At 38.8% G+C, this 115,343-nt stretch carries 104 protein-coding genes, 6 pseudogenes and 1 riboswitch (2 of these 111 running past the window's edge); of the genes and pseudogenes, 60 read left to right on the top strand and 50 right to left on the bottom strand.

Annotated features, from left to right (window positions below):
* Nucleotides 1-433, bottom strand: partial view of a hypothetical protein gene (locus tag PL8927_RS17630; protein WP_083624150.1) — the 5' portion only. 8 nt of this gene lie to the left of the window's left edge; 433 of the gene's 441 nt are visible here — the first part of the coding sequence; the start codon lies at nt 431-433; the stop codon falls past the left edge of the window.
* Between the two features lie 656 nt (nt 434-1,089).
* Here PL8927_RS17630 and PL8927_RS17625 point away from each other — a divergent pair.
* Entirely contained in the window at nt 1,090-2,355 is a 1,266-nt protein-coding gene (locus tag PL8927_RS17625) for an NAD(P)/FAD-dependent oxidoreductase (protein ID WP_083624149.1), read from the top strand.
* Between the two features lie 660 nt (nt 2,356-3,015).
* Nucleotides 3,016-3,225: pseudogene (locus PL8927_RS17620) on the top strand (class I SAM-dependent methyltransferase); the annotation flags it as partial.
* On the opposite strand, the pseudogene PL8927_RS29015 reads toward PL8927_RS17620, so the two are convergent.
* A pseudogene (locus tag PL8927_RS29015) lies at nt 3,194-3,322 on the bottom strand (transposase); the annotation flags it as partial. The pseudogenes PL8927_RS17620 and PL8927_RS29015 overlap by 32 nt on opposite strands.
* 46 nt (nt 3,323-3,368) lie before the next feature.
* Between PL8927_RS29015 and PL8927_RS17615 the strand changes: the two are divergent.
* The 4 genes from PL8927_RS17615 (at nt 3,369) to PL8927_RS17600 (ending at nt 7,861) form a co-directional block, all read left to right on the top strand.
* Nucleotides 3,369-4,619, top strand: a complete 1,251-nt coding sequence (locus tag PL8927_RS17615) for an RNA-guided endonuclease InsQ/TnpB family protein (protein ID WP_156093231.1) — start codon at nt 3,369-3,371, stop codon at nt 4,617-4,619.
* The gene (locus tag PL8927_RS17610) at nt 4,610-4,879 is read left to right on the top strand and encodes a hypothetical protein (protein WP_083624144.1); all 270 of its coding nucleotides are present in this window, start codon (nt 4,610-4,612) and stop codon (nt 4,877-4,879) included. The genes PL8927_RS17615 and PL8927_RS17610 overlap by 10 nt, the downstream gene beginning before the upstream one ends.
* A 98-nt stretch (nt 4,880-4,977) precedes the next feature.
* Nucleotides 4,978-5,499 carry a type IV pilin-like G/H family protein gene (locus PL8927_RS17605; RefSeq protein ID WP_083624142.1) on the top strand — a complete coding sequence of 174 codons (522 nt, stop codon included), beginning with the start codon at nt 4,978-4,980 and terminating at the stop codon, nt 5,497-5,499.
* 124 nt (nt 5,500-5,623) lie between these two features.
* Nucleotides 5,624-7,861: an O-linked N-acetylglucosamine transferase, SPINDLY family protein gene (locus PL8927_RS17600; protein WP_083624140.1), complete on the top strand. Its 2,238-nt coding sequence runs from the start codon at nt 5,624-5,626 to the stop codon at nt 7,859-7,861.
* 376 nt (nt 7,862-8,237) lie between these two features.
* Here PL8927_RS17600 and PL8927_RS17595 read toward each other — a convergent pair whose 3' ends face one another.
* On the bottom strand, nt 8,238-8,741 hold the full coding sequence (locus PL8927_RS17595) for a hypothetical protein (protein WP_231506050.1): 504 nt from the start codon (nt 8,739-8,741) through the stop codon (nt 8,238-8,240).
* 122 nt (nt 8,742-8,863) lie between these two features.
* Here PL8927_RS17595 and PL8927_RS17590 point away from each other — a divergent pair, with 122 nt between their 5' ends.
* The 4 genes from PL8927_RS17590 to PL8927_RS17575 are packed head-to-tail and all read left to right on the top strand — an operon-like array spanning nt 8,864 to nt 10,079.
* A complete protein-coding gene (locus tag PL8927_RS17590; protein WP_083624137.1) occupies nt 8,864-9,208 on the top strand; it encodes a hypothetical protein in 345 nt (114 codons plus the stop codon).
* Nucleotides 9,205-9,414, top strand: a complete 210-nt coding sequence (locus PL8927_RS17585) for a hypothetical protein (RefSeq protein ID WP_083624135.1) — start codon at nt 9,205-9,207, stop codon at nt 9,412-9,414. The genes PL8927_RS17590 and PL8927_RS17585 overlap by 4 nt, the downstream gene beginning before the upstream one ends.
* 24 nt (nt 9,415-9,438) lie before the next feature.
* Nucleotides 9,439-9,648 (top strand): hypothetical protein, encoded by a 210-nt coding sequence (locus PL8927_RS17580; RefSeq protein ID WP_083624132.1) that lies wholly within the window; start codon nt 9,439-9,441, stop codon nt 9,646-9,648.
* Entirely contained in the window at nt 9,648-10,079 is a 432-nt protein-coding gene (locus tag PL8927_RS17575) for a hypothetical protein (protein ID WP_083624130.1), read from the top strand. Before PL8927_RS17580 ends, PL8927_RS17575 begins: the two co-directional genes overlap by 1 nt.
* A 12-nt stretch (nt 10,080-10,091) precedes the next feature.
* Here the strand turns inward: PL8927_RS17575 and PL8927_RS17570 are convergent, their stop codons facing one another.
* The 6 genes from PL8927_RS17570 to aepX are packed head-to-tail and all read right to left on the bottom strand — an operon-like array spanning nt 10,092 to nt 18,649.
* Nucleotides 10,092-12,596, bottom strand: coding sequence for a glycosyltransferase (locus PL8927_RS17570; protein WP_083624128.1), 2,505 nt, complete (start codon nt 12,594-12,596; stop codon nt 10,092-10,094).
* Nucleotides 12,597-12,635: 39 nt separating this feature from the next.
* Nucleotides 12,636-14,189 (bottom strand): adenylyltransferase/cytidyltransferase family protein, encoded by a 1,554-nt coding sequence (locus PL8927_RS17565; RefSeq protein ID WP_083624126.1) that lies wholly within the window; start codon nt 14,187-14,189, stop codon nt 12,636-12,638.
* A gap of 36 nt (nt 14,190-14,225) precedes the next feature.
* Nucleotides 14,226-14,783 carry a class I SAM-dependent methyltransferase gene (locus PL8927_RS17560; protein WP_083624124.1) on the bottom strand — a complete coding sequence of 186 codons (558 nt, stop codon included), beginning with the start codon at nt 14,781-14,783 and terminating at the stop codon, nt 14,226-14,228.
* A 10-nt stretch (nt 14,784-14,793) separates the two neighbouring features.
* On the bottom strand, nt 14,794-15,888 hold the full coding sequence (locus tag PL8927_RS17555; protein ID WP_083624123.1) for a 2-aminoethylphosphonate aminotransferase: 1,095 nt from the start codon (nt 15,886-15,888) through the stop codon (nt 14,794-14,796).
* Complete coding sequence (gene aepY, locus PL8927_RS17550) at nt 15,885-17,030, bottom strand: phosphonopyruvate decarboxylase (protein WP_083624121.1); 1,146 nt, start codon at nt 17,028-17,030, stop codon at nt 15,885-15,887. Before aepY ends, PL8927_RS17555 begins: the two co-directional genes overlap by 4 nt.
* Nucleotides 17,030-18,649, bottom strand: coding sequence for a phosphoenolpyruvate mutase (gene aepX, locus PL8927_RS17545; RefSeq protein WP_083624119.1), 1,620 nt, complete (start codon nt 18,647-18,649; stop codon nt 17,030-17,032). The genes aepY and aepX overlap by 1 nt, the downstream gene beginning before the upstream one ends.
* Before the next feature lie 146 nt (nt 18,650-18,795).
* Between aepX and PL8927_RS17540 the strand changes: the two genes are divergently transcribed.
* On the top strand, nt 18,796-19,020 hold the full coding sequence (locus PL8927_RS17540) for a hypothetical protein (RefSeq protein ID WP_083624116.1): 225 nt from the start codon (nt 18,796-18,798) through the stop codon (nt 19,018-19,020).
* 60 nt (nt 19,021-19,080) lie between these two features.
* Here the strand turns inward: PL8927_RS17540 and PL8927_RS17535 are convergent, their stop codons facing one another.
* The 7 genes from PL8927_RS17535 to PL8927_RS17505 all read right to left on the bottom strand — a co-directional run bounded on the left by PL8927_RS17535 (nt 19,081) and on the right by PL8927_RS17505 (nt 24,840).
* On the bottom strand, nt 19,081-19,581 hold the full coding sequence (locus PL8927_RS17535; RefSeq protein WP_083624114.1) for a ribonuclease toxin HepT-like protein: 501 nt from the start codon (nt 19,579-19,581) through the stop codon (nt 19,081-19,083).
* On the bottom strand, nt 19,559-19,918 hold the full coding sequence (locus PL8927_RS17530; protein ID WP_083624111.1) for a nucleotidyltransferase family protein: 360 nt from the start codon (nt 19,916-19,918) through the stop codon (nt 19,559-19,561). Before PL8927_RS17530 ends, PL8927_RS17535 begins: the two co-directional genes overlap by 23 nt.
* 8 nt (nt 19,919-19,926) lie before the next feature.
* Complete coding sequence (locus tag PL8927_RS17525) at nt 19,927-20,352, bottom strand: tetratricopeptide repeat protein (RefSeq protein ID WP_083624109.1); 426 nt, start codon at nt 20,350-20,352, stop codon at nt 19,927-19,929.
* A 72-nt stretch (nt 20,353-20,424) separates the two neighbouring features.
* Nucleotides 20,425-21,243 carry a Uma2 family endonuclease gene (locus PL8927_RS17520; RefSeq protein ID WP_083624107.1) on the bottom strand — a complete coding sequence of 273 codons (819 nt, stop codon included), beginning with the start codon at nt 21,241-21,243 and terminating at the stop codon, nt 20,425-20,427.
* Nucleotides 21,244-21,342: 99 nt separating this feature from the next.
* A complete protein-coding gene (locus tag PL8927_RS17515) occupies nt 21,343-22,422 on the bottom strand; it encodes an acyl-CoA dehydrogenase family protein (RefSeq protein WP_083624104.1) in 1,080 nt (359 codons plus the stop codon).
* Between the two features lie 793 nt (nt 22,423-23,215).
* Nucleotides 23,216-24,343, bottom strand: a complete 1,128-nt coding sequence (locus PL8927_RS17510) for an AbrB family transcriptional regulator (protein WP_083624100.1) — start codon at nt 24,341-24,343, stop codon at nt 23,216-23,218.
* 35 nt (nt 24,344-24,378) lie between these two features.
* Nucleotides 24,379-24,840: a peroxiredoxin gene (locus tag PL8927_RS17505; protein ID WP_083624098.1), complete on the bottom strand. Its 462-nt coding sequence runs from the start codon at nt 24,838-24,840 to the stop codon at nt 24,379-24,381.
* A gap of 145 nt (nt 24,841-24,985) precedes the next feature.
* Between PL8927_RS17505 and PL8927_RS17500 the strand changes: the two genes are divergently transcribed.
* Both PL8927_RS17500 and aqpZ read left to right on the top strand, forming a co-directional pair.
* Nucleotides 24,986-26,548 carry a B12-binding domain-containing radical SAM protein gene (locus tag PL8927_RS17500; RefSeq protein WP_083624096.1) on the top strand — a complete coding sequence of 521 codons (1,563 nt, stop codon included), beginning with the start codon at nt 24,986-24,988 and terminating at the stop codon, nt 26,546-26,548.
* Between the two features lie 488 nt (nt 26,549-27,036).
* Nucleotides 27,037-27,783 carry an aquaporin Z gene (gene aqpZ / locus PL8927_RS17495; RefSeq protein WP_083624093.1) on the top strand — a complete coding sequence of 249 codons (747 nt, stop codon included), beginning with the start codon at nt 27,037-27,039 and terminating at the stop codon, nt 27,781-27,783.
* Nucleotides 27,784-27,965: 182 nt separating this feature from the next.
* Here the strand turns inward: aqpZ and prfC are convergent, their stop codons facing one another.
* Entirely contained in the window at nt 27,966-29,615 is a 1,650-nt protein-coding gene (gene prfC, locus PL8927_RS17490) for a peptide chain release factor 3 (RefSeq protein ID WP_083624091.1), read from the bottom strand.
* Between the two features lie 198 nt (nt 29,616-29,813).
* On the opposite strand from prfC, the gene PL8927_RS17485 reads away from it, so the two are divergent.
* Complete coding sequence (locus PL8927_RS17485; protein ID WP_197047460.1) at nt 29,814-32,501, top strand: PAS domain-containing sensor histidine kinase; 2,688 nt, start codon at nt 29,814-29,816, stop codon at nt 32,499-32,501.
* A gap of 10 nt (nt 32,502-32,511) precedes the next feature.
* On the opposite strand, the gene PL8927_RS17480 is transcribed toward PL8927_RS17485, so the two are convergent.
* The 3 genes from PL8927_RS17480 to PL8927_RS17470 all read right to left on the bottom strand — a co-directional run bounded on the left by PL8927_RS17480 (nt 32,512) and on the right by PL8927_RS17470 (nt 35,229).
* On the bottom strand, nt 32,512-33,087 hold the full coding sequence (locus tag PL8927_RS17480) for a Uma2 family endonuclease (protein WP_083624087.1): 576 nt from the start codon (nt 33,085-33,087) through the stop codon (nt 32,512-32,514).
* Nucleotides 33,088-33,314: 227 nt separating this feature from the next.
* The gene (locus PL8927_RS17475) at nt 33,315-34,034 is read right to left on the bottom strand and encodes a 4'-phosphopantetheinyl transferase family protein (RefSeq protein WP_083624085.1); all 720 of its coding nucleotides are present in this window, start codon (nt 34,032-34,034) and stop codon (nt 33,315-33,317) included.
* A complete protein-coding gene (locus PL8927_RS17470) occupies nt 34,027-35,229 on the bottom strand; it encodes a response regulator (RefSeq protein WP_083624083.1) in 1,203 nt (400 codons plus the stop codon). Before PL8927_RS17470 ends, PL8927_RS17475 begins: the two co-directional genes overlap by 8 nt.
* Before the next feature lie 202 nt (nt 35,230-35,431).
* Between PL8927_RS17470 and PL8927_RS17465 the strand changes: the two genes are divergently transcribed.
* Complete coding sequence (locus PL8927_RS17465; RefSeq protein ID WP_156093230.1) at nt 35,432-35,602, top strand: hypothetical protein; 171 nt, start codon at nt 35,432-35,434, stop codon at nt 35,600-35,602.
* Between the two features lie 66 nt (nt 35,603-35,668).
* Here the strand turns inward: PL8927_RS17465 and PL8927_RS17460 are convergent, their stop codons facing one another.
* Both PL8927_RS17460 and PL8927_RS17455 read right to left on the bottom strand, forming a co-directional pair.
* Entirely contained in the window at nt 35,669-36,427 is a 759-nt protein-coding gene (locus PL8927_RS17460) for a CorA family divalent cation transporter (protein WP_083624081.1), read from the bottom strand.
* A 69-nt stretch (nt 36,428-36,496) separates the two neighbouring features.
* A complete protein-coding gene (locus PL8927_RS17455) occupies nt 36,497-37,018 on the bottom strand; it encodes a hypothetical protein (RefSeq protein WP_083624079.1) in 522 nt (173 codons plus the stop codon).
* Between the two features lie 303 nt (nt 37,019-37,321).
* On the opposite strand from PL8927_RS17455, the gene PL8927_RS17450 reads away from it, so the two are divergent.
* Nucleotides 37,322-37,579 (top strand): hypothetical protein, encoded by a 258-nt coding sequence (locus PL8927_RS17450; RefSeq protein WP_083624076.1) that lies wholly within the window; start codon nt 37,322-37,324, stop codon nt 37,577-37,579.
* A gap of 228 nt (nt 37,580-37,807) precedes the next feature.
* On the opposite strand, the gene gatB is transcribed toward PL8927_RS17450, so the two are convergent.
* The gene (gene gatB / locus PL8927_RS17445) at nt 37,808-39,292 is read right to left on the bottom strand and encodes an Asp-tRNA(Asn)/Glu-tRNA(Gln) amidotransferase subunit GatB (protein WP_083624889.1); all 1,485 of its coding nucleotides are present in this window, start codon (nt 39,290-39,292) and stop codon (nt 37,808-37,810) included.
* Nucleotides 39,293-39,579: 287 nt separating this feature from the next.
* Between gatB and egtD the strand changes: the two genes are divergently transcribed.
* Nucleotides 39,580-40,611, top strand: a complete 1,032-nt coding sequence (egtD, locus tag PL8927_RS17440) for an L-histidine N(alpha)-methyltransferase (protein WP_083624073.1) — start codon at nt 39,580-39,582, stop codon at nt 40,609-40,611.
* Nucleotides 40,612-40,681: 70 nt separating this feature from the next.
* Here egtD and PL8927_RS17435 read toward each other — a convergent pair whose 3' ends face one another.
* The 3 genes from PL8927_RS17435 to PL8927_RS17425 form a co-directional block, all read right to left on the bottom strand.
* Nucleotides 40,682-41,986, bottom strand: coding sequence for an LCP family protein (locus PL8927_RS17435; protein WP_083624071.1), 1,305 nt, complete (start codon nt 41,984-41,986; stop codon nt 40,682-40,684).
* A 219-nt stretch (nt 41,987-42,205) separates the two neighbouring features.
* Nucleotides 42,206-42,889, bottom strand: a complete 684-nt coding sequence (locus tag PL8927_RS17430) for a HEAT repeat domain-containing protein (RefSeq protein WP_083624069.1) — start codon at nt 42,887-42,889, stop codon at nt 42,206-42,208.
* 152 nt (nt 42,890-43,041) lie between these two features.
* Nucleotides 43,042-43,692 (bottom strand): methyltransferase domain-containing protein, encoded by a 651-nt coding sequence (locus PL8927_RS17425; protein WP_197047459.1) that lies wholly within the window; start codon nt 43,690-43,692, stop codon nt 43,042-43,044.
* Between the two features lie 130 nt (nt 43,693-43,822).
* Here PL8927_RS17425 and PL8927_RS17420 point away from each other — a divergent pair, with 130 nt between their 5' ends.
* The gene (locus PL8927_RS17420) at nt 43,823-46,231 is read left to right on the top strand and encodes a CBS domain-containing protein (protein ID WP_083624067.1); all 2,409 of its coding nucleotides are present in this window, start codon (nt 43,823-43,825) and stop codon (nt 46,229-46,231) included.
* A gap of 39 nt (nt 46,232-46,270) precedes the next feature.
* Here PL8927_RS17420 and PL8927_RS17415 read toward each other — a convergent pair whose 3' ends face one another.
* Nucleotides 46,271-47,038, bottom strand: coding sequence for a class I SAM-dependent methyltransferase (locus PL8927_RS17415; protein ID WP_083624065.1), 768 nt, complete (start codon nt 47,036-47,038; stop codon nt 46,271-46,273).
* Nucleotides 47,039-47,289: 251 nt separating this feature from the next.
* Here PL8927_RS17415 and PL8927_RS17410 point away from each other — a divergent pair, with 251 nt between their 5' ends.
* Together PL8927_RS17410 and PL8927_RS17405 are read left to right on the top strand one after the other, a co-directional pair.
* Nucleotides 47,290-47,919, top strand: a complete 630-nt coding sequence (locus tag PL8927_RS17410; protein ID WP_197047479.1) for a precorrin-8X methylmutase — start codon at nt 47,290-47,292, stop codon at nt 47,917-47,919.
* Nucleotides 47,916-48,029: pseudogene (locus PL8927_RS17405) on the top strand (SAM-dependent methyltransferase); the annotation flags it as partial. The gene PL8927_RS17410 and the pseudogene PL8927_RS17405, both read left to right, overlap by 4 nt.
* Nucleotides 48,030-48,081: 52 nt before the next feature.
* On the opposite strand, the gene cbiD reads toward PL8927_RS17405, so the two are convergent.
* Entirely contained in the window at nt 48,082-49,170 is a 1,089-nt protein-coding gene (gene cbiD, locus PL8927_RS17400; RefSeq protein ID WP_083624061.1) for a cobalt-precorrin-5B (C(1))-methyltransferase CbiD, read from the bottom strand.
* Nucleotides 49,171-49,292: 122 nt separating this feature from the next.
* Nucleotides 49,293-49,437, top strand: a riboswitch (cobalamin riboswitch).
* 311 nt (nt 49,438-49,748) lie between these two features.
* On the opposite strand from cbiD, the gene PL8927_RS17390 reads away from it, so the two are divergent.
* Genes PL8927_RS17390 through PL8927_RS17375 form a run of 4 tightly spaced genes read left to right on the top strand, consistent with a single transcriptional unit; the run spans nt 49,749 to nt 52,506 of the window.
* On the top strand, nt 49,749-50,471 hold the full coding sequence (locus tag PL8927_RS17390) for an energy-coupling factor ABC transporter permease (protein ID WP_083624887.1): 723 nt from the start codon (nt 49,749-49,751) through the stop codon (nt 50,469-50,471).
* Between the two features lie 3 nt (nt 50,472-50,474).
* Nucleotides 50,475-50,795 carry an energy-coupling factor ABC transporter substrate-binding protein gene (locus tag PL8927_RS17385; protein ID WP_083624059.1) on the top strand — a complete coding sequence of 107 codons (321 nt, stop codon included), beginning with the start codon at nt 50,475-50,477 and terminating at the stop codon, nt 50,793-50,795.
* A 38-nt stretch (nt 50,796-50,833) separates the two neighbouring features.
* The gene (cbiQ, locus tag PL8927_RS17380) at nt 50,834-51,625 is read left to right on the top strand and encodes a cobalt ECF transporter T component CbiQ (RefSeq protein ID WP_083624057.1); all 792 of its coding nucleotides are present in this window, start codon (nt 50,834-50,836) and stop codon (nt 51,623-51,625) included.
* A gap of 5 nt (nt 51,626-51,630) precedes the next feature.
* Nucleotides 51,631-52,506, top strand: a complete 876-nt coding sequence (locus PL8927_RS17375; RefSeq protein WP_083624886.1) for an energy-coupling factor ABC transporter ATP-binding protein — start codon at nt 51,631-51,633, stop codon at nt 52,504-52,506.
* Nucleotides 52,507-52,592: 86 nt separating this feature from the next.
* On the opposite strand, the gene PL8927_RS17370 is transcribed toward PL8927_RS17375, so the two are convergent.
* The 6 genes from PL8927_RS17370 to PL8927_RS17345 all read right to left on the bottom strand — a co-directional run bounded on the left by PL8927_RS17370 (nt 52,593) and on the right by PL8927_RS17345 (nt 57,010).
* Complete coding sequence (locus tag PL8927_RS17370) at nt 52,593-53,081, bottom strand: ferritin-like domain-containing protein (protein ID WP_083624054.1); 489 nt, start codon at nt 53,079-53,081, stop codon at nt 52,593-52,595.
* Between the two features lie 280 nt (nt 53,082-53,361).
* Nucleotides 53,362-53,580 (bottom strand): FeoC-like transcriptional regulator, encoded by a 219-nt coding sequence (locus PL8927_RS17365; RefSeq protein WP_083624052.1) that lies wholly within the window; start codon nt 53,578-53,580, stop codon nt 53,362-53,364.
* 18 nt (nt 53,581-53,598) lie between these two features.
* Nucleotides 53,599-55,965, bottom strand: a complete 2,367-nt coding sequence (gene feoB / locus PL8927_RS17360) for a Fe(2+) transporter permease subunit FeoB (RefSeq protein ID WP_083624050.1) — start codon at nt 55,963-55,965, stop codon at nt 53,599-53,601.
* Between the two features lie 13 nt (nt 55,966-55,978).
* Nucleotides 55,979-56,524, bottom strand: a complete 546-nt coding sequence (locus PL8927_RS17355; protein WP_231506049.1) for a FeoA family protein — start codon at nt 56,522-56,524, stop codon at nt 55,979-55,981.
* A 164-nt stretch (nt 56,525-56,688) separates the two neighbouring features.
* Entirely contained in the window at nt 56,689-56,796 is a 108-nt protein-coding gene (locus PL8927_RS17350) for a hypothetical protein (RefSeq protein WP_231506072.1), read from the bottom strand.
* A 34-nt stretch (nt 56,797-56,830) separates the two neighbouring features.
* Nucleotides 56,831-57,010, bottom strand: coding sequence for a hypothetical protein (locus tag PL8927_RS17345; protein ID WP_083624043.1), 180 nt, complete (start codon nt 57,008-57,010; stop codon nt 56,831-56,833).
* A gap of 524 nt (nt 57,011-57,534) precedes the next feature.
* On the opposite strand from PL8927_RS17345, the gene PL8927_RS17335 reads away from it, so the two are divergent.
* From PL8927_RS17335 to PL8927_RS17320, 4 genes are all read left to right on the top strand, one after another.
* On the top strand, nt 57,535-57,930 hold the full coding sequence (locus PL8927_RS17335; protein WP_083624039.1) for a 6-pyruvoyl trahydropterin synthase family protein: 396 nt from the start codon (nt 57,535-57,537) through the stop codon (nt 57,928-57,930).
* Nucleotides 57,931-58,014: 84 nt separating this feature from the next.
* Complete coding sequence (locus PL8927_RS17330) at nt 58,015-58,743, top strand: HAD family hydrolase (protein WP_083624037.1); 729 nt, start codon at nt 58,015-58,017, stop codon at nt 58,741-58,743.
* A gap of 69 nt (nt 58,744-58,812) precedes the next feature.
* Nucleotides 58,813-59,820, top strand: a complete 1,008-nt coding sequence (locus PL8927_RS17325) for a S66 peptidase family protein (RefSeq protein ID WP_083624036.1) — start codon at nt 58,813-58,815, stop codon at nt 59,818-59,820.
* 310 nt (nt 59,821-60,130) lie between these two features.
* Nucleotides 60,131-61,171: a hypothetical protein gene (locus tag PL8927_RS17320; protein ID WP_156093228.1), complete on the top strand. Its 1,041-nt coding sequence runs from the start codon at nt 60,131-60,133 to the stop codon at nt 61,169-61,171.
* A gap of 157 nt (nt 61,172-61,328) precedes the next feature.
* Here the strand turns inward: PL8927_RS17320 and PL8927_RS17315 are convergent, their stop codons facing one another.
* Nucleotides 61,329-62,714, bottom strand: a complete 1,386-nt coding sequence (locus PL8927_RS17315; protein ID WP_083624033.1) for a hypothetical protein — start codon at nt 62,712-62,714, stop codon at nt 61,329-61,331.
* Nucleotides 62,715-62,803: 89 nt separating this feature from the next.
* Complete coding sequence (gene pheA / locus PL8927_RS17310) at nt 62,804-63,646, bottom strand: prephenate dehydratase (RefSeq protein ID WP_083624030.1); 843 nt, start codon at nt 63,644-63,646, stop codon at nt 62,804-62,806.
* Between the two features lie 285 nt (nt 63,647-63,931).
* On the opposite strand from pheA, the gene PL8927_RS17305 reads away from it, so the two are divergent.
* Entirely contained in the window at nt 63,932-64,516 is a 585-nt protein-coding gene (locus PL8927_RS17305) for a DUF1997 domain-containing protein (RefSeq protein WP_083624028.1), read from the top strand.
* A gap of 29 nt (nt 64,517-64,545) precedes the next feature.
* Nucleotides 64,546-65,478 carry a DUF4351 domain-containing protein gene (locus PL8927_RS17300; RefSeq protein ID WP_083624026.1) on the top strand — a complete coding sequence of 311 codons (933 nt, stop codon included), beginning with the start codon at nt 64,546-64,548 and terminating at the stop codon, nt 65,476-65,478.
* Between the two features lie 2 nt (nt 65,479-65,480).
* Here the strand turns inward: PL8927_RS17300 and PL8927_RS17295 are convergent, their stop codons facing one another.
* Nucleotides 65,481-66,086 (bottom strand): ribonuclease HII, encoded by a 606-nt coding sequence (locus tag PL8927_RS17295; RefSeq protein ID WP_083624024.1) that lies wholly within the window; start codon nt 66,084-66,086, stop codon nt 65,481-65,483.
* A 193-nt stretch (nt 66,087-66,279) separates the two neighbouring features.
* Here PL8927_RS17295 and bchH point away from each other — a divergent pair, with 193 nt between their 5' ends.
* A complete protein-coding gene (gene bchH / locus PL8927_RS17290) occupies nt 66,280-69,951 on the top strand; it encodes a magnesium chelatase subunit H (protein ID WP_083624021.1) in 3,672 nt (1,223 codons plus the stop codon).
* A gap of 63 nt (nt 69,952-70,014) precedes the next feature.
* Here the strand turns inward: bchH and PL8927_RS17285 are convergent, their stop codons facing one another.
* Nucleotides 70,015-71,097: a radical SAM/SPASM domain-containing protein gene (locus PL8927_RS17285; RefSeq protein ID WP_083624019.1), complete on the bottom strand. Its 1,083-nt coding sequence runs from the start codon at nt 71,095-71,097 to the stop codon at nt 70,015-70,017.
* A gap of 372 nt (nt 71,098-71,469) precedes the next feature.
* Between PL8927_RS17285 and PL8927_RS17280 the strand changes: the two genes are divergently transcribed.
* From PL8927_RS17280 to PL8927_RS17225, 12 genes are all read left to right on the top strand, one after another.
* Nucleotides 71,470-71,796, top strand: coding sequence for an ArsR/SmtB family transcription factor (locus PL8927_RS17280; RefSeq protein WP_083624885.1), 327 nt, complete (start codon nt 71,470-71,472; stop codon nt 71,794-71,796).
* 284 nt (nt 71,797-72,080) lie between these two features.
* Nucleotides 72,081-72,314, top strand: a complete 234-nt coding sequence (locus PL8927_RS17275) for a DUF7219 family protein (RefSeq protein WP_083624017.1) — start codon at nt 72,081-72,083, stop codon at nt 72,312-72,314.
* Between the two features lie 330 nt (nt 72,315-72,644).
* On the top strand, nt 72,645-73,985 hold the full coding sequence (locus PL8927_RS17270) for an oligosaccharide flippase family protein (RefSeq protein ID WP_083624015.1): 1,341 nt from the start codon (nt 72,645-72,647) through the stop codon (nt 73,983-73,985).
* Nucleotides 73,986-74,028: 43 nt separating this feature from the next.
* Nucleotides 74,029-75,111 (top strand): glycosyltransferase family 4 protein, encoded by a 1,083-nt coding sequence (locus tag PL8927_RS17265; RefSeq protein ID WP_083624013.1) that lies wholly within the window; start codon nt 74,029-74,031, stop codon nt 75,109-75,111.
* Between the two features lie 80 nt (nt 75,112-75,191).
* A complete protein-coding gene (locus tag PL8927_RS17260) occupies nt 75,192-76,076 on the top strand; it encodes a sulfotransferase family protein (RefSeq protein WP_083624011.1) in 885 nt (294 codons plus the stop codon).
* A gap of 38 nt (nt 76,077-76,114) precedes the next feature.
* Nucleotides 76,115-76,942, top strand: coding sequence for a 2OG-Fe(II) oxygenase (locus tag PL8927_RS17255; RefSeq protein WP_083624009.1), 828 nt, complete (start codon nt 76,115-76,117; stop codon nt 76,940-76,942).
* A 51-nt stretch (nt 76,943-76,993) separates the two neighbouring features.
* Entirely contained in the window at nt 76,994-78,619 is a 1,626-nt protein-coding gene (locus tag PL8927_RS17250) for an O-antigen ligase domain-containing protein (RefSeq protein WP_197047455.1), read from the top strand.
* A gap of 55 nt (nt 78,620-78,674) precedes the next feature.
* On the top strand, nt 78,675-80,432 hold the full coding sequence (locus PL8927_RS17245) for a cellulose-binding protein (protein ID WP_156093226.1): 1,758 nt from the start codon (nt 78,675-78,677) through the stop codon (nt 80,430-80,432).
* 69 nt (nt 80,433-80,501) lie between these two features.
* Nucleotides 80,502-81,572: a glycosyltransferase family protein gene (locus PL8927_RS17240; RefSeq protein ID WP_083624007.1), complete on the top strand. Its 1,071-nt coding sequence runs from the start codon at nt 80,502-80,504 to the stop codon at nt 81,570-81,572.
* Nucleotides 81,573-81,627: 55 nt separating this feature from the next.
* A complete protein-coding gene (locus PL8927_RS17235) occupies nt 81,628-82,620 on the top strand; it encodes a glycosyltransferase family 2 protein (RefSeq protein WP_083624005.1) in 993 nt (330 codons plus the stop codon).
* A gap of 1 nt (nt 82,621) precedes the next feature.
* Nucleotides 82,622-83,488, top strand: coding sequence for a sulfotransferase family protein (locus PL8927_RS17230; RefSeq protein WP_083624003.1), 867 nt, complete (start codon nt 82,622-82,624; stop codon nt 83,486-83,488).
* A 23-nt stretch (nt 83,489-83,511) separates the two neighbouring features.
* Entirely contained in the window at nt 83,512-84,498 is a 987-nt protein-coding gene (locus tag PL8927_RS17225) for a glycosyltransferase (RefSeq protein ID WP_083624001.1), read from the top strand.
* Nucleotides 84,499-84,549: 51 nt separating this feature from the next.
* Here the strand turns inward: PL8927_RS17225 and PL8927_RS17220 are convergent, their stop codons facing one another.
* Complete coding sequence (locus PL8927_RS17220) at nt 84,550-84,705, bottom strand: hypothetical protein (protein ID WP_156093225.1); 156 nt, start codon at nt 84,703-84,705, stop codon at nt 84,550-84,552.
* A gap of 18 nt (nt 84,706-84,723) precedes the next feature.
* Here PL8927_RS17220 and PL8927_RS17215 point away from each other — a divergent pair, with 18 nt between their 5' ends.
* Nucleotides 84,724-85,047 (top strand): DUF1825 family protein, encoded by a 324-nt coding sequence (locus tag PL8927_RS17215; protein ID WP_083623999.1) that lies wholly within the window; start codon nt 84,724-84,726, stop codon nt 85,045-85,047.
* Nucleotides 85,048-85,165: 118 nt separating this feature from the next.
* Nucleotides 85,166-86,980: a translation elongation factor 4 gene (gene lepA / locus PL8927_RS17210; protein WP_083623996.1), complete on the top strand. Its 1,815-nt coding sequence runs from the start codon at nt 85,166-85,168 to the stop codon at nt 86,978-86,980.
* Between the two features lie 107 nt (nt 86,981-87,087).
* On the opposite strand, the gene PL8927_RS17205 is transcribed toward lepA, so the two are convergent.
* Nucleotides 87,088-90,648, bottom strand: a complete 3,561-nt coding sequence (locus PL8927_RS17205) for a WD40 domain-containing protein (RefSeq protein WP_083623994.1) — start codon at nt 90,646-90,648, stop codon at nt 87,088-87,090.
* Between the two features lie 153 nt (nt 90,649-90,801).
* On the opposite strand from PL8927_RS17205, the gene PL8927_RS17200 reads away from it, so the two are divergent.
* From PL8927_RS17200 to PL8927_RS17185, 4 genes are all read left to right on the top strand, one after another.
* Complete coding sequence (locus tag PL8927_RS17200) at nt 90,802-91,002, top strand: hypothetical protein (RefSeq protein WP_197047454.1); 201 nt, start codon at nt 90,802-90,804, stop codon at nt 91,000-91,002.
* A 77-nt stretch (nt 91,003-91,079) separates the two neighbouring features.
* Nucleotides 91,080-91,469 (top strand): hypothetical protein, encoded by a 390-nt coding sequence (locus PL8927_RS17195; protein WP_083623992.1) that lies wholly within the window; start codon nt 91,080-91,082, stop codon nt 91,467-91,469.
* 137 nt (nt 91,470-91,606) lie between these two features.
* Nucleotides 91,607-93,916: a TRAFAC clade GTPase domain-containing protein gene (locus tag PL8927_RS17190; RefSeq protein ID WP_083623989.1), complete on the top strand. Its 2,310-nt coding sequence runs from the start codon at nt 91,607-91,609 to the stop codon at nt 93,914-93,916.
* Nucleotides 93,917-94,050: 134 nt separating this feature from the next.
* Nucleotides 94,051-94,560, top strand: coding sequence for a hypothetical protein (locus tag PL8927_RS17185; protein ID WP_083623987.1), 510 nt, complete (start codon nt 94,051-94,053; stop codon nt 94,558-94,560).
* Nucleotides 94,561-94,989: 429 nt separating this feature from the next.
* On the opposite strand, the gene PL8927_RS17180 is transcribed toward PL8927_RS17185, so the two are convergent.
* On the bottom strand, nt 94,990-95,226 hold the full coding sequence (locus PL8927_RS17180) for a type II toxin-antitoxin system Phd/YefM family antitoxin (RefSeq protein ID WP_083623985.1): 237 nt from the start codon (nt 95,224-95,226) through the stop codon (nt 94,990-94,992).
* Nucleotides 95,227-95,822: 596 nt separating this feature from the next.
* On the opposite strand from PL8927_RS17180, the gene PL8927_RS17175 reads away from it, so the two are divergent.
* The 5 genes and pseudogenes from PL8927_RS17175 (at nt 95,823) to PL8927_RS17165 (ending at nt 100,716) form a co-directional block, all read left to right on the top strand.
* The gene (locus PL8927_RS17175) at nt 95,823-96,443 is read left to right on the top strand and encodes a Uma2 family endonuclease (RefSeq protein ID WP_083623983.1); all 621 of its coding nucleotides are present in this window, start codon (nt 95,823-95,825) and stop codon (nt 96,441-96,443) included.
* An 889-nt stretch (nt 96,444-97,332) separates the two neighbouring features.
* Nucleotides 97,333-97,764, top strand: a pseudogene (locus tag PL8927_RS28555) (GDP-mannose 4,6-dehydratase); the annotation flags it as partial.
* A gap of 144 nt (nt 97,765-97,908) precedes the next feature.
* Nucleotides 97,909-98,616 (top strand): annotated as a pseudogene (locus PL8927_RS29010) (LAGLIDADG family homing endonuclease); the annotation flags it as partial.
* A gap of 30 nt (nt 98,617-98,646) precedes the next feature.
* Nucleotides 98,647-99,261, top strand: a pseudogene (locus PL8927_RS28545) (NAD-dependent epimerase/dehydratase family protein); the annotation flags it as partial.
* 87 nt (nt 99,262-99,348) lie between these two features.
* Complete coding sequence (locus PL8927_RS17165; RefSeq protein ID WP_083623978.1) at nt 99,349-100,716, top strand: UDP-glucose dehydrogenase family protein; 1,368 nt, start codon at nt 99,349-99,351, stop codon at nt 100,714-100,716.
* A 216-nt stretch (nt 100,717-100,932) separates the two neighbouring features.
* On the opposite strand, the gene PL8927_RS17160 is transcribed toward PL8927_RS17165, so the two are convergent.
* Nucleotides 100,933-101,949 (bottom strand): hypothetical protein, encoded by a 1,017-nt coding sequence (locus PL8927_RS17160; RefSeq protein WP_083623975.1) that lies wholly within the window; start codon nt 101,947-101,949, stop codon nt 100,933-100,935.
* Nucleotides 101,950-102,206: 257 nt separating this feature from the next.
* On the opposite strand from PL8927_RS17160, the gene PL8927_RS17155 reads away from it, so the two are divergent.
* Nucleotides 102,207-103,610: a hypothetical protein gene (locus PL8927_RS17155; RefSeq protein WP_231506048.1), complete on the top strand. Its 1,404-nt coding sequence runs from the start codon at nt 102,207-102,209 to the stop codon at nt 103,608-103,610.
* 278 nt (nt 103,611-103,888) lie between these two features.
* Here PL8927_RS17155 and PL8927_RS17150 read toward each other — a convergent pair whose 3' ends face one another.
* Both PL8927_RS17150 and PL8927_RS17145 read right to left on the bottom strand, forming a co-directional pair.
* Nucleotides 103,889-104,116, bottom strand: a complete 228-nt coding sequence (locus tag PL8927_RS17150; RefSeq protein ID WP_083623970.1) for a type II toxin-antitoxin system HicA family toxin — start codon at nt 104,114-104,116, stop codon at nt 103,889-103,891.
* Nucleotides 104,100-104,321, bottom strand: a complete 222-nt coding sequence (locus tag PL8927_RS17145) for a type II toxin-antitoxin system HicB family antitoxin (RefSeq protein WP_083623968.1) — start codon at nt 104,319-104,321, stop codon at nt 104,100-104,102. Before PL8927_RS17145 ends, PL8927_RS17150 begins: the two co-directional genes overlap by 17 nt.
* Before the next feature lie 219 nt (nt 104,322-104,540).
* Between PL8927_RS17145 and PL8927_RS17140 the strand changes: the two genes are divergently transcribed.
* The 4 genes from PL8927_RS17140 (at nt 104,541) to priA (ending at nt 110,441) form a co-directional block, all read left to right on the top strand.
* Nucleotides 104,541-105,338 (top strand): DUF3153 domain-containing protein, encoded by a 798-nt coding sequence (locus PL8927_RS17140; protein WP_083623966.1) that lies wholly within the window; start codon nt 104,541-104,543, stop codon nt 105,336-105,338.
* 245 nt (nt 105,339-105,583) lie between these two features.
* Nucleotides 105,584-106,426 (top strand): segregation/condensation protein A, encoded by an 843-nt coding sequence (locus PL8927_RS17135; RefSeq protein WP_083624883.1) that lies wholly within the window; start codon nt 105,584-105,586, stop codon nt 106,424-106,426.
* A 237-nt stretch (nt 106,427-106,663) separates the two neighbouring features.
* Nucleotides 106,664-107,821, top strand: coding sequence for a sugar phosphate nucleotidyltransferase (locus PL8927_RS17130; RefSeq protein ID WP_083623964.1), 1,158 nt, complete (start codon nt 106,664-106,666; stop codon nt 107,819-107,821).
* 85 nt (nt 107,822-107,906) lie between these two features.
* Nucleotides 107,907-110,441, top strand: coding sequence for a primosomal protein N' (priA, locus tag PL8927_RS17125; RefSeq protein WP_083623962.1), 2,535 nt, complete (start codon nt 107,907-107,909; stop codon nt 110,439-110,441).
* 145 nt (nt 110,442-110,586) lie between these two features.
* Here priA and PL8927_RS17120 read toward each other — a convergent pair whose 3' ends face one another.
* From PL8927_RS17120 to PL8927_RS17110, 3 genes are all read right to left on the bottom strand, one after another.
* On the bottom strand, nt 110,587-111,036 hold the full coding sequence (locus PL8927_RS17120) for a tellurite resistance TerB family protein (protein ID WP_083623960.1): 450 nt from the start codon (nt 111,034-111,036) through the stop codon (nt 110,587-110,589).
* 360 nt (nt 111,037-111,396) lie between these two features.
* A complete protein-coding gene (locus tag PL8927_RS17115) occupies nt 111,397-112,098 on the bottom strand; it encodes a helix-hairpin-helix domain-containing protein (RefSeq protein WP_083623957.1) in 702 nt (233 codons plus the stop codon).
* A gap of 25 nt (nt 112,099-112,123) precedes the next feature.
* Entirely contained in the window at nt 112,124-112,471 is a 348-nt protein-coding gene (locus PL8927_RS17110) for an NINE protein (RefSeq protein WP_083623955.1), read from the bottom strand.
* Between the two features lie 577 nt (nt 112,472-113,048).
* On the opposite strand from PL8927_RS17110, the gene PL8927_RS17105 reads away from it, so the two are divergent.
* Nucleotides 113,049-113,246, top strand: coding sequence for an NblA/ycf18 family protein (locus PL8927_RS17105; protein WP_083623951.1), 198 nt, complete (start codon nt 113,049-113,051; stop codon nt 113,244-113,246).
* Between the two features lie 198 nt (nt 113,247-113,444).
* On the opposite strand, the gene PL8927_RS17100 is transcribed toward PL8927_RS17105, so the two are convergent.
* The 3 genes from PL8927_RS17100 to PL8927_RS17090 form a co-directional block, all read right to left on the bottom strand.
* Entirely contained in the window at nt 113,445-113,897 is a 453-nt protein-coding gene (locus tag PL8927_RS17100) for a hypothetical protein (RefSeq protein WP_197047453.1), read from the bottom strand.
* A 103-nt stretch (nt 113,898-114,000) separates the two neighbouring features.
* Nucleotides 114,001-115,146, bottom strand: a complete 1,146-nt coding sequence (locus tag PL8927_RS17095) for an anhydro-N-acetylmuramic acid kinase (protein ID WP_083623945.1) — start codon at nt 115,144-115,146, stop codon at nt 114,001-114,003.
* A 13-nt stretch (nt 115,147-115,159) separates the two neighbouring features.
* Nucleotides 115,160-115,343 carry the end of a PP2C family protein-serine/threonine phosphatase gene (locus PL8927_RS17090; protein ID WP_083623943.1) on the bottom strand. 557 nt of this gene lie beyond the right edge of the window, so only the last 184 of its 741 coding nucleotides appear in the window; the start codon falls outside the window, past its right edge — the gene reads right to left on this strand; it ends in the stop codon at nt 115,160-115,162.

Genomic DNA, 115,343 nt, shown 5'->3' with positions numbered 1-115,343 from the left:
ACTCACAATTGTCTGTTTCTGTCGTGTCGGTGAGTCGGTTGCAAATATTCAATAGATATAGACGGGTACTGATCGGAAGACGAGGTAAGGGTGTTTCCATATTCGGCCAGGTGGGTAAATCGAAGCAGGGACAGCAAGTGGGAGGCATCCCGACCGTTTTGATCGGAACCAGGAGGGAACACCGCGCACAGGATTCGATTTCCCATTTTGAGGAGAGCAAGTCTTGAATGGTTTCCTCTGTTCCTTCCAAATAGCACTCTCCAGATTCGGGAGATAGGATTTCTTTCCAACAGTCTTCAAACTCTCGGCTATACCTTTCCCCCTGAACCACAAATTGAGGTAAGCGAAATTCTGTACCGTTATGAATCAACACTTTTTTACCTAACTGAAACCAGTGGGCTAAATATTGTTTAACTTGATGTTGTGAAGCCATAATTGTACTTTTTTGAGGTTTTAACAGGTGAATTTAGAATTTAAGGATCAGGAATTCAACCTAAAAGCAGAGCCGATAGACTAATATGTATTTCCTTACTGCTATTGTATCGGTTGATTTGGGCTTAGACTTGTCCTCAAATCTATATTGATCCTAAAATTTAATTCTGAATAGGGTAAATATTTTACAATGGTTTTCTAGTGATCCGTACTCCCTGAATACCGATGAGACAGGTTTTTGAGAAAAATCATCCTAAATTCTGGGCAGATCATCTCAGCAAGGTATAAATACGGACGCTCTGATCTATTAATAAAGATAACGAATTTATTAATTTTTGTAAGTCTTCTCAAAGATAGATTTTTAATTGTTAATTTTTAAGAGATTTTAAATCAAGAATAGCAGTTTAAATCGAATAATTCACTAAAAACCAAAAAATAAATAAGTTTTAACAATCAATTAGGAAATCCTGAGAAAATCACCTAGAAATTAATTCAGTTCAAAACAACCCTAAAAACACAGGAAACCCATGAAGCAGTCCTGAGAGCCTTAAACAGACCCTTTGGCCAGAATTCTTAAAAGTTGTTAATAGATTGTACTCTGGGGTTACTTCCCCTCTACACTCAAAGAGGAGATCTGTCCAAAAGTGACCAGCCATTATGTCAAGTACAAACCTACAAGCATCAAATTCCGATACAACCTACCATCAAATTGTCATCGTTGGGGGAGGAGCGGGAGGAATTACCGTCGCCGCCCAACTGATGCGGAAAAATTCCAGCCTCGATATTGCTATTATTGAACCCTCGGATAAACACTACTATCAACCCGCTTGGACGTTAGTGGGTGGGGGTGTTTATAACATTGAAGATACAATTAAGGATGAAAAAAACTGTATTCCGGCGGGTGTCAAATGGATTAAAGCTTATGCTGATCAATTTGAACCTGAAAATAATGTAGTCATTACTAAAGAGGGTCAACGGATTCAGTATCAATACTTAGTGGTTTGTCCGGGAATTCAAATTGATTGGCATTTAGTTGAAGGATTAAAAGATGCTATTGGTAAAAATGGTGTCACCAGTAATTATTCCCTAGAATATGCCCCCTACACTTGGGAATTGTTGAAGAATTTTAAAGGGGGAACAGCAATTTTTACCTTTCCATCCACACCGATTAAATGTGGAGGAGCACCCCAAAAAATTATGTATTTAGCGGATGATACTTTCCGCAACAATGGGGTACGGGAAAAAAGCCGGGTGATGTATTGTACGGCTGTTGGCAAAATGTTCCCCATTCCGGGCTATTGTGAAGCGTTAGAAAAAGTAGTTGCACGTCGCAATATTGAGGTTAATTATCAACATAATCTCAAAGCAATTAAACCGGAAACAAAAGAAGCCATTTTTTCTGTGACAACGGGTAACGGTGTGGAGGAAGTCAGGATTAAATATGATTTAATTCACGTCACGCCGCCCATGAGTCCCCCAGATTTTATTAAAAATAGTCCCTTAGCAGTGCAACCTGGGGGATGGGTGGATGTGAATAAAACAACATTACAACATAATGTTTATCCGAATGTATTTGCATTAGGAGATGCGTCTTCCCTACCCACTTCTAAAACGGCGGCGGCCATTCGTAAACAAGCGCCTGCGTTAGTAGAAAATCTCTATGGTTTAATTCAGTCGCAAAAACTAACCGGAAGTTATGATGGTTATACCTGCTGTCCGTTAATTACGGGTTATGGAAAAACGATTATGGCGGAGTTTACCTACGAGAGTAAACCCGACTCTAGTTTTCCTTTTGATCCTACCCAAGAACGCTATAGTATGTGGTTAGCCAAGCTTTATGTTTTACCTTGGTTATATTGGAATCGGATGTTAAAAGGTGCTCCCTTTGAAGCTGATCGTTTGAAGCAGTTAAAAGGAAAATAATATTGCTTTAAATTCTAGGGGGGTGACAACTAATAACTTAACAGTTGAGATCACAAACGATTGAGTGTCACCCACCTTTGATGTGTTTTACTATTTCTTAGCCCACTATTCCAGTTGTTGGTGCTGTTGTCTCATCCGCCAACTAAATAACACTGCTAGAATAACGGAGGGTAAGCAAACGGTAATTCCAGCAAGAGTTGAGGATTCGGGAATCGAAAGCAATGGGCCAACGAACTTGATCAAAACCGATACTCCCAGGGACAAGAGTAGAACTTTGAGTAGAAATGTAATTTTGTTATCCATAGATGGCATTGTATAAATAGAGAGGGTGCGATCGCAAGCTATTTGTAGGAGCGAGGCGCGCCCAAAGTCNAATTCAGCTAGAATTACTCAGTTTTTGGGTTTTAATTTAGAAAATTGGGGACTCAATTTGTCTCCCCAATTTTGTAGAATGAAACAGCCCTGCCTTTTTAAGGGGGATTTAGGGGGATCTAATCTCGGCTATAATTCAGGGGTTTTCGGCTTAAGTTGACACTAATGGGCGCGCCTCGCCCCTACGCCGGAAATTGATTTCACGGCTGACTCAATTTAATTCGATACCAACAGAGTTGCGATCGCCCTTTAATAGTTTACCGTTTATCGATCCATTGAAAAACAACAATGCAAAATCAAGATCCTGAATTATTAGAAAAAATTCGTCAACAGTTTGACTCAGCACCCTATCCTAGAATTCCCTTAGAACAATCGCCTAAAACCGATTATGAGTTGCTATTTATCCACAATTTAGTCACGCCTTATTATTTAAAATATCAGAAAGTTATTAATACAGAAGGAAAAGTTATTTTAGATGCTGGGTGTGGAGCCGGATATATTTCTTAAGAACCTCAATCGGTGCGCCTCCGCAAGAAGCAACATAGTATTAGTTAGACCAAAACGAAACTTTACCCCAGTAATGCTTCTTAAATTCTACATTATAATAAGTAATCATAAATATAACAGAAGGTCGATATGTTATGGCTACCAAAAGAGTGACTTTCCGACTCTATCCAACTCAAGCGCAAGCCAACAAAATGCACTATTGGCGAAAACTGCATTGTGCTTTATATAATGCTTGTGTAGAACATCGGAAAACATCTTACAAACGATTCAATAAGTCGGTCAATTATTACGACCAACAGAATTGTTTGCCAGAGTTCAAAGAATTCTGGACGGATTATAAGGAACTTGGTAGCCACGCATTACAAGACACTGTTAAACGAGTTGACCTAGCCTTTCAACGCTTCTTTAAGCTTAAATCTGGATATCCCAAGTTTAAGAAAAGTCGGCGTTATAAAGGATGGACTTATCCTTGTCAAAGCGGATGGAAAGCTTTAACCAATGGTAAAAATGGTTCCCTAAAAATCTCGAATTTAGGAACCATTAAAATGCGGGAACAAGCCAGAGATTGGGGAAAACCTAAAACTTGTACCATCCTGTTCACACAAGGAAAATGGTATGCGTCAATCACAGTTGACTGCATACCATCTCGTTATCAAACAGACGTTGGTGCGATTGGTTTAGACTTCGGAACTCATCATGCAATTGCCGACTCGAATGGTAATTTCATTGAGAATCCCAGATTTGTTAAAGTTGCTCAAAGCAAAATCAACAAAATCGCTAAAACCAGTCGCAAAAAAAGACCTCCTCAGAAGAAAGTTAAAGCTTCACGACGATGGAGAAAAGCGAATAAAGCCATCTCTAAAATCCAATCTAAGGTTGCCAGACAAAGACAAGATTGGCAGCATAAAGTGTCTACAGAAATCGTTAGCTGTAATAGCTTCGTAGCCACTGAGAAATTAAACCTTAAGGGGATGACTCGCAAGTCCAAAGGTAAAAATAAACGTCAGAAATCAGGATTAAATCGATCTTTACTTGACGTGGGGATTGGAAATCTCAAAGACTTAATTAAATATAAAGTCACTGAGGCAGGTGGGTTTTATATTGAGGTTCCAACTCAGAAAGTTAAACCTTCACAAACTTGCCCAAATTGCGGTCATCAGAAAAAGAAAACATTAGCAGAAAGAGAACATCATTGTGTTAATTGCGGGTTTCATTGTGATAGAGATGTTGCCGCAGCAATGGTGATGCTTAATTACGCAAGGGGTATGGAACGTGCCTCTTCAGACGCAGATGAGAATACCTCTACAGGAGTGCGGAAGCTTCAAGCAAGTTTCTCAGTTGAAGCGTTAGAAACGCACATCGAGCGCGATAGCGGATGTGCGTAGTTCATATCAGTCAATATGTTAAGTTACCAACCCTTGTAGGAATTACCCTGGGAAGTCGTTTGGCTGCCTATTTGCTGCCCCTGTGGGAGGTAGAACAACCTATAATATCCCTGGTAAAACGTTGGCAACAGATCCAACCTGTAGACCCTGTTACCCTAGAACTGATTAATCCTCAAATCGCCTTTGAGCAGGTTAAAGAAGTCCTCAAAACCATAGATACCTTTCTGTATATGCTTTTGGAGCATTCGGGATCAAGTTAAAAAAAAATTTTGTTGGGGTGATATGAAACTTTAGAGCAGTGGGTAAGTTAGAACTACCAGATAAAAAACCAAACATCCCCCCAAACGGAGAAAAGATTATGAAGACTGAATTTAAAGCGAAATTCCTGCAATACGTTTCTAATAGAAAAAAAGAAGAAGGTTTCACCTTAATTGAACTGTTAGTTGTTATTATCATTATCGGTATTCTGGCTGCGATCGCTCTGCCTTCCTTCCTCAGCCAAGCGAATAAAGCCAAACAATCTGAAGCCAAACAATACCTAGCTTCCATTAATAAAGGTCAACAAGCCTATTACGTAGAAAATACTAAGTTTGGTACTGATATTCCATCACTGGGTATTGGGATCAAAACCCTAACTGCTAATTATACTTACGGGGCAGCAGCTATAGCAGGCGGTGCTACAGCTGGAGCTACTCCAGCAGCGGGTCTCAAGCCTTATGCGGCAGGAGTTGGATTAGTGGGTGCTGCGAATACTGACAAAACAACCCAGACTATCCTGTGTGAAGGAGCCGTTGGTAACACTCCTGCTGCTACAAATCTAAGCATAAATGGTACAGCGGCGCCGGTTTGTGCTGGTGGTTTCACAGCAGTCTCTAAATAATTCTAACTCAACTATTAGTTGACTCTGTTAATAGAAGAAATGATGTAACCCTGCCTAGTCAAATCTAATGATTAGGTAGGGCTATTAATTTAGTAATGATTAAGTCACTCTTATTTGTTAAATCATGATATCAGAACAATCTTTAATTCTTTCTTTTGATGGGCAGCAGCAAGCTGATGAGGCTTGGCAAAAAGGGAATTATGCGCTAGTCACTCAACTCTATGAACAAGCTATTGAAGCTCAACCGGAGTGTAAAGCTTACTATTGGTACATGGGTTTAGCACTGTTGCTACAAGGTCAAGAAACAGAAGCACAAACGACTTGGTTATGTGCAATGGCAGAAGGGGAGCCGGAAGAAATTGAGCAATGGACAATAGAACTAATCGAGGTTTTGCAAACTGAAGCTAACCATCAGTTAGAATCAAAAAATTATACCAATGCTTGGGTGATTCGTCAGCATATTCGAGAAATTAACCCGGAAGATATCAATAATTTATTGCATTTAATCGGATTATCAACCCTTATTCCAACCTATACAGGAGAAGAACTTAAAGAGTGGGGAGTGATCAATTTCCTCAATTCAGAAAAAGATATTGGGTTAGATTCCAATCTTTTACTCGAAGTTTTAAAAAATGTTTTAGATTATGCTCCATTTGAGCCATCTACATTAGAGTTCACTGAGGCGTGTTTACCCTATGTGAAGGATACATCACCATTTATAGCCACTTTTATTGAGTTTATTTATAAAACGGCTTACATATTTTCTCGCCATTATTTGGCAGTAAAATACACAGAATTATGTTTACGTCTTGAACCTAAAAATTATGAGCTATTGATAAATTTATCATCCCTGTATCAGGATATTCATGAGTTTAATAAGGGGATAGAAACAGCTAAAGTTTCTATATCTATTGCTGATACTTTAACAGAGAAAATCTATGCTAACTATATCCTGATGCGAGCTTTGATGAGTGCGGGAGGATATTGGGAGGAGTTTACTGTTGCACTCAACGAACACTTTTTATTGTTGCAAACTTTATTTGATCAGCAACCGCGATCTTTAGATCCTGCAAGTACGGTACGCTTATTTGCATCTAGCTTTTTCTTCGCGTATTTTCAAGATAATCCTTATAAAAATTTAGCAATTCGTCGTCAAATCGCCCAGATAGCCCAGTTCAATATTGAATCTTATGCCCACGAGGAAGTGGAAAAATTTAGGAAGTGGAAATCACCCCTGATCAAAATTGAAGAACGTAGCAATAAACGTTTAAAGATAGGATATCTCTCTCATTGTTTACGTTCTCATTCTGTTGGTTGGTTAGCGCGATGGGTATTTCAGCACCATGACCCGAATCGCTTTGAAATTTATGGTTACTTCATGAGTACAGTAAAAACTAATGATCCTTTGAAAAATTGGTACTTTGATCATGTCAATAAAGGTCATTTATTAGGATTATCTGGAACAGAAGCGGCTGAAAAAATTTATGAAGATGAAATTGATATTTTAGTCGATCTTGATAGCATTACACTCACTAATACTGCTGATGTTATGGCGATTAAACCCGCGCCTGTTCAAGTGACCTGGCTGGGTTGGGATGCGAGTAATATCCCGACAATTGACTATTATATCGCTGATCCTTATGTGCTTCCAGAGGATGCTCAAGCCCACTATACGGAGAAAATTTGGCGTTTACCTCAAACTTATATTGCAGTAGATGGTTTTGAAGTGGGTGTACCAACCCTGCGTCGAGATGAGCTAGATATTCCCAATGATTCTATTATTTATTTGACCGCCCAAAGAGCATACAAATGTCATCCAGACATCGTAAGGTTACAATTACAAATTCTCAAAGCTGTACCCAATAGCTATCTTCTAGTGAAGGGCGTATCTGATCAAAAATCTCTGGAAAAATTCTTTTTTGAGATCGCACAATCTGAAGGAATAGAATGTGAACGATTAAAGTTTTTACCTTTGGCTCCTTCTGAGGAAATTCACAGAGCCAACCTTGGTATTGGTGATGTCGTATTAGACACCTATCCTTATAATGGCGCAACAACTACAATGGAAACTCTGTGGATGGGAATTCCGATGGTAACACGAGTAGGTGAACAATTTGCGGCTCGCAATAGTTATACCATGATGATTAATGCCGGAATTACAGAAGGTATTGCTTGGACAGATGAAGAATATGTGAAATGGGGAATTAAGTTAGGAACAGATGAAAATCTACGCCAACAAATTGCTTGGAAATTAAGGAAAAACAGACAAACGGCTCCGTTGTGGAATGGGAAACAGTTTACTCGTGAAATGGAAAATGCTTATGAACAAATGTGGCAGAAGTATATTGAGGGTAAGAATTGATTTAACGATTTCTATCCTCTCTCAGCAGTTCTACACTATCACTAAATGTCTGATTGCCGTGTTTTTGACGTGCTACACAAAGTTTAGCTCGGAAATTAGCTCTTGTAGAAACTTGAGTGGTGATTATTAATCTCAAAAAATATCTATATTCCCCTGTAGGGGCGAGGCGCGCCCAAAGCGTGTCAACTTAAGTCTAAAAGCCTGGAAATAAATTTCAGGCTCAAAGCTAAAACCCGTTAAAACGGGTTAATGAAGAATGATCTTAGTTATCTTTAGATAACTTCAGCTTTTAGCCCGAACTTGAGTTCAGGGCTTCGGAGGCTTAAGTTGACGGACTTTGGGCGCGCCGTCCCCCTACGATGAATTGGATGTCAAACTATTTATACAATTGATTTAGACTTGCTATATAACCCTTTTTTCTCCCCCAATTTAACCAAGATTCAATCATTTCTTTTGTGTTTCCCTGCTGTTCGGGAGTTACCGGATCTTCGCGGGTAATTGATTTTAAAGCCCAAAACCAACGCCCAGAATTTCTTTCCAGTTCCCGCAACAGCATTGGGATCACATCACTACCCATACCAATAATTTGCTGATAGGCTGAGTGCATTGATAATTGTTCAGTGGAGGAAACCCCGCGAGTTTCTCTTCTCCATTGCTCGACAAGCTGATAAAAAGTGGTTTCCAATTCAGTTTTTTTTCGAGACTGTTTTTCCTCGATCATCTCTCTCAAATCACCAGGAATGTTGTCTATATTCTGATCGAATTTTAGTGGCGTTAGCGCTGCGATTACTTCTCCATTTTGGGTTAAAATAATCACTTCTTGACTATTTGCATAGTCCGCAAGTGCGTCTATTGTTTCAGTAATTTCAATAACTTTCATTATTCTTAAGGATAAACTGTATAGCAAATTAAGGTTATCTGCTATTATAGCGGGATTTTCTCTAACCTAGTTAACAGCAAATCATTGTATTGTGGTAGGTTGTACATTTATATAAGTTCAATATGGCAAAAGTATCCCCTCAAACTTTGACGATTATTTTCAACCTGCAACGACGTTTAGTTGAACTGATTGATCAGGCAAAAACAGCCGAGTATGATTTGTTTGAAGACTATGGTGAGACGGAGGAAACAATTCCAGAATTGGAGCAATTACAAAATGGCGGAGAACGTCTGAGAAATCCTTATTCTCGTCTAGCTACTCTGACATTAGCGATCGCTGAGGCTCAACCTATTGCTCCTAGTGCTATGATCAATTTATTGAGCCAAACTATTGAACAAGCTTCAGTCACGGCTGATGCGGTGGAAGCAACCACTCAAGAAAGTAAAAGGATTTGGAATCTACCATGAATAACCCACGCACAATACCTGATGCAGAGACAAGAGCGCGTTCTGTTGCGAACTGGCGGGAGGCTATTCGCAAAATTGACGCTGTTACCCTAGCACTGGATGAATTAATCGCTATGGTAGAAGAACATAACCGTCACAGTCCACTAACTTTATATCGATTAGGAAAGTATAAGGGTGAAATTGTGCAAGAAACGATAAAAGATTGACTCCAAACTAGGAGCAATTTAACGATGCCAAAACCTAGATATGATGAAGATGAAAACAAATCACGCCATGCAGCAGTCGATGGGGATTGTTGTGAAGAAATGGCTGAGAAATACGGCTGGCAATTGGTTGATATAGAGAAAACGGGTAATCCTGTTCTTGAAGTTGATTGTGTGTTTGAGGGAAAAACTGAATTTCCCAAATCCTATTACGATACCCAAAAGGAGGAAGGCTAATGCGTAAATGGATTGTCTTTCGAGCAGAAAAGCGTCAACCCGGTTGGAAAGATCGCAAATATGCTCACACTGGCTCTCTCACAAAAACCTTATTTGAGCATTACGATTGCTCTGACAAGGCATTACCTGAACTTGGATACCGTCCCCCAGAGTTCATCCGAGTTGATCAGTTTACTGATTCTAACTATCCAGAGTCTTCAACTCATTACCGTCAGAGTGATTGGGAAGTTACACGGGTCGAAACCTATACACCAGATATCCCTGTTGGAATGGACTTCGATATGGTTGTGATCTGCTATTGCAAGTACAGTCCCATCAATGCAACCCTCAACCCGATGCCAGAGCGTGAAGTCTCTGTTGATTCATTTGGAGGAGATGAAGTGGCTTATCAACAGTGGCTAGAGTCCCAAAAACAACTTGCTGAGGTTTGACATTTTCCGGTTCTAAATAGTCAAATCATAAATTGGGATAATTTCTGCACAGACGGATGCGATCGCCTCTTGATTTTCATGCTCTAGTCTAATCCACCCTTGAACATGAGTTAATAAAGCTTTCCACTGCATTTGACTCAAGTTTCCAATTAAAGTCATTTCTACACTCTCATCAACCTCAAATTCTGCTTCCATCATAAGGTTCATAATCACGCTAGATAAAGCTAAATCTGCATCTTCATCAATAATATTACTATTATCAATCAGTAAAGTAATTTGGCTTCTGTCAGGGTGATTTGAGATAGCTTGGATAATAGTTCCCAACTCTAAATAAAGGGTTTCTTCTGGTTGAGTCCAATCGGGAAAAACAACTAAATTGATCTCTCTCAAATTTAGGGGCAAAAGTGTTGCATTTATTAAAGCTAAACTGACCTGATCAGCCATTTTTGACCAAGAGAACTTTTTAGCTTGTTCTAAACCTGCTTCGATTAAAAACTCACGGACTTTGGGTTTCTGTACTTCACACAAAGCATCTGTTAATCCATTTACATCATGATCATTGACATATAAAGCTGCTTCTCCAGCGACTTCAGGAATTGAAGCATTAGAACAAGTAATCACAGGACAGCCACAAGCTAAAGCTTCCAAAATCGGTAAGCCAAATCCTTCATAAATAGAAGGATAAACTAAAGCTACGGCTCCTGAATAAGCCGCTTTTAATTCTTCATCATTGAGTTGTAAAGGATGAACAACAACTCCAGGGGTATATTGTCTAAATTCTGACATAAAGAAAGCACCTGTTCCCGTACAAACTAACTCAAAGCCATGAGCAGTACAAAGTTGAGAAAAAGCTTTAAAAAATAGTTCTCCATTTTTATAACCATTGCTCATCCCCACGAGAATAAAATAGGGTTTATAAATTCCATATTTAATTCTAAATTGCCGAATTTCTTCTACCGTAGCCTGAGTATAGATAGAAGATACACCACAATGGGCGACTGTAACGGCATCTAAAGAGAGATTAGGAAACAGCTTGACTAAATCCTTTGCTGTATTTTCAGAAATAGAAATATAAGTAGAAGCATGGCGAATGGCATGATGTTTTTCTCGCCACATGGGTTCATTCAAATTTCCCCCTAAAACTTCAGGAATCATATCATAAGCCATAAAAACTGAAGGGGTTGTTAGAGGAGTAGTATAGTATGTTGAAATGAATAAATCTGCTTCTTCTTCATCGCAGATATACTGCAACATTTGCTTATCTTGGTCTGTGCTACTATAACTATAAGCTGGAATAGTTCGATATCGGATGCCACGGATGCGGGGCGATGTTCCGGCTCGATCTAAGACTAAAATATGTTTACTAAAGTCTTGAGTAGACCATTCTTCGAGTAAAGATTTCCAAACCCTGGCAATTCCTGTTTGGTAAAGTTGGAAAAAAACGCCATCAATCAAAATTTGAGGTTTAGGGTAAATGCCAAATAGGTCATTGATAAAATTGCAGATGAGGTTAAAGTCTCTTTGATGATCAAATTTTAAATCTACATCTAAATCAGAAGTATATTGATAATCAATAAATTTTAGACCCTCGGCTGTAAATAATAGATTCCAAGGTCTAATATCCGCTACATTATCAAGAGTATTAAGCCGTTTAAATTGGGATTCTATTTGCTGTTTAACTGTTTCATATTGAGGAGCAAAAATTTGTCCAATTTGAGCAATATCATAAAGGAGAACACCTGGAATGATCTGAATATCTTGCTTCAGATGGGATTTATGAATGACAACACCTTGATCCGTTGATTTAATAATATAGTTACGAGGGTTTAAGGGATAGCCAATATAAGGAAACAACGCTTCTCTTTCGTAATCCGGTGAATCCGCATAGTAAAATGAGCGGGTTAATTCGGTATCACAATGGGTTGTAGCTTCATAATTCATTTTAATAAAAACGGGTTTAACTTGGCTAATTTTATCCAAGGTAAGCTGGGTTTTTAAAATATCTTTTCCACACACCCTAGACTCATCGGGGTGAGGAAGTTCCATAATAAAAGATTTGGAAATTTTGTTCAGTTCTGTTAAAAAATATTCTGCGTCTTCAATATGATGTAAGACAGAAAGTAAAAGAGTCACATCAAAATAAGTACAGGATTGGGAAGCTTTAATTAGCCAATCTGAAGTTACAACAGAATTAATTAAAATAACATTTTTAACCCCTTCTAATTTAATTAATTCGGCTTGTAGACGAGCATAACTATATTGTTTTTCAACGCTGACAAATACATTGTCAGGAAACATTTTTGCTAGATTAATCGTAAAAAAACCAACGTTAGAACCCACATCTAATATCGTCTGACCGGGTTTAATATAATCTTTAATGACTTCTAGCCTTTCCCAATCATTTTGACGTAAACCTTCCCGAACTAATTCCTTCCCTAAGTAAATCGATTGATAAACTTCTGGAAGTTGATCAATTAACGGTTCTAAGGTTTCTAAGATTTGTGGATCAATTGACATCATTCATCTCCTAGTTTTAATTATTAAATTCAACACAGCTTAACTTAAAAGTAAATCATGCCATTGATTCATCAGGGCTTCAAAGGCTGTATGGGGTTGAATTGGATGTTCATGAACTTGCCAGAATGAAAGATAGCGATCAATTAATTGAGCAATTAATTGACCTGAAAATTTAATTTTTTGGTTAACAATCTGTTGACGATCAGATTTTTGTTTTTGTTCTTTGATAAAATCTGTGAACGATTTCTCAGAAGCAAAAACGTCCTGAAGTTGTTCAAAAGGCATAAATAAAACATCCTGAGAAATTAAACTCGATTGAGGTTTAAGTTGATTCGGATCAGGATTAAAACGACCTGTTTCTATACTGGTTCCAAAGGGAAGAAATTCTATACTGACTGAGGATTGATCCGAAACTAAAATATCAACAAAAGGAAATAGGGTACAGATATTTAAGGTTCTGGGAGCTACGATAATATTAGGTGGGTTATCGTTTAAAGCAAATTCCTCCATTTCTTGAACAGAACGAAGACAACTTTCATACATTGCTTCTAACCCTTTGGGGTAAGCTTGACCTGGATTAACATAAATATGATTTTTGATAATCAAGTTACAGGGAAGTTTCTTAAACAGGGGTAACAGTTGTTCCCATTCTCTCGTATGTCCCCAAGTTGGTGCATATAAAATGGTAGATTCATAAGGTAAGTTGGTTAACTTTAAATAAAGTTCATTATTACTTTCAGCTAAGTTGATTTTGTCGTATTTTGGCCAGCCTCCTTGTAAGATTAATTGGGTGGGTTTGTGAAAAGGTTGTGTATAACTTAATCCTAATGCTTGTTGAGCATAATTTCGGTGTAACGAACCGGGAACAAAAATAATATTAAATTCCTTTAACCGTTGCTTTTCAATTTCATAAGCATCCACATCTCCTAAGTCATGGGGAAGATAAAATAAGTATTGATAACCCTGCGCTGATTTTCTAATTTGAGGATGATGGTGAGTATGATCGAGTAAAACGGCGGCTTTTGCACCTGTGGGTTGTTGCTCAGGGCCAATTAACCAACGACAATCAAAGTGTTGACTCATGGCTTCAAAAACGGATAGTCCTGCTTGAGCTTGTAAGTCATGGTAAGCGACAAAATCAACCTGAATGGGTTGACTGATAAAATTAAATTTGCTTCTTGATGAAACGCGCTGGAGTAAATTAGTGGTAGAAATATTTTTAGTATAAGGAACTAACTTGAGGCGACCTTGTTTGTGAATTTCTCCATACCATTTTTCCAGATTTTCAGGAGAGACATCATCGCCATGACAAACATAATCAATCTTTAATTGATTCAAGTAGTCTAAGGTTACATTTAGCGGTGCATTAGGAATCACTTCATCAACATAGCGACAACTTTCAACCACTGCTATTCTTTCTGCCATACTCATCAAAGGTTGACGTTTGTATCCAGCAACGGTTTCATCCGAGTGAATGCCAACAATTAATTGATCCCCTAAAGCTCGTGCTTGCTTCAAAAAATTGGCGTGACCCGCATGAAATAGGTCAGCAACCATATCAACATAAATCCGAATCGGTTTCTTTTCTATCATGGGCGATTTCCTAACCTTAGTTCTAGTTTATCAGGATTAAGAGAGTTTATTTTTGATTAAGATATTAAATCGATCAGGATTATAAAAACCTGGGGTAGTTTCAGCATCGTTAAAATCTTCTGCATTAAAAAGAAGATGTTCTGCACGATGGGATTTGCAGGGTAAATCTCCAATAAAAATAGCCGTTTTAGCAACTCTTTTCATCTCTCGAATCACGGTTTTAGCGTAATCTAAATCAGGGAAATAGTGAAATACACTATAAGCAAAAACTTTATCAAAGGATTGGTCTTTAAAAATTAAATTATTCGCTGATCCCTGTAAAACTGAATGACCCAGCAGTTGAATATGTTTTTGGACTAAGGATTTTGAATAGTCAATCCCGACATAATCACAGTTTAAATATTGGGCAATCATCCCAGCCCCACAACCGACTTCTAAGACTTTATCATCGGGTTTGATTTCTAAAATATCACTAATTTGCTTGGCTACCCATTCCGGGTCAATGGTAGTTTCTTCAAACCCATCTAACTCTTTTAAATTGGTCGTTTCTAAACGTCCCTTTCGCTCCCAAACTTCATGCCAATTAAAAGCCATAAACCCTCCTTTAAGATTGAAGTAATTTTTCAAAGCATTCTAGAAGATATTGAATTTCAATTTCTTGAATATCTCCCATATTAGCAATACGGAAAATACGGTTTTCTAACCCTCCTTGTCCTGCATAAATGACAAAACCTGATTGTTTTAAGTGATCATGAATTTGCTGATAAGTGTAGCCCGTCGGTAACTGATAAGACTTTAAAACACAGGAATAAGCTTGAGGTTCTAAAAGAGTTTTAATTCCCAAACTTTGTAATTTATTTTGAATTTGGTGAGAGCGATATTGATATAACTGTTGTCTCGTTTTCCATCCTCCTAAATCTTCTAATTCTTTTAAAGCTTCTTGCAAAGCATAACTAATTTGTACGGCTTGAGTAAAGGGTGAGTAACCTTCTTGTTGCTGTTTTTGATAGGGATAAAGGTCAAGATATAGGGTATTAGCGGCCGAGGGACGAGACTCAAAGACGGATTTTTTCACCACAACAAATGACAACCCTGGAACCCCATGCAAACACTTATTAGCTGTTGCGGCACAAGCTTCTAAATTCCACTGGGAGAATTTTAAGGTTTCTGCTGCAAAACTAGAGACACAATCTAACAATAAAGCAATATTTTTATTGTAGCAAATTTCTCCTAATTTTTCGATATCATTTAATCGTCCTGTCGTTGTTTCATGGTGAACGGCTACGATATGGGTAATGGTTGAATCTTGGTTTAAACAGTTCTCAACTTCATTGAGATTCATCGGTTCATCCCAAGCAGATTTGACGATTGTTAAGGGTTTATTGTGAGTTTGAATCATTTTAGCCATCCGTTCTCCATAAACCCCATTGGCGACAACTAAAGCTTTTCCTGATGGAGGAATTAAAGTTGATAGCATCGCTTCTACAGCCGAGGTTCCTGAACCTGTTAAAATAATGGCTTCATAATCTTTTGTCGCTTCTGGATAAACCTGCAATAAACGAGTTTTGATGTCTAATATTAATTCAGCAAATTCTGGTTCTCGATGGCATAAATCTTCTCGCAATAAAGCTTTACGAACTCTTTCACTCAGAGTTACTGGGCCAGGGTTTAGTAAAATAGGACGATGGGGAATTTTCATACTTGGGTTAATAAAAATTGTCGTAAACGTTGGGCAACTTCAGGAGGGGTAATGGTGGGTCGAGGTAATTGTTTTGGAATTCCTGGTTTGATTTTAACGTGTAGGAAAGTCAATTGTTCTGAAGGGGAACTTAAAGCACTTTGTAGTTGTTCGGGTGTCGTTAAACAGGCTAATTTTTCATAACCGCAAGCCGAGGCGATCGCGCTAAAATCAATAGAATGGGAAACGGTAGATTGACCTCCTGTGGATTCATGGCATTGATTATCTAATAAAATATGAATAAGGTTCGTTGGCCGTTCATAACCAATAGTTGCTAAGGCTCCTAAACGCATTAAAGCGGCTCCATCTCCATCTAAAACAATAACACGGTGTTGAGGTTTATTCAAAGCAATTCCTAAGCCAAGACTGGAAGCACATCCCATTGACCCAACCATATAAAATTGATTCTGGCAATCTTCAATGGCATACAGTTCTCGACCACAATAGCCTGTTGTTGCTAACAGAATATCTGAGGGTTGAATCTGATTTTTAATTGCTTTCAAAATGTCATGGCGACTATAACTTTCATGAGATTCAAATTGTGCTGAAGTATTCGGAACTTGATCAGGTTTAGGGGGTAGGCTAGAATTCAAAGGGCAAGACTCCACTGATCCTTTTTTCATAATTAAAGCATAAGGAGTTTGCTGGGTTTTCAGATGTTCCATTGCCCGGTTTAATGTCGGTTGAATTTCCTCAACTTCTGTGGGGAAATAATCCCAGGGAATTTGCATTAATTCCAGCAATTGCGGTGTAATTTGTCCCATTAGATGATGTTGAGGTTCATCAGCAACCCCATCGGGTTGACCCCGCCATGTCACAATAATTAGGATGGGAATTTTAAAGGTTTGATTGAGGGATGTTAAGGGGTTAACCGCATTTCCTAACCCAGAGTTTTGAAACATAACAATACTGGGAATTCCGGTTAATTCTGCACCCGATGCGATCGCTACAGCATCCCCTTCATTAGCTGCCCCCACATAGCGTAAATCCGTAGAATCAATCACATAATTAATGAAAGGTGTCAGATAGGAACAGGGAACACCTGTATATAATCCAAATCCTAACTTTTGTGTTGCTTGAATAAACGTTTCGGCTGGAATCATTAGAAACTCCCTGCTTTAATCATATCTTCAATTTCATCGACATCTAACCAATTGCCAGTAATATAAATTACCTGAATTGGATATCCAAGCTTAATAATTTCATTGATTAAGGTTGGCATTCTTCCTTGTTTCTGTGCAGTTTCTTCTAACAGTAAAGTTTTCAAGGTATCCCGTAAGATATTTTGACCTTGACTAGAAACTTTTAAAGTTCCTGTCCACATCCCACAACTTTCCGATTTTGAAAGTTGATTGTTAATTTGCTGTAAATAAACCTCAGTATAAAAAGCTTGTTTAGAATTGGGTAATGAACAACTAACATAATCTGGGCGAACAGAATTAGATTGACCTTGGCTATTTGCATCAACAACTACTACAAAATCATGATTATTATCTAATAACAGTTGCAAGACATACTTTTTAAATAAAACATCGCCATAACCGATGATTAAATCCTGATTTCCTTCTGAAAATTTTTGTAAGCCTAACTGAAGTGATATCAATTCCCCTGTTGAGTCATAATCATCGTTGTCAATATAATTGAGATTGGGTAAATTAATAACCTCTTTCTTATATCCGCGAACCACAGTAATCTCTTTAATCCCAACCATTCGGTAAGTATCTGCCACTTGAGAGAGTAAAGGTTTGCCCCTTAACTCCAGCATACACTTAGGTTTATCGAGGGTAAATTCTCCCAACTCAATTCCTCTTGATGCGGCTAAGAGTAAGGCACTGCTTTGTTTTTGATTTTGAGGAAGATAACGCTTTTCAGCCGCTTGTAATTCTAAAGCTCCTTGTAATCTAAAAACTTCTGAAACGGGAACAATATCTTCTTCAATATTTAATAAATTTTCTTCTGTAAAAATTCGTTTTGTTGCTTGCTGCATTGCTGTTATGGCGGCTCGACAAACCTGATTAGCCCAGATGGCAATTGAAAATTGATAATCTCGAAAAACTTGAGTCGGTGTGGTATAATATTTAGTGGGAACAATCACAACAGGGCATCGATTTCCCCACTCTTGTTTAAACGCTAAAATTTCATCGGGGACTCGTAAGGAACTGTGAATTAAAATCCCATTCGCTCCAGCTTGATGATAAGCTTCGGCTCGTTTTAAAGCTTCCGATAAACCCCATCCAGCAATAAACGCTTCAATTCTAGCAATCACGACAAAATCTTCATCTAATTGAGCATCTTTAGCTGCCTTAATTTTTCCACAAAATTCGTCAATATCCGCTAAAGGTTGGGCTGTTCCATTGATAAAACTGTTGGTTTTAGGAAAGACTTTATCTTCTATGCAAACGCCAGCAATTCCCCGTTGTTCTAATTTTTTAACTAAACGACGAACATTATTAAAGTTACCATAACCCGTATCTCCATCCAACAAAATTGGAATGGATGTGGCATCGGACATAAATTCAAGCACTTCTAACACTTGTGTCCAACTAGCCTCATTATTATCTCGAACGCCTAGCGCTGCGGAGATGGAAAGACCACTCGCCCAAATGCCTTTAAACCCAGTTTCTTCTACAATTCTAGCACTTAATCCATTATGAGCTTCCATGAGAAACTCTAACTGTTGTGAGTCCAGCAATTGTCTCAACTTAGTTATTTTCCTGATCATATCTGTCCCAATTTTGATCAACGCAGGTTTTCTCGGATGAAAATAAGGTTATTATATGTATATACGGGGATTAGGGAATTTTCAATCCTCCCACCTTAGAAGCGATCGCTTGTAATTTACCCATTGTAACTTGCCCTGGGGAATTTATGCGCGGACGTCATGCTGATAGTTTCCTAAAAATGATCGGCTTAACAGAAACAATTGCAGAAAATGAAGCAGAATATGTTAAAATAGCAGTTAAATTAGGGTTAGATCCTGTATGGCGCAAAACAATTTCTGAACAAATGAGCGATCGCCATCATCTGATTTTTGATGATCAGGTTTGTGTGGCTGCATTAGAGGAATTTTATCAAACCGTTGTTGGGCTTTAGCCCTAAAAGGAAAGCAGAGAGGGCTAAAGCTCAACAACTATTTACACTCGTAACTTTTGATTATTCTAACTGTTCAGAGAGTTGTCTAAGCCAATTGATAAATTCTCTGAGTTCAAAGTTAACTTGATGCCAAACCGTAGGATAATGTTCAACAAGTTTTTCTAGCCTGTTTGGATCTAATTCAAAACCATACAAATTTCTAACAATATGCCTAAAACCTAGATACTCATTTAACCGAACAACTGTGTCTGAAGTCAAAACTGCTGGCAACCCTTCTCTTTCTATACTCATTCTATTTAAAAGTCTTTTATGCCAATCAAAACTTGAGGGTAAAGAACCATTTAATTCAGAAACAATGAGTTGAAAAATCCGCTCACAACCTGTATAAAAGTTATGTAACTTTAAGGCTAGACTTTCATAAAAAATTGCCGATCTTTCTGGATCACGTCGAATTTCCTCATGGACTTGAGCGATCGCTAATTCCAACCTTCCTAAACGTTCTAACTCAATTTCAATATCCGTCGCTAGTTCTCTAATTTTACTTGCTGACATTGGCTTCATAAACAGATTCTCCTGTGGCTAAAACCCTTTCTCGAAAGTGAGGTTCTAAGTCTTCTAGGGGTTTTAAATCTACCCATCGGGATGTTAGGTTGTTAGCGATCGCAACGGCTGTAAAATAATCCCTTTTGGGAACTCCTTCTACCGCTAAATCAATATCAGAGTTTTCATGAAATTTTCCTCGAACTAAAGAACCAAACAGAATAATTTTTTTAATAGAAAATCGTTCTATTAATACTTTAACAATCGCTTGAACTTCTGTTCTGGCTTGTTCTGTTCTAATTTGATCTTCTAACTGTTGCTGTTTTTGCTGTTTTATCCAGTAGTCTAAATGTTTCATGACTGGATTTATTTTTTATTTTTCTGTTTTAATTCAGTTAATGAATTTTGATAATCCTGCCGATCAGGATATAATTTAACTAACGTCTCTAACGGTTCAATTGCCTCCTTAATATTATTCTGTTGTAGTCGAACATTTAGCAACCCTTCTAAAGCTGTTGGGTTATTGGGTTCCCGTTTTAATACCGTTTCATAGCCTTTTTCTTGTTTTTGTAATAAAGCGGTTGCAGATTGTTCTTCTGTGGGTTGAGTCGGTTGAGGTTCTTTGTCAAAGACTCCTTTGAAAACTTTCCCTAATCCAAAAATACTGGCTCCAAAAAAAGATACCATTGATAGGATCATAATGACTTTTTGTACTTGCTTAGAGCGTTCCATTTTGCGGATACGCTCTGCTCCATATTGCCTTTCTAAGGATTCTTTCTCGGCGGGATTCATGGCTAATACCTTCCTCGGATTTTCGATTAGTTGGCTTTAATAGCACCTATTTTGAGAATACCCCGTTTGATCTTAAAAGTGATCAGAACTAGATTCGGGTAATTCGCCGAACTGTTGACGGTAGCGGTTGAGCAACGCTTCTAACTCTTGGGAACGCTGTTGGGCTTGTTCAGCTTGAAATTGAGCTTGTTCAGCTTGAAGTTGGGCTTGTTCAGCTTGGCGTTGGGCTTGTTCGGCTTGATGTTGAGCTTCTTCGGCTTTTTGGGCGGATAATTCATCGGGTGTGGGAAGAATTTCACCCTCTGGAGTTGCCCATCTTAACCATACTGTTTCGACAGTTTTATAAACACCTGACCATCGCAGTAATGATAAGCCTAATTGTTGACTGAGTAAGCGTCCTTGTTGATCTAAAATAATCGGTTCATAAATACCATTTTTCAATGTAAATCCTGCCCAATCATCGGGATTAAAGGGATCATACCAGAAATATTCAGGAACTCGAACTTGATTTTGATAGATGAGTTTTTTGTTGGTTTTATCTTCTTGGGCGGTACTGGGTGATAACAGTTCAATGATCACATCGGGTGCTTTTCCTTCTTCCCAAACGACCCAACTTTTTCGTTCTTTTTTGGGAACTCCTAATACGGCAAAAAAATCGGGGCCTTTGAAGTCTTGGTTTCGCACTTGGGCTAAACTAAAATAGAGGAACATATTACCCCCAACATAACCATCTTCTCGCGGTTCTAACCAAGGAATTAACTGATCAATCAGTAAATCCATTTGCAGTTTATGGCGTTGGGTTTCCATGGGGACTCCATCGTCAAAGGGTAGTTCATCTTGTGTGGGCGGTAATATTATCCCATTTAGGAGTGTTTCTTGTGGTGGTGACATGGCTCTCAATTAATCAATAGATTAATGATTTTAGAGATATTCTATCATAGCAATCTACCATAATGGTAAATGGAGTTACCATTCAAGTTACAACAAAGATTATAAAACCTTACAATTCTTGATTTTTTCTAGGGTAGCCTTCATTAATTCTGTTGTTTGACCGGACACCGTAAAAACTAACGCTTCTCGATAGATTCTTTGAGCGGAATGGCTGTTTAAATTGGCGGCACCACTGGAGACTGTGACCGCAGCCTGGGCGCAACGCACGGCTAATTCTATCGCCCAGGCGCGGAGTTGATATTTTTCGGAAGTATTAATAGTTTGAGGATGATTTTGAGCCGCAAATATTTGAGAACGACATTGATTGAGTTCTTGATTTAAGGAATTAAAGGCATCTTGAATAAAGGAAAACTCTGTTTTTTTAAAAGCTGTTTCTACAATCTCTAATCCTGCTCTAGCACAGCCTAACGCTAAGAAACTGGCTTGTAAAACTTTGGTTTGATCATTTTCTTGCATCCAGCCAACGGGATGAATAGAAACTACTTTTTCTTCAGGTAAAAACCATTGGGTAAAAGTTGCTGTTACCGTATTGGTGGAAGTCATAGCACAGAGAGACATAGGAGAACTTAATTTAATCGCACTTTCCCCTATTTTTTGTTCTGAAAATGGTACTAACCCCCACACAGATTGATTATCGGGTAACGTTGCAGCAACTACAAATTCTTCAAAAATTCCCCATCCTGTTACCCAAGGAACAAAGCCATTGAGTTGATAGCCTCCCCTTACAGGAATAGCAATGATTGAGGGATTTCCTAATCGTCTTAAATGGGAAAAGCCTACACCGATTTTAGCATTTCCCTGACTCATTCGGGGTAAATATTCGGCTTGTAATTGAGTGTTATAACTTTGAATCAACATCGCAGCAACACTTTGATGTTGGGTTTGTAAAAAGGCTAACGCTCCTGAATAACGGGCGATTAATTCTTGAAATTGAAAACAGGTTTCGGCATCGAGTTGTGGCCCTCCCCAACGGTGAGGAATTCTTAATCCCAAAACTCCTAATGCTCCTAATCCATTAAATGCTTTTTGAAGTAATTTTGAACAACCATCAATCTGATTAGCATCGGGGGAAATCTTTTGTTTTAAATAGGATTCTGTTTGTTGTAAAAGTTCAGACACAATATAGCAAGTCTAAATGATTTGTGATTAAAACCTGTAGGGGTTGGGAGGGACGTATCAGTGTCAACAATCGCGCCAAAAGCCTTGAAATCAATTTCAGGCGTAGGGGCGAGGCGCGCCTCGCCCCTACAAATCCGTTAAAACGGGTTAAGAAAGAGAAGTTTTGAGTCATCTTTAGATGACTTGAGCTTCTTAGCCCGAACTTGAGTTCAGGGCTAACGTGGATTAAGTTGACACTCCTTGCAATGGACGCCACCCCTACCCTAAAATATTACAACCCCTACACGGATTCCTATATATTAAGTTGAGGTTTTTTAATCCTGTCCAGTACGCTTGTCCGAGGTGGAAACCCAGTTTCTAGGAAACAGCACATCCCCTTCGTCTCTACCTGCATAAATTGTAATTTTTGTCAAGATACCGCTTTAGGGCTTGATCTTTCCTTCCCAAAATTGGTGCATCGCACTACCTAAATTTTAGGGAAAAATCACAATATTTAACGGTATAATCAGGGTTTTAGCCCCAATTTTGAGCTATAGACACAATAAGCCCTTGGGTGGTGTTTTTTTAAGTATACCAGAAGCCCTATAATCTCGTCAACTATTTGAGAGCTATTTTCAATAAAATATCAGGATTCCCTGACAATCTTTTAAAAAACAAAACGATTTGCCAGAATAGATTAGAAAAAATTAACATAAATCCAGCAGATTTAAACCCTCTTAATCCTTTCTTCGTGTCTTCGTGTCTTTGTGGTAACATCAAAAATCCCATGAGTTGGTGATGGGCTACGCCCATCCTAGGTTGGGTGAGATTGTTTTTGACTTTTAATTAATACATTGCCAAACCAAGGACTAATTAATAAGATCAATAACATTCGGGTCATTTGCATCGCTAATACAATCCCTGAATCTCCTCCGAGTTGAATTACCGTTGCGATCATGGCTGTAATTCCTCCGGGTGTAGAACCCAATATAGCCGTCATGGTATCAACTTGGGTGATTTGATGAAATAGATAGCCCGCGCCTAAACAGAACAGGATTAATATCAGAACTAAGACAATTTCAAGTAAAACAGCTTTCCCTAATTTCTTGGCATTATTCCAATCAAACTTTAACCCAATAGAAAACCCCACAAATAATAACCCAATGGTAAATAGCAAGGAGGGCATTTCAAGGGAATAGGGGACTGTCCAAAAAATCATTAAACTAACGAGAAACGGCCCAAAAAATAAGGAGGAAGGTAAATGAAACTTTTCCCCTAATATAATCCCTAACGTACCACAACTTCCCAGAATTGCTAAGTTGAAAAGCGGTGATAAAGCGGGTAAAGTCTGAAGGGGAATAGATACTACAGAATGGATAGTCCCATCACCCGCAAACCAGAAGCCGACGAGGGTAGGAACAATAATTGCAACTAATAGAATCCGCAGATATTGTAACAGAGCAACGGCGATCGCATCAGCCCCCATTGCCTCACTCATAGCAATCAAACTGTAACTCGCCCCAGGAACACAACTGAGAAAACCCGTCGCCCGATCAATATTCCCCCAGCGTCCTAAAAAATAGCCATTCACCACACTCATACCCCCTGTGACCAGAATACAAATCATCAGGGGAAAGGCATAAGTCCTCATTAACCCTAGGGTATGGAGTGAAAACCCTGTAGCCGTAGCGATCGCAACGATAGCTTGACCAACGATAAAAAAGATCGGGGGTAGGGGTTGGGGTTTACCGTGAAACGCAGCATAAATAATTCCCGCGATCATCGGGCCAATCAGCCATCCTACAGGAACGTGCAACCGATTAAATAAATAGCCCACCCCCACAGCCAACATAAATTGAGGCAGGAGGTGGGTAACTTGGGGCAAAGTTTGGGATAATTCTTGCCTCAAGTGGGTGAGGCTATTTTGATAGTCTATATTCATCAACTAGAAGCGATCGCTCTTATAGGGATTTAAGGTTAAGAAATCGGAAGGGCTTTGAGGGTGGTTAAAGCTTCTTCAACATGGCGCTGAAATTCCAACATAGAATCAAATAGGTGTCGGACTATGCCGTCTTGATCGATAATATAGGTAACGCGACCGGGTAAAACCCACATCGTCGCCGGAACCCCATAGAGTTGACGAACTTTATTTCCCGTATCACTCAATAAAATAAAGGGAAGATTGTATTTTGTGGCAAACTGTTGATGAGATTGGGCTGTGTCTGAACTAATGCCAATCACTTCCGCCCCAGCATCTTTAAAGACTTGATAACTATCTCGAAACGCGCAAGCTTCTGCGGTACAACCGGGAGTATCATCCTTGGGATAAAAGTAGAGGACAACGGATTTTTTCCCCTGGAAGTCTTTGAGGCTAACTGATTCGCCCGTTTGCGAAGTTAAGGTGAAATCAGGAGCAATATCTCCTACTTTGACGGCCATATTGGTGATAACCCTGTATGATTTGGTGAAATGTTAATGTTTGTTATGATAGCGCGGACAGGGTGACTCTGCTACCCAAGGAGGATTTTTCTAGGACAATTTAACTGATTCTCTAACATTTTAACCCACAATTAACGTTTTTAGCATGAAAACTTTATTGATTTATCCTGAATTTCCGTCTACATTTTGGTCGTATGAAAAAATCCTAGAATTAGTCAATCGCAAAGTCTTATTACCGCCCTTGGGATTAATTACAGTTGCTGCAATTTTACCTCAAACCTGGGAATTCAAACTTGTTGATCGCAATATTACTGCTGTGACTCAAGCCGAATGGGACTGGGCTGAATTAGTGATTTTATCAGGAATGATTGTACAAAAATCTGATTTTATCGCCCAAATTCAAGAAGCGAAAAGACGAGGAAAATTAGTCGCTGTTGGTGGCCCATATCCCACTTCTGTTCCCCATGAAATTGAAACGGCTGGGGCTGATTTTATGATTTTAGATGAAGGGGAAATCACCCTACCGATGTTTGTAGAAGCCATTGAACGGGGAGAAACTTCTGGGGTATTTCGTACCGCAGAAAAACCCAGTGTCACCTTAACTCCAATTCCCCGTTATGATTTATTAGAATTAGATGCTTATGATTCCATGTCCGTGCAGTTTTCACGGGGCTGTCCGTTTCAATGTGAATTTTGCGATATTATTGTGCTTTATGGTCGCAAACCCCGGACGAAAACCCCAGAACAATTATTAAAGGAATTAGACTATCTCTATGAATTAGGATGGCGACGGTCAATTTTCATGGTAGATGATAACTTTATTGGCAATAAACGTAATGTTAAATTACTATTAAAAGCCCTAAAAATTTGGCAAGCCGAACATCAATATCCCTTCCGGTTTAATACAGAAGCGTCCATCGATTTAGCGGATGATGCTGAATTAATGGAGTTGATGGTTGAGTGTAACTTTGATGCGGTTTTCTTGGGAATTGAAACCCCAGATACCAGTAGTTTAGAAATGACCAAAAAATATCAAAATAACCGCAGTCCGTTATTAGAAGCCGTTGATAAAATAATCCGGGCGGGGTTAAGGCCAATGGCGGGATTTATTCTAGGGTTTGATGGTGAAAAACCCGGTGCGGGAACTCGAATTATTGACTTTGTAGAACAATCAGCAATTCCAACAGCTTTATTTAGTATGTTACAAGCCTTACCGAATACGGCGTTATGGACTCGTTTAGAAAAAGAAGGACGGTTAATTAATCCTAAAAAATTTGATATTAACCAAACCACCTTAATTAACTTTGTTCCCACCCGTCCCGTTGAAGAAATTGCTCAAGAATATATTGAAACCTTCTGGCAATTATATGATCCTGAACGGTATTTAGAACGCACCTATCGCTGTTTCTTAAAGTTAGGCGCACCCAAATGTCATCCTCCGGGTAAATTCCCCAGCCTGGTTGATTTAAAAGCCTTAGCCATTGTCATTTGGCGACAAGGGTTGAAACGCAAAACCCGATGGAAATTCTGGCTATATTTATTTAGCATTATCAAACATAATCCCGCCGTCTGGGATCATTATTTAACCTTATGCGCCCACAATGAACATTTCTTAGAATATCGCCAAATTGTCAGAACTGAAATTGAACAACAGTTAGCGGAATATCAAGCCCAAAAAGCTCAACTTCCTACCAAAATTCCCGCATAATTCAATCATTAACCCGTTGGTTGCAGCCATCAACGCCCACGCACCCTCGACCTTAACTTAAGCCTCAAATCCCGGTTTTTATCCCAGACTTGATCCCCCCTAACCCTGGCTTAACAAGGGGGGAATTAGATCCCCACTAACTCCCCTTAAAAAAGGGGGTACGGGGGATAAAAGTCCCCCTTGTTAAGGGGGATTTAGGGGGATCAAATCTCAGCTATAATCAGGGGTTTTCAGCTTAGGTTAACACCCATGCTTATTTATCCCCTGATTATTGATAAATTTATTTTAAAAACCAAACATCATAAATGATATTTATAGAAAAATGATATTTTTTATAATTTCTTAACAATTAATCAAGTTTTTATTAATTTTTTCTGAATTTGCTGCCTATAGCGCCAAAATTTGTCAATTATATGGTAGGTTTCCAATGAAAGTTATCTGCTTGTAGACAGATATTTTAACTGGGTTGTATTCTAAGAGGTTTAATAATGCCACTGACTAAGCGATGTCTTGCCGAATTTATGGGAACATTTTGGCTAGTTTTTGGAGGGTGTGGATCGGCTGTTTTTGCTGCTGCATTTCCAGATTCGACGAATGCGATTGGTATTGGACTAACAGGAGTTGCATTTGCTTTTGGTTTAACCGTTTTAACGATGGCTTATGCCATTGGTCATATTTCCGGTTGCCATCTCAATCCTGCGGTTTCCTTTGGATTATGGGCAGGTAAACGCTTCTCTGGAGGCAAAGATTTAGCACTTTATATTGGATCTCAAGTTGCCGGAGCAATTGTAGCCTCTTTAGTGCTTTATTTAATTGTCAGTGGGAAAGCCGGATTTGATGCAGTAGCCTTTAAAAGTGGTTCTAACCCATTTGCAACCAATGGATATGGAGACCATTCTCCCGGCGGTTACAACTTATTTTCAGCCCTGCTGCATGAATTTGTGTTGACATTTATGTTCTTGATGGTGATTATGGGATCAACCGATCGCCGCGCACCTCAAGGATTTGCCCCCATTGCCATTGGTTTAGGATTAACCTTAATTCACTTAATCGGAATTCCAGTTACCAATGTATCTGTAAATCCTGCCCGTAGCACCGGCCCGGCATTGTTTATTGGCGGTTGGGCAATTCAGCAATTATGGTTATTCTGGGTCGCTCCTATTCTAGGAGGAATTGCCGCAGCTTTAACCTATAATAGTTTATTTGGTGAATCACCATCTGAACCCAATTCTTAATCAATCAAAGTTTTACATTTCTCCTCGTTTTGTGTTTGATAGTTTAGTTATAAATACCAGAGGTTCATCCCTAAAAAGGGAGAAGAAATTGGAGCACACCCAGTTGATTTAATCCCCATTTTTCGACCCCTTTTCCTAACCCCCTTTTCGATTCAGAAGAGGGGGTTAATGCTTTTTGTCGCTTATTCTTCCTCCCCAGATTGAGAATTTTGCACAGAAACAACCGGAGCAATGGAACTTAATTTTAACTCCGGGTGATCGCCTTCGGCTTGACGACAATTCCAATCATTTTTAAACAATAAAACCGGACGATCCCAACTATCTTTAACCACAGCAGCGTTAAAAATTCGTCCCGCTTGATTTAAGGCATCCCAACCTCCGGTTACCCAACGAGCCACACTATAGGGTAAAGGATCTAAGGAAGTTTCGGCGCCATATTCATTTTGTAATCTAAACTGAACGACTTCAAATTGTAGTTGACCTACCGCAGCTAAAATCGGGTCACGTTTAGATTCATCGGCGGAAAACATAATTTGTATTGCCCCTTCTTCTCGCAATTCTAAAACCCCTTTATGGAATTGTTTAAACTTAGAAGGATTAGGATTTCTCAAATAGGCAAATAATTCCGGGCTGAAACAGGGAATTCCTTCATATTCTAATTTTTTGCCCATATAAATCGTATCCCCAATGGCAAAAACCCCCGGATTATTTAATCCAATCACATCCCCAGGATAGGCAATTTCAATCGATTGTCGTTCTTGAGCAAATAATTTTTGGGGACGAGAAAGCCGGATTACTTTTCCTGTACGAGCATGATTAACCGTCATATCTTTTTCAAATTTTCCGGTACAAACTCGCACAAAAGCAACCCGATCTCGGTGCTTGGCATCCATATTCGCTTGCAGTTTAAATACAAAGCCCGTAAACTCAGGATATTCCGGTGGCATCTCCCCCAATGTACTTAGGTGAGAACCGGGTTTTAAGGCATAGTCTAAGAAGGAATCTAAGAATAATTTTACCCCAAAATTAGTCATGGCACTTCCGAAGAAAACTGGGGTCATTTTTCCTGAATGAATTTGATCGAAATTAAATTCTGAGCCGACTTCTTCAAGGAGTTCTAAGTCTTCTTTCAACTGATAATAAAGATCCTGATCTAAGAATTTCTCAATCCGGGGATCACCTAAATCTAAAACCGTATCTAACGCTTCTCGACTTCCGTGGGCGCTGCGTTCAAATAAATGAATTTGTTGTTGACGACGATCAAACACTCCTTTAAAGCGATCGCCCATACCAATCGGCCAATTTACCGGATAGGTTTTTAACCCTAATTCTTTTTCAATTTCATCCAATAATTCTAAGGGTTCTCGACCCGGACGATCCATTTTATTAATAAAGGTAAAAATAGGCAGACCTCGCATTTTGCAGACTTCAAAAAGTTTGCGAGTTTGCGGCTCTAATCCCTTAGCTGCATCTTCCAACATAACCGCATTATCTGCTGCGGCTAAGGTACGATAGGTATCTTCACTAAAATCTTGGTGTCCGGGTGTATCTAGCAGATTGATCTGACAGTTGTTATACTCAAACTGCAAAACTGTTGAGGTAATCGAAATTCCCCGTTGTTGCTCCATTGCCATCCAGTCTGATGTTGCATGACGTTGAGATCTGCGTACCTTAACAGCACCTGCTTCGTGAATAGCACCTCCGTAGAGGAGCAATTTTTCTGTCAGGGTCGTTTTTCCAGCATCAGGGTGAGAAATAATCGCAAAGTTACGACGTCTCTCAACCTCGGCTTGAATTTCAGTTTGAATTTCAGTTTGAATTTCTGTAGTCATTGAAACCTAAACGCAGATTTGCATCAAAAATATAATTATAAATGCTAAAGGGGGATTTTTGCTGAGTGCGATCGGATCACCCAATACTGTTGAGGTTATTATCAATTATTAATCCCGTTTTCTCTCAATCTGTATTCAATATTTTATTGTATCTTTAATTACCCATATAAATTATAAAGTGTCATGAATTTCCCCTGGATGATTTCACAAAAACTGGTTGCGATGGCTTCAGAAATGCCTTCTGGTTGGCAACCTAAATTAATGGGGCTTTATCTGCTCTCAGATTCGTTAATTACACTGACTTGTTTTTTAATTTCTATCTCATTAATTTACTGGGTTCGCCAACATCAAAATTTATCCGATTCCCGTGTTTTTATTCTATTAAGTGCGTTTATTTTTGCCTGTGGACTCCAGCCATTAATGGATATTTTTACCCTGGGATATCCAATGTATTGGCTATCAGCAGGATTGAAAACTATCACGGCTGTCCTTTCGCTTTTTACATCCTATACCCTAATTTCTTTACTGCCTAAACTGTTACAACTTCCCCCTTTCCCAGAACTTGAAAAAATCAACCAAACCTTAAAAATCAGCCTGCAACATTATCAAGATTTAATGCAAGCTTGTCCAGTGGGTTTGTTTGAAACCGATGTCACGGGACATTGTTTATATATTAATGACTATGGATGTCGAATTACAGGACGGCCACCCTCGGATGCTTTAAATTGGGGTTGGGTTGATGGCATTTATCCTGATGATCGAGCACGGTTAATTCAAGAATGGTCAAGTGCGATTCAAAATCAACAATCTTTTTCTTTAGAATATCGTTTAAACTCATTAGATCAAAGCGGAATTTGGGTATTAGGTCAAGCTGTTCCCGTGAAAGATTCCGGCGGGAAAATGACGGGATATATTGGCACAATTACGGATATTAATGATCGCAAAAAAGTAGAGGAAGATCTTCAACAATCCCAACAAATGCTGCAATTAATTATGAATACGATCCCCCAAGGTATTTTTTGGAAAGATCGCAATTCCGTATATCTAGGGTGTAATTTACAGGTGGCTTTAGATGCGGGGTTTAAATCTCCTGAAGCGTTAATTGGCAAAACAGATTACGATTTACCTTTCAGTTTAGCTGAAGTTGAAAATTATCGAAAAATTGATCAAGAAGTGATGGCAGCGAATACCCCTCGTTATCGAATTATAGAAACTCTATTGAATGCGAATGGTAAACAATGTTGGATAGAAACGAATAAGATTCCCCTGCATGATTTAGAGGGGAAGGTCGTGGGAATTTTAGGAACTTATGAAGATGTTACCGAACGAAAATTAGCCGAAGAATTATTAGCAGAATCTGAACTTCGGTTTCGACAACTCGCCCAACAGGAAAAACTGATTAATCATTTAGCTAACCAAATTCGCAATTCCTTAGATTTGAAAACAATTTTAGAAACAACGGTTTTGCAAGTTTGGGAATTAATGAAGGTTGATCGCTGCTATTTTTGTTGGTATCGTCGAGAAGAAATGAATTTTAATTCAAGAGATAAAAATCAATCTCAATCTTATTTGAATCCCGCTTATTGGGAAATTGTAACGGAAGCGAAAGATCCCACTCTTCCCAATATTATTGGTCGATATTCTTTAGAGGAAGTGGGGATTTGGTCTGAAAAATATTTGCATTTAAAAATGGGACGAATTGATCATATTGATCAGCTTTCTGATTCTCAAAGAAAGTCATTTTTACTCAAATTTGGATTAGTGTCTGTGCTGTCTCTCCCGATCCAAACCCAAATGGGAGAAATTGGGGTTTTAGTCTGCGGAAATCATCAGCAACCCCGATGCTGGAGTGATTCAGAAGTGGAATTATTACAGGCGGTGACGGCGCAAGTGGCGATCGCAATTAACCAAGCCCAACTCTATAATCAAACCCGTGAAGCCGCCGTATTAGCGAGATCTCAAACTTTAGAATTAGAAACGACTTTAAACAAATTACAACAAACTCAAGCCCATTTAATTCAAACCGAAAAAATGTCTTCTTTAGGTCAATTAGTGGCTGGAGTCGCCCATGAAATTAATAATCCGATTAATTTTATTTACGGAAATGTTACTTACGCGACTCAATATCTGGAGGATTTATTAAATTTAGTAGCGTTGTATCAACGGTATTATCCTCAACCTGTTTCACCTATTCAAGAAATGACTGAAATCGTTGATTTAGAATTCTTACAACGGGATTTTCCTAAACTATTAAGTTCGATGAAATTGGGTGCAAGTCGAATTCAACAAATTGTTTTATCGTTAAGAAATTTTTCTCGTTTAGATGAATCATCGGTGAAACAAGTAAATTTACATGAGGGTTTAGAAAATACATTATTAATTCTCCAAAATCGCTTATCAGAAGCGGGAGGACAACAAACGATTCAAGTCATTAAACACTATGGAAATCTCCCCTTAGTTGAATGTTATGCGGGTCAAATTAACCAAGTGTTTATGAATTTACTCACCAATGCTATTGATGCAGTTCAGGAAAAAATATTAGAAGGGGATGAACAAGTTTATTCTGATCTAAATCCACAGGATTTGGTGTTGTTTTCAGAGGATAATTCCTTAAATTCTTGGCAACCTACGATCACAATTACGACAGAAGTAATTCAGGATGAGAGAGTTTTGATTCGCATTGCTGATAATGGGATGGGGATGACAGAAGCCGTTAAAAATAAATTATTTGATCCCTTCTTTACAACAAAACCAGTCGGGAAAGGAACAGGTTTAGGATTAGCAATTAGTTATCAAATTGTTGTGGAAAGACATCAGGGTCAGTTAAAGTGTTCATCTGAAGCTAGGGAAGGCTCGGAGTTTATCGTTGAGATTCCAATTCAATAGCACAAGAATTTTATTCTGGATCAAAACTAATTCCTTCATATAGAAGTTCCATTGGACACTCAAACTCTATGCTTTGTAATGCGATCGCATCCCCTTTTTCATACCCATAATAATACCACATTTTCCCTTCTCCTCGATGATAAACTCCAACAGACATAGATTCTGAATCAATTAACACATATTCTTGTAAACTCGAAATTTGGCGATAATATTTGAGTTTTTTTGTACAATCATAACTAGCCGTACTGGGAGAAAGAACCTCAACAATAACTTTAGGGTTTTGAATAAACTTACGAGATTTTAAGTCTTCAGGATCACAAGTTATAACTAAATCTGGATAAAAATAACGACTATTTTGATTAGTCTGAACTTTCACATCAGAAACATTAACTCGACAGCCTTTTTGACGCAAATGAGGTCTAAGTGCAGTATATAAGTTGAGAGCAATATCATTATGAGGAATACTACCCCCGGTCATCGCCAAAATTTTGCCATCAACATATTCATGACGAAATTCCTGTGTTGCTTCCCATTCTAGGTATGCTTCCGCCGTCATTTTTTGGGGATATTGGGGTTCAGCAATCATAACTTTTTCCTCTCTCAATCTAGGCTATTAAATGGCAATCTCTTTATAATATTAACATGGCTTAACTATAGCAAGTCTAAATGATTTGTGATCAAAACCTGTAGGGGTTGGGTCTCCCAACCCTCTTGGTACCTGGGTTAGGAGACCTAACCCCTACGCTAAAAGATTAAAACCGATTTAAGATTGCTATAAATTGTAATCAACCTTTATGCTATCATATTATTAAGTCATTCTTCATCTATCCATTGCCAAGTATTAAACTGATAATTTATTCCCTCAAGGGCTAAGGTTGCTACATAGTTTTCTGCGGTTTCAATTGTTTGTAACGTCCAATTTTCACCAATTTCTGAATTTTGAGAAATCTGCAAAATTTTCCAGGATGAACTCAAAGGCGTTTTAATTTCAATATCCTGTAACCCCACTAAGCCTTCTCCCGTTGCTTTTAAATAGGCTTCTTTGCACGTCCAAAGTTTAAAAAAAGCAGTATATTGTTCTTCTAAAGATAGGGAATTTAACCATTGATATTCAGAATCACAAAAAAACCGTTTAGCTAAAGAGAGGACTTCGATTTTACGCAGATATTCAATATCTACGCCGATATTTTTATCAAGGGCGATCGCATAAATAGCTTTTCCATAAGCATGAGATAAATTAAAGTGTAGCGGTAACGGATCTTGATCTAAACTGGGTTTTCCTTTAGAAGTATACTTAAATTTAATCTGTTCTGGAGAAAGACTTAAATACTGACTGAGAATCATTCTTAAGGTTCCCCGTGCAATTATAAATGCCTGTTGATCTTTTTCAAATTTAAAGCGTTGCGCCCGTTTTTGTTCATCGGGAGAAAGAATCGTTTGATAAAATTGAATTTGTTGAAGCGATCGCTTCAAATTAGTTTGCCAAACATCAACACTCTCAGACGATAAACTTGTTAATAAATCGCTATCCATTATCCTGATGAACCTTTTGATATAACTGTTGTAATGTTTTTCCCTGGGTAGGAAATTCGGCAATTTTTACCTCACAAATAGCCTGAAATCTTTGCCCTTCCAGAGTGGTAAAAACCTGTTGTCGGAGAGAAATTAAAACATCAGAAAGGTGATCGTGAGCTTCTGCTTGAGTTAACCCCGGCATTCCCACCACAAATTCCCCATTTCCCCAATATCCTATAATTTCAATCCCAACAAAAATTTCTTGAAATAAACGTCCCCACTGTTGCAAAACTTGATAACCAATTAAATGCCCATATTGAATATTAATCTGATCAAGTTGACTAAAAGTTAATACTCCCAAACAAAACGGTTGTCCTAATTGTTTACAGTTCTGGATTTGCTGTTCTAATTTTCGACTAGACTGAGGATAATTTGCCACCCCTGTGATCGGATCTTTAGTGGAGAAATTTTGTAATAACCGAGTGCGTTCTAAACGGTTGGTAATTCGGGTTAATAGTTCTGGCCCCATGACAGGTTTACTAACATAATCATCTGCCCCGGCTGCAAACACTTGTTGAATGGTTTTACTATCACAATGGGCGGTCAAAAACACAATAGGTAAACCTTGCCAATGGGGATCAGTCCGAACAGTTTGACAGAGTTCTATGCCACTAATGGGGAACATTTCTACATCTAAAATTAATAAATCGGGTGATACGGATTTTAAAACCTCCCAAAATTTTAGAGGGTCACAAAGTCCCGTCATTCTGATGCCCCAAGGTTCTAAAACGGGGCGCAAGGTGGCTAAAAATAACGGGTCATCATCCACGACCAAAACGTTGACTTTGGAGCTAGGAGTGGCCTGTAATAGTACCCGAACTCTAGCTTGAAATTCAGCAATATCAATGGGTTTAATCAAATAATCATCCGCTCCTGCATCTAAACCTCGGATGCGATCGCTGGTTCCATCTTTAGCCGTAATCAATAAAATCGGTGTGGTACTCTTTTGGTTGCGTAACTTTTGACACAGCGTAATGCCGTCTAATTTCGGTAATCCTACATCAATGACAATTAAGTTATAAGTGGTACTTTGGGCATATTCCCAGCCCATTTGACCATCTTCAGTTTGATCGACAATGTAACGCTGGTTGGTTAAAGATTGTACCAACATTGAGGCAAAAATCGGATCATCTTCGATCAACAAAATTTTCATAGTCAGTTTAATATTTCCCTGAAAATGCGATATCTTCCCGACTTTTTCCCGATCCTGGCTTAACTTTAGATATCTTATCTTAACGGGATTTTCCTCTAGTCTCCAGTTGTTCTGTCTCGATTTTGATCAAGTCGCCCGATCATTGAGTGTTCACTAGACTGGAATTTTCGAGTTTTGAATAGATACTGAGGAGTTATTAGCAATGTTTCCGATTTCTTTACCATCAACATTACTGATTAGTCGATTATTTACGGCGATGTTAGTTCTTCCCCTCGTCATGTTTCAGAGTCAGCGTGCGATCGCCAATAAATCCAATTTTGTTATTGCTAATAATAGTAGTAAAATAGTAACAGAACTCTATCTGTCGGAATAATCTTTACACCTTTTTTGATCCCGATCAAAGATGACTCATTTTTGATTTAATAATAAAATAGCATTCCTATTCTTTCAACCCTTGTTTTAAATCCATTGCTAATTTATTAAAGCTTAATTGAGAAAAGGTTCCCGTAAAAACCCATTGTCTAACAACTAACCCCAACCAAATTCCGGCTAAGAAAATCAGCCAAAACATGATAGGAGATTGAGATTCAAACCCACTTTTTAAGTTCATCCCAAATACACAGGAAATAGCCGTCAGAGGAAAGAAAACCGCAGCTAAAGTGTTGAGACGATTTCCGGCTTTAGCAGCGGCTTCTGTTTCTTTAGCAATTTTAAAATCTAGGGCATTTTTTGTGTTAATATAAAGAATATCTAACGTGCGTTCAATTTCATAAGCCCAATCTCTTAAATCCAGAATATCTCGATCTTGAGGAATAGCTTCTCTGGCTGTTTGTAACGTAGCGTGTAAGTTTTCTATTGCTAACTGTAACGGGGTAATCCCTTCTAATAGGGTAAAATAATCCTCTGCGGTTTTAGCAGTATTATAAAATTGATTTAAGTCTTCTTCGGCGGCTTGATACTCTTTAAGATGATTAGTTAATTGTTGAAACCCCACACCGCCTTTACTACATTCCCAACGACCATCAGGTCTGCGCCAAAATAATACCCCTTCTCGGTGACGTTCTCCCGGTTTGGGGGCTTTGTGTAATACTAATAATAGATGATCATCCGCTATCATCGCCCGTTGTTTGCCAAAACTTTTTTGACCAAAGCGATCGCTAATTGTTGTTGGAAGATTCCAAGTTGCAGGTAATTTCATAATTTGTGATTGACTGTTAACTGCTGGCTGTTGGCTGTCAACGGTCAACAGACAACAGCCAACAAAAATCTATTTTTTATCTTTTTTACCGGGAGGATTTTCGGGTTTGGGTTCAGGTTCAGAAGACTTTAAAGCTTCATCTAAAATAACTTTGGCTTCTTCTGCTTTAGCTCTCGCTTCTCGATATCGAAGATTAGAAACTGCAAAGGTTTTTAACACCTTAAACCCATCTTTTAATTCTGTTACTTCTTCAACAGTTACAGGTTGATCGGTAAACAAAATATTAATAGCTTCTCGCACTTTTAACGCTTCTTCCCTTGATTCCATCACTTTCAATTTCAAAGAAGCCAAATTACTCAGAATTTGCACCGCTTCGGAAATGGCATCTTCTTCTTCCAAGGGGCTATCATCAGGTTCTTTAACTTCGATGAACTGTTGAGGACTAAAGCCTTCTTCTAAATCCGTTGGCAGTTTACCTGTATCCATCAATTCCATGAGTTTGTCCATCGCCTTCTCGCGGGCTTGAGATGAATCTTTACCCCGGACAGTGAGAACGATTTCTGGACTTTGAGCAAGGGTGTAGCGAACCATATTAACAAAAACCGCCTATTATATTATACTCTTGACTTCTATTGTAGCAAAGGTTAGATTCAGATTAAGTTAAGCTTGTCAACAAATTGTGAATTAATATTTGCAAAAATATCCCTCTGATGCTTAAAATATAAAAGAAAATAGGGAACAGGGAACAGGGAACAGGGAATAGGGAATAGGGAATAGGGGAATTTAGATTTTACGGTCTAGGTTTGATGATCAATCTGGGCTTTAACCGTTAGGAGCGACTGATAAAGGTTTAAGATTAAATGAGTTAATCTAATTTTGAGTTGAGTTGGGACGATGAAAGAACAATTGATCAAATGGTTGAATCGAATTTTAGTAGCCGATGTTTTTTTAGTCTTATTCAGTTTTTTTTGGTTAGTGATTGCCGTTTTAGGGCATTCTTTTAAAGTTAATCTGGGATTAGATCTCTGGTACAAACTTTGGGAACCTGTCTTTACTCCCGCCATTGGAATTTTGATGGGTGGGGCGATTGTGAGTTGGGCTATTAGTAAACTTAATCAATTATTTTTTAGTCCCAAATCTGAGGAATTTTGAAATTTAGGTTGGGTTTAGAGGTCTTGAAACCCAACCGCTTCCCAAAATGATTATCCCTTTAAAACTAAGGAATAATCAAGAATATTCCCCAAGCTAGGAGGGAAAAAAGGAAAAGAAAACTCACTCGCCAGTAAAAGCGATCGCGTTCATATTTTTGCATTGTTGAAATCTCCTTACAATTTAAGGAGAGTTGGGTTGAGGTCAAACAACCCAACCGCCAGAAATTGCTTATTTTTTCAGTTTTTCCCCTAACAGTTGATTCGTGAGTTTAGGGTCAGCCCGTCCCCCAGTTTTCTTCATAATTTGACCCACAAAGAACCCTTGAAGTTTGGTTTTCCCGGCGTGATATTGTTCAAGTTCTTTAGGATTTTCAATTAAAACTTGATCAATAATTTCTTCTAAGGCTTTAGGATCGGATAATTGGATTAATCCTTTTGATTCAACTAAGGCTTTAGGAGATCCGCCTTGTGCTAAGAGTTCAGGTAATAAATCCTTAGCAATTTTACCGCTAATAGTTCCCGCTTCAATTAAAGCAATTAACTCTGCTAACCCTTCGGGTTTCAGGGCGATTTCGGTAACACTACATTTTTCAGTTTTCAGATAGGCTGTAATATCACCCATAATCCAGTTTACCGCTTGTTTAATATTAGCACCAGCAGCAATTGTGGCTTCAAAATATTCAGAAATCGGATGATCATCCGTTAACACACGGGTATCATAGGCGGATAATCCTAATTCTGATTCATAGCGGTGGCGTTTGGCGGCCGGGAGTTCGGGTAATTGAGATCTCCAGGTTTTTAACTGTTCAACAGACACTTCAATGGGAGGAAGATCGGGTTCGGGAAAATAGCGATAATCACTTGATCCTTCCTTGATCCGCATACTAATTGTTCGTTGACTTCCTTCTTCCCATAAGCGAGTTTCTTGAACAATTTTTTCCCCCGCTTCTATGGCCGCAATTTGCCGTTCTATTTCATGATCAATCGCCCGTTGAATAGCACTAAAAGAGTTCATATTTTTAATTTCAACTTTCGTTCCGAACTCTTTTTGACCGAAAGGACGCACCGAAATATTGACATCACACCGCAAGGAACCTTCCTGCATATTACCATCACTCACGCCTAAATAACGCATAATTCGACGCAATTCTTGGGCGTATTCGGCGGCTTCTTGTCCTGAACGGATATCCGGTTCAGACACAATTTCAACTAAAGCAATACCCGCCCGATTATAATCAACCATTGAATAGGTTGAACCGGAAAGGCGATCGCTCCCTCCATGTACTAATTTACCCGCATCTTCCTCAATATGTAAGCGAGTAATTCCGATAGTTTTGCGAAATGAACTGCCATCTTCATTGACAATTTCAATCTCTAAAAATCCCTTTGTTGCAATGGGTAAATCATATTGAGAAATTTGATAATTTTTGGGTAAATCTGGATAAAAATATTGTTTGCGATCAAATTTACTGTAGGAGGCAATTTCACAATTGATGGCTAACCCGGCTTTGACGGCATATTCTAAGACTTTTTCATTTAATACAGGTAGGACACCGGGTAATCCCATACAAATAGGGTCAATATTCATATTGGGATCAGCCCCAAATTTCGTGGAAGAATTGGAGAAAATCTTCGTTTCCGTACTCAGTTGACAATGGGTTTCTAACCCAATAATCGCTTCGTACTCCGTTTTAACAGGTGCAGTAGCAGCCATAGACATTGATTAGACTTTTCTTAACAACTATTTACTATTGTAGCTTTATCGAGGAAGTTAGAGTGATTTTTGCCAAGCAGACAGCAAGACTTCCGACCGGGTTAAGGGCGATGTTTGACAGCAGAGGTCATGGACAAAATTAAATCTTGAAACCCCCAAAATGTATAATTTTTTCCCTCTCTGAGTCTATCACGCGAGAGATAATAGCTTAATTTTATCTAAAAATAGATTTTAACCGACAAAACACGGTAAAATCCTAATCTTAAGCTGAGTTTTTATCTTTTATAATGATAATTTCCAATTCTTCCCTCGTATCATCAGACGAGTTTATCCAGGTTAACCCTCGCTTAAAGATTGAAACCTTTCGAGAAAAATGCCCGGTTGCGGCTGGAGAGGATGTGATCAAAGGGCTAACTCAAACACCCAAAACTTTACCGTCTAAATATTTTTATGATGATCACGGATCATTATTGTTTGAAAAAATTTGTGCGTTACCCGAATATTATGTAACCCGCACAGAAACTAAAATTTTACAAAATTATGCCTCCGAAATTGCTCATTTAACAGGCCCTTGTGAAATTGTGGAATTAGGAAGTGGGAGTTCTACAAAAACCCGAATTTTATTAGACGCTTATCAAGAGTTAGGTCATCCACTTCATTATTTACCCATTGATATTAGTGGGGGAATTTTAGAACAAAGTGCCTATTCTCTGCTTGAAGATTACCCGACGCTTCATATTCACGGAATTGTTAGCACCTATGAAACCGCTTTAAAACATTTGAATGCTTCGCCTTTACCTGCTCGAATGATTGGCTTTATTGGGAGTACATTAGGCAATTTAAAACCGGATGAATGCCATATTTTCTTTTCCCATATTGTTGAAGCTTTACAACCTGGGGATTATTTTTTATTGGGGGCTGATTTACACAAACCTAAATCAATTTTAGAACCTGCTTATGATGATAGTCAAGGAATTACGGCACAATTTAACTTAAATATGTTGCGACATTTAAACCATTTGTTTGAAGGAGATTTTAATTTACAGCAATTTGAACATTTAGCCTTTTATAATGAAACAGATCATAAAATTGAAATGCACTTAAAAAGTTTGCGATCGCAAACTGTTGAACTCAAAAAACTCAATTTAACGCTGGAATTTACCGCAGGAGAAACGATTCATACCGAAATCTCTCGCAAATTTGAGATCCAACAAATTCAACAGGAATTGCTAGATTTTGGGTTAGTTTCCTTACACACTTGGACAGATGAAAATCAATGGTTGGGTTTGATGTTGTGTCAATTACAAGCTGATAGTTGACTGTAACGACGGGTAAAAAATGGTGCGTATGTTCACAAATTACGCACCATCAAACTGTTCCCTGTTCTCTTTACTTGCTCCAATCTTCTCCGACTCGAATAGTTAAATCCGATCCAATTTCCCCCGTTGAGGAGGATTTAAGCTCTCCTAAACCTAGGTTTTTTTGCATTAGTTTAGCCACGCCTAAATCTCCCCCTTGAACAATAATTTGGGTTTTCATCTGTTGATTGGAGTTATTAGGTGCTAAATAAACTTGATTAAATCCTTGATCGGCTAAAAAATTGAGCATTTTCTCTGCACTATTGGGGTTACTAGAAGCATTTTGAATAGCAATTTTTAACTCTTTAGATAATGTTTGATAAGCAGAATGTTCGTAGGCTTTATTTAACGTGTATCCAATTGAATCTAAACGAAAATATTGATACATGACGCGATCGCGTCCCCGTTCATCAATAAACCAATAACTACTATTACTGTCAATTTCAGAACTAGAACGACCGGGTAACATCACCATTTTAAAATCCTGGGGTTCAATATTTAAACCAAAATTAACTAAGGTTAAAATTTCTTCAAAACTCAAATTAGTATCAATATATTTTTGCATAATCCGAATAATTTCAGGGACACGAGGCAAAACTGTAGGATCTTTAAGTCGGGCTAAAATCGCTTCCATTAAAGCTTGTTGACGCTGAACTCGACCTAAATCTCCATAACCATCACCCCGAAATCGAACAAATTGATCCGCTTGTTCCCCATTAATCGTTTGCCAACCGGAAGCCAAATTAATTTTTAATTTTTGAGTATTATCTTGATAGGACATGGGTTGAGGAATATAAACTTCTACTCCTCCTAAAAAATCGACTAATTCTCGAAATGCACCGCTACTAACGCGAACATAACGGTTAACTTCAACTTTGTTTAAGGTATTTTGAATTACCTGTTTTGCTAATTTAGGGCCACCCCAATAATTGGCTTCATTAATTTTTCCGGTTCCATAACCCGGAATTTGCACTTGAGTATCACGCGGTATTGATAACAGATTCACCGATTTATCTTTGGGTTCAAAACGGACTAATAACACCGTATCACTCCGACCTTTAAATAAATCCTGGGAAGATTGAGATGTGTTAGGATTGCCATCTATTCCTAAAATTAAAATATTAACGGGACGAAATAAACTATATTTAAACCGATGTCGCCAGAGTCCATCTAAAATATTCGATTCCGGCTCAGTAAAATCAAATTTTTCTGGGGCTAATAGGGCTGTTATCGCGCCTAAAGTTGCTGATGTACTGGCTATTAATAAGACAATAAAACTAAACAGTAATAATTGCAGAATTTTGGGTTTTCGACGGGAAGGGAAGGGAGAAGTCATAGGTCTATTGATAATAGAATAAAGAACAGGAAACAGAGAACAGAGAACAGAAGGGTAATTCATCCCCAATCCGTTGATTAAGGCTGATCAAAAGCCTGATTTTATCCAAACTTGATCAACTGAATCAGTAGTCTATCATAATCGAGTTTGGGATCAGTGCTGATTCGCAAAATAATATGATCCGATCTGTTCCCCGTTTCCCATTCAGCGATTAAATGCTTAAGATTTTAATCCCGCTTGTTCGAGTCGTTCTAGGGAAATTTTAGCAGCTTCAGAAACTTGGGGATGACTATCTTTTGCTAAATAATTCAAAGCAGAAAGGCTTTTTTGTGTTCCCAGATGACCCAAGGCTTCTGCTAACCGTTGGCGAACTAACCAATCTTCAGCTTGAGCAAACCGAAGAATTTGATCAATCGATTCAACATCTTTAATTTCTCCAATTGCAGCGATCGCAGCTTGGTGTAAAATCACTTCATTGCTATCTAATGCAGCTAACAAAACATCACGAGCGCGAATATCTTTGAGGTTTCCTAATGAGACTGCTGCACTAAACCGAACCAGCCAATCTGTATCTTCATAAAAGGCTCTAACCAAGGGTTCAAATGCTCGAATATCCTCTAAATAACCCAAGGCTCCCGCCGCATCGGCTCTGACTCCATAATCGGGATCATTTTCTAATAGATTTACCAACAGAGGATAGGATTCTTCTGTGGGTTTAATTCCTAGGGCAAAAATTGCCATGGAACGGACTTGTAAACTTTGATCATTGAGAACTTTTTTAATCAACGGAACAGCATCCTCTGGAGGAACATTTCGCAAAGATGCTAATCCCAATAAGCGATCTCTTAAGTTTCCGCTCTCTAACTGAATGGCAATATTTTCTAAATTTAACGGTTGATTCATTCGTAAATAAGGTTCGATTTAATCCTTATTTATTATACTAAAATTTGCCAAGTAGAACGCCTCTTAAACTCAACTCAATTCTAAATATTCCCATCGGGGGGAGTTAGGGGGATCAACTTCAGCCTAAAATCCCTAACTCCCCCTTCAAAATCTCATAGTTTTTTGACCCTAAAATGCCCCCAATGTTCTTGTCCTTGACGGCTAGGAGTTGAGTTCGTTACGGGATGGAGATCCAGAATTTGAAACTTCTCTTGAAAATACTGTTGAATTTCCCCAGGTGTGATCCCAAATGGCGGCCCACCGGGGCGAGTATGGGTAAAAAACAACCCCAATAATTGCCCATTGGGTTTAAGAATGGATTCTACTAATTGTACATAATCATCGCGTTTGTTTGGGGGAATTGCACAAAAACAAGTATGTTCAATCACATAATCAAAATCTCCTGAAAATTCTTTTATCAATTCAAAAATATCCCGGTGTAAAAATTTTGCTGAAGTCGGAAAGGATTTTCCTGACCCCTTTAAAATTGACGGTTGAGTGATTAATAATTGTTGCAATTGTAATGCTTCTTGAATCGCAGAATCGGCAAAATCAAACCCAACCACTTCAAACCCATAAGTGGCAAATAATAGCGCATCATAACCCCGTCCACAGCCTAAAACCGCAGTTCGTCCGGGTGCTGGAGCATGAGAAGATTGTAAAAACGTAACAAAGGGGGGTGCTGGTTCTCCTAAGTCCCAGGCACTGGTTCCCTGTTGATAACGTTCTTCCCAAAAATGTCGATCATTAACTGATACAATCATGACTATATTATTGTCGAATTGAGTTAAACTAATCAGCGATCAACCGTTAATTAGACCGGGATGGCTTGGTGCTGACTTCCCAGTATTAAAACCGTTTGTTTCTTCCTGCGAACCTTTTTAGGGCATCACTATGGAATTTTATCAGTCTGTGCGGTATTCATCGGCTTTAGAACAGGCAATTGATCGCAACCCATTTATCGTAACACCAGAAACTTCTTTAGCAGATGTAATTAAGTTGCTGGGTCAATCTCAGAATTCTTGCCTCTTAAACCCTAGTAATTCTTCTGTAGAAGATTCTAGGGCAAGTTGCGTGTTAGTTATTCATCAAGATTCAGAAGAAATCATCCATATTCTTCCTGATGAACAACCTCAACCTTCCTCCCTTTTAGGAATTGTAACAGAACGGGATATTGTTCAGTTAATGGCGACTGGAATTTTAGATAATTTAACAGAAGCACCACTGCATAAAATTCGAGTGGCTGAAATTATGTCTCCGGTTTCTGTTAGTTTAACAGAATCTGATGATCAAGATATTTTTACGGCTTTATCCTTATTTCGACAACATCAAATCCTCCATTTACCCGTTTTAGATAGTCGAGGGCAATTAGTGGGAGTGATTACCCCAGAACGGATTCGTCGAGTTTTACAACCTTCTAATATTTTAAGATTGCGACGAGTTGGAGATGAAATGACGACCCAAGTTGTGACGGCTCCAATGACAACTTCGGTATTAAGTTTAGCCCAAATGATGGCAGCACATCAAGCGAGTTGTGTGGTTATTTTTCAGACAGGAACTCAGAAAAAATTGACTCCCGTTGGATTAGTAACAGAACAGGATATTGTTGAAGCGCAATTTTTAGAATTAGATTTAACCGTTACTCCCGCAACAACGGTAATGGGAACTTTATGCTTTTATTTAAAAGCAAATGATTCTTTATGGATGGCGCATCAAGAAATGCAAAAGCAACAGGTACAACGATTAGTTGTCTGTGGCGATGAAGGCGAATTGTTAGGAATCATTACACAAGTTAGTTTATTAAGAATGCTTGACCCGACGGAAATGTATCGGGTTGTTAGACAATTACAGCAATCGGTTAATCAATTACAAACTGAAAAAGTAGAACTTTTAAAAAGTCGTAATGCTGAACTTGAAAAACAAGTTCAAGAACGCACGTCTAAAGTTCATGAACAGTTACAACGAGAACGACTATTAGCGAAAATTTCTATGAGAATTCATCAATCTTTAAATTTAGATGAAATTCTGAATGCAACGGTCGCTGAAGTTCGGCAATTTTTAGAGGCTGATCGGGTTTTTATTTATCATCTTGAATCGGAGGAAACGGGAAAATTAGTGGCTGAATCCGTTGCAGTTGGATGGAAATCTCTCACCAATGATCAGCTTTTCAAAGACTCGGCTCAATGTTATTTAACCGTCTTTGAACATGATAATATTTATGCCATTTCCGATATTTACAAATCTTCCTTAACTCCTGAAGAAATTCGTCAGTTAAAAAAACAGGAAGTTGCCGCTTATCTCATCGTTCCGATTCTACAAGATGGGCAACTTTGGGGTATGATTACGGCACATCAGTGTTCAGGTTCTCGTCATTGGCAACCCTCAGAAACAATATTATTACAACAGCTTGCCACTCAATTAGCGATCGCCATTCAACAAGCTCAATTATATCAACAAGTTCAAGCTTTAAATACCGATTTAGAACGTCAAGTTCAAGATCGAACCGCAGAACTCCAGCAGAAAGTTCAAGAACTTCAACAGTTAAATATTCTCAAGGATGACTTTTTAAGTACCGTTTCCCATGAACTGCGGACTCCTTTAGCTAATATGAAAATGGCAATTCATATGTTAAAAATTGCCCCCAATTCCGAGCGAGGTCAAAAGTATTTAGAGATTTTAGGATCTGAATGTATTCGAGAAACTAATTTAATTAATGATTTATTGGATTTACAACGGTTAGAATCTTCTTCCACACCCATTGCTATTGAAAGTTTAGATTTATTGGAATGGTTGCCTAATATTGTCACTCCCTTTTATTCCCGCACCCAAGAACGTCATCAGGTGCTAAATGTCGCCTATTATCCTCATTTAAAACCTATAAAAACCAATTGTAATAGTTTAGAACGAATTCTCGCAGAACTGTTAAATAATGCCTGCAAATATACACCCAATGGGGGAGAAATTTTTCTAGGAATTCATTATCAGGGTTTGTCTAACTGGCGAGAATTAACCGCAGAAACCAAAAGTAAACGCAAAAAAAAGAAACAAGATATTCCTCTCCCCTCTCCCCCAATTTCCGCTGCCTTACAAATTGTGATTCGCAATCAAGCTGAAATTCCTCAAAAAGAACTTCCCCGAATTTTTGAGAAGTTTTATCGAGTTCCGAATGCAGACCCCTGGAAGCAAGGAGGAACCGGGTTAGGGTTAGCTTTAGTGCAAAAGTTAGTTGCACAATTAGGCGGAACAATTCAAGTTGAAAGTAATCAAAATATAACAACTTTTACCGTTGAATTTCCCTATTAAGTTCAGTTCTGATTGAGCGAGTAAGGACAAATTACAAAATTATTTTTCAGCAATAACAAGCATCTCAAAATCGACCGTTGTTAATTTGTCATTTCTGGAAAATGCACCCAGTTTGGCACCATAAATATCTATGCTGCTGTAACCCAGAGATTTAAGTAACCAGGTAATTTCGCTCGGCACATAATACCTTTCATTACAGGCAAGAGATTTCTTGTTTCCCAGGTCATCTTCAAATTCCGTTATGTTATGCTCCCGGAATGTCATCAAGTCAAAACTATTGCTTTTGTAGGTAGCATTTCCTACTTCCGTTGCTGATTCATAGAATTGCTCAACCGAGTGATATAATGGGAATAATCCATTTAAAGTTGTAAATATAAATTTAGCATTTGTCTTTAGCGATCGGGTGACATTTTTCAGGATTTCAAAGTTCATTTCATCAGTTTCCATGAGCGAAAATCCTCCCTCGCAAAGCATTATCGCTGCATCAAATTCCTGATTAAATGGCAAATTTCTAGCATCCTGCTGCTGAAAATCAATGCTCAAATTTTCACTTTTGGCTTTATCCTTTGCCCTTTGAAGCTGGGATTGGGATAAATCAATTCCCGTAACAGAATATCCCCGCTTTGTCAGTTCAATTGTATGTCTTCCTGTACCACATCCCACATCTAATATTTTTAAGGACTTATTAAATTCTAGTTCTTTTTCTATGAAATCACACTCACCAATTGTCCCTTGTGTAAAATTCTCGGAATCATATTTTTGTCCGTAATTCTCGAACAGGGATTCGTACCATTGTTTTTGAGTCATATTATTTAAAATCTGATCGCTTTCTGGCAATAAATATTGTAGCAGATTAGTTTTTAATGGCAATCCCCTCTCAGGGGATAAGGTGAATGAAATAGAACTTGACTGGATTTGGCGATCGTGTTAGGTTGAAATCTATGAAACAAGAGGACGAGGATTGTTAATTGGTGTAGAGTTGAAAAGAGTATTGATTTTAGGTGGAACGGGAGAAGCGGCGCTATGGTGCGATTCGACCGGGAGGAAGAAAGATGAATATGATTGAATATCTGCGGAATGGTGACGAAATTTACCGGAAATCTTTTGCAATTATTCGGGCTGAAACTAACTTAGAAAATCTACCCGATGATTTAGCTCATGTTGCGGTTCGTCTAATTCATTCCTGTGGGATGACAGATATAACCCAAGATTTAGAAGCGTCATCGGATGCGGTGAAAATCGGACGAAATGCCCTTGCTCAGGGTGCATCGATTCTCTGTGATTCTCAAATGGTAGCGAATGGAATTACTAAAGCGCGTTTATCCCAAAATAATCAGATTATTTGTACACTCAATCATCCAGAAGTGACCGAGTTAGCCCGTCAAATTAATAATACTCGATCGGCTGCCGCTTTAGAGTTTTGGCGACCGAATTTAGCCGGATCAGTGGTAGCAATTGGTAATGCACCAACAGCACTTTTTCACTTACTAGAATTGCTAGATGAAAGCGTCGCAAAACCTGCTTTAATTTTAGGTTTTCCGGTTGGATTTGTGGGAGCGACAGAATCGAAAAGGGAATTAGCAGCAAATAGCCGGGGTGTGCCATTTATTACTCTGCACGGACGTAGGGGAGGAAGTGCGATCGCGGCAGCAGCAGTCAATGCCTTAGCAAAAGAGAACGAATTATGACTAAATTAGGGAAACTTTATGGATTAGGAATTGGCCCTGGCGATCCCGAATTGCTGACAATAAAAGCACACCGAATTTTAACAACTGTTCCGGTAATTGCTTATCCTACTTGTAAAATATCCGCAATTGAAACCGGGTTTCTAACTCTACTCAAGGGGGAATTTATTTTGCCAATTTTAATTGCGCGATCCACTCAGTAGCGATCGCAGTTTGGGCAATAATTTTCCCTTGACGATCAAACAAAATCACACCGATTTTTAGAAAAACATTGCCATACTTCTGCACATACTTTTGGGCTTTTTCACTAATAGTTTCTGCTAAAATATCAAAAACTGGCGAGGCTAATCCTATTTCTACTAATAGTTTATAAGCTTCATCAGCCGTTTTTGTATCTAATACTGCTCGTAAATTTTCCAAACTCCCACCCGCTTTCACCACAGCCGCACTAATAATTTCTAACTTCGCATCGGCGAGATGACTTGATGTATTGAAAATCCCGCCAGCTAGTTTAATTAACTTTCCTTGATAGCCCAATAATAACACCGAATTTGCACCCCGCAGTCCTGCTTCTACTAACAAGGGGCCAACCCAGTTTCCCGCTTGTGCGATCGCATTTTCTGGAATACCCAAATCTTGAGCGATATGGGTTCCATGACTGCCAATACAAAAAACTAAATCCTTTCTATTTTGAACTATAATTTGCAAATTATGACGCAATTCTTCCAGATGTTCTTCAGTCGAAAGAGGTTGAGAAATTCCACTCGTTCCTAATAGCGATAACCCTTGCAAAATGCCAAACGCCTCATTCGATGTTCGTTGAGCTAACTGGCGACCTTCGGGTAAAATAATTGATATCGTAATCGTTTTATCGGCGGGAATCAAAGGTAACAAATTAGCCTCAAATAAGCGACGAGCATATCTGTAAATTGCCGGATCTCCCGATGGGGTTTTTCCCAATCCTTCTCCCGCTTCTAAAATCAGAGGTTCTGTTTGACGTTCTTGCCATTTCACATAAGCCCAAATCGGCGTATTGCGCGTTAAATCTAAATTATCTCCGGGGTCACTAAGAGTAATTGCTAAAGCACTATCGACATCAATATTAGCAACTTGTTGTACCGGAATTGTGGCGCGATCCGGTAGCAAATCAAGAGCTACTTCTGAGATCATCTCAAGGGGATTTTGTAAGTGTAAAAATGCCGCTTTAGCAGAAGCAACGGCAAAAACCGGAAGGGTATAACCTGTGTTAGCCATTTGCAAAAAAGGATTAGGGAGTAAAAAAGAATAAGAATTAAATTATACAGAGATGAGTGATGTTTTTGGATCGAGAAGCAAGATTTTTGCGCTTGAGACTTTTCAAAAGTCACTCAGCGTGTTAATATCTAAAAGCAATCGGTTCCAACGGGGAGCAGTCGTTGGAGGAAAGGGGGAAAGTTCGGTGTAAATCCGGCGCTGTCCCGCAACTGTAAAGAGATTTTGCTGTCTCTGAGTCAGGATGCCCGCCGATCAGTGTTTATTTATATCAACATCTGCGAGGTACAGATCGTGTCTAACCCAAGCTTTTTTCGATTCAAAATACATCATTGGTTGTCAAGCTATTGCCTGGATTCGGTTTTGATACTTTGGCTTAATTGCCATCGCTATGGGAGTAGCAGCATCGTTTATCCCTACAAATTATTGGTTTCGATTAACCTATTTAGCGATCGCAATTCGGCTGGAAAAAGTATTGAGCGACCAATATTAATTTATGGGGTTTGAAAAACACTTTTGGCTGATAAGTTGCGATATTTGAACCTTGTATGAAACAGCATAAATGGTTGCGCCTGATAATGATGGCAGGGTTGAGTTTTTATCTAGTAATTGCATCACCTACTCCTGCCCATGCAATGCACATTATGGAAGGATTTTTACCAGTACAGTGGGCAATATTCTGGTGGGTAGTATTTATTCCTTTCTTTGTTTGGGGTTTGCGATCAATTACGCGCATCACCCGTCAGCATCCCGAAACTAAGTTACTTCTAGCACTAGCAGGAGCGTTTACTTTCGTCCTCTCTGCATTGAAAATTCCCTCTGTCACCGGGAGTTGTTCCCATCCTACGGGGACTGGATTGGGTGCGGTGCTATTTGGGCCATCCGTAATGTCTGTTCTAGGCGCTTTGGTGTTGTTATTTCAGGCGTTACTATTGGCTCATGGTGGCTTAACAACTTTGGGCGCAAACGCGGTTTCAATGGCAGTAGTTGGCCCATTTGTCGCCTACGGCATCTATCAACTGGTGATCAAAGCAAGCGGTAGACAAACTCTGGCTATTTTTCTGGCGGCTTCTTTAGCAGATTTGCTCACTTATGTGATGACTTCAGTACAACTAGCACTGGCATTTCCGGCAGAAGTAGGAGGAATAGGGGCAGCATTTGTTAAGTTTGCGGGTATTTTTGCTCTGACTCAAGTGCCTTTAGCTCTTAGTGAAGGTTTGCTAACGGTGCTGGTGTGGAACTGGCTTGTCACCTATAACTACCAAGAGTTACAAACGCTAAATGTGATTAAAGAAGGAGCCTAAGAAATGCAAGTTTCTCGCAAAAGTTGGAATAATGGGTTACTGGTATTGGGCGTGACGGCTTTAGCGATCGCTCCTTTAATTCTAGTTCGGGGAGCCGAGTTTGGGGGAGCCGATGGTGCAGCCGAGGCGGCTATTCAAGAGGTAAATCCTAACTATAAACCTTGGGCGACTCCCATTTTTGAGCCTGCTAGTGGTGAAATTGAATCGCTTTTATTTGCTTTGCAAGCGGGACTGGGAGCGGGAGTAATTGGCTATGCGATCGGATTATATCGTGGTAGGCAAGAACAACACCGAATCGCAGGAAAATCAACCAAAATCCGATAATTTGTGCTAACCCACAAACAAAAACCAACCCATAACCAATGCACCATTATCTCGATGCTTATGCCTATACCAATCACCTCAAGCAATTACCCCCTTTACAAAAGTTGCTATTTGCGTTAACTACTTTAGCGATCGCTTTACTGGCTCATCCTCTCACGCAAGCAGCTATTTTTGTTTGGTTGAATCTGTGGACGATCGGCTATGCTCGCATTCCAATTAAAGTATATGGGCGTGTTTTGGGAGTTGTAAGTATCTTTCTACTGACTAGCTTACCCGCATTGTTAATAAATGCGATCGCTCTTGATGAAATTACAGCTATTCAGGCTAATTCTTTAGGTGGATTGGTAATTGGTAATTGGTATCTGTTTGTGAGTTATTCTGGATTGATGCAAGCGATGGAAATTGTCATGCGATCGCTGGCTTGTTTTTCCTGTTTGCTGTTTATTTTATTCACGATTCCTTTTGCTGAGTTACTATCTATTTTGCGTCAATGTCGTTTCCCTCCCGTATTACTAGATCTATTACTTTTAATGTATCGATTTGTATTTTTATTCCTTGATGTAGCAACTCAACTTCAGTTAGCGATGGCAGCGCGAGGCGGTTATCGTACTCGTCAACGCTGGATGCAAAGTGTAGCATTGTTGGCAGGACAGTTGGTAGTGCGATCGCTACAACGCTATCAACAATTTTCTCTGGGACTGACGGCGCGGGGTTTTAACGGACAGTTTCAAGTTTATTCAACTCAGTCCTATAACTATTCCCAACGCTATGCCCTAGAATCTCTATTGGGTTGTATTGGGTTAGTGATTTTCGAGTTAAAATTTTGGTGATTATCTTGGATAATAGCCCATCTCTACTGCAATTTGAAAATGTATTTTACACCTATCCAGGTGCAAATCAGGCGGCAATTGAAGATTTAAGTCTGTCTATTCCAGCCGGGAAAAGAACAGCTATTTTAGGGCATAATGGCTGTGGAAAATCGACGTTATTATTATTAGCAGATGGGTTATATCGCTGTAGTGCGGGAGTGATTTCTTGGCAAGGTAAACCGATGCAATATCAGGCGCGATCGCTGAATCAATGGCGACAAAGAATTGGCTTGGCGTTTCAAGATCCCGAACAACAATTAGTGGCGGCAACTGTAGAGGAAGATATTTCTTATGGACTTTGTAATTTACAACTATCGCAGTCAGAAATCGTGGCAAGATTGGATCAAACTTTGAGTGATTTTAACTTACAAGAGTTGGCTAATCGACCGTTACATTATCTGAGTTTGGGACAAAAAAGAAGGGTAGCTTTAGCTGGGGTAATGGCGTTACAACCGCAATTATTATTACTTGATGAACCGACAGCTTATTTAGATCGGTTGCAAACTCGCCATTTAATGCAGGAATTAGACCGCATTCATGGTAATGGAACTACAATTGTGATGGCAACTCACGATCTCGATCTAGCTTATGGTTGGGCAGATTGGGCGATCGTACTGCATCAAGGGCGGGTGCTGGTGTCCGATCAGGCCGATCAAGTGTTTAATAATGTTACATTGCTAGAACAGTTAGAATTGGGAATGCCTACGTTGTGGGAAATTTGGAATGCACTGCCGATGGCATTCCGCGATACGGCTAACGGCACGCTACGCGAACGCGAATCCCCTCCGAAAACAGTGGCAGAATTGCGATCGCGTTTGATGCAATATCAACATTGCCAATAAGATTAGTCTGATTCTTTGTATGTAGTTGGGCTTTAGCCCTCTGATGAAACCAGGCATTATCAGGGCTAAAGCCCAACTAAGTTCTTTTACCTTAATCCCATTCTCTGCCCTCTCCTTCCTCTACAACCTCGCCCCTGTCGGTGTCCTTCTCCTCTTTCTTGATCGGATTGGGAATTTCCTCGCTCTGCACAGCGTTGAAAAGCACGCAAATGATTATTTTGGGATGCCGATTGCAAATTCAAAAAAACCCGTTGTACCTCATGATAGCCTTGGGTTAAATTCAGCAATCGCTGATACATTTCTGCGTTTTCAATTTCAGCTTGCACACCCGCTTGACACGCTTCTTGCACAGAGTTTGGAACTTCAACTCGTCCTTGCCAATTATCTTCGGGAATGGGAATTTCATATTTCCAGAACAAAGGAATCAGCACCCGAATATGACGTTCCTCCGACTCAACAATGTTGACAAAGGGGCGAATTGCTCCAAATTTATTCAGGATCGAGCGATAAGTTGCCCTGGCTTTGTATTCATCTTCAATTGCTTCGATTAAAGCAATTTTAAGGTTTTCTAACATTTAGATTTTGGGTTAACTTGATTGTCAAACAGTAGCAGAGGTTGGGGCATTGGCAGTGTTTTTTGTTGCTCTTGTTGCAGCAATGGTACTAATTTCACGATCAATGAAAAATAGCCCCTGACCTTCTACACCAATTAGTTTTATCTTGTCAAGAATGCTCTTAAATAAAAATTCTTCTTCATTTGCAAATAAAGATGGGAGGAAAACATTTCTAAGTTAATTTGTTCGTTCAACCCCTCGGTCATTGCTGGTGATAACATAACAGTATCTCCTTAATTAATTAGGAATTAATCCATTCGTAAAGTTCAAGCGTTTCTGGGGCGCAACTCTGGCATCCCCCACATTTTTTAGCTTCTAACTTGCGAACTCGCCCTTTGCTTTGCAGTCGTTCTAGCATTAAACGCAAAGCATCTGGATCGCTGTGAAAGTGTTGGGAAAGTTCAGTTAAAGAGCTAACAGGATGCTTGCATAAATATTGCTGAATTTCCTGCAAAATCATTAGTTATCTCCTGGCAGTTTATAGAGAAGGCTCTGACATTCTTCCTGTTAGTTTGATTCGACGGCGATCGCTAATTTGTTTCATTCCAATTATAACACATCCCATGACAAAAGCTAAACTAATTAACCAAGCGATCGCACTTCCGGGATGCTGATTTAGAGTCATAGATTGGTAATAGAATACCGCCACCCAATAGGCTAATCCAGTTGTCCAGCAAGCCACAAAAATCGTCCAACCTAAGTTTGTTTCTCGATAAACGGTGGCAGTAGCAGAAACACAAGGAAAGTACAATAAAACAAATAGCAGAAATGCGATCGCTGCCGTATTACTGCCAAACCGAGTTGCCATTTGTCCGAAGGTCGTATAACTCACTTCTTGAGTTTCTGCGGATGCTTTCAAATCCCCCGTATCGTTCATAATACTCATTCCCAGAGGATCAAGTAGCTGATTTGTTAAATCGGCTAAGTTTTTAGGAATACTCGCAAATGCCTTACCAATCTCACCCCAAAAATCAAAAGGTTCTTCTGTTTGATTACCGCCAATTTCTTGTTCTCCCAAAGCAGTATAAAGGGAATCCATCGTCCCCACCATTACTTCTTTAGCAAAGATTCCTGTAAATAAACCCACTGTAGCCGGCCAATTTTCTTGACTAATTCCCATCGGTGAAAAAACCGGGGTAATCGTGCGACTAAAAGCACTTAAAATTGAATCTTGACTATTTTGTTTACCAAAAGAACCATCAACCCCCACGGAGTTAATTAATCCCAAAATTAACACCACGATCACGATCATTTTACCCGCTTTAGTGATGAAAGCTTTCAGTCGCTCCCAAGCGCGAATCCCAATTCCTTTAAAAGTCGGAATGTGATAAGGTGGTAGTTCCATAATGAAGGGAGCCGCTTCACCTTGAAATAAGGTATTTTTCATCACTAATCCGGTAAAAATCGCGGCGAAAATGCCAATAATATACAGCAGAAATACGATATTTTGTCCATTAGTCGGAAAGAAAGCTGCACAAAATAAAGCATAGATAGGTAAACGTGCGCCGCAGGACATGAAGGGATTCATCAAAATTGTCATTAAGCGATCGCGCCGATTTTCTAAAGTTCTCGTCGCCATAATTCCGGGAATATTGCAACCGAAACCGACCATCATCGGCACAAAAGATTTACCCGGTAATCCCATAAATCGCATTAAGCGATCCATCACAAATGCTGCCCGGGCGAGATAGCCAGAGTCTTCTAAAATAGCTAAGAAAATAAACAGCATTCCAATTTGAGGGATAAAGGTTGCTGTGGTTTGAATTCCGCCTCCGACTCCATCGGCCAGTAAACCAATTAACCAACCCGGCGCATTAATTTGTTGTAATAAATGGGCAGTCCCGCCGACAAAAATAGCGCCAACACCGATATCGAAGAAATCAATAAATGCACCGCCAACATTAATGGAAAAGAAAAACATTAAGTACATGACAACCAAAAAGATCGGAATTCCCAACCAGCGATTGAGAACCACTTGATCGATGCGATCGCTAACCGTTTGTTGGACGAGATTGGGGCGTTCTACGACTCCTTGCATGATTTGATGAATCCAGCTATACCGACTATCAGCAATCAATAAATCGGTATCTTCTGCTAAGGTTTGATGGATGCGATGGCGATGTTCAGCAATGCGTTGTAACAGATCTTCTCCGAATTCCGGCAGATGCCGATCGTCATATTGCAGCAAATTCAGGGCAAACCATCGTTGACTCCCTTTCTTAATAGATTGGAATGACAAAATAGAAACCAAATCTGCCAAAGCTTCCTCAATTATAGGTGGATAAGGACAGTAGGCTTTTGGGATGTTTTTGCTTTCTGAATCTAATAATGCTAAAGCGATCGCATCGCACAACTGAGTCACGCCTTTACCCTTATTGGCGCACAAAGGAATTACAGCACAGTCCAATCTTTCCGAGAGTTTTTCTGGATCGATAATAATTTCCCGATTTTTAGCCAGATCCATCATATTTAGGGCAATCACCATCGGCACGCCCATTTCTAGAATCTGCGTTGTCAGGTAAAGATTGCGTTCTAAGTTAGACCCATCGACAATATTAACAATTAAATCCGCTTGACCACTCAGGAGATAGTCTCGCGCCACTAATTCATCGAGTCCCGTTGTGTTATCGCTCGTATCCAGAGAATAAACACCCGGTAAATCGACAACCGTAATCGTCTGCTCCTCTTTAATATTTTTACCTTGATAGCGATAGCTACCTTCTTTGCGTTCAACCGTAACACCCGGCCAATTGCCAACGTGCTGATTTGCCCCGGTTAGCGCGTTAAATAAGGTGGTTTTCCCACAATTAGGATTACCCACTAATCCGATAGTTTTATTTAGCATTATCCATGATTCCTTATACTAGCTCGACGATGAGGGCATCGGCTTCAGCTTTGCGTAAACTCAGATGAAATCCCCTGACTTCTATTTCCGTCGGATCGCCCAGAGGTGCGTGGCGCGTTACTTTAAACTCCGTGCTGGGGGTGAGTCCCATAGCTAATAATTTGCGTTTGTAGTCACGGGATGCGGGTTCGTAACCGATCACTTTCAAGATCGAACCGATCGCCACATCTCGCAGTTTAACCGGGGAATTTTGATTGCCTGTCATATTTTTAACTGTCCCTATAGAACTCGGTATTTTTGTGATAGAAATCTTTTCCGCCATGTCTGCACCTAACCCTAATCGCTGGCCGTCAAATGCCACGACCGCAGACCCTGTTCCCGTGCAGCTAATCACCTCTAAAATCACTCCCGGCATCAATCCCATTGCCATTAAGCGATTGTTGCCTTCCCCAGAGTTCAGGGAGACGATCCGCACGCGATCGCCGACTTTTGCCTTTGCTAAACAAATGGTTGATAACTCACTACTGTTTGCCATTTCGGATCTGTTTTCTCTACTCATTTTTTGATCGGGTGACTCACTTAAGTAAACAAACGATTGCCAATAGTCTTGCTTTAGGTCTTGCAACCAACGATTTATGAAGTTTCTGACCTTTTCCATTTTTTCCTAGAGATTTGTTCGCTTAATAAAATTAATTTTCAACTAATACCATAAAGCGGTAAAGTTTAAAGCAAATTTAAACAAATCTTAAGTAAGTTGCCCTTGCGTACAATCTTTCCTTCCCGCTCACATTGATTGATTAAGCGTGTGATCGTAACACGGCTAGTGCCCATCGTTTCAGCAAAGTCTTGGTGTGTCAGGCGAAGGTTAAGTAAAATACCCACCAGATGTTGACTCTCCGAACTGATTTGCTAACCATTCCAGTAAACCCAAAAATCGATCAGTAATTAAAGGTCGATGAATGATGCTAAAAAATTCTTCCGTGTTAATTCCTCTCGTAATCTCTACAATTAATCGCTTCTTCAGATAAAGCTTGGCATCGATCATCATTACCTCGCTTTTACATTGGGTCTAAAACAGATTTTAAAAACTAACTTTAATATTTGGGAATATATAACCAAAGTTGAGGATTGGGTTTTGACAAATTTTCCTGCTGTAATAAGAGCCGATTAACAGCTTCTGAAACTGGCATTGTTTGGCAACAATCTGGGCAATACCAGTACAAACCATTTCGATCAATATGTCGCAATAGTTTTCCAGACCAGCAAGGACAGTTCATAACTAAAAAGGGTGTGAGGAAAATAAGCCGATGAGGTTGATGAACCGGGCATTACCCGCCCACCCGTCAGAGTTGACCGTTGGATTGTCGTAGGTTTGCATAGGTCGATGAATTGATCGAGACAACAACTTATTGAGTATCTTTATCAATAAGCTAAACTTAGTTTATAATCTTTTGCAAGAAGATAGTATTAAGTTTTGTTAATAAAACTCCCGATGGGGTTTAGGTTAACAGATAGAAAGTTCAAGGGGGCGTCAAAATAAGATCAGATGTTGAGTTGAGACCTGTACCTATGCCGAGATGGAAATTAACCACAGAATTTACCTTTGATAGTGCCCATTATATTAAAGATTATGATGGGCCTTGTGGACGGATGCACGGTCATAGTTATCGTGTGCAAGTGGAAGCAACATCTAACCAATTGCATCCTTCGGAACATTGTCCTCATCCGGTGATGGTGGCAGATTTTAGAAGTTTACGATGGGCAAAAAAAGATGTTACTAAAGGAGGATTAGATCATGGGGTATTAAACGAAATTTTACCCCCGGAATATGAAACAACCGCCGAAATGATTGCCAAATATATTTATGATGTCACCAAAAAACGAGTCCCTGAAGGAGTCAAATTAAAAGTTAGGGTTTCTGAAACTACTAATTCTTGGGTCGAGTATGAAGATGATGACTCATAAATTTAGGCGTTAATTAAACGGATGAGTGGTAGAATTAATTTAATCTAAATCTACCCCTTCCTCAACAATTTTTTTCTGATCATCATGAATTATTTAGCTTTAGCAACGGATTTTGATGGAACCTTAGCGACGGATGGAATGGTGGAGGAATCTACTTTAAACGCTTTAGAACAGTGGCAACAGTCAGGGCGGAAGTTAATTCTGATTACAGGCAGACAACTTGATAATTTAATCGCGCATATTCCGGTTATTAATGTGTTTGATTGGGTAGTAGCGGAAAATGGAGCCGTGTTATATCAACCTTCTACAAAGGTGGAAAAATTGTTAGCAGATCGCCCCTCGGAAGCGTTTATAACCCTGTTACGCGATCGCATTGACCAAAAACAACAACTCTTAAACAATCAGGCAGTTCCAGAGGAATTTTCTAAGATTGCTCAACCTCAAATTTTGGAAGTTTTGGGAGTAGGACGGGTGATTATTGCCACTTGGGAACCCTATTTAGAGATTACTCAGAAAACGATTCAAGACTTAGGGGTTAATCTGCAAATTATTTGCAATAAAGGAGCGGTAATGGTATTACCCGAAGGCATTAATAAAGCCTTTGGATTAAACGCACTTTCCCAATTAATCAACCTCCCTCTACAACAAATTGTTGGCGTTGGGGATGCAGAAAACGATTGTGATTTTTTAGAACAATGTGGTTATTCCGTAGCCGTCGCTAATGCTTTACCCGAAGTCAAAGAAAGGGTTAATTGGGTAACACAAAATAGTCGAGGAGCAGGGGTTATAGAATTAATTAATCACCTTCTATAACCAGCAAAATCTTAACTGATAGCTAAGTTCGGGCGGGAAAACCCCGCCCCTACAACTGATAACTGATTCATGAATCGTCGTAATTTTTTAGCGGGATTAACTTTAACGGGAATTGCGACTCAGTTGCCCGTTTTAGCTCAGTCTGCATCTGTTCCTCGGTTACTCAAACCTTCCCGTTTAAACCCAGGTGATACAGTGGGGTTAGTGACTCCAGCCAGCCCAATTTTAAAAGAACATTTAAAATGGATTCAACTGCAATTAGGACAACAGGAATTAACGGTTAAAGTTGCCCCTCATGTTCTCAGTGAATACGGCTATTTAGCCGGAACAGATCAACAACGGGCGGCAGATATTAATCTCATGTTTGCTGACCCGACGGTTAAGGGAATTATTGCGACCGGAGGCGGTTGGGGAAGTGCTCGAATATTATCGTTATTAGATTATGATTTAATTCGCCAACATCCTAAAATTTTCCTCGGTTATAGTGATATCACGGCTTTATTATTAGGATTATATAGCAAAACCGGATTAGTCACGTTTCATGGATTATTAGGGACTTCCATGTGGAATCCCTATTCTGTCAGTTGGTTGCAAAAACTATTATTTGAAGGAAAAGCCATCACCTTTCAAAATTCTCCTAATGTTCGTGTTGAAACAATTTATCGAGGTCAAGCAAAAGGACAGTTAATCGGAGGAAATTTATCGGTTTTATCCGCTTTAGTCGGTTCTGAATATTTACCAAATTGGCGAGATAAAATCCTATTTGTGGAAGATGTGGGAGAGGATATTTACCGAATTGATCGAATGTTAACCCATTTGAAATTAGCCGGAATTTTAGATCAAATTTCGGGGTTTATTTTTAGTCAATGTACCGCCTGCACCCCAGGCGAAGGAAATGAACCCTCTTTAACCTTATGGCAGGTATTAAATGATTTAATTCAACCGTTGGGAATTCCGGCTTGGTATGGTTCTATGATGGGTCATATTCGAGATCAGTTTACTATTCCTTTAGGAATAGACGTAAAAATTAATGCTGAACAAGGAACGATTATAATGTTAGAAAACGCAGTGGTTTAAGCCGAGATTAAAAAAGTTGCTACAATCACAGTAGAAATACTACATTTCTATTAAATTTTAATTAAGGTTTATTCACACTATCATTGATTTTTGTATACCTAATTACAGAATTTATAATGAAAATTTAACTAAATTAAAATTTAGATGAACTACATAAAGTCTTTATAAAAATCGGCTAAAATCATCAATTAACTCGGCTATAATTAAACCAGACTATAGAATTTAGTAACTAACAGTTTTCTGAATTCTACTTTGACTCCTCTCTTCCTAAATCCTCTAATGAACCTTACTGCCAAGGAAGCAAGCTTTTATGATGTTCTCCAAAACTCCAGAGCAACTGAACTCTATGTCTAGTTCCAGTGATAGAAGAGAAATGACATTGATGGCGGTTCGATGGGCACAGAAATATTATGAAAAGGCTGCTGCTCATAGCTCCCACAATTCAACTCATTTCTTTTTAGAAAATCATGAAGTTGATGTGACTGAATTTCATGAGGATCGCTCTCGCATTGTGGCGGAGTTAATGAAGAACTTGAATCTTTTGGGTACACTGGCTTGGAATAAAGTGGGAACTATTTTAGGGATTGACTGGAATCAGTATCCTGTGAATAAACTCGCCTTAAAACACACAGCTACACTGATAGAAGATGTGGGTAATTTGTATCATCAAACCTTGGAAGTTTTTGCTCAATATGAATATCCTTACCGTTTATCGGTATCCTTGGGACGAGAAACAATAAAACTTCGCCGAAAATACTCGCAAGCTGAACCTTTAATGTTAGTTCTGCTACAGTTGCAGTTTCATTATATGGGGCGAATGTTATTGGAGTGGATGTCTATGAAAGAAAGAACTGTTTTTTTCCTATACTTTAAAACTTTGGAGGATTATTTATATTCTCCTTTGGGGGAAGTCAATGATTTAGCCGCAAAACACCTATCAAATTCTCCGGCTTTAATTGCGGTTCAACAGTTACTTTCTAGTTTTACAACAATTGCTCACCAGGTTTATCATAAAGTACATGATTTGAATGTGGGGTATCGCAGTATTAGCGGGGATTTGAAAAATCATATCCTTCAATACTCCAGCACTCGTGATATTGAGTTATTTCAGATTTATCTATGTTGGTGTGCGTTAGAGAACAGTTTACGTCCGATTCAACAGGAATTATTTCCTGTATGTGTGATTTTATATCCTCGGCTACATATTAGTTGGAAGTTGACTCAAGATATGTTGAATGCGCTATCTGAAGAATTAGAAAAGCGTTTACTTCCTCAAAATTTCGAGATCTTTTCTCCCTATCTTCAGGTATTAACAGAAATCTTCTCCGATCAAGTTGTGCAAACTGTCTAATATTCCATTCTTTAATGTTTGCTGTATATTCCCCGTGTAGTGTAGAGACGTTGCATACAACGTCTCTACACGGGGGTCAGGGCTNTTCTGTAATTATCTTCAATTCTAACCAATAATCTGACTAAACCCGCCCCTCTCAGATGATGCGATCGCCTTTTTACTTTTCCTCTCCTAACTCATACCAATGTTGAACAGCTAACCAGATTCCTGATAATAATCCCGCTAGACTTAAGGTGATCCCACTGTAGGAAACTAATAAACCCAATATAGGTAATATTCCTCCAGAAATTGTACAAATAATTGCCACCCAAGCAGCTTTACGGGTTTTTCCGAGTCCCCAGACTGCTAATAATAATACCGGAGAAATTAGCATCCAAGCGAGTTTAGCATCGATCAAACGACTGCTATAGGTTAAAGTTAATAAACAGGCAAAAAATAGTCCAGCGATAATTGCCACATCTCGCAAACTTAAGGGTAAAGAAAGGTAGAGTAAAATAATCCACCATAAAAAGATAGCGGGAGCTAATAATAATAATCTAGGGATCACCCCTGTATTGTGAAGGGGAGCAGTAGCGGTAAATATTCCTAATGGATTTTTAACCGAAATATTGCCTTCATAAACCCAAGAAAGTTGTCGATTTTCTCCTCCTTCTTTTGTTACAGTTGGAACTGCACCTGCAAATTCAGCCTGGGGAAAATTAGCTAAAACATTTAAGCGGAAATTCGATAATAATTGATCACCGGGTTGATAAACCCAACGAGGCGCACCTTGAGCTTGATAGCTAACTTTAAAATTCGTGGTTTCTCCAGGGGATAATTTAAACGGAAATCCATAATCTCCAGGGTTAACTTGAACTAAGGGTTTTCCATTTTGTTCTACTTGAAAATCTTGTAATAATAAATAACCGTAGGGGGGGGGAACTTCAAAGAAAAATTCCGAGATTCCTTTCAGTTGATTTTTAACTTGATATTCTCCCACAAAATCAACACTATAAATCCATTGTTTAGTATCGGGACTGGTGGTTTGATTAATTTTAACCTCAATTTGTGATCCCGCTAAGGTCATCCAACGAGATACAATACGGGTACTTTTAACTTCAATGGTTTTACCCTCAACATATCGATAATCGGTAAAGGGTTCTTCAATTTCATAACGAATTCGAGGCGCTGTTTGTTCTAAGCGTTCTCCCGCAACGGTGGTGGCAATTTGAGTAATGCGTTGTTGTTCCCAATTATGATAGCGATTAGCTAACGTAGAACAGAGAAAAAATCCACTGGTAATCACTAAAACAATTAGAATTAAATGCGGTAAACTTTGCATCCATTTCAAATATTGTTCTAACGCTATTTTGACAACGGGAAGAGAAATCGAATCCCCTCGTTTTTTAACTGACCAATTAATTAGGGATAAAATTACACCTATTGCTGTTAAAAAAATTGCCAAGTTAATCAGGGTTTTAATCACCATTGACCCCAATTCTATTAATTCATTAGGATGGGTCAAATCAGGAATACTGGGAATACTGCTCAAAAACATATCCATAGAACTTTAAAAATTCAGTAGAGTGGGTAAAAAGTCTGAGTAATTCTCACCCATTCTACAAGACTGATTATCAATTTTCCGAAGAGAAACTATTCCAGGTTTAATAGGGTATAACTCCCAAAAACTTTCAGAGTTTCGGTAAAGGTTTTTAATTCCGCTAAGGCTGATTGTACAGAGGGTTCATGACTATCTGCTTCTAAATCCATAAAAAACAGATAATCTCCCAGCGATCGCTTACTAGGACGGGATTCAATTCGACTTAAATTAATCCCTCTATCGGCAAAAATTGCCAAGGGTTTTGCTAATGCACCCGGAACATTTGCCGGAACACTAAAGCCTAAAGAAGTATATTTTCCCGCTCCTGAAGGTTGTAGACTAACAACCCAAAACCTTGTACAATTATCGGGATAATCATTAATAGGATGGGCGAGAATAGGTAATTGATATAATTCTGCTGCTCGTAAAGACGCGATCGCGGCGGTATGAGTTTCATCTCTGACGTGATCTAAAGCTTCCGTGGTTGAATTCTTGGCAATTAATGGCACATCAGGGAGATATTTTTCTAACCATCCCTGACACTGAGCTAAGGCTTGAGGATGAGAATAAACAACTTGAATATTAGCAAAATTTTTGGCTTGGGAAATCAAGGCATGGGCAATAGGAAGAATTAACGCCTGTTGAATTTGTAAGGAACCAATTTGCCACATTGTATCCAGGGTCATACTAACACTGCCTTCAATGGAATTTTCAACAGGAACTACCCCAATATTGGCATCTCCTTTGGCAACTGTCCATAAGGTTTGACTAATACTTGAACAGGGGCATAACATGGATTCTTCCCCTGTTTTTTGGGTGAGATATTGAGCATAAGCTAAGGCGGCGGCTTCTGCATAAGTCCCCGATGGGCCAAGATGGGCAATGGAAACAGTCATAATTTTAGTTCCGTAGATAATAAATGGATTAAGAAGGATTGAATTAATCCTCAAGATAGAAATTGTTTGGCGGATTCCTCCCGTTCAGTTACATTTTGCTAAATTGCGTTACAATTATTTACATTAATCTCATCAGCCTTACCCTTATGATAAAACGATTACCTATTTTTCAGGGGAGATCCGCCCTCATGCTTTATCCTGACTCCCGATGGATGAAAAAAGTTTGAATAATTCTTAAATTTTATTAAGATAAGTTTAGATTAGTAGACTTTTATAACTTTCTATATGTATACCCACTTTCAAGCATCTCAAACTGTTGAAATGGCAGTACCGGAGCCCACTTTGATTCACCATTATCTACGTCAACCCAAACGTTTGGTGAAAGCGTTAGTTGATCCGACCCGTTTGGATCACTTGGGAGAGGATATTTACCGCTTAAAAATGCGGCCTTTAGAGTTCATGATGTTCAATTTACAACCCACAGTAGACTTGAAATTGTGGATACAGTCTGATGGGATTCTCAATTTAAAATCCGTCGGGTGTGAAATTCGCGGAATTGAATATATTAATCAACGATTTTCGCTGAATTTAGTCGGAAAATTGTATCCGGTTGAATTACAAGGAATGACCCATTTAAAAGGTCAAGCTGATTTAGCTGTAAAAGTCGAACTTCCGCCTCCATTATGGTTAACACCACAACCGATTTTAGAAACCACAGGAAACGGATTATTAAAAAGTGTGTTGATGACAGTTAAGCACCGATTAGTCCATAATTTATTATCCGATTATTCCCATTGGTCTGCTGAACAATTAGGGGTTTCTGTTCTACCACAGCAGTCTGTTAATCGGGTGTCAAATGCCGAGTGTTAGGTGTTGAGTGTTAGAAAAAAAAAGTTAAAATGACTGAGAATTTAGAACGGGTCATTGAACATGATCGATTATTTAAAGAATTGCTTTCGACGTTTTTTTGGGAATTTTTAGAATTATTTTTTCCCGATCTGATTCCCTATATTGATCAATCTTCTATTACCTTTTTACCCCAGGAGGTATTTATTGATGTAACATCTGGGAACCGTCGAGAGGTCGATTTATTAGCAAAAGTTAGGTTTCGAGAACAGGAAAGCTTTTTCCTCATCCATACCGAAACTCAATCTTATGCTCAAGCAGATTTTGCGCGGCGGATGTTTCATTATTTTGCTAGACTTGATGAAAAATATGCCCTTCCCGTTTATCCGATTGCACTATTTTCTTTTGATACCCCCCAACGTCTGGAACCGAATGATTATCAAGTTGAATTTCCAGACCGGAAGGTATTAGAATTTAGCTATGCAGCGATTCAACTGAATCGTTTGAATTGGCGGGATTTTTTACGTCAGCAAAATCCAGTGGCGGCTGCATTAATGGCTAAAATGCGAATAGAACCCCAGGATCGACCCCAAGTAAAAGCAGAGTGTTTGCGTCTGTTGGTAACATTGCAGTTAGATCCAGCCAGGAATCAATTAATTTCGGGGTTTATTGACTCCTATTTGCGCTTAAATTCTAGCGAAAAAGTCGTTTTTACAGAAGAACTCAATCGCTTAGGACTGATTCAGGAGGAAAGATTTATGGAAATTATTACAAGTTGGATGGAACAGGGAATAGAACGGGGAATAGAACGAGAAATAACGTTTATTTTGCGTTTGCTCAGTCGTCGTTTAGGAACAATTAACCCTGAAATTCAAGAACAAATTCGCAGTCTTCCGATTGAATTAGTGGAAGAACTAGGGGAAGCTTTATTAGATTTTGAAACGGACTCAGATTTGTTAAATTGGTTGGCTGAAAATTGTTCCTAATTTTATAAAGGTAAGGATAATTGACAACACCCAAAGGATTGACGATGTTGGGAAGTAATACCATGCTCTTGTATCGCTTGACGGTGTTTGGCGGTTCCATATCCCTTATTTTGCTTTAAATCATATTGGGGATATTTTGCATCTAAACGGGTGATTAATTCATCTCGCCAAACTTTTGCGACAATACTGGCGGCTGCAATTACAATCGATGTACTATCTCCTTTAATGATTGTTTGTTGCGGAATTAATAATTGCGGAATCTTTTGATTTCCATCAATTAAACAGAGTCCGGGTTGAGGATTTAACTTGGAAATTGCTCGTTTCATCGCTAATAATGTGGCTTGTAAAATATTGAAGCGATCAATTTCTCGAACGGAAGCCCAACCTATTTTACAATCAATGGCGATCGCTTGAATTTCCCTCGCTAACCGAGAACGAACCCCAGGCGTTAATTTTTTACTATCTTTAACCCCAGCGCGGGTTAATTCAGCAATGCTATCCTCCGATAAAATCACCGCCGCAGCCACCACAGGGCCAAATAAAGCACCTCGCCCCACTTCATCCACTCCCGCAATTAAAACAGAAGTTAAAGCATTATATTCCGCCATTTGATTTTAATTTAGAATTGCTATAGCAATCCGTTTAGGGGTTGTAATATTTTATCGTAGGGGTTTGGTTTCCAAACCCAGGCGCAAAGAGGGTTTGGAAACCAAACCCCTACAGGTTTTGATCGCAAATCCTACACGGATTGCTATAATTATACATAATTAGATTAAAACTAATATTTTAAGAATTGAGTTTATGAAACGGATTGTTTTAATTGCTGGGTTTGAATCTTTTAATGCTGAATTATATCGAACAGCCGCACAGTTGGCGAGTGTTCGTTGTCCAGAATTAGAGATTTGTGTTTTTAGCGATCGCGCGATTTCCAATCAACCGGATACCATCGCATCTGCGTTAGAAAATGCCGATGTATTTTTTGCCAGCTTATTATTTGATTATGACCAAGTATTATGGTTAAGAGAACGAGTACAAAAGATTCCCATTCGTTTAGTTTTTGAATCCGCTTTAGAATTAATGAGTTTAACCCAAATTGGAGCGTTTAAAATTGGGGATAAACCCAAAGGAATGCCCAAACCTATACAATTTATTCTGAGTAAATTTTCCAGTGGTCGAGAAGAAGATAAACTTGCGGGTTATATTAGCTTTCTGAAAACAGGCCCGAAATTATTAAAATTTATCCCCGTTCAAAAAGTTCAAGACCTCCGCAACTGGTTAATTATTTATGGCTATTGGAATGCGGGAGGTACAGAAAATGTAGCAGCGATGTTCTGGACAATTGCTACTCATTATTTAGGGTTAAGCGTCGGTGAAATTCCCCCCCCTATTGAAACTCCCAATATGGGATTATTACATCCCGATTATAACGGTTATTTTGAATCGCCAAAAGCCTATTTAGATTGGTATCAACAACAATATCCAAAAGCTGTTAATGATCCCGTTGTTGGTATCCTGCTTTATCGTAAGCACGTCATTACTAAACAAGCTTATATTCCCCAACTAATTCGCTATTTTCAACAAGCTCAATTAATCCCTTTACCGATTTTTATTAATGGCGTTGAAGGTCATGTTGCAGTTAGAGATTGGATGACAACTTCCTGGGAATTAAATCAACGACAACAGGGAAAAAATGAAACCTTATCCTTATCAAAAGACGCTGTAAGCGTTGATGCAATTGTTTCTACGATTGGGTTTCCCTTAGTGGGTGGCCCAGCCGGATCAATGGAAGCAGGAAGACAGGTAGAAATTGCTAAAGGAATTTTAACGATAAAAAACGTTCCTTATTTTATCGCAGCACCCCTATTAATTCAAGATTTATTATCATGGACTCGTCAAGGAATAGGAGGGTTACAAAGTGTGGTTTTATATGCCTTACCTGAACTTGATGGTGCTATTGATACAGTGCCTTTGGGTGGGTTAGTGGGAGAAAATATTTATTTAATTCCTGAACGAGTTAAACGTTTAACCGGACGAGTAAAAAGTTGGATTCAACTGCGAAACACACCAGTAGAACAGCGAAAAATCGCGATTATTTTATATGGATTTCCCCCCGGCTATGGGGCTACGGGAACGGCGGCTTTGTTAAATGTACCCCAGAGCTTATTGAATGTTTTACAGGGGTTAAAAGCCCAAGGATATACCGTTGGAGAGTTACCTGAAACGGGGGAAAGCTTAATTCAAAAGGTTAAAATAGCCGATGAATTATTGGAACAAAAACAGAATTTTGTTTTTGCGGAAGGTTCTACAATTTCTAATCAAGTGAATGTCAATCAATTAGAAAAATGGTTAGGCTATTTACAACGAATTCGTGTTGAAAAACAATGGAAATCTTTAACGGGAACCGGAATTAAAACCTTTGGAGATGATTATCATATTGGTGGGATTCAATTGGGCAATATTTGGATCGGGGTGCAACCTCCTTTAGGGTTATCGGGTGATCCAATGCGGTTAATGTTTGAACGAGATTTAACGCCCCATCCACAATATACTGCCTTTTATCAATGGTTGCAAAAAGACTTTCAAGCGGATGCAATTGTGCATTTTGGGATGCACGGAACTGTTGAATGGTTGCCCGGTTCACCGTTAGGAAATACAGGTTATTCTTGGTCAGATATATTATTAGGAAATCTGCCGAATTTATATCTTTATGCTGCTAATAATCCCTCAGAATCAATTTTAGCAAAACGTCGAGGGTATGGGGTGTTAATTTCCTATAATGTTCCTCCTTATGGTCGAGCAGGACTGTATAAACAATTGGTATCTTTACGCGAGTTAATTTCAGAATATCGAGAAGATCCCCAGAAAAACTCAACTCTTCAAGAAGTGATTAGTCAGCAAATTGTTGATATCGGTTTAGATGTGGATTGTCCCTTTGAGGAGGGCAAAAAATTAGGAATTGCTTTTACAATGGAGAATGCTCGATTATTTAGCGTCGAAGTTCTCTACAATTATTTTATCAAAATCTATGATTATTTACAAATCCTTGAACAGCGCTTATTTTCCTCTGGATTACATATCTTTGGAGAGAACCCAACAGAAGAAGAATTAACCACCTATATCCAGGCTTATTTTACCGAATCTACCGCAGAATTTACCCCGGAAGCTGAAACCCAAATTCGAGAATTATTACTGCAAACTTCCGATGAATTAACGAATTTATTAAGAGGATTAAATGGGGAATATATTCCGCCAGCACCGGGTGGGGATTTACTGCGAGATGGGCCGGGAGTTTTACCGACTGGACGCAATATTCACGCCTTAGATCCCTATCGAATGCCCTCGGCTGCGGCTTATTTGAGAGGGCGAGAAATCGCTCAAAAAATCATTAATCAACAGTTAGCAGAAACGGGGAATTATCCTGAAACTGTTGCGGTAATGTTATGGGGGTTAGATGCGATTAAAACGCGCGGAGAGTCGTTAGGAATTTTATTAGAATTAGTTGGGGCGGAACCTGTAAAAGAAGGAACTGGACGCATTGTTCGTTATGAATTACAACCTTTAGACCAAGTAGGACATCCTCGGATTGATATTTTGGCAAATTTATCGGGAATTTTTAGAGATAGTTTTGCTAATATTATTGAATTATTAGATGATTTATTTCAACGGGCGGCAAATGCGGAAGAACCGGAGGATCAAAACTTTATTAGAAAACACGCTTTACAGTTGCGATCGCAAGGCGTAGAAAACCCATCCGCCCGTTTATTTTCTAATCCATCGGGGGATTTTGGATCGTTAGTTAATGATCAAATTGTTGATGGTAATTGGGAAACTGGGGATGAATTAGCGAATACTTGGAAAGGACGAAATGTTTTTAGTTTTGGTCGCCAAGATCAAGGACAAGCCAGACCAGAAGTGATGACTCAACTGTTAAAAACGATGGATAATATTGTTCAAGAAATTGACTCCGTAGAATATGGATTAACGGATATTCAAGAATATTATGCCAATACGGGAGGATTAAAACGGGCAGCCGAACAACATCAAGGTAAAAAAGTTAAGGCTAATTTTGTGGAAAGTTTTTCTAAAGATACCACCCCTCGGCAGTTAGAAGACTTATTAAGAATTGAATATCGCACCAAATTATTAAACCCGAAATGGGCAGAAGCAATGGTGAATCAAGGGAGTGGGGGGGCTTATGAAATTTCTCAACGAATGACCGCATTAATGGGTTGGGGAGGAACAGCTAATTTTCAAGAGAATTGGGTTTATGATCAAGCTGCTAAAACCTATGCTTTAGATGAAAAAATGGCTAACCAATTAAGACAAGCAAACCCTGAAGCTTTTCGGAATATTATTGGTCGAATGTTAGAAGCCAATGGTCGGGGATTTTGGCAAGCGGATAACGAAATTTTAGATAAATTAAAATCTTTGTATGAGTTAACAGAAGCAGACTTAGAAGGAGTAACAATTTAATCTTTCAAAAATGCTATACTTTACAAAGCAAAGTATAGCAGTGATTAAGGTGAATTGATGCGACTAATTTTGACGATTTGTTAATAGAGTTAATCCCATTTTAACTTTATCAGCGAATGTTTTTTGGGATAAACAGGTATAGAGACAAAGGCGATCGCAATTAGTCGTTTGTTGACGTCGCTCCTGAGCTTCATATCCTTCCCAAATTTCCCGCGCATTTTGATTTTTAACATTGCCAATTGGAGGATAAAACCAACAAACTTCCACATCCCCATTAGTGCGAATAAAATAGTTGCGTAAACCCACACGACAGGAACCAACACTGGCGGGTGCTTTTTCTTCCCGAAAATGAGCCGGCCACATTTGTAGGAGAGATTCACTATTAAGAATAGGAAGACCATTGCGTTTTTGTGCAATTAAAGTTTCAACAACAGTTTGCAATTCTTCCATGCGATCTTCAGAAATCCAAAGTTCATCATAGGTTTCAGATGTCCAACGATCAATAGGTTGAAAATTCACCGCCGTTGCTCCCAATTGTTGAACCCATTCCGCCATTTGAGAAATAATATCCAAATTGTGAGCATGAACCGTTGATTTAATCATCACAGGAAAGGTTTGACCTTGAGCTTTTCGTTCTTGCAATAAAAATTGCAAATGTTTTTTGACTTTTTCTAAAGCACCGGAAACTCCTCGGACATAATCATGAATTTCAGCAATATGAGCATCAATGGAAATATTGATATTAAAAGGATGGGCCGCAACCACTCGTTTGACAACGGATTCTGTTAAACAATAGGCATTTGTCGTTACCCCCCACTTCAGATTTTCCTGGTCACAGAATTCTAAGAGATCAACAAATCCTTTTTTGATAAAGGGTTCACCCCCGGAAAATTCAATATGATAGGAACCGATATAACTTTTTAGGCTTAGAAGTGCGTTTTTCCACTGCTCAATTGTCATCTCTTCTTGATACTCTGATAATCGCCAGTATTCGCAATATCGACATTTAGAATTGCAGCGCTGATTAACAATCCCATAAATGACAATTGGTTTAGTCCCTTCAAACCCAGTCTTGAGATATAATTCTTCCAGAAAATCACTGCGAATATGCTTGACGGCAAGCTGTGCCAAATTCGCTATCTTCATGTTTTGATTCCTTAAATTTTGGATGTTATAAAAAGGGTTTTCGATATGCCTAGATGCTAATTTTTATTTTTCAAGATCAAATAAAATCCTCGGCAAACTTAACAATTCTTTAGACATATAGGCAAATTTTTCTTACAGCTTTAAAAATAGGGGGATTATGTAAAATCGAGTTTTACAAATCAGGGGGTTATGTAAAGATAGAAAGCAAGTTTTCATTTTCATTAGAGGACTGTAGATCTCCTTTTGGGATCTACAATCCTGAAGGATAACCTCAGAATGTTGATGATTACTTGATATCGGAATCAAACGAAGATGATAAGCTAGAGTGATTCGCCTGAATTTAGGAGATGGTTGATGGTTGCAAATAATGTGATGGTAACTCCTGCGGTTCCTGCTGCTAATAGTGTTCTCGTTGCTGGTTTTCATGCCATATCAGACCCTTGGCGTTTGCAAGTCATCAATCTGTTACGAGAACAAGAATTGTGTGTTTGTGAACTGTGTGAACAGTTAGGAGTTAGCCAGTCTAAACTTTCTTTTCACCTGAAAACCCTTAAAGAAGCGTTATTAGTACAAAGTCGTCAAGAAGGACGATGGATTTACTATAGTCTTAACCGCAGTCAATTTGGAGTTTTAGAAGAATATTTGGCACAATATCGCCATTTTAGTCCCATCGTAACCTCCTACAAGAGTTGTGATTGAGGATAACCCAATGACTTCCTATTGTGGAAAAAATTGTCACGGGCTATTTGTTGTATCTGGTTTAACTGACAGCAAGGATGGTTTTGCTTCGTTATTTCCCTTGTCGGAAAAACTTTAATTCTTAATATCAATATGTATCTTCAGACAGAGAACTATATTTTTTTCCAGGAGGTATAAGGTTAGGAGGGATATAATTAAAGTATCAAGGTATACTTTTGAAGTCGATTCCGAATCGGGCATTCTATGTAAAAATGAACAATAGTGTAAACTGGAGGTGGAAAAAAATGACCAGCCTAGGTTCCTTTTATTGGGGTTCTCGTTATCGAGGGAATGCGACACCTGAAAATGTTGTGTTTAATGCTAATTTGCAGGAATTTGCTCATAAGGTCAGCTTTATTGTAGCCCTGCAAACCAGTGGAAAACTTTCAGCAGAAGAATCTTATGTACAAATTGAAACCCTATGGGAACAACTTCGAGAGAGTAAACAACATTTGGGAATTGGCAAAAAAGCAGGATAACAGACTGAATTTAGAGTCATCAGAGCAAGGGTGTAGTTTATCTGTACCCTTGCTTTTTAGTAGGGGTTTTTGGGAGAGTTATTGCTGCTTTTGTAAAGAAAAATGTAAAGCTTTTGTGAAGTTTCTTGATAATCATGGCATAATTAGCCTAATTAGTTTTATGCTAAACTTTAGGGAAGTTAATCCTTAAAGTCGTTGATTTTACTTCAATTTTTCTAAACATTAACCTTTGTTTAAATTAAATTTTATACCAAGGATAAAAAGATTACACTTTCAAAACCCATTAATTTGTTAGAGCGAGTTCTGTAACAATCTTGAATTTTAATTGATATGTCATCTCTAAGTAAACAGGCAATTAAAGGGACAATTTGGACACTGTTCGGCTATGGAGGAAGTCAAATATTACGATTTGGGGGAAACTTAATTCTAACTCGTCTTTTGGTTCCCGAATTATTTGGATTGATGGCGTTAGTCAATACCTTTATTACAGGTCTTAACCTATTTTCAGATATTGGAATCCGCCCCAGTATTATTCGGAGTGAACGGGGAGATGATCCGTTATTTCTGAATACTGCTTGGACAATTCAAGTATTCCGAGGATTTGGACTTTGGATCGTTTGTTTATTGATTACAGCACCCATTGCCTCATTTTATAATGATCCTAAATTGCTTTGGATTACACCAATTGTAGGTTTTAGAACCATAATATCAGGTTTTGAATCAACATCCTTAGCAACTTTAAACCGAAATTTAAACTTAAAAAAGCTGACAATTTATGACTTTATTGTCCAAGGTTTAAGCCTTGGGGTGATGATTATCTGGGCTTGGATCAGTCCTACAATTTGGGCTTTAATTGCTGGGGTCTTAATTTCATCCCTGTTTGGATTGATTAGAAGTCATCGCTTAAATACCGGGATGCGAAACCGTTTGGCTTGGGATCAAAGTGCCTTGAAAGAGTTAATTTCTTTCGGGCGCTGGATCTTTGTTTCAACGGTGATGACCTTCTTCGCTTCTCAATCTGATCGCTTGATGCTGGGTAAATTATTAACCTTAGAAATGTTAGGGGTTTATACTGTTGCTTTTACCTTGGCAGATCTTCCCAAAGCCCTAATGCAAGCCGTGATGAGTAAAGTTGTTTTTCCTGTTATTTCTAAACAGTTGGATCTGCCGCGATCGCAACTTCGAGAGAATATTCTCGACAAAAGAAAGTTATTATTATTGCTCATCAGTTTACCCTTAGCCCTTCTGGTTTGCTTTGGGGATCAACTCATTTTAAGTTTATATGATCAAAGATATGAACAAGCCGCTTGGATGCTGCCGATCCTCACCTTGGGAATGTGGCCATTTATCCTAAGTATCAGTATTGATAAAGCCCTATTTGCCATTGGAAAACCCCTCTATATTGCCCTGGGTAATGTATTTAAGTTACTATACATGGTGATTTTACTTCCGTTATCATTTTCTATAATAGGAATTTTAGGGGCTATCCTGGTGGTGGCATTTAATGATATAGCCTTTTATATTGTGGTTAACTATGGACTTTGGCGAGAAGGACTTTCTGGTTTAAAACAAGATTTATGGGCAACAATCATCCTACTGGGAATAATTGTTACCCTAGGAGGGATTCGATATAGTTTAGGAGGTGGATTATCCATTGATAGTATTCTGTAGCGTCTAGTTGATCAAACAGCAACACAACTCTCACCTTTTTCTTATGAAAATTACCTTTGTTATGGCAAATTTGGTTAGTTTATCAGGGGGACTTTTAGCGAATGCTAGTCTCGCTTATCACTTGCAAAAACGAGGTCATCAAATCTATATAGTTTGTCCTCAAAAACGCAAACCAACAGGGCTTCAGCAGGTGAAATCCTTATTAAAAGGCAAAGGGTTGATTTCCACGAAACAGACAGGGCCTTCCCATCTGGACAGTTTTGATCTACCTAGCCGGATTTTAGATCATCCACCCCCAGTTACGGATGCTGATGTTCCCGATGCCGATATTGTGGTAGCAACTTGGTGGGAAACGGCGGAATGGGTTGCTAATCTTTCCCCCTCGAAGGGAGCAAAAGTTTATATGATTCGTCATCATGAAACTCACGATTATTTACCTAAAGAACGGGTCGCTGCTACCTATCGCCTGCCTTTCTATAAAATTGTGATTTCCCAGTGGTTAGTAGATATTATGAAGACCGAATATGGAGATACAAATGTTTCCTTTGTTCCTGACAGTGTGGATTTGAAAAAATATTATGCCGGGGCGAGGCAAAAACAAACAATTCCTACCGTGGGAATGCTGTATTCCCCCCTCTATTGGAAAGGCTGTGACATCACGTTAAAAGCCGTTTCTTTAGCATCTCAACAGATTCCCAACTTAAAATTAGTCTGTTTTGGGACTCGGCCCCCTGTTCCTGAGTTACCCTTACCCCCGGGGAGTGAATTCTTCTGTCAGCCTCCACAGGATCAAATCAAAGATATCTATGCCAGTTGTGATGCCTGGTTATTTGGCAGTCGCTTTGAAGGGTTCGGACTTCCGATTTTAGAAGCTATGGCCTGTCGAACTCCGGTCATTGGAGTCCCAGCAGGTGCCGCCCCGGAACTTCTCAGCGATAATATAGGAATCTTAGTCAAACCAGAAGACCCAGAGGAGATGGCTGAAGCGATTGTGAAGATTTGTCAAATGTCCCAGGAACAGTGGCGTCAAATATCAGATCGTGCTTATACCAAAGCCACCAGTTACACTTGGGATGATGCAGCCCGACTCTGTGAACAAGCTTTTGAAATAGCACTCTGTTCTTAGTCAAATCTAACGATCTTCTGCAAAGATCGTATTTAGCCCTTTCGGGCTTTCCCTAACCCTTGATCCCAAAGCATTTTGTGATGATTAAACCCCAATTTATGATCATTGGTGCAGCCAAATCAGGAACAACAACACTGTATCAATATTTATGTCGGCATCCCCAGGTGTTTATGTCTACGCCAAAAGAGCCAGACTTCTTTTCTGTAGATGCTCATTATGCTCAAGGGATGGACTGGTATGAATCCTTATTTCATCAAGCCAAACCCGATCAAATTTGTGGAGAAGCTTCAACCACCTATTCCCGCTTACAACAATATCCTCATACAGTAGAACGTTTGGTAAAAGTTTTACCCGATGTTAAACTCATTTATATCATGAGACATCCGGTAGATCGGGCTTATTCATTTTACGTGCATCGCTTCAAAGGATCTCGCTATAAACCAGAACTAGCCGTTGAAAAAACCTTTGAAGAAACCCTGGTTAAACAAAGTGAATTTATTGACAGTAGTTTTTATTTCTATCAAATCGAACAGTATCTGAAATTTTATCCGCGAGAGTCCTTTCTCTTCCTGCCTATGGAAGACTTAATTCAACATCCTCACGAGACGATTTGCCAAATTCTCACCTTTATTGGTGCTGATCCCACTATTAATTTAATCGAGGAAAGTACCCTGGTTGCCAATAAAGCGGAGGATGATCCAGAATGGTTTGTACGGAAACAAATGACCTCTTCTTTCAAGCAGATTCCAGGGATTGAACAACTCAAGTCCCTGTTACCCCAGCCCTTGAAAGATAAAGCCTATCAATGGGTACGCCATTTCAAGTATAAACAATGGAAATCCCAACAATATATGCCCCCGCCTATGCGTCCAGAAACTCGCCAAATGTTATTAGAAAAATTTCGTGAACCCAATCAAAAACTCGCTGAGTTTTTAAATTGGGATCTGTCCCACTGGAACCGTTAAAATCGACATTTTGAATCATCAACTTTAGGAGAAAAATAATGACTCAATCTTTAAGCTTTTGTTTGGATTTCGACTTTTTAAATGCTCTGGCAGAACAAAATTGCCAATCCTATGCCCAAGCTGAACCCTTTCCTCATATTGTTATCGATAATTTTCTCCCCGAAGGGGTTTTAGATCAAATATTAGAAGAATTTCCCGAACCCGGACAAATTAGTTGGAAAAAATTTGATGCTGCTGCTGAAAAAAAATTAGCCTCGACTTCAGAACTACAAATGGGTGAAGCCACCCGGTTTTTACTCTATCAATTAAATTCTTCTGTTTTCTTAAAATTTTTAGAAAAACTGACAGGAATTTCAGGGATTATTCCCGATCCTTACTTTCAAGGAGGTGGACTCCACCAAATTGAACCAGGAGGATTTTTAAAAATGCACGTTGACTTTAATAAACATAAAGATTTAGGCTTAGATCGACGATTAAATCTGCTCATCTACTTAAATAAAAATTGGCAAGAAGAATATGGGGGATATTTTGAAATGTGGGATCGAAACATGACCGAATGTGCTAAAAAAGTCCTCCCCATTTTCAATCGTTGTGTTATCTTTAGTACGACAGACTTTTCCTATCATGGACACCCCGATCCTTTAACTTGTCCAGAGGGAATGACTCGCAAATCTTTAGCACTCTATTACTACTCTAACGGTCGTCCGGCGGAAGAAGTGTCTGGAACTCACTCCACTGTATTTCTAGCTCGACCTGGAGATAATTTAAACTCCAAACCCGCTCCAGTTCCGCTCAAAACCCACTTAAAAAAATTCATTCCCCCGATTATCTTTGATATTCGCAACGCCCTTAATCAAAAATCTTAATTAGGGATGGATTCAGAGTATACCAACTTAGGAGATCATCCCCGATAGTTTATGACACCTCAAGCACAATTCGCTTTGTTAATTTTGCTGCCCATTGTCTTGTACTTGTTTAAAAAAATTCCCACCGACAAGGCTGTGGTGATGGGTTTTATTCTAGCTTGGTTGTTTCTTCCTCAGCGTACTACCTTCGCCTTCCCCGGTCTTCCCGATTATGATCGCACCTCAGCCACCAGTTACAGCATCATGTTGGCGACCTGTTTATATAGTTTTAAAACCTTTAAAACGTTTAAATTCGGGTGGCTTGATATCCCCATGTTGATGTGGTGTATCTGTCCCTTTATTTCATCCATTACAAATAATTTGGGAGCTTATGATGGGGTTTCTTCGGCTCTTGACCAAATCATTAAATATGGTATCCCTTATTTTTTAGGTCGCCTCTATCTCAATCATCTTCGAGGTCTTCATGAATTAGCTATGGGAATTTTTATCAGTGGTGTGATTTATGCGCCACTGTGCATTGTAGAAAGTTTTATTAGTCCCCAACTGCATCGAATGGTTTATGGTTATCATGGCATTAATCAATTTTTACAATCCTATCGTTTAGGAGGATATAGACCTAATATATTTATGAAACATGGTTTAGCGGTGGGAATGTGGATGATGGCGACGGTTTTAATTGCCCTATGGCTTTGGCAATCAGGAACTTTAAAAAAATTCTTGTATATCCCGATGAATCTTTGGTTTATTGGGCTATATATGACTCATCTTTTAGTTCGTTCTACTGGAGCTTATTTATATATGGCTTTGGGGATGGTGATATTATTTAGTGCCAAATTCCTTCGCACCAGTTTTCCCCAGGTGTTGTTAATTTTAATGTTATCTTCCTATCTCTATCTAGGGGTGACGGGGAACTTCACTGGAGAACAAGCGGATCAAATTGTTCAGGTTGCTACAGATCTAGCCGGCCCTGACCGAGCGCAGTCCTTAGAATTCCGATTTGATAATGAAGAAATCTTAGTAGAAAAAGCCATGCAACGGATATGGTTTGGTTGGGGAGGATGGGGACGAAATCGAGTTTTTGCTTATAGTGAATCGGCTGGAAAACTGATTGATATTTCCACCACAGATAGTTTGTGGATTATTGCCTATGGTATGAATGGAGCAATGGGTATCATTGGCATCTTTGGAACATCTTTGCTCCCCGCCCTCACTTTTTTATTGTTACGATATCCCGCTAAAACTTGGTTTCGTCCCCAGGTTGCTGGAGCCGCCGCCATCAGTGTAGTTACGGTTTTATATGTGTTAGATAATCTCTTAAATGATCAGTATAATCCCGTTTTTACCTTGGCTAGTGGAGGTTTAGCTGGGTTAGTGATGAACCCCAATCCCCAAGAATTCAATTCCTCTGTCGCTGTTTCTCCCCAAACGATTGATCGTAATCCGACACTGAATCCCCGATTCCCTTCTCCAGCACTGCCAATTTCTACTAAAACAATTCATCCTATTCTTAAGCTGAATCGTAGAAAGCCTCGACCCATTCCGATTTCTGCCAAACCCAATTTTGGTATTTCTAAACTGAATCACAGAAAGCCTCGACCAATTCCCCTTTATGAAAAGCCCAATTATGGTATTTTTAAACTGAATCGCAAAAAACGCCGATCTCCATCAATTGAGTAACTGATGAGGACTGAATTTTTGAACCGTTAAACGTTATTTTTTAAGGAGATTGATCATGTTAATAGTGACTGAATTTAGATGGTATTCAAAAAAAAATCTGGTATTATTCTTAATATTTTTAATGGGGATAGGAATCACTGTATCTAAAATTATTGCGGGTTCTCAGAATAGTTTAAAAGCATCTGAAGTTAGCACCAGTTTATCCCCTCGTCAATCCCCTTTAGGGATTAATTTGAGTGGTTTGGGGAGTTCATCGACTCAATTTCCGTTTATTGATTATTTTAAAAACTCCCGCAACTGGTTCACCACCTGCCAGAATCAAAAAACATCAGATTGTCGAGGGGTATGGGATACAAAAGAATCTGAGCAATTAGATTTAGATGAACAGGGTTGGGTTAAATCCTTACCGAAGCCTGAAGATCCTCCCCGTTACACACAAGTTGCAACAACTTTATTTAAAGATATCCCTCAAGATACTCCCATTTCTGGACAATATCTTGTTTTGTACGACGGAGAAGGAACCCTAGAATATGGTTTAGCCGCCGAAAAAAATCCCGATCTTTCCCAACCTGGACGAGATGTGATTACGATTGATTTATCTAAGAGTAATGGAGCGTTAATTTTAATTAATGAAACCGATCCCAATCAAACGGGAAATTATCTTCGTAATATTCGAGTTATTAAAGCAGAAGATGAAACTCGTTATCAACAAGGTGAACAATTTAATCCCGTTTTTTTGGAGAAGATTAAAAAGTTTAGAACTTTGCGATTTATGGACTGGATGCAAACCAATCATTCTCCTCAAAAAGAGTGGAAAAATAGACCAACACCTCTAACAGCAACCTATAGACGTTCAGGGGTTCCTTTAGAAGTGATGATTGCCCTAGCTAATCAAGTTCAAGCTGAACCTTGGTTTAATATACCCCATCAAGCAACGGATGAGTATATCCGCAATTTTGCCCAGAAGGTTAAAGCTGAATTAAATTCTAATTCAAATATTTATGTAGAATTTTCTAATGAGGTTTGGAATTGGAATTTTAAGCAAACCCATTATGCCTTAGAACAAGGTCAAGCGCGATGGGGAAAGGATAAAAAAGATGCCTTTTTTCAGTGGTATGGAATGCGAACGGCTCAAATGTGTGAAATCTGGAAGAAAGAGTTTGGAAATCAAGCGAATCGGGTAATTTGTGTGATTTCTACACAAATGAATTATAAAGGTGCAGAACGGAAGATCTTAGATTGTCCCTATTGGGTGGCAGAAGGAAATAAACCCTGTTATCAGGGCATGGATGCTTATGGGATCACGGGTTATTTTAGTGGCGCATTAGGAGATTTAAACAATAGTAGTGTGATTGAATCTTGGCGAAACAAGGGAGATGAGGGAATTAATCTGGCTTTTCAACAGTTAAAAAAAGGGGGATTACTTCCGGTGGATAAAGATAGTTTAGAACATAATTACAAAAAATTTTTATATCATGCAGAAATTGCTAAAGACAAAGGGTTAAAATTAGTAGCTTATGAAGGCGGACAACATTTAGTTTCCCATAGAAAAGACCCCCAAAATCAGCAAGTAACGGATTTCTTGATTAAACTTAATCGTCATCCTCAAATGTATGATACCTATCTACAACTTCTACAAGATTGGGAACAAGCTGGAGGGACTGTTTTTATGCACTTTACCGATATCGGTAAACCCACAAAATATGGGAGTTGGGGAGCTTTGGAATCGGTCTATCAACCGACTTCACCCAAATATAAAGCTTTAGAAGATTTTATTGATCATAATCCTTGCTGGTGGGAAGGATGTCAGTAAATCAGTATCCTAGGCTTGACTAACTTCGGTAGATCATCGATTTTAATTACAGTTACCCAGAAAAAAATCATGAGAAAAGCTTTAATTATTGGTTCCAATCGTGATAGTATTGTCAAGGCACAATGTGAACCTTTCACCTATTCTCGAAAACAACTCCTTCGTCAACTCGATCTCAAAGTTCAATATATCCCTGCCCAGACATTTTCTGATATTGCTGAAGTCTGTAAACAGCATGAATCTGAGATTGTATTTTTACTTCCTTTTTGGCGAGAAGATCCTCTTGAATCTGAACAAATTATGAAAACAATTCGAGAAGATCATCCTCAACGTAAACTGATTTTTATTGATCCCTTTGCTCAAGCCAGCACTAAGTATTTTAATCTGTTACCCTCCGTTGATCGATTACTCAAACGACAACGCTATAAACAGATTGACGACTACAAAAAACACTATATTGGTGGTTCCCAATTTACGGATTTTGTTGCCAAAAAATGGAACTATAATTTTGAAGGATGGTATGTAGGTTCTGATGTACCTTCTGGCTATGAAGATCGGATTAGCTGTGGATGGAGTTTGGGAACAGCAAAACGATTTAAAGACATATTATTTCAACCTCAATTCAATTGGTTTCGCCCTGCTAAAACCCTTGATGTCTTTTGTCGTTTATCTTTAGGATCAGAAACGAAAAAAGAATGGTATTATGAATATCGTCAAGCCGCCGTTCAAGCCCTAGAACCCTTAGCTTCAGATTATAAAATTGTAGCCAGTGGCGGATTTGTTGGGAGTAGTTTAGTTCCCCAACGCCAATATTTTCAAGAACTTAAAGCAAGTCGAATTGTTTTTAGCCCCTATGGATGGGGTGAAAGTTGTTGGCGAGATTTTGAAGCCATTTGTTATAATTGTTTATTAGTAAAACCTTCTATGGCTCATTTAGAGGTTCATCCCAATTTATTTATAGAAGGAGAAACTTATGTTCCTGTTGCTTGGGATTTTTCAGATTTAGCTGAAAAATGTCGTTACTATTTAGATCATCCCCAGGAAGCAAATCGGATTATTAAAAATGCTCATCAAGCCTATCAGAACTATTTTAAAAATCATGAATTTGTTAACATGATTCAGGAGTTAATTGTTGACCGTTGACCGTTGACCGTTGAATGTTCACAGCAAGAATTGACCTATAACCCTAGAGGAAACAATGGAGGAAATTCAAGTTCAAAATCATAGTTCAGTTGAGAAAGTTCAGTTAGCCATTGTGATCATTAATTATCGAACACCCCAGTTAGTAATAGACTGCTTAAAATCCCTAGAAAATCAGCTAAAAGTTGGAGATGATCAGGTGATTATTGTTGATAATGCTTCTGGAGATAATTCCGTTGAACTTCTGCAACAAACAATTACAGATCATCACTGGTTTTCTTGGGTAAAACTCCTAGCTTCTCCGGTTAATGGAGGATTTTCCGCCGGGAATAATTTAGGCATGAAAGCCATTGAAGCTGACGCTTATTTATTACTGAATAGTGATACCATTGTCCGACCGGGTGCAATTTCATCTCTGCTTCACGCCTGGAAAACTCATCCTGAAGCAGGACTGATTAGTCCTCGTTTAGAATGGCCTGATAGTACCCCCCAAATTAGCTGTTTCCGCTATCATTCTCCCCTGAGTCAATTAATTGATGCGGCTGCCACAGGGCCAGTTACAAAACTCTTTCAACAGTATGACGTTCCGATGGAGGTTTCTAATACCTCCTTTGAACCAGAATGGACAAGTTTTGCTTGTGTTTTGATTCGTCGGGAGGTGATTCAACAAATTGGCTTTATGGATGAGGGCTATTTCATGTATTTTGATGATGTGGATTATTGTCGCCGCGTCCATCAAGCGGGTTGGCAGATTCTCCACTGGCCAGAGGCAAGGGTGGTGCATTTACGCGGAGGAAGTGGTTCAGTCAAAGCGGATATGGCGGCGCGGCGACGTCCTCGTCCCTATCTCTATGCCTCTCGTTCTCGGTACTTTGCCAAATTTTATGGAATTGTAGGATTATGGTTAACAAATCTTCTGTGGTTAGTCGGTCGCAGTTTGTCTTGGGTTCGGGAATTAGTAGGGAATAAAAAACCCCATACCTGCGAATTTCAAGCCCAAGATATTTGGATTAACTGTTTAACTCCCTTAAATTCATCAAAGCCGAATTAATATGAACAAAACCCCTGATTTTCTGATTATGGGTGCGATGAAATGTGCCACCAGCACCCTGCATGAACAGTTGGCTTTACAACCGGGAATTTTCATGAGTCAACTCAAAGAACCTAATTTTTTTAGTAATAATGAGGAGTACGAAAAAGGCTGGAATTGGTATCTATCCCATTTTGCCTCTGCACCTGTAGACGCATTCTGTGGAGAGTCCAGTACCCATTACACGAAATTACCGACTTATCCTGAAACAATTCAACGAATTCAACAACATTTACCCCAGGTTAAATTTATTTATGTAATGCGACATCCGATTGATCGGTTAGTCTCTCAATATATTCATGAGTGGACACAAAAAGTGATTTCCGAGGAGATTAATATAGCGATTACTCAACATCCCGAATTAATTGATTATAGTTGTTATACGATGCAGCTTCAACCCTATTTTGAAACCTTTGGTCAAGATCGAATTTTACCGATTTTCTTTGAACGAATGCTCTCTCATCCCCAAGATGAACTAGAACGAGTTTGTCAGTTTATTGGTTATCCAGAAAAGCCGATTTGGAACTTTGAATTAGAGGCACAAAATGTATCCCGTGAACGGATGATAAAAAGTGCCTGGCGGGATTTTTTAGTCGAAACTCCCGGTCTTCGAGAACTACGACGGTTGTTTGTTCCTAAATCTTTTCGGACTTGGGTGAGAACTTGGTGGGCAATGAAACAAAAACCAGAACTTACCTCGGAAAGTTATGAGAAATTGCGATTGATTTTTGATCAAGATTTGGCTATTTTAGGATCAAAATTAGGGATTGAATTATCCTGTGATAATTTTAAACCAAAGGTCAAAGATCAAGCTTTTAATTGGGTATAATTAACATCATTTAAGGAAATTTTATGTTAAGTAACATTGGATTAGTTGCTATTGGACGCAATGAAGGTGAACGCTTACAGAAATGTTTATCTGCAATTGTTGGAAAAGTTGAAAATGCCGTTTATGTTGATTCCGGTTCAACGGATAATTCTGTAGAAATTGCGCGATCGCTCGGTGTGGATGTAGTAGAATTAGACTTATCCATTCCCTTTACCGCAGCCCGAGCTAGAAATACTGGATTTCAATTTTTAGTGCAAAATAATCCTCAATTAAAATATGTTCAATTTGTTGATGGAGACTGCGAAATTGTGGACGGGTGGTTAGAAAAAGCCCAACAGAAATTAGAACAAAATTCTAATATTGCGGTCGTTTGTGGACGGCGACGAGAACGGTTTCCTGATGCGTCAATTTATAACCGTCTTTGCGATCTTGAATGGAATACTCCAGTTGGTGAAGCAAAAGACTGTGGCGGAGATGCCATGATGCGAGTAGAAGCGGTTCAACAGGTATCTGGATTTAACCCCAAATTAATTGCAGGAGAAGAACCCGAATTATGTGTTAGACTCCGACAAAAAGGCTGGAAAATTTATCGTTTAGATGCAGAAATGACCCTCCATGATGCCCAAATGACTCGATTTAGTCAATGGTGGAAACGTCATTTAAGAGCAGGTCACGCCTATGCAGAAGGGGCTTATTTACATGGGAAACCGCCTGAAAACCATTGGGTAAGAGAAAGTCGTAGTATTTTGGTATGGGGTTTAATTATTCCTTTCCTGGCTTTAAGTTTAATCTTCCCAACTCATGAAAGGAGTTTATTATTATTACTCGCCTATCCGGTGTCAATTTATAAAACCTATGTGGCGGGTCAAAAACAAGGTTTTTCTAATGCTGATTCTATTGTTTATTCCGTCTCTTGTATTTTGGCAAAATTTCCAGCATTATTCGGACAAATCCAGTTTTATTTTAATCAAACATTAGGAAAGGATAACTCATTAATTGAATATAAGTAAATAATTGACTGAATGGGGGTTCTGGTTCATTGCTTGATAAATCGTCTTTTTTCAGACTAAAATGCGATCGCCTAAACGCGGTTGTTGTCCCCAACTCTGACCAGAAGTACGGAAATTGCGACTTGTGGGAGTGTAAGCAACCCTCTCCCCAGGGGTTAAAATATGAAAAAATCCGTTAAAAGCTCTTAAACTCAAACCCCTATTCATAAAAAAATTCGAGAAACTATGGGATTCTTTGATTCAGACATCGTTCAACAAGAAGCTAAACAGCTATTTGAAGATTATCAATCCATGATCAAACTGGGCAGCGATTATGGCAAGTTTGATCGGGAGGGCAAAAAACTCTATATTGAGCAAATGGAAGGGATTATGGATCGTTACCGCATTTTTATGAAGCGGTTTGAACTTTCCGAAGATTTCATGGCCCAGATGACCGTTGAACAGTTGCGAACCCAACTGGGTCAGTTTGGGATTACCCCTGACCAAATGTTTGAACAAATGCACCTTACCCTAGAACGGATGAAGTCGGAATTAGAAAAACAGTCCTAATTCCCTCTATTTCCCTGAAAAAATCGGTGTGTCCCTGGGTTTCTTTTGTTAAAATACTTGAAGCAGACCCTCGTTACTTTAACGGGAGTCTCCCTATTATGCCTGTGAATATCACCTTATGACTAACGTTCCAGTTTCTCGAATTCGTAACTTTTCTATTATTGCTCATATTGATCATGGGAAATCTACCCTCGCAGATCGGCTTTTGGAAGCAACGGGTGCGGTTCAAAAGCGAGAAATGAAGGAACAATTTCTCGACTCAATGGACTTAGAGCGAGAACGAGGAATTACAATTAAATTGCAAGCCGCCCGGATGAATTACAAAGCCGATGACGGTGAAGAATATGTGTTGAATTTAATTGACACTCCGGGTCACGTTGACTTTTCCTATGAAGTGTCTCGGTCTTTAGCCGCTTGTGAAGGGGCGTTATTAGTAGTTGATGCGTCTCAAGGAGTCGAAGCTCAAACTTTAGCAAATGTTTATCTGGCTTTAGAAAATAACTTAGAAATTATTCCAGTTTTAAATAAAATTGATTTACCTGGGGCGGAACCGGATCGAATCAAAAGTGAAATTGAAGAAATTATTGGGTTAGATTGTTCGGGGGCGGTGTTAGCTTCCGCCAAAGAAGGGGTAGGAATTCATGAAATTTTAGAATCCATTGTCCATTTAGTTCCTCCTCCCCAGGATACGGTTGATCAGAAATTGCGGGCGTTAATTTTTGATAGTTATTATGATAGTTATCGCGGAGTTGTTGTTTATTTTCGGGTGATGGATGGACGGGTGAAAAAAGGCGATCGCGTTCGCTTAATGGCTTCAGGAAAAGAATATGAAATCGATGAAATTGGCGTATTATCTCCGACTCAAATCCCCGTTGATGAACTCCACGCTGGCGAAGTAGGATATTTTTCTGCTGCTATTAAAGCCGTTGAAGATGCACGGGTTGGCGATACAATTACCTTAGCTAATCGTCAAGCTGAACAAGCTTTACCCGGTTATACCGAAGCAAAACCGATGGTGTTTTGTGGGTTATTTCCAACGGATTCTGATGAATATCCTAACCTAAAAGAAGCCTTAGAAAAACTCAAATTAAACGACGCCGCGTTATCTTATGAACCCGAAACCTCTAGTGCAATGGGGTTTGGTTTCCGATGTGGATTTTTAGGATTATTGCACATGGAAATTGTGCAAGAACGGTTAGAACGAGAATATGATTTAGACTTAATTGTTACCTCTCCTTCGGTGGTTTATCAAGTCACAACTCAAAAAGGGGAAGTGATTATGATCGATAACCCTAGTCATTTACCTGAGCCCAACCACCGGGAAAAAATCGAAGAACCCTATGTACGGGTCGAGATGATTACTCCTGAAGCTTATGTGGGGAGTTTAATGGAGTTAGCTCAAGGTCGTCGGGGTGAATTTAAGGATATGCGCTATTTAGCCCAAGGACGAACAACCTTAGTTTATGAAGTGCCCTTAGCGGAAGTGGTAACAGACTTTTTTGATCAGATGAAATCCCGTTCTCGTGGCTATGCCAGTATGGAATATCATCTAATTGGATATCGAGAAAATGCCTTAGTCAAACTCGATATTATGATTAATAAAGATGCGATCGATTCTTTAGCCATGATTGTTCACCGAGATAAAGCTTATCATGTCGGACGGGCAATGGTGGAAAAACTCAAAGAATTGATTCCCCGTCATCAATTTAAAGTTCCCATTCAAGCCACAATTGGATCTAAAGTGATTGCTAGTGAAAGTATTCCAGCATTAAGAAAAGATGTCTTAGCCAAATGTTATGGGGGAGATATTAGTCGGAAGAAAAAACTCTTACAGAAGCAAGCCAAAGGTAAAAAACGGATGAAATCTTTGGGGTCTGTAGATGTTCCCCAAGAAGCATTTATGGCGGTATTACGCTTAAATCAAGAATCCTAAATGATTGTAGAGACGTTGAATTCAACGTCTCTACAAAGTTGTATCTTCTTTGTGTCTTTGTGTCTTTGTGGTAATATTCAACGCTTGACCCTTTTAAAGTTCTATAGCTAATATTCTACCGCACCCAACGCTTTTAAACATTTCTTTTGACCTTCTGTTAACCCTTGACTTCCTATAATATTCATGTTAGTATAAGAGTTAGGAATAATTAAACTTTTTACACATTTTTTCGTGGGAACGTGCCAAAACTTAATCGTTCCATCTTCACTCCCACTGATCAATATTTGACTATGGGGATTAAACATAACAGATGTAACAGTATTAGTATGTTTTTTTAACGTATAGAGACATTTTCCCGTCTTAAAATCCCAGAGTTTCACTTTAAAATCATCACTTCCACTGGCGATAATTTGACCATCAGGACTAAAATCAACCGACCAAATCCAACCTTCATGTCCCAATAAAGTATAAACACATTTTCCCGTCTCTAAATCCCAAAGTTTGACCGTTTCATCTTCGCTTCCACTGACTAAAAATTGACTGTCTGGACTAAACGCAATTGACCTAACTTTATTGTGATGTCCCCGTAACGTTTGTAAACATTCTCCCGTTTTAATATCCCAAATTTTAATCGTTTGGTCATCGCTTCCACTGGCTAAAATCGGAAAATTAGGATGAAAAGTCACCGTCCAAACCCAACTTTGATGTCCTGCTAAAACGTGAAATTTATTAGTTTTAAGATTCCAAATTTTAATCGTTGTATCTTGACCCCCACTGGCGATATATAAACCATCTCCACTAAAAGCAATCGTCCAAATTCCTCCTTGATACTTTTCAGTCGGATATTTCAAACATTTGTAACACTCCCCCGTCTCCACATCCCAAAGTCGGATGGTTTCATCATCGCCACTACTCGCCACCGTTTTTCCATCAGGACTAAACGCCACCGACCACACCCAAGCGGTATGTCCGGTTAACGTACTTAAACACTCTTGGGTTTGAGGATTCCACAATCTCACTTTATGGTCTAAATGACTACTCGCTAACCTCTGACCATCACGACTCAACGCAATTGACCAAACCCAGTTAGTATATCCCCAAAATGTCTTGATACATTTTCTTGTTTTAGTATCCCAAAGTTTAATAATTTGGTCATTATCTCCCGTCGCTACGGTTTGATTATCAGGACTAAAAGCTAAAGCGCGAATTCCCGTTTGATGGTGTTTTAAACTTCCTCGACATTCCCCTGTTTTCACCCTCCAAAACTTCACCGTTGAGGTAAAATCTCCACTGGCTAAAGTTTCGCCATCGGGACTAAACGCTAACACTTTAATTTCCTTTTGATGTCCTGACAAAATCCGATAACAGTCCCCTGTTTTGATATCCCAAATTCTAATAATTTTTTCAAATCCACAACTGGCTAAAGTTTGACCATCAGGACTAAATGCTACACACCAAATCGCATCTTCATGTCCCTTCAAAGTTTGTAAACAGTCTCCCGTTTCAATATCCCAAAGTTTAATCGTTTTATCATAGCTTCCACTGGCTAAAATTCGGGACTTAGGACTAAACGCCACACTTAAAACCCAACCGTTATGAGCGTCTAAAGTCCTCAATAATTGACCATTATTAGCATCCCAAAATTTAATCGTTTTGTCATCACTTCCACTGGCGATAATTTGATTATCGGGACTAAAAGCCACTGTCCAAACCCAACTTTTATGTCCTTCTAAATTCTTTAACAATTGACCCGTTTTTGCATTCCAAATTTTAACAGTAGGATTTAAACTACTACTGACTAATTTTTCACCATCGGAATTAAAGGCGAGAGCAACCGTCCACCATTTATGTTTACCAAAACTGAGAATTGGTTGTCCATCTTCTGGGTTTAAAAAGTGAATATAACCATTAGAATCTCCCGCCGCTAAAATAGCACCATCGGGAGTAAATGCTAAGGAATGAATTCCTCCAAAAGATTGCGTAAAAACGGTATTTTTGAAATGACAGTAAGAAAAATCAACGTTTTGTAGGTTAATTCCTTGTAAATTAGCTTCCCAAATTGCCAGACGAGAGAAATTATAACTGTTTAAATCGGTTTTTAAATAGCAAAATAGATTAATTAAATTACCCCCAATATAACCGGGTTTCTGGGGATATTTTTCTTGAGCTTGAATTACTAATTTTGTGAAATGATTTTCTAATTTAAAAAGACTTTCAAATTGAGATAATGATAATAAAGATTCTATGATAGGATTAATAATCATTGTAATTTGGCTAGTTCTGATATAATCTTTACAAGTCGCCAGAATTAAACTATGACTATTAAATACATTAAACTCTCCCGTAATTAATTCTGGGGTGACGGTGGTAATCAATTTTTCGGTAACATATTCCATTAACACGGGTTGTAGGGTAAAGCACTGTTGAATAGCCGTTTTTTCTAGGAGCATTCGGTTTTGTAAGGATTCTAAATAATCTAATAAATGCTGTTGAATATTCACTGAAACTATATGGTCTTTTAATTCAGTAATGGAAACAGGTTCTCGATAAATCGCTAACCAAAATAAAACGTTATGTTCTTCAGGACTGCAATACTGAAAATGCCAATCTAATAAATCCTGTATATCTTTAAAAACTAAGTTTCCAACTTTTAAAAAATCCTGAATATTTCCTGCAAAAACCGTTTGAATATGACAAGCGGTTAATTTTAAAGCCAGGGGATTTCCTTGATAATAATTAACTAAAGTTTCCCATTCAGTTTCTGTAGCGATAAATTCACCTTTTTCTTGAAACAGTTGTTTAACAGGATTAACGGTTAATCCTCCCACCACAAAGCAACGCACGGGTTGATGTTGACCTACGAATTTTTCTAAATGATGAACTTTAACTCGACTGGTTAACAAGAGACAACTTTGATGGGGAACTTGAGCAATTTTTTCTAATAGTTGATGATAGTCTTCATAACCGGATTTATAGTTTCCGGCTTGAGTTTCTTTAGCTAAAATAGTCTCGACATTATCTAAAATTAATAAATAGCGATGTTGTTTTAAATAAGAAATTAACAGATTAATTTGTTGATCAAGACGATCCGGTAAATCCATCTTTTGTTGATCGGAAAAAAATAAAATCCAGTCTTTAATTAGATCTTGTATGGAAAGGGAGTTTAAAAGCGATCGCCAAATAATTCCCTCAAATTCTCCACTCACCTCTTGAGCTAATTTTACAGTCAGACTGGTTTTTCCTTTCCCCGGAAGTCCAACAATAGTAACTAGACGACAGCGATCGCCAACAACCCATTGTTTAAGAGTATTTACATCAATTTCTCGTCCTACAATACTCGACACATCCGGCGCATCCGCCCAATCTTGATCAGAATTAGAAAATTGATGAGAAGTAGATAAATTAGCAACCTTTCGCTTTAACACTTCTAAACGAGTTTTTGTAATTGTTTCGCCAAAAACTTCACTCAATAACTTCCACAGTAAAGACGCTTCTTTTTTTATACTATCTGGGCTTCTGTTGTTAGCATGAGCAATTTTAATATACTCCTCTTGCTTGAAGGCTCCCCGTAGAATATCCACTTGAATATCTTTCAAGGATTTTCCTTGTTTGTGATAAACAATCTGATTGATAGATGCAACAATTTGTTCGATTTTTTCAGTATCCATCGCACGTTCTTGAATTAATTAATCGTTGTTTCAACAGGCTATAGTGGCCAGTGGATCAGGAGCAAGATCTATTTTTTTCACTTTTATTCACTTTATACTACCTCTAATTTCACTTTTTGGCAACTTTTATTCACCTGATAGGGTGGTAGGCTATTGCCATCATTAAAGTTGCTGCGTATTGAGGGCTGGGTCATGGAAGGGTTAATTATTCTAGTTGTAGTGGGTGGGCTTTTTGGTGCTGCTTGTGCAACGATTGCAGAAAAGAAAAATAGAGATTCGCAAACATGGTTTTGGCTGGGTTTTGTTTTTGGTTTATTTTCATTAATTATATTGTTGTGTCTCCCAGCCAAGTAAGTCACTCTTAGCCAGTTATGCTGTTGAGATTTTTTTGTTTTTGAACTGTGCTTTACCCTAAAACCAGGAGAAATATCATGTCTATTCTTAAAAACCATAAACTGTGCCTTATTTCTACTCTAATCTTAGTGACTTCTTCCCCTTTGATTGCTAATTTACCTGTACTAGCTAAGTCAACTGTAACGGATGATTCTGGGACTATAGAAGTTTCTATACCGAGTTACATTATTGCAGCATCACAGCGAGTGGCTTTTACTGTTATATCTACAAGTTATTATTCTAGTTCTGGGTATATCACAGTCAAAAGTGTTGCCAGTGGTAAAAAATATGATGTTTACTATGGCAGTCCTATTGGAACGGACGTTGGTGATGTAGTTACTATCATTATCAATGATGATCGTTGGACTACTATCATCAATGAACGGACAGGGAAATCAGCCGGAATTAGTAGAACTTACGCTTACTAAAATATGATCATGCTGTGACTTTTAGTCATTGCTATTTTGAGTGATCACTCATTTAAAAATAATACGAAAATGAGTGATCAGTAATTAAAAAAAATTTAACACATCTTCTTCCAAACAATTTAGGAGTAACATCAATTATGACATCCAATACAGTATTTGATTTTCTGAAAACAGCCGAAAGTGAAGATAGCTATATTACTTGTCCTGCTTGTGGTTCTCCCATTGGCATCAGAACTCAAGGCTATGAAATGATTTTGACGGATAACTTCCGCTTAGAGTTAGATGGCAATATTGCGGCTCTACGGCTTTTCTTAGAACGACTAGAAACTAAATTAGAACAAAGAAATTTGTTATTAAAACCATCCACTGATGGCCGTTATCCCTACAGTCAGGAAAGAGACTTTTTTTCTGACGATAAAACTGTTGATATTGATGATGAAGACGAGGAAAACAATGATGAAATTCAAAATCAACGGGAATTATCTCATCGAGGTATGTATCGAGGTATTTTAGGCAAAGACGCTGCGGAAAATTTTGTTGAGAACAAGTTAGATTTTTTTGAGCAAATCAGAAATTATGATAAATTTCCACTCAAAACAGAAACTAACCAAGAAATTTTAGATCAAGAATGTAAATCTCTGCTGCGTGGTATAGAACCCCGTTCTCTAATTGGTTCTTTGATGGACTTAATTTTTGATCAGAGAAATGTATTTGAATGGATGAAAGAAACTGAAGGTGATCCAGAGAGAAAAAAACTCAAGGAACTACTCCATGAGGTTTGTCCTACGATTCAATGGTACTTACAGAAGTTAGAGGAACTGCATACTAAAAGAAAAGATGATGAAGGATTACTAAAAGCTATTATTAGAGGGCAATTTGTTTTGGCAATAGTTCTGGGACATAAAAGTACAAAATGTGATTTTTATGCACTCAAAAAAATCTCTATCGAGCATAATGTGCCATTTACTTTACCCCGCCAGACCATTATATCGTACCGTAATTTACTAGATATTCTTCACTCTGAAGTGGTATTAGGTAATCCTAAACTGAGATTATCAGACAATTTCCAGAAACTCTTAAAATCTAGTAAAGAAAAAGTTTCCAAGCAACAAAGCACACAAAAAGTCTCAAGTATTCCCCAGGCTGCTACTAAACAAAATAGTGAAGATCAACTTGAAGAGTTAGTTAGAAAACTTGTTCAACAATGGGGTCAAGAGATTTATAAGCTAGTCAATTTCTCATGTACTGGGCCTTCAGGAGAAAATAATAAACGTTGCGGTTGGTATCCAAAAGAAACGGAAACTCACTCAATTATTTTACTAGGAAGTCCAGGTACTGGAAAATCATGTCTTTTACTGACAGGATTAGTTTCTTTTTTCGATCATGTACAAGTCTTGGGAGCAACTGTAGCCCTTGACTTACCAGATGACCGAGAACGATTACAAAAGCTAGAGAAAGATTACCGTAATGGGCTGATTCCTCCACCCACAAAAACAGGTTCTAAAACCAGTATTAAACTATCTGTACAGTTTCCTGAAATTGGTTCAACTAATTTCAATAAAACTCACTTTGTGTTTACGGATATAGCTGGGGAAGATGTTGCACGTAGTTTGACGCAACAAGGTTCGCAACCTTGGGTACTAAGAATTCTGAAAAATGCGAATACAATTGTCTTTTTCTTTGACTTATCAATTGAACCTACTATTCGAGAAAAATTGACTAAAAGTCGCAATGCAGAAATTTGGAAACCCGTTTCTGAAAATTATGAAGTCGTTAATCAATCACGCGAGAATAACGTGGCGGAGGTTAATCAGTTATATCTTTTGGAGCAAATCATCGGTGATTTAGAAAGCCAAAGAGGTAATTTATCAGGGACAAATTTTATCTGTGTGATTCCCAAATCAGACCTCTATGCTAAAAAGGATGGAGAACAAGACCGATTATTTTTCAACAGTTTCTACGAAAAAATGATCAGTCTAGGTATTTTTGTCCCCTCAAACTTTGATAAACTGGATGATGAGTCTTTTGATGGATTCTGTTCACTGGGAGGAACCGGGTATAACTTCAAGAGTAAAGACAATAAAGAGACTTCTGCTAAAAAGAGTAAAGTTTTACAGCAAAAAGACATGGGAAGGATGATGTCTGATGAAGTGCGGAAGTGTTTATTAAATATGGGGAATGCGTTAGGGGAAGATGCTGTTCCTGCTTTCAAAGTATCCCTAAACCAGTTAGCAGAAGTTCGGTTAATGCAAAGGTTAGAAGCTACATTAGGGAAAGATTCTGTTTACTATTTAGCTGTTTCGGCTCTCGGTAAAAATACATCAAAGATACAGCAGGAAGGAAAATCTCAGATAGATGGTGTATTTAATCAGAAATTATCTGAATATGTCTTTATTTTACCCATTGCTCTAGCCGTTGCCGATGGAATATCCAAGCAACAACCTTAAACTAATAGAGTAGGGTAGTCATTAACAGCTTACTGTAGACAATGATTAGCCTACTCTTAATCAAAAACATTGAATTCTTCATAACTTGTATACCCGTTTTCGTAAAATTAACCGATTTAAGGAGACTTAAACTTATGCTCCGTTCTGTAAAAATTATTTCCCTGATCACCATAAATATTATAACTCTAGGAATATTACCTAGTTATGGCTTTAGCTTAACTGTATCTTCCGAGGTTCCAACATCTTCTTTAATTCCATTTAGCAATTCTAAAAATTCCCATATTCCCTCTTTTTCACTTGCTGATAATAGATCTTCATCATTAGGACAGCAAATTGATGCTAAAGCAGCAAATACTTTATATGGCTTTAATGGTGCATATTATAGGATTGGTGGAATACCTTTATGGAGCCACTTATCTAATGAACAAAAATACCAATTTGCTCAATCAATTTGTAATTATCAGGGTTCTGATAATTTGGTGTTGGTGGTTATTGACAGTTTAGGAGGTAACCGTTATGGGGATAACCTGGAAGGTTCTGCAATAATGCTGGCAAGTCTGCACACTCTTTGCCCCGATAGATATCGTCAACAAATAAACAACACATCAACAGAACTACTACGACAATACCCTTTGATTCCATAATAAATAAAAGATGAATATGTCATATACCAGTTCATTTATCAATAAGATTGTAAGGGAGGGTTCCGCAACAAGATTCAATTCTCACCAATAACCTTGCTAAACCCGCCCATCTTCAATGTGATCGCCTGAGAAGAGAGAGGGCGGGTTTTTGGAGATAATTACTGCTCATTAAAGATGGTCTCGGAACCCCCCCCTACGGTTCAATTGTTAATTATTTAGCCAAGGCGATCGCATTTTTACTATTAACCTGTATTCAAACAATAAAAGCGATCGCGCTAAAGTCTTAAAATTTGGACTGGAACTCCTAATACCTTGGCACTCGCAGCTAAACCTTCATCTGCTGTTATTAAAGAAATTTCATAAGAAAATGCGATCGCTAAATGCAAAGCATCCCAAGTTCGTAAAGGAATATCAAATCTTCTAAATAAATCAATACCGTTCTCCTTCTCTGGCTTGAATAATTGTCACCCTCAAAGGTTCCCCCGTCAAAAGTACAGAGTCTCGAAATCTTTTTCTTTGCAATACCCATTCTTGTCTTGTTTTTGGGGGAACAAGTCTAGCAACTTCTCTACTGCCATCAACTAAGATGATTTCTTCACCTTGAGCTACTCTTTCTAAGAGAGCTTTCAAGTGATCTCCTACGTTTTCAATACTAATTCTTAACATTATGCTCTCCAAAGCGTCATATAAGCTATCAATCGTTTTTATTTATTTTGTGTTATCATATTGACCTACTCCGTTGTCGGCACTTATAATTTACTTAAAGGTTCTGGACTTGTTTAGGTAATAGAACTTAGAGATTTGACACTCCCCAGCATGAAGGCGTGGGGATTCTAGGTTCAACGAAACCACTTAATCAAAGTACCTTACAGTCCTTTAATCAGAGGTGGGATTCTCCCCAAGCGTAAATTCGGATATGTCCTATCCTATTCGCAGTGAGCCTGTCGAACTGCTGCGAGTTCTTTTTTTACTTGAAACAAATTTGTTTCAAAAACTGGTTGCCTAGCTCCCATGAATCTTTTACCCACTGCTGGGGGAAACTAGAACTGTGCAGTAGAACCCTATAGATTCAATTGTCAAGGTTCAGTGTTTTGCCGTTAGGCATACTAGGTTTTTATACAGGTTTTTTACCTTTTCCTGTTACTCGAACAGGGTAGCACAATCAGAGGTCAATAGACAACCTAATATAAAGCCTAACTAGGTATTAGGGGTTTTAAACCCAATTTTTCGATAATTTATATTATCAGTAATTCTTAAAACCTATGACTCAAGCTTTACCCAAACTCGTAAACTTCGAGGAATTTGTGGAGTGGCTGCCAGAAAATTCGGCGGTACGCTACGAACTGCATAATGGAGATATTGTTGAGATGGCACAACCCGTAGGCGAACATGAGGAAGTGATCAGTTTTCTTAGCATCGAAATTCCTGTTGAGATTAAACGTCTGAAATTACCCTACGGTATCCCCCGCCAAGTGATAGTTAGACCTCCTGAAAAAGATTGTGGTTATTTCCCTGATATCTTGGTACTTGATCGCGCAAATCTGGCGAACGAAACATTATGGCAAAAACAATCTACCCTCAGTTTAGCTGCATCGATCCCTTTGGTAATTGAGGTTGTATCAACTAATTGGCGAGATGATTACTATTTGAAATATGCTGATTATGAGGAGATGGGGATACCGGAATATTGGATTATCGATTATGCTGCTTTGGGCGGACGCAATTTTATTGGAAATCCCAAACAACCGACAATTTCTATCTGTAATTTGGTTGACGGTGAATATCAAATCGTCAAGTTTCGAGAAAACGACCGCATTGTGTCGCAAACTTTTCCAGATTTGAACCTCACAGCAAACCAGATTTTTCAAGCTGGTGTAGTTTAGTTTATTCTAATACTCTTAAATGCGATCGCCTGAGAAGAAAGAGAGGGCGGGTTTAGGGAGATAATTACTGATTATTAAAGATGGTCTTGGAACCCGCCCCTACGGTTCAGTTGTTAATTATTTAGCCAATGCGATCGCCATTTTTTAACAAATTGTAGGGGCGGGTTCTGCAACAATATTCAATTGTTATCAATAACCTTGCTAAACCCGCCCTTCTTAAATGCGATCGCCTGAGAAGAAAGAAAGGGCGGGTTTTGGGAGATAATTATTGATCATTAAAGATGGTCTTGGAACCCGCCCCTACGGTTGAATTGTTAATTATTTAGCCAAGGCGATCGCAATTTTTTCAACAATAAATTGTAGGGGCGGGTTCTGCAACAATATTCAATACTCACCAATAACCTATCTAAACCCGCCCTTCTTCTTCTTAATAGCGATCGCCTGAGAATAGCCTGAGAATAGGAGGGCGGGTTTAGGGAGATAATTACTGATCATTAAAGCTCATCTTGGAACCCGCCCCTACGGTTGTTAATTATTCTTGAAATGCGATGCCGCAAGGCGGCGGCTACGCCATCGCAATTTTTCAACAAATTGTAGGGGCGGGTTCTGTAATAATATTCAATTCTCAGTAATAATCTTACTAAACCCGCCCCTAAACTAAACCCGCCCCTTTTGGTAAACCCGCCTCAACAAAAAAGACGGATCAATATCCAAAATCGAGTAGGATAGATGTTGGAACGGACAGCAACATATCAGGTTGTAGGGTATAGCTGGGGTGTGTCCAGGGCCAAGTCTTAACTTTTGTCAATTGATAGTGGATTCAGCTTACCTGCGATTGATTGTTGTCCACACCATTTCAACTCTCTACAATTTCTGAGCGAGTGCAAGCATGAGAATTTTAGTCACAGGTGGCGCAGGTTTTATTGGTTCACACCTGATTGATCGCTTAATGGAACAAGGCCATGAAGTGATCTGCCTTGATAACTTCTTTACCGGGACAAAACGAAATATCCTCAAATGGATAGGTAATCCCTATTTTGAATTGATCCGCCATGATATTACCGAACCCATTCGGTTAGAAGCCGATCAAATTTACCATTTAGCCTGTCCCGCCTCTCCAGTTCACTACCAATACAACCCGGTCAAAACCATCAAAACGAATGTATTGGGAACCCTGAATATGTTGGGGTTAGCCAAACGCATCAAAGCCCGGTTTTTCCTAGCCTCCACTTCGGAAGTCTACGGTGATCCTGATGTCCATCCCCAAACGGAAGACTATCGCGGAAACGTCAACTGTATTGGGATTCGATCCTGTTACGATCCAGAAACAGAAATTTTAACCGAGCAAGGTTGGGTTCAGTTCCCTAACTTGCAACCGGGGGTCAAAGTTGCCACCCTCAACGAAAACCATCAAATTGAATATCACGTTCCCGATGAATATATTGTTCAACCCTACATTGGGGAAATGTTGCGGTTTGCTAACAGTAAATTTGATCTTTGTGTCACCCCCAACCACTGGATGTATGTTCGGGGTAAAACCGGGAAATTAAAGTCAATTCAAGCGGGTGAGGACAAACACTGGCATTCTTGGCGAGTGGTTACGGGTGCAGAATTTGACGCCTCAGACCAAGAAGAATTTGATTTAGACCCAGCACCACGTCATGGGAAAGTGCGGGTTGAGAAAGTTAAAATGGATGACTGGCTAGAGTTCCTGGGTTATTACATTTCTGAAGGTTGTGTTCATGTCCGGCGACGGATGCGTGCGGTGGGGGGTGCTGATTATGATGTGGCGGACTATAACATCTTAATTGCTCAAGAAAACCCCGAAGGACGGACAAAAATTGCCGACTGTCTCCAACGTTTACCTTGGAAATTTTTTGATTCCGATCACCATCAATTTCGGATTTGTAGTCAACAATTAGCAGAGACTTTATTACCTTTGGGTAAATCCGGGGATAAATATATTCCCCGTGAGTTTTTGCAATTGTCACGACGTCAATCCTTAATTCTTTTCAACGCCTTAATTTTAGGAGATGGAAGTCAACGGGGTAATTGTTATACCTACTACAGCAAATCTAAGCAATTGGCTGACGATGTACAAGAATTAGCCCTGCGTTGTGGATATGCTGCTTCTGTTGTTTCCCATGCCATCGGACGTGACCTCTATCGCGTTAATATCCGTCCCGCCATTGATGCCAATTTAGTTGAGCCAGAACGGTTTCACTATGTCGGGAAAGTGTATTGTGTGAATGTGAAAAATCATGTTGTTTGTGTGCGTCGTAATGGACGGGTTGCCTTTTGCGGTAACTGTTACGACGAAGGAAAGCGGGTTGCGGAAACCTTAGCCTTTGATTATCACCGCCAAAATGGGGTAGATATTCGGGTGGTGCGGATTTTCAATACTTATGGCCCACGAATGTTAGAAAATGATGGTCGTGTGGTCAGTAACTTTATTGTTCAAGCCCTGCGAGGTGTTCCCTTAACGGTTTATGGTGATGGTTCCCAAACTCGAAGCTTCTGTTATGTGTCAGACTTGGTAGAGGGATTCATCCGTTTGATGAATAGCGATCAGACTGGCCCTATTAATATCGGGAATCCAGGGGAATATACCATTTTAGAATTAGCCCAAAAAATTCAGGATATGGTCAACCCCGATGCAGAAATTCAATTTAAACCTCTACCCGAGGATGATCCTAAACAGCGACAACCCGATATTACTCGTGCTAAAACTTATCTGAATTGGGAACCGACAATCCCACTGGATCAAGGATTAAAATTGACAGTGAACGATTTTCGGGAACGCATCTACAAAAGTTAACAGACAGTAGAATGGAAACGAGTTAACGGTTAACGGTTAACCGTTAACCAGTTATTAGTATGTAGTCAAAAAATTGAGGATAGATTTATGCGTGTTTGTGTGATTGGAACGGGATATGTAGGTTTAGTCACAGGAGTTTGTTTGGCGCAGATCGGGCATGATGTCATTTGTATTGATAATAACGAAGAAAAAGTCAAATTAATGAAGTCGGGACAATCGCCGATTTATGAACCGGGATTACCCGAATTAATGAAATCCTGTATGGAGTCTGGACGTCTGGATTTTTCTTCTGATTTAACTGCGGGTGTTGAACATGGCGAGGTATTATTTATTGCTGTCGGAACCCCACCGTTACCAACAGGAGAAAGTGATACTCGTTATGTCGAAGCCGTCGCGCGAGGTATTGGTGCTAACCTGACGAAAGGTTATAAGGTAATTGTGAATAAATCCACTGTACCTATTGGTTCTGGTGACTGGGTGCGGATGATTGTTTTAGATGGTGTTTCCGAGCGACAAAAAGAAAAAGGGTTAGCAGGAACACCCGTTGAAGTCGAATTTGATGTTGTTAGTAACCCCGAATTTTTACGCGAAGGTTCGGCGGTTTATGACACCTTTAATCCTGATCGAATTGTGTTAGGAAGTAATAGCAAAAAAGCCCTCTCAGTGATGCAGGAATTATATACACCGTTAGTATCAAGGAAATATTCTGATCATCCTTCTTTACCCCCAGTTCCAATTGTGTTAACGGATCTGAGTTCGGCGGAAATGATTAAATATGCGGCTAACTCGTTCTTGGCAACTAAAATTAGCTTTATTAATGAAATTGCTAATATTTGCGATCGCGTCGGTGCTGATGTTAAACAAGTGGCTCAAGGAATTGGCTTAGATTCTCGCATTGGTAATAAGTTTTTACAAGCCGGAATTGGTTGGGGGGGTTCCTGTTTCCCGAAAGATGTTTCGGCTTTAATTCATACGGCTGATGACTATAATTATGAAGCCCAATTGTTAAAAGCGGCGGTAGAAGTTAATAACCGTCAACGCACGATTGCTATTGACAAATTACAACAAGTTCTGAAAATTCTCAAAGGCAAAACCGTCGGGTTATTGGGATTAACTTTTAAAGCTGATACGGACGATTTACGCGATGCTCCTGCTTTAGATATTATCCAAGAATTGAACCGTTTAGGGGCAAAAGTTAAAGCTTATGATCCGATTATTTCTCAAAGTGGAATGCGTCATGGGTTAACGGGTGTGATCGTTGAAACTGATCCTGAATTGTTAGCTGATGGCTGTGATGCGTTAATTTTAATTACAGACTGGGCGCAATTCCAAAACCTCGATTATGCGAAAATGGCGAAAAAAATGCACTCGGCATTTATGATTGATGGCCGTAATTTCTTAGATCGAAAACAATTAGAAGCCGCAGGTTTCCAATATGTCGGTATTGGACATTAATCTGTAGGTTAATGTAAAATTAGGGTGGGCATGGCTCCATCGGTGTCAACAATCGTGCTAAAAGCCTTGAAATAAATTTCAGGCTCAAAGCTAAAACCCGTTAAAACGGGTTAATGAACAACAGTTTTAGTCATCTTTAGATGACTTGAGCTTCTTAGCCCGAACTTTAGTTCAGGGCTAACAGGGGTTAAGTTGACACCAATGGCATGGCTCACCCTACCTGACACTCAAAATTAGATCAATTTGTTTCTGAACTTGATCTAATTTTTGACGTTGTTGATCTATCCAGACTTTTTCGCCTTCCCGTTGTTCGGGGGTTTCTTGTTCATATCGGTTTTGTTTCTCTAAAATATCATTGTAAAAATTAATAATTTCTGTTGTAGTTGATAAAGCGAAATCAAAGCATTCAGAAAATCTATCTTGAACATTGTCTTCTAGGATTTTATTAACATTAAGAACCAAATCATCCCAGGTTTCTCTTTTGATTAGAGAAAAAATGTTGTTTAAGTTGCTTAAGAATGAGTCCCAAGTTGGTTTTATCCACTCTAAAAAAAGATCACTACTATTTTCTATTATATGAATCACCTCATTTTTGTGATCAGAATAAAAACTTATTTTAAGTGCGAAATTAATTCGATCTTGGGAATTTATAAAATTAATTTTTGCATGAAGACAATCTAAATTCAAATTTAACAAATCGTCATTTAATAATAATAAATTTGTATTGATACTGCTGATCACCTCATTATTGATAACTTTTATTGCCTTATCTAACCCTTGAATCATACCATCTTTATCTGAATAACCCAAGTCTTGCTTATATGTTCCGGTTTTACTATCTTTAAACCACGTTTCTTTAAGCTGTTCACATTGATTTAACCATAAATTTTTAATTTCTTGAATCACTTCTGTTTGACATTTCTTCTGTAACTCACGAATTCTAAAATCAATAGCTGTTAATTCTCCTATTTGTTCCCAGAGTTCAGACTTGGGGACAGACATAATTCTAGCTTTACTATTCCAGACATCTTCAGCCTGATCTAAATCTTTATAACTAACTTCCATTAACTCTTTTAATCGGGCTGCGGACTGTCTTAACTCCTCAGTACAGGATTGAATTGACTGATTTAACTCCGTTGCGGATTGTTTCAACTCGGAAGATTCACCTGGATTGTTCAGTACAGAAACCATTGAATCAGTCATGGACTCGAAGACAGTTAAAAATTCATTCATTGCACTACAACCTCAATTAAGCATACCGTTCTACTTTACAGGATTAGAGGAACGATAAATAAGTCAGTAACAATTTATAAACTATTTATCCGTGTTTACACGGTTTAATAGAAGGGATTAAAATCAAAATAAATTTGTTTTTCGTAAAAATACTTAAATAACCGAAACAAAAAAATAATTGATCAAAATTTAAGCAATGTCTGTTAATTTTTAGAGGATTATAAGTTTACAATAATTAAAGAGTTAGGTCAAAAATTATGTCTTTTTTCAGTCCTTCCATGCAATTTGTATTTTCTCCCGCAATTCAAGAAGGTTTAGCCAAGGGTGTTTATGAGTTAGTCTATTCCAAATCAGGAGTACCTTTAAGCATAGTTAGATGGGCGTCAGGAACAGCAAATGCGGGTCAGTTTGCAGGTCACGCCATTGGTACAATAATGCACAATAGTCCCCTAGCACCGATTACTGTACCTGTGGAAGTGGGTATTACTTTAGTCAAGACTTTTTCTGAGTTAGTTTCTTCCAACTCAGGAGGTACGATAATCAATAATATTCCCCTGGCACCGATTACCACACCTGTGGAAGTGGGTATGGGTTTAGCCCAAATGTATCAGGTTCATCAAGGATTTCAGAAAACCTATCAAGGAATTAACCAATTACAAGCAAGTCTCGGAGTTTTACAATCAACGACTGCGGTTATTGGTGTTGGTGTAGCGGTAACAGGTGTTCTTGCGGCTGTAAATTTATATCAAACTTTAAAGTTAAGAGAAGATATCAAACAACTTAAATTAACGGTAACGGGAGGATTTATTGATCTAAAAGTAGCCTTAAAGAATCAAGGCGATAGTATTATTAGACGAATTGATGAAGTTGCAGAAGATATTAAATATAATCAACATCGGTTAATTTTAATACAAGCTTATGGCAAATTCATCATAGCCTTAGATCGGTTTAAATTGGCGATGAAAATGGAAGAAATTAATGACAGAAATCATCAAATTCAAGGAGTTTTAAATACGCTCTATGATGCTTTAGCCGATTACTCTAACTCCCATCTATTAGAAAATACTTGTGCTGCGGGTCAACTGCGTCGGATGGAATGCGCTTGGGCGATTGAACAAGCCATTATTACTGCTTATCAAGCTCAAAATCAATTAACAGCCGTTAATGAACACCTCGAACAACTGCAAAATAAAATTCATCAAGGGTTACTGAATATTATTGATCAATGTAGTTCCCAAGAAGAACTTGATTTTCTGTTTCCTGAAATAGCCCGAATTAAAATACATGATTGTACAGCGTTAAAATCTTGGCAAGATCATACTAATTGGTTTAAAACCTTATCTAAGGATGAACGGGAACAGTTAGCAATATTAGAACCTGGAACATCAGAAGCAGTTAATTTAGAATTACCACAAAATAACATAACAGTTAAACCTTTAGAAATGCAAATCTATGAGGAGTTAAAACAAAAATCTCACTATTCGGCTTTACGAGATCAATTAAAATTTATCGTTAAACCTGAATTACGCCGGGAGCAGGAATCTTATATTTTTAATAAAGCGATCGCCACAGGTTTAAATGGATTAGCCCCTAAAAATTGGCAAGAAGTACCAGATTTAACCGTCGCTAATCTTTATCATTATTTTCAAGTTAAGGCTTAAAATACCTAAATTCCTCTGTAGCGGCGAGGCACGCCTCATCCGTGTCAACTTAACGCCAAAAGCCTTGAAATCAATTTCAGGCTCAAAGCTAAAACCCGTTAAAACGGGTTAAGAAAGACAAGTCTTGAGTCATCTTTAGATGACTTTAGCTCTTAGCCCGAACTTTAGTTCAGGGCATTATGACTTAAGTTGACACTCCTTGGGCGTGTCTCGCCCCTACGATAATTTTGATTTTAAGCCATTTTTACAACTAATTTAGACTCACGATAAATAGAAAATTATAAATTATTAATAAATTCATCGGGTGTAATTTGAGCTTGTCTTAAAATTCCTCTAAGTGTACCCACTTTTAATTCTCGGTGTAACGGAACAACACAGACAATTTCACCGTCAGATATGGTCTTTTTTAAAATAACATGACTCCCGGTTTTACGAGTTTGAAAAAATCCCAGACGTTCTAATACAACAATTGTTTCTTTAGCAGATAGTCTAGGCAATTTCGGCATAATCTACCTCAATACTGGTCACAAACCGGGGGCTAATGTCATCAGGTAAAGGACATTCTTCTAAATAAAGTTTTGTTGCTTCTTTCAGGTTAGCGATCGCTTCTTCAATTGTTTCACCTTGATCAACTGTCCCAACTTCAGGACATTCAGCCACATAAAGATCATCTTCCCGATAAACAATAGCAGTTAAAGTCTTCGTTTTCATACTATTTACCCAGAATCAACCCTTTATAATTAACTATTTTAATTCATTTTGCCATTAATTACCCTTTCTGCGGTTCTCAATAAATTATTAAGAATCTTTAAGTTAGAGCGATCGCCCGAATGTCCGCCCCAACCCCAACAGACTATTTAAAATCCTTAGCTATAACACAATTGATCAAGACTGGCTATATAATATTCAATAATTGTTAGGGATAAAATTATGATCAAAATCATCAAACAATTAACAATTGTTTTTTGTGCCATTTTTCTGCTGAGTGGATGCGTTCGATATGATGTGGGAGTGGAATTTCAGGATCAAACTCATGGTCAAATTGTTCAGAAGATTCAATTAGGAGAACGATTAACCAGCTTTAGTCATGAAGTCATTGATGAATGGATATCCAGTCTGGAAAGACGAGTTAGACAGTTAAGAGGGAAAACAAAACGACTGTCTAAACAAGAAATTTTAGTTACAATTCCCTTTAATAATGGCAAGAATTTAGAGGAAAAATTCAATCAATTCTTTAATCCCGCCGAATTTAATACTCAGAAATCCCAGAAAAATTCCGATGTTGTATTACCTCAATTTTCCTCCGATTTAAACCTTAAACAAAATAATTTTATTTTTGCCTTACGCAATCATCTCAACTTAGAATTAGATTTGCGATCGCTTTCCCTACTTTCAACCTCAGAAAATGTATTAATCAGTTCTGGTAACTTATTAGAACTGCAATTTATGTTAACAACTCCTTGGGGTGCAAAGGTTATTAATCCGATCAGTATGGCTGAAGTATCAGGCGAACCCATATTAGTCAATGTTGAATCTAAGGGAAAACAAGTGATCTGGACACTTAAACCCGGAGAAATTAATCACTTAGAAGCAATTTTCTGGGTTCCCAGTCCCATTGGAATTGGCACAGTTTTGATTATCCTGATAACGGCTTTAGGAATTTACCTCAAGTCTAATGTCCGTCCCTCAATTAAAACGGTAAAAAACCCCATTCCCACAAAGGTTTAACCCAATTCAAAAGCCACAAAAAGCCTTAAAATTACATAGGCTTTAACTGATCCTTAATTCCCCAGTTAACCCATACTCCCGAAGTTCTTCCTAGGGAACAACAACCCGTTGAGGGGGTCGTGCACTGAGAAACGAAGGTTTTGGTCTACAATAGATAGATATTAAGCGAACTACTGAGTTTTGTACCTTCAGTGATTTCAGGTGATTCCACAATTTCCAGCCCTGACCCACTCTCCAGTCTTCCCCTGAACGTTGCTACCCCTCAAGATGCTTTAACGGCTCTCTCCGAGGGAATAGCACTCCTAATTGACTTGGCACAACGGGGAGAAATCGATCCTTGGGATGTGCAGGTGATTGATGTCATTGACCGTTATCTCAGTAAACTGACACCCCTAGAAGAATCAAGCTCTAGCAATAATTTTGCCGAATTATCTCAGTCGGGGCAAGCCTTTTTGTATGCCTCAATGTTAGTCTTGCTCAAGGCCGATAGTTTGATGGCAACGGAAACGGTAGACCCGAATGCAGGGTTAACTGAGGGAGAAGACTTCTTAGAACTGGACGAAGGGGGGAATGGCATTCAACGTCCTCAACAACTGGAACGGCAACTGCGAAGGCGGGCTGTTGCCAAAATCCCTCAAAAACGGCGAGTCACATTGCAAGAACTGATTGAACAGTTGCAACTGATGGCTGCTACTATTGAGGCACAAAAAGCCCGTCCCCGTCCCCGTGCTAATACCGCCAAAGCTAGAGCGACAACAGCACGGGCCATTGCTGAGTTAGCCCACCAGGAAAACTTAGTGGAAATGGCGACGGAAGTAGAACGACTCTTGAACCTGCAAGGATCACAACAGAGTCAGGAATGGTTTGATTTGGAGCAGCTATTAACCCTGTGGTTACAGACAAAGCAACCGGAACACCCCCCAATCCCTGAAGAAAACCCTATCCAGCATAGCCCCAATCATGACCGGGTGGGAGTGTTTTGGGCACTGCTGTTATTATCGGCTCAGTCTAAAGTGGAACTGGCTCAAGAGGAATTTTACCAAGACCTAAAAGTTCGCTCTTTGACTGAGCCACCTCCCAAGCCTTGAAACAGAATCGGAGGAAAGTGCAATTGCTTTAGCCTGTAACATCTAGGGGTTTTAACGGATCAATCATCATAAAGCTTGATAGGCTATTAATTGATCAGTGATCTGTTGATCGGATTGTAGAATGAGGCAATTCTCCTGTAGAAAAGCTTTGTACACACAAAGCAATTGCTGATTTTGATTCAGGAGTTGCATCTCATTTGATAACTTTAAACATAGCTTAGGGTTGAGGAAGTGAACATGAAAGCGATGATTCTGGCGGCTGGAAAAGGAACTCGCATCCGTCCGATTACTTATACAATTCCTAAACCTTTAATTCCTATCCTGCAAAAACCAGTGATGGAATTTTTGGTAGAATTACTGCGAATGCACGGGTTTGACCAAATTATGGTTAATGTTAGCCATTTAGCGAATGAAATTGAAAACTATTTTCGAGATGGTCAAAAATTTGGAGTTGATATCGCCTATTCTTTTGAAGGAAGAATTGAAGAAGGAAATTTAATCGGACAAGCTTTAGGTTCGGCGGGAGGGATGAAACGAATTCAAGACTTTAATCCTTTTTTTGATGATACTTTCGTGGTGTTGTGTGGCGATGCGTTAATTGATTTGGATTTAACCGCCGCCGTAAAATGGCATCGAGAAAAAGGCTCAATTGCTACTATTGTGATGAAATCTGTTCCTAGGGATCAAGTTTCTAGTTATGGAGTTGTTGTTACTGATGAAACGGGTCGGATCAAAGCATTTCAAGAAAAACCTTCCGTCGATGAAGCTCTCAGCACGGATATTAATACTGGGATTTATATTTTTGAGCCAGAGATTTTCAAATATATTCCGTCGGCGTGTGAGTATGATATTGGCAGCGAATTATTTCCCCATTTAGTAGAAATTGATGCCCCTTTTTATGGGATTTCAATGGATTTTAAATGGGTGGATATTGGGAAAGTCCCCGACTATTGGCAAGCGATTCGCAGTGTGTTATTAGGATATATCCAAAATGTTTCTGTCCCCGGTCAACAGGTACGTCCTGGGGTGTATACGGGGTTGAATGTGGCGGTGAATTGGGATCAAGTCAATATCCAAGGCCCGGTTTATATTGGCGGGATGACTCGCATTGAAGACGGTGCAACAATTATTGGCCCCACGATGATTGGCCCTAACTGCTGGGTTTGCAGCGATGCCTATGTGGACAATAGCGTGATTTTTGAATATTCTCGTTTGGGGCCAGGAGTGCGTTTAGTCGATAAATTGGTATTTGGGCGCTATTGTGTGGATAAGCTCGGAGCCTCTATTGATGTCCAAGCGGCGGCACTTGATTGGTTAATTACGGATACCCGTCAAGTGTTTAATTCTCATTCCTCTGAACGACAAGCAATCGTCGATTTATTAGGGAATACTTAATCTAAGCGGTGTCGGTGTCCGGTGTCTTATTCCTCACCCGTCACCCGCTATTCTTCTCGGAGTTAACTATCAACAAAAACTACTGATGTCTTCTTTGACTTGCGATCAATCTAAGTTTATTGTTGCTGAATCTGGTGCATCTTACTATCAGAATGATTCGGATAATTCTGCTTTTGGTTCAGAACAATTTGTTGAAGTATTAGTTTATTTTGGTTCTAGTAAAATAATAACAGATCCAAAAGATGTAGAGACACCAAAACTATACACTTATAGAGTGCCATTACAAATGAATGTGCAATTAGGGTGTATTGTGAGTATTCCTGTTAGGAATCAAATCAAAAGAGGAATAGTTATTCAATTTATTAATCAACTTCCTCCTCATTGGAAATCAGAAGAAATTAAAGCAATATTAGAGATTGATCAAGCCTATTTACCTCAACATTTATGCCAGCTACTTACACAAATCTCTAGTTATTATCAGACTGAACTCATTGATGTTATTCGCACCTCATTACCTCCAGGTTTATTAAGTACACCCCAACTGCGTATTCGTTTAATTAAAGAAGTTATTCCTCCAGGTGCTTCTGAACTTTTAAGAACATCTGCGAAAAAGATACTTTCCCTATTACTAGAACAAGATAATGATTTAAGTTGGAAAGAAATTAATGAAAAAGTAATTAATGCTCAACAAGGACAAAAAGATTTATTAAATCGAGGCTGGATTGAACTTTATTCGGATGATTCTAATCGCCCAAAACCTAAATTAAAAGCAGCTATCTCTTTAACTATTGATCCTTTTGTAGTAGAAAAGCTACATAAACGACATCGTGAAATTCTGATTTTTCTCAAGAATCACGGTAGTGAAATGTGGTTAAGTGATTTTGTAAAGGTTTGTAAGACAACTCATAATACTTTAAAAATTCTTGCAGAAAAAGGTTATATTGAAATTGAAGAAAGGGAAGTTTTAAGACTAGCTCAAGAAATAGAACAACTCCCAGATCAACCTAAACAACTTAATCATTCTCAATTAAAAGCTCTGGAAATTATTAACAATCTGACTGGATTTTCTGAAGCTTTATTACATGGCGTAACCGGATCAGGAAAAACAGAAGTTTATTTACAAGCGATCGCACCTGTTATAAACCAACAAAAATCAGTTATTCTCTTAGTACCCGAAATCGGTTTAACTCCACAACTTACTGATCGAGTTCGTGCGCGTTTTGGTGATCAAGTTTTAGTTTATCATAGTGGTTTTCAAACAGAACGTTATGACACTTGGCGACAAATGTTAACAGGGACACCCTATGTTATTATCGGAACTCGTTCTGCTATTTTCGCACCTTTACCGAAATTAGGATTAATTATTTTAGATGAAGAACATGATAGCAGTTTCAAACAAGATCAACCCTCTCCTTGTTATCATGCTCGAAAAGTTGCTCAATGGCGGGCTGAATTAGAAAATTGTCCCTTAATTTTAGGATCAGCAACTCCATCGTTAGAAAGTTGGTTAGAAATTAAACACAAAAACCAACAAAATCGGTTTTATTTATCCCTTCCCGAACGCATTCAAGCGCGACCCCTTCCCCCAATTAAAATCGTTGATATGCGTCAAGAATTGCGTCAGGGAAATCGATCTATTTTTAGTTATGATTTACAAACCGCCCTACATCAATTAAAAGCAACTCGTCAACAAGGGATATTATTTATTCATCGTCGGGGACATAGTACCTTTGTTTCCTGTCGGAGTTGTGGTTATGTGATGGAATGTCCCCATTGTGATGTTTCCCTCGCTTATCATCACGAACATCCCGACGCCGCCCAACTTTTAAGATGTCATTATTGTAATTATAGTCAACTCTATCCCCAACGCTGTCCTGAGTGTGACTCTCCTTATTTTAAACATTTTGGCAGTGGAACGCAACGGGTGACAGAAGAATTAAATCGTTTATTTCCTGAGTTAAAATGTATTCGGTTTGATAGTGATACCACCTCTCGAAAAAATGCTCATCGTACTCTATTAACTCAATTTGCGAATGGAGAAGCCGATTTATTAGTCGGAACTCAAATGTTAACTAAAGGATTAGATTTAGAGTCTGTGAGTTTAGTGGGAATTGTATCAGCAGATGGGTTATTACATTTATCAGATTATCGCGCCAGTGAACGGGCTTTTCAAACCTTAGTACAAGTCGCAGGACGGGCGGGACGAGGGAATGATCCAGGGCGAGTGATTCTACAAACCTACACCCCCGAACACCCCGTTATTCAAGCGGTACAACGTCATGATTATGAATCTTTTGTCGCCACAGAATTACAACAGCGACAGGAGTTAAATTATCCGCCCTATGGTCGTTTAATATTATTACGGTTAAGTAGTTTTAATCAGCAAGATGTTGAACAAACCGCCCAAAGATTAGCAGAATTTTTAGTAGAAAATAATCCTAATTCTGATTTTGAATTATTAGGCCCCGCCCCCGCCCCTATTCTCAGGGTCGCTAACCGTTATCGCTGGCAAATTCTGCTCAAAACCTCTCAAGATTCTTCTATTATTTTACCTAAGTTCTCTGAGTTTAATTCGGGTTCTGTTTATATTACAATTGATATTGATCCTCTGCATTTGTAGGGTTTGTAATTAATTATGTTGGAGATTTAATTTAGTAAAAAAGGAACCACAAAGGTACTAAGACACAAAGGAAGATTGTATAATTTTCGATCATGTGAAAAAAAATCACATGATCGAAAATAAACGCCTGGTGAATTAGCAGAGATCAGCCTTTATTTTTAATCAGCATTACTCGAATGATCTCTTGTGCAATTTCATCAGAAATTTCTAACGCTTCACACAAACTGCTTAACAAATTTTCTTCTTCTTCGGTAACTTCTCCATCAGCTAAGATTAAATCGGTAGCAACCGCAAAAACAGTATCATACAAATCATGGGGTAAAGCTTGAATTGCAGCTTGCATTAATACGTCAATACCTTGACGACGTAAAATGCCAACTAACTTATCAAACATTCTTTGCAAGACTTCAGACGGATAGCTACGGAACAGGTGCATTCGTCGTAATAAAGGGATTAATAATTCAACTTCAGAATCAGCAATATGACCATCTGATCCAATCACAATGAGTGCAATTCCTGCAAAGGCTTCAGCAGGGCCTAAAGCTACTTCATTTTTAGATCCTTTAGACAAACGAACTCGATCAAATAAGCCCATAATTTCTCCTGGAAAATATTAAACCTAAATCAAAATACTTTTCTGATAAAACAACAAATTAATTTAAAAATGTTGTGATTTTTAAAAGTATTTTGAAGAACTCAAAATCGAAAGTTTCACTTAACAATTGATATTAAGTGAGAATAATTATCTAGCAGAAAGATGTCAGATGTGGTTTTGGATATTTTAAATTGAGTTACTATTTAACTCTCAATCTAATTTTCAGCCTTATCGCGATCAGAGTCAATAGTATTTTTACTGAATTTTAAAAATATTTTTAACTAGAGAGTTCAGTATTTTTACTGAAAAACAGTGCTTTTTCAGAACCCAGATGACTTCAAACTTTCTCATAATCTCTAATTATAAAATATGACGATAGAGATGTAATGGCAATTGTGTCCGTTTTTTAAAATCAAGGAAAGACTTATAACCCCCTCGTTGTTGACGTTCTAAAGCGATAATTTTAGCTGCATTGATGGGTAGCCCTAAATTCACTAATTCATCAATAGATAAAACATTTAACCGACGCCAGGAATGATGAATTTCTTTATTAATATCAAAACTAAATAAAACTAACGGTGCGATTCGTTGCAAAGTCGATTCAGGAACACCAATCAATTCCGAAAGTTCTTCTAAACTTGTAAAATTATAACCTTCCCGTTTCATTTCTTCAATTTCATTAGCATAAACAATCGGTAAATCCAATCCATGTACTAAATCATGTTTGGAACAATTATTAATATCAATTTTAGCTCGATGTTTAGCAATTAATTGGATCAGATGAGATTCATTTGAACCCGATAGTGGATCATGAAATGTTTTAGCTAAAAATTCTTTTCTCAGAGCGATCGCTGTGATAATTTGAGCGACCCAAACGATTCCCCCCAAGGAGGAATGGGATAAAATAAAAGCCGCAGTAACAAACCCTAAACCTGTATAAATCCAAGATTGAGTTTTGGTTTTATTTCCCGCATAAACAATGGCTAAACCACCTAATACGGGAAATAAAGACCAGTATAACCACTGGGGGACTTTCTGAAACCATACGGATAGATTGGACACGTTCAATGTCACTCCTACTTGATGTTTACAGTTCTTTTAATAATTTCCGGCGTTTTTCTTCGTATTCTTCGGCGGTAATTGCACCTTGATCATAGAGGGTTTTTAGTTGAGACATTGCTACTGTTATATCCTGCGCCGAACGGCTACCATTTAAAGCAGAGTAGGGAACACCAGGATTAAATTTAGCATTGAAGGCTTGATCCGACATTAACAGTAAACCGAGAAAATCAAAAAAAGCTAGAATCGCGGGAATAAATGTCCAACAAAACAATAAATAAAGAATTCCGCCGAAATTTTCTCCTAAATAAAACTTATGAACTCCAAAACCTCCGAAAAAGAAAGCCAGTAATGCGGCTGCGATTTTATTTTTCATCGAGTTTTCTCCTGAAGATGAAAGATTGAAATGGTTAATAAGATTAAAATGAGTCGCAACTAAAGATCGATCTTATGGTTTTGGCTTTTGGAAAGCCGAGCCATGAGAAAATATAACAAAATGATAGCAGTTTGAACTTCAAGTAGTGTTAAATATCCCCTAACAAAAAAATTAACATCCCAAGTGGAATTAAAATAAAAAATTAGAATACCTAACGCACTGTAGGGAAGAAAACGGAATCGACTCCAGAAGGGTCTGGGTTGATCTGTTTTAGCAGGAGTCATGTTTAATTTCACATCCTTATCTTATGAGTCAGAAATCAAAATCTTATAAGATTTGCAAATACTCTATATGAGTTTAACACATCAAACTGGGACGATTCCTGATTATGGAGTCTGAAATTTGCCTTCAATCTTGGGATTTCTTCCCGTTATGGTTAAAACTGGTATCCTGTGCTACACCATCTCTCAAAAGATTTGCTATCTTCATAACAGACATCTCCCTAGAGGAGAATGGACGGTTTGTCAAATAGTTGTTACAGTTGTTAATAATACTAGAGAGCCGATAGGAGTTAACCATGAGCCAACCTGCACAATTATCTCTTGAGCAACAATTTAACCTCACTTCCTTTAAGCTGCAAGTGGGTCAGATGAGTCGAGAGCAAGCTCAAGAATTTTTAATCAATCTCTATGAACACATGATGATGCGAGAAAATATGTACCAGCATTTTCTCAAACACCACTGGGGTTTAGAACCCACTTTTGTTCAGGAGTAAAACTTGAAGGTGTCGCAGTAGGCGACCTCTATCTCTCACTTTTTTTCTGTGCTAGGAAACAAGTTAAGGGTAATGGGGCGTCAACCTGCTTCTTAAACCTGAAGCCATCTGATGAATTCTAGTCACCCCTGGTTTAGATTCATGTTGAGTTAAATTTATGTTGATAACAACTAAAAGATTAGAGTCTACTCGGTTGGTCTACGATTTACGTTCTAGTGTTGCTTCCATCACATTAATTAAATTCAGAGAATGTCCCGCCATCGTTCCACTGGAATAATAGTAATGGCTGGAATCAATTTTCCGTAAAGTTTCAAACCCATTCCGACGTTGGCGTTCATCTCCCAACACTCGATAACGTTGCACAATAGATTCAGGGCCAATTAAACCTTCGCCTTCGATTTTGCCCAATTGACTATGTTGTAAGACAAACGTATATTCTCTTTCGTTACTATCTAATCTTCCCCGATACTGTAAAACAATATCTTCGCGCTCAGTACCCGGAAACACTAATTTTGTCACCATACTGAACCAGTCGCTTTGATGCCAAGCAACTACTGTTTTTCCACGAACGGTAATCGGCATTTGATCACGGTCAAGCCAATTTCCTTCTAATAACCATTGACCAGATTCCATCAAAAATGTGTGCGCCACAGTCCCACCCTTATTCGCACCCAGACTAAAACTTTTCAACCCCCAAGAAAACACAACTTTCGTTGTAGGAGATGTGAATGTTATCTCTTTAATTTCTTTATTATTATCGTATCATGTTCGGAGTCAAGACGGTATGAATTTCTCCCAGTAAAACCTCAGAGGCTGCCCCCGTTACCGAGGATAAATTGACCGGGTTTCCTAATAATCGCTCCTTAGCTAAAACAGCAAAGGTGATTGCTTCTTTAAAATCAGCATTTAAGCCTAGTTCGGAAGTCGAAAACACAGGAATAGGAGTCAATAAAGTTTGTAACCGATGTTGTAAATAGCGGTTATGACTACCCCCTCCACACAATAAAACCTGATCGGGTAACTGCGGCAAAAATTGACAATAACTCTGATAAATCGAAGTCGCTGTTAATTCGGTTAATGTGGCTAAAACATCGGCGGGACTTAAATTATAGGGTTCCATTTCCCTTAAACACCGTTGCCAATATTCCCAGCCAAATAATTCTCGTCCCGTTGATTTTGGAGGCGGTTGTTGAAAAAAATCTTGCTGTAACCAGGTTTCAACTAAAGGCATATAGGGCGTTCCCATCGCCGCCCAAGCCCCATCTTGGTCATAGGTTTGAGTCCCTTGAGAAAAATATTGTACCGCTAAATCCAGTAAGGTATTTCCCGGCCCAGTGTCCCAACCTAAGATCTGATTGTCCGTTTTAGGGAGATAGGTGACATTGCCAATTCCGCCAATATTTTGAATACAGCGATTATATTCTCGATGGCGAAGCAGACAAGCATCAAGAATCGGAACCAGGGGGGCCCCGTGACCTCCGGCGGCAATATCCGCCCGCCGAAAGTTACTCACCGTTACTAAACCCGTTAAATGGGCAATCACTTCCCCTCGTCCCAGTTGTAGACTGTAACCCAGTTGATCCCCGATGGGAGGACGATGAAACACCGTTTGACCGTGGGAGCCAATGAGTTCAGCAGGTTCAGAGGACTGTTGTAAGCTTAAGGCGGCTTCGGCAAAAGCCTGGGCGATCGCATCATCCAATGCAGCCAATTCTAGTATTGAAAGGGGTGTTCCACTGCACACCTGCAAAATTTGCGATCGCAACTCCGAAGGATAGGGGTAAGTTGCTCCCGTCAAGAATTCCACCTTCAAATCCCTTTGAGATCCTGTAATCTCAACCAGAGCCGCATCAATCCCATCCACCGAAGTTCCACTGATCAAACCGATCACACGCATCATCAATTACCAGGGATTAACTGTCTAAGGAGCCCACCGCTATAATAATCACCGTAATATTGTCCCGTCCCTCCCGATCTTTGGCGGCTTTGATTAAAGCAGTGGCTGCTGTTTCACAAGCTCGGATCGATTTGAGATTAGAAGCAATGATCGTATCGGCGAGTTCTTCGGTCAACCCATCACTGCATAATAACAGGCGA

This window comes from Planktothrix serta PCC 8927, from assembly GCF_900010725.2.
Classification (GTDB): Bacteria; Cyanobacteriota; Cyanobacteriia; order Cyanobacteriales; family Microcoleaceae; genus Planktothrix; species Planktothrix serta.
The sequence above is the reverse complement of the archived record's forward strand: the minus strand, read 5'-3'. Positions and strand labels throughout refer to the sequence as shown.

What these genes read in the sequence shown, in the direction of transcription:
- PL8927_RS17155 (WP_231506048.1), top strand. Translation starts at nt 102,207, where the DNA reads ATGTCTTTTTTCAGTCCTTCCATGCAATTTGTATTTTCTCCCGCAATT.
- PL8927_RS17450 (WP_083624076.1), top strand. Translation starts at nt 37,322, where the DNA reads ATGAAAGAACAATTGATCAAATGGTTGAATCGAATTTTAGTAGCCGAT.
- PL8927_RS17615 (WP_156093231.1), top strand. Translation starts at nt 3,369, where the DNA reads ATGGCTACCAAAAGAGTGACTTTCCGACTCTATCCAACTCAAGCGCAA.
- PL8927_RS17470 (WP_083624083.1), bottom strand. Translation starts at nt 35,229, where the DNA reads ATGAAAATTTTGTTGATCGAAGATGATCCGATTTTTGCCTCAATGTTG.
- priA (WP_083623962.1), top strand. Translation starts at nt 107,907, where the DNA reads ATGTCTTCTTTGACTTGCGATCAATCTAAGTTTATTGTTGCTGAATCT.
- prfC (WP_083624091.1), bottom strand. Translation starts at nt 29,615, where the DNA reads ATGACTACAGAAATTCAAACTGAAATTCAAACTGAAATTCAAGCCGAG.
- PL8927_RS17240 (WP_083624007.1), top strand. Translation starts at nt 80,502, where the DNA reads ATGAGAAAAGCTTTAATTATTGGTTCCAATCGTGATAGTATTGTCAAG.
- PL8927_RS17140 (WP_083623966.1), top strand. Translation starts at nt 104,541, where the DNA reads ATGATCAAAATCATCAAACAATTAACAATTGTTTTTTGTGCCATTTTT.
- PL8927_RS17560 (WP_083624124.1), bottom strand. Translation starts at nt 14,783, where the DNA reads ATGGCTTTTAATTGGCATGAAGTTTGGGAGCGAAAGGGACGTTTAGAA.
- PL8927_RS17600 (WP_083624140.1), top strand. Translation starts at nt 5,624, where the DNA reads ATGATATCAGAACAATCTTTAATTCTTTCTTTTGATGGGCAGCAGCAA.
- aepX (WP_083624119.1), bottom strand. Translation starts at nt 18,649, where the DNA reads ATGATCAGGAAAATAACTAAGTTGAGACAATTGCTGGACTCACAACAG.
- PL8927_RS17535 (WP_083624114.1), bottom strand. Translation starts at nt 19,581, where the DNA reads ATGAAGCCAATGTCAGCAAGTAAAATTAGAGAACTAGCGACGGATATT.
- PL8927_RS17185 (WP_083623987.1), top strand. Translation starts at nt 94,051, where the DNA reads ATGCTCCGTTCTGTAAAAATTATTTCCCTGATCACCATAAATATTATA.
- PL8927_RS17555 (WP_083624123.1), bottom strand. Translation starts at nt 15,888, where the DNA reads ATGAAAATTCCCCATCGTCCTATTTTACTAAACCCTGGCCCAGTAACT.
- PL8927_RS17500 (WP_083624096.1), top strand. Translation starts at nt 24,986, where the DNA reads ATGAAAACTTTATTGATTTATCCTGAATTTCCGTCTACATTTTGGTCG.
- PL8927_RS17235 (WP_083624005.1), top strand. Translation starts at nt 81,628, where the DNA reads ATGGAGGAAATTCAAGTTCAAAATCATAGTTCAGTTGAGAAAGTTCAG.
- PL8927_RS17110 (WP_083623955.1), bottom strand. Translation starts at nt 112,471, where the DNA reads ATGAAAAATAAAATCGCAGCCGCATTACTGGCTTTCTTTTTCGGAGGT.
- PL8927_RS17530 (WP_083624111.1), bottom strand. Translation starts at nt 19,918, where the DNA reads ATGAAACATTTAGACTACTGGATAAAACAGCAAAAACAGCAACAGTTA.
- PL8927_RS17270 (WP_083624015.1), top strand. Translation starts at nt 72,645, where the DNA reads ATGTCATCTCTAAGTAAACAGGCAATTAAAGGGACAATTTGGACACTG.
- PL8927_RS17305 (WP_083624028.1), top strand. Translation starts at nt 63,932, where the DNA reads ATGTATACCCACTTTCAAGCATCTCAAACTGTTGAAATGGCAGTACCG.
- PL8927_RS17585 (WP_083624135.1), top strand. Translation starts at nt 9,205, where the DNA reads ATGAATAACCCACGCACAATACCTGATGCAGAGACAAGAGCGCGTTCT.
- PL8927_RS17390 (WP_083624887.1), top strand. Translation starts at nt 49,749, where the DNA reads ATGGCAGGGTTGAGTTTTTATCTAGTAATTGCATCACCTACTCCTGCC.
- feoB (WP_083624050.1), bottom strand. Translation starts at nt 55,965, where the DNA reads ATGCTAAATAAAACTATCGGATTAGTGGGTAATCCTAATTGTGGGAAA.
- PL8927_RS17525 (WP_083624109.1), bottom strand. Translation starts at nt 20,352, where the DNA reads ATGAATCCCGCCGAGAAAGAATCCTTAGAAAGGCAATATGGAGCAGAG.
- PL8927_RS17505 (WP_083624098.1), bottom strand. Translation starts at nt 24,840, where the DNA reads ATGGCCGTCAAAGTAGGAGATATTGCTCCTGATTTCACCTTAACTTCG.
- PL8927_RS17610 (WP_083624144.1), top strand. Translation starts at nt 4,610, where the DNA reads ATGTGCGTAGTTCATATCAGTCAATATGTTAAGTTACCAACCCTTGTA.
- PL8927_RS17565 (WP_083624126.1), bottom strand. Translation starts at nt 14,189, where the DNA reads ATGATAGAAAAGAAACCGATTCGGATTTATGTTGATATGGTTGCTGAC.
- PL8927_RS17215 (WP_083623999.1), top strand. Translation starts at nt 84,724, where the DNA reads ATGGGATTCTTTGATTCAGACATCGTTCAACAAGAAGCTAAACAGCTA.
- PL8927_RS17485 (WP_197047460.1), top strand. Translation starts at nt 29,814, where the DNA reads ATGATTTCACAAAAACTGGTTGCGATGGCTTCAGAAATGCCTTCTGGT.
- PL8927_RS17475 (WP_083624085.1), bottom strand. Translation starts at nt 34,034, where the DNA reads ATGGATAGCGATTTATTAACAAGTTTATCGTCTGAGAGTGTTGATGTT.
- PL8927_RS17295 (WP_083624024.1), bottom strand. Translation starts at nt 66,086, where the DNA reads ATGGCGGAATATAATGCTTTAACTTCTGTTTTAATTGCGGGAGTGGAT.
- PL8927_RS17315 (WP_083624033.1), bottom strand. Translation starts at nt 62,714, where the DNA reads ATGGATATGTTTTTGAGCAGTATTCCCAGTATTCCTGATTTGACCCAT.
- bchH (WP_083624021.1), top strand. Translation starts at nt 66,280, where the DNA reads ATGAAACGGATTGTTTTAATTGCTGGGTTTGAATCTTTTAATGCTGAA.
- PL8927_RS17095 (WP_083623945.1), bottom strand. Translation starts at nt 115,146, where the DNA reads ATGATGCGTGTGATCGGTTTGATCAGTGGAACTTCGGTGGATGGGATT.
- PL8927_RS17285 (WP_083624019.1), bottom strand. Translation starts at nt 71,097, where the DNA reads ATGAAGATAGCGAATTTGGCACAGCTTGCCGTCAAGCATATTCGCAGT.
- PL8927_RS17540 (WP_083624116.1), top strand. Translation starts at nt 18,796, where the DNA reads ATGCGCGGACGTCATGCTGATAGTTTCCTAAAAATGATCGGCTTAACA.
- PL8927_RS17595 (WP_231506050.1), bottom strand. Translation starts at nt 8,741, where the DNA reads ATGAAAGTTATTGAAATTACTGAAACAATAGACGCACTTGCGGACTAT.
- PL8927_RS17320 (WP_156093228.1), top strand. Translation starts at nt 60,131, where the DNA reads ATGATGTTCTCCAAAACTCCAGAGCAACTGAACTCTATGTCTAGTTCC.
- PL8927_RS17160 (WP_083623975.1), bottom strand. Translation starts at nt 101,949, where the DNA reads ATGAATGAATTTTTAACTGTCTTCGAGTCCATGACTGATTCAATGGTT.
- PL8927_RS17145 (WP_083623968.1), bottom strand. Translation starts at nt 104,321, where the DNA reads ATGAAAACGAAGACTTTAACTGCTATTGTTTATCGGGAAGATGATCTT.
- PL8927_RS17455 (WP_083624079.1), bottom strand. Translation starts at nt 37,018, where the DNA reads ATGGTTCGCTACACCCTTGCTCAAAGTCCAGAAATCGTTCTCACTGTC.
- PL8927_RS17465 (WP_156093230.1), top strand. Translation starts at nt 35,432, where the DNA reads ATGTTTCCGATTTCTTTACCATCAACATTACTGATTAGTCGATTATTT.
- PL8927_RS17230 (WP_083624003.1), top strand. Translation starts at nt 82,622, where the DNA reads ATGAACAAAACCCCTGATTTTCTGATTATGGGTGCGATGAAATGTGCC.
- aepY (WP_083624121.1), bottom strand. Translation starts at nt 17,030, where the DNA reads ATGATTCCAGCCGAAACGTTTATTCAAGCAACACAAAAGTTAGGATTT.
- PL8927_RS17605 (WP_083624142.1), top strand. Translation starts at nt 4,978, where the DNA reads ATGAAGACTGAATTTAAAGCGAAATTCCTGCAATACGTTTCTAATAGA.
- PL8927_RS17250 (WP_197047455.1), top strand. Translation starts at nt 76,994, where the DNA reads ATGACACCTCAAGCACAATTCGCTTTGTTAATTTTGCTGCCCATTGTC.
- PL8927_RS17190 (WP_083623989.1), top strand. Translation starts at nt 91,607, where the DNA reads ATGACATCCAATACAGTATTTGATTTTCTGAAAACAGCCGAAAGTGAA.
- PL8927_RS17180 (WP_083623985.1), bottom strand. Translation starts at nt 95,226, where the DNA reads ATGTTAAGAATTAGTATTGAAAACGTAGGAGATCACTTGAAAGCTCTC.
- PL8927_RS17150 (WP_083623970.1), bottom strand. Translation starts at nt 104,116, where the DNA reads ATGCCGAAATTGCCTAGACTATCTGCTAAAGAAACAATTGTTGTATTA.
- PL8927_RS17425 (WP_197047459.1), bottom strand. Translation starts at nt 43,692, where the DNA reads ATGATTGTATCAGTTAATGATCGACATTTTTGGGAAGAACGTTATCAA.
- cbiQ (WP_083624057.1), top strand. Translation starts at nt 50,834, where the DNA reads ATGCACCATTATCTCGATGCTTATGCCTATACCAATCACCTCAAGCAA.
- PL8927_RS17245 (WP_156093226.1), top strand. Translation starts at nt 78,675, where the DNA reads ATGTTAATAGTGACTGAATTTAGATGGTATTCAAAAAAAAATCTGGTA.
- lepA (WP_083623996.1), top strand. Translation starts at nt 85,166, where the DNA reads ATGACTAACGTTCCAGTTTCTCGAATTCGTAACTTTTCTATTATTGCT.
- PL8927_RS17105 (WP_083623951.1), top strand. Translation starts at nt 113,049, where the DNA reads ATGAGCCAACCTGCACAATTATCTCTTGAGCAACAATTTAACCTCACT.
- PL8927_RS17130 (WP_083623964.1), top strand. Translation starts at nt 106,664, where the DNA reads ATGAAAGCGATGATTCTGGCGGCTGGAAAAGGAACTCGCATCCGTCCG.
- PL8927_RS17355 (WP_231506049.1), bottom strand. Translation starts at nt 56,524, where the DNA reads ATGAGTAGAGAAAACAGATCCGAAATGGCAAACAGTAGTGAGTTATCA.
- PL8927_RS17420 (WP_083624067.1), top strand. Translation starts at nt 43,823, where the DNA reads ATGGAATTTTATCAGTCTGTGCGGTATTCATCGGCTTTAGAACAGGCA.
- PL8927_RS17220 (WP_156093225.1), bottom strand. Translation starts at nt 84,705, where the DNA reads ATGAATAGGGGTTTGAGTTTAAGAGCTTTTAACGGATTTTTTCATATT.
- PL8927_RS17175 (WP_083623983.1), top strand. Translation starts at nt 95,823, where the DNA reads ATGACTCAAGCTTTACCCAAACTCGTAAACTTCGAGGAATTTGTGGAG.
- PL8927_RS17330 (WP_083624037.1), top strand. Translation starts at nt 58,015, where the DNA reads ATGAATTATTTAGCTTTAGCAACGGATTTTGATGGAACCTTAGCGACG.
- PL8927_RS17265 (WP_083624013.1), top strand. Translation starts at nt 74,029, where the DNA reads ATGAAAATTACCTTTGTTATGGCAAATTTGGTTAGTTTATCAGGGGGA.
- cbiD (WP_083624061.1), bottom strand. Translation starts at nt 49,170, where the DNA reads ATGGCTAACACAGGTTATACCCTTCCGGTTTTTGCCGTTGCTTCTGCT.
- PL8927_RS17300 (WP_083624026.1), top strand. Translation starts at nt 64,546, where the DNA reads ATGACTGAGAATTTAGAACGGGTCATTGAACATGATCGATTATTTAAA.
- PL8927_RS17260 (WP_083624011.1), top strand. Translation starts at nt 75,192, where the DNA reads ATGATTAAACCCCAATTTATGATCATTGGTGCAGCCAAATCAGGAACA.
- PL8927_RS17225 (WP_083624001.1), top strand. Translation starts at nt 83,512, where the DNA reads ATGTTAAGTAACATTGGATTAGTTGCTATTGGACGCAATGAAGGTGAA.
- PL8927_RS17460 (WP_083624081.1), bottom strand. Translation starts at nt 36,427, where the DNA reads ATGAAATTACCTGCAACTTGGAATCTTCCAACAACAATTAGCGATCGC.
- PL8927_RS17335 (WP_083624039.1), top strand. Translation starts at nt 57,535, where the DNA reads ATGCCGAGATGGAAATTAACCACAGAATTTACCTTTGATAGTGCCCAT.
- PL8927_RS17435 (WP_083624071.1), bottom strand. Translation starts at nt 41,986, where the DNA reads ATGACTTCTCCCTTCCCTTCCCGTCGAAAACCCAAAATTCTGCAATTA.
- PL8927_RS17430 (WP_083624069.1), bottom strand. Translation starts at nt 42,889, where the DNA reads ATGAATCAACCGTTAAATTTAGAAAATATTGCCATTCAGTTAGAGAGC.
- PL8927_RS17350 (WP_231506072.1), bottom strand. Translation starts at nt 56,796, where the DNA reads ATGGGCACTAGCCGTGTTACGATCACACGCTTAATCAATCAATGTGAG.
- egtD (WP_083624073.1), top strand. Translation starts at nt 39,580, where the DNA reads ATGATAATTTCCAATTCTTCCCTCGTATCATCAGACGAGTTTATCCAG.
- PL8927_RS17410 (WP_197047479.1), top strand. Translation starts at nt 47,290, where the DNA reads ATGATTGAATATCTGCGGAATGGTGACGAAATTTACCGGAAATCTTTT.
- PL8927_RS17510 (WP_083624100.1), bottom strand. Translation starts at nt 24,343, where the DNA reads ATGAATATAGACTATCAAAATAGCCTCACCCACTTGAGGCAAGAATTA.
- PL8927_RS17120 (WP_083623960.1), bottom strand. Translation starts at nt 111,036, where the DNA reads ATGGGCTTATTTGATCGAGTTCGTTTGTCTAAAGGATCTAAAAATGAA.
- gatB (WP_083624889.1), bottom strand. Translation starts at nt 39,292, where the DNA reads ATGGCTGCTACTGCACCTGTTAAAACGGAGTACGAAGCGATTATTGGG.
- PL8927_RS17415 (WP_083624065.1), bottom strand. Translation starts at nt 47,038, where the DNA reads ATGACTCAAAAACAATGGTACGAATCCCTGTTCGAGAATTACGGACAA.
- PL8927_RS17195 (WP_083623992.1), top strand. Translation starts at nt 91,080, where the DNA reads ATGTCTATTCTTAAAAACCATAAACTGTGCCTTATTTCTACTCTAATC.
- PL8927_RS17580 (WP_083624132.1), top strand. Translation starts at nt 9,439, where the DNA reads ATGCCAAAACCTAGATATGATGAAGATGAAAACAAATCACGCCATGCA.
- PL8927_RS17255 (WP_083624009.1), top strand. Translation starts at nt 76,115, where the DNA reads ATGACTCAATCTTTAAGCTTTTGTTTGGATTTCGACTTTTTAAATGCT.
- PL8927_RS17575 (WP_083624130.1), top strand. Translation starts at nt 9,648, where the DNA reads ATGCGTAAATGGATTGTCTTTCGAGCAGAAAAGCGTCAACCCGGTTGG.
- PL8927_RS17275 (WP_083624017.1), top strand. Translation starts at nt 72,081, where the DNA reads ATGACCAGCCTAGGTTCCTTTTATTGGGGTTCTCGTTATCGAGGGAAT.
- PL8927_RS17520 (WP_083624107.1), bottom strand. Translation starts at nt 21,243, where the DNA reads ATGTCACCACCACAAGAAACACTCCTAAATGGGATAATATTACCGCCC.
- PL8927_RS17365 (WP_083624052.1), bottom strand. Translation starts at nt 53,580, where the DNA reads ATGATTTTGCAGGAAATTCAGCAATATTTATGCAAGCATCCTGTTAGC.
- PL8927_RS17370 (WP_083624054.1), bottom strand. Translation starts at nt 53,081, where the DNA reads ATGTTAGAAAACCTTAAAATTGCTTTAATCGAAGCAATTGAAGATGAA.
- PL8927_RS17625 (WP_083624149.1), top strand. Translation starts at nt 1,090, where the DNA reads ATGTCAAGTACAAACCTACAAGCATCAAATTCCGATACAACCTACCAT.
- PL8927_RS17385 (WP_083624059.1), top strand. Translation starts at nt 50,475, where the DNA reads ATGCAAGTTTCTCGCAAAAGTTGGAATAATGGGTTACTGGTATTGGGC.
- PL8927_RS17570 (WP_083624128.1), bottom strand. Translation starts at nt 12,596, where the DNA reads ATGTCAATTGATCCACAAATCTTAGAAACCTTAGAACCGTTAATTGAT.
- PL8927_RS17345 (WP_083624043.1), bottom strand. Translation starts at nt 57,010, where the DNA reads ATGATCGATGCCAAGCTTTATCTGAAGAAGCGATTAATTGTAGAGATT.
- PL8927_RS17280 (WP_083624885.1), top strand. Translation starts at nt 71,470, where the DNA reads ATGGTAACTCCTGCGGTTCCTGCTGCTAATAGTGTTCTCGTTGCTGGT.
- PL8927_RS17165 (WP_083623978.1), top strand. Translation starts at nt 99,349, where the DNA reads ATGCGTGTTTGTGTGATTGGAACGGGATATGTAGGTTTAGTCACAGGA.
- aqpZ (WP_083624093.1), top strand. Translation starts at nt 27,037, where the DNA reads ATGCCACTGACTAAGCGATGTCTTGCCGAATTTATGGGAACATTTTGG.
- PL8927_RS17325 (WP_083624036.1), top strand. Translation starts at nt 58,813, where the DNA reads ATGAATCGTCGTAATTTTTTAGCGGGATTAACTTTAACGGGAATTGCG.
- PL8927_RS17205 (WP_083623994.1), bottom strand. Translation starts at nt 90,648, where the DNA reads ATGGATACTGAAAAAATCGAACAAATTGTTGCATCTATCAATCAGATT.
- PL8927_RS17480 (WP_083624087.1), bottom strand. Translation starts at nt 33,087, where the DNA reads ATGATTGCTGAACCCCAATATCCCCAAAAAATGACGGCGGAAGCATAC.
- PL8927_RS17590 (WP_083624137.1), top strand. Translation starts at nt 8,864, where the DNA reads ATGGCAAAAGTATCCCCTCAAACTTTGACGATTATTTTCAACCTGCAA.
- pheA (WP_083624030.1), bottom strand. Translation starts at nt 63,646, where the DNA reads ATGACTGTTTCCATTGCCCATCTTGGCCCATCGGGGACTTATGCAGAA.